We start from the raw sequence: 115,343 nt of genomic DNA on the forward strand, positions 1-115,343 counted from the left end.
TCCGTCTTTGTTCAAAAGAAGGAGGTTAGCCTGTGAATCCTCACTAAATGTACTGACTTTGAAGCAATTCACAACACGTGTTACCTGCATTACATAGGGAAACAACCTGTGAATCCTCACTAAATGTACTGACTTTGAAGCAATTCACAACTCGTACGGAAAAGACGGAAAAACCGCCTTGCCTGTGAATCCTCACTAAATGTACTGACTTTGAAGCAATTCACAACAGGATTTTGTCTAAGGTCGCCACGGAACCCCCTGTGAATCCTCACTAAATGTACTGACTTTGAAGCAATTCACAACAAATGGCAGAAGTGGTAATATTTCGACCACCTGTGAATCCTCACTAAATGTACTGACTTTGAAGCAATTCACAACAGAATATTTAAAGGGATTTTAACATAAAAACCTGTGAATCCTCACTAAATGTACTGACTTTGAAGCAATTCACAACCGTGGAGCTTTTATTTTAAAATAGTCTATACCTGTGAATCCTCACTAAATGTACTGACTTTGAAGCAATTCACAACTCATATAAGTAAATTTGTTTGCCCAAAAATCCTGTGAATCCTCACTAAATGTACTGAAAAATTGCAGAAATTTCAGTTGTTAAGAGCGAGTTACTTTTCGCATACGCCTGGGACCATACCACAACCAAAAACCAGTAATGGTAAATAAAAGCAGGGCAAGTCCCATTACCGAAGTGTAGATCAGTTTTAGTATTTCTCCCGGTGTATCAAACAGGTAGTCGAGAATGGAACCGTCATGAAGGTTTTCAATGAAATCAGAATTTCTTCTTTCGATATGAAGTAATTTTCCTGTGGCGCCATCTAGTTGTATCCCCCAAAAGTGGTCCGTAAATACAAATTTGACCATGCCTTTGTGCTTCCGGATATCGATACGTTCCAGATTGGTAGAAAGTCCGGAGTCAACAGCGTTATGAAGTACTGAGCAGGCGATGGTATGCAGACTGTCAATAGGGAGCCAGTCGTTCAGATCCGTGGAGCTTCCTTCGTATGTTTTAGGTAGTATTGCTCCATTACTGTGCTTTTTCCACCCCAAAAGCAGTCCGGTAATAGCGATAATAAAAAAGAAGACGAAAAGCGATGCCCCTGTAACGCGATGAATCTTTCGGAAAATCCGAAGCAGACGAGCTTGTTTTTTTCGTTTGAGATTGTAGGACATTTGGCTAAATAGATATGTATATACTGATCACCTTACTCTGGTAAGAGAAAGGGAAAATAAAAAAAGATGCCGGAACTTGTTACAGTATCCGGCACCTGATTGTCATTACTGAACGATCAGTTTGTGTGTACGTTCATAATCTCCCGAAGTCAGTCGGACAAAATAGACACCTTGTGACAAAGGAGCTATTTTACTCAGGTTGACCTCTTCTTTATCCGAAGAGACAGTCAGGCTGGTTTGCCCGATAAATCTGCCTGCGGCGTCTGATAAAGTAATTGTCAGTGGTTTCCCTTCACCGGAAATCTGGATGAATACATCCGCTCCCGATTGGGCAGGGTTAGGAAAAACAACAGATTCCGAAAGAAGATTCTGTTCGTCATCCATTCCCAGTGTACCACCTACCATAATGTTGTCAATTGCAATGTTGTTCGAATAATCCGAAGCCGTATATTCAAACTTAAAACGAACATTGTGGTCGGATGGGGAAGTGCTTACAGAGAAACTTTCTTCCCGCCAGATAGATGAAGATCCCGGAACAAAATCCTCGAAACCGGATCCGTTGGTAATCAAATCCAATCCGCTTATCGTTTTTCGCAACTGCCACGTTCTACCGCAGTTTTTGGAGACATAGATTTTTAGTTCCTCTTTCATATTCGCCTCGTCAAACGCATTGGTCGCCGAACTAAAGGAGAACGAAACCTGCACACTTGAAGTGTTCGAAAGATCAAACGATGGTGTTATGAAAGCATCCACAGTACCTCCCAGACGATTATCGTAGAAAAATTCGTCCGAGAACTCATACGGATCGGTGTAAGGAGATACGTTTCTAAGGAAAATTCCTTTTGACCCGTTAATACCTACATTATTCAACACTTTCCATTCACCCTCGTTTTTCTCCGGGTTGTCAATGATGTACTGAAAGTCCATTTCATCGTCAAAAGTTAAACCTCTTGGTCCGTGAAAATCCACATAGTCCGGTGATACATAAATGTAGCTTTCTTCGGTCTTTGTACTCTCACCATTTGTTCCGGTAACAGTAAGTGACACGGTTTTCCACCCCTCACTATCCCAGGAAACTGAAGGGTCTTCGTCGTTTGAATACTCCGGTGTTCCTCCCGGGAAATGCCAGGTGTACTGCGGATCTTCAACACGCCATGAGTGATTGGTAAACTGGATTGCATCGCCTTTACATACAGTAATGGACGGAGCATGAAAATCCGGTTTCGGAAGACAGGTTAACTGCGGAGATAAAGTCTGCTGCAGATTACTTTCCAACCAAAGTGATTTTCTGGCGGATGTTTCCGAGTGTAGAATAGTACGCATAAAATGTACTTGTCCTTCTGTGAACATATTGGAACAATACGAGTACTCCATATAATTTTGAACATTGTCTAACTCCGAATCACAGGTGGTACCAGCAAGGTCACAAGTCGTCCATCCGATCGTATTAGGGGTGTCCTCAATGCCGTCATCATCTGTACAGTTGACCGGTTGACCGGGATCGTTTGTTGTTCCCCATGTATGAGCAAGTCCCAGAAAATGTCCGATTTCATGTGTCAGTGCACGGGAGTTGTTTGTACTGGAAGTCCCGATATCACTGATGTAATTGTGGCGGATGATAATTCCGTCACGCCAGAACCCGTTCCCTTCTACAGCTGACGGGAAATAAGCATACCCGGCCACACCGTTTTCCATTGATTTTACCACCCATACGTTCAGGTATTTGGCTCTGAACCAGGGGCGCAGTTTCGAATAATCATCTCCGATTAATGTTTCGTGTGAATAGTACCGGTTAATTCCATTGGTACATTCTCCGAAAGGATCTACACGCGCCAGTTCAAACTGTATTCTTGCTTTTCCGGCAATTGCTTTAAACTCCGGAACAATAGCTGTTGTATCAGCGTTTAATTTCATGTAGTCCTCGTTCAGGATTTCAACCTGTCTGTACACCTGTTGATCAGAGATGTTTTCCGGACCGTATTCGTGAATAATATGGAACACAATAGGAATTGTAATAAGAACTGTGTCCTCATCACTTTTAGTAGTGTATTGTCCCATTTCGCGCATACGTTCGTACGCCTGCTTGATCTCAGGGTGTAATTCTCTAAGTTCCATTTCTTTTAAGTGAGAACCGCATTTGAAGTGGCTTTCCTGCGCTAGTCCTGTGATGCCCAAAAGAAAGGAACATAAAATAAATATGTATTTCATGTTTATGAAAGTTAAATGAATAAATAACCTCTCACATCCCGTTTCGGGAATGTGTTTTCGAGTTTTTTAAGCGACTAAACGAGGCGGGGGTACTGGGATTTCAAGCGAAATATCGAAGTAAATTTCCGGAGGTCTGTCAGCAATGACCTCATAGTGTGACTGAAACTTTTGAAGCTCCGTAAGTAAGATGTGTAATGGAATATACTCTTTCTCGCAGACAACTTTGAGCTTCGCTGTTCTGGATTCAGGATCTGTATTTTTTGCAAAGCAGATTGTAGCCAACTGGTTGACGCGTTGATTAAGTGCAGTTTCTTCTCTGTCCCACCAGCAATGGAAAAACAGGGAGTCATTCTTCTCCTTTCGGTAGACAATATCATACATTTCTCCCCTGTACTCAAATTCTTTTGAGTGTTTCCAGTTTACTTCCCGGTCGATCGTATGCTTTGAAAACCGAAGTTCGACCAGCTGGTCTACCGGAACTTCGCTCATGAGCTTACGCTTGACTTCCTTACGGATTTGTTTGCGTTCTAACTCAAAATACGTTCGTAATCCAAGGAAAGGTATGTACAAAACTGCTATAAGCAATATGACTGATATCGTACGCGTCACGGGATAAAATTACGACTTTTTCAGAGTATATGAAGAATAGGAGGTGAGTTAAAATCTCAAGTGACTGATATTTATAGTGTTTTGTAGTTGACAGAGTGTGTATTGTATAAAAACAGACTTGTAGGGTATGACTGGTTGAGCAACAGGAGAATGGAAGTAAGATAGGAAAGGAGTTATTGTATTCAAAAATAGAAGGGATATAGTTTCATTCAAACTTTCTTGTACATTTGTCGTGAAATGGAGAAGGTAAAAAAGACGCGGATTCTATTCCTGGATATGATGCGGTTTCTTGCATTGTTCATGATGATCCAGGGACATACCGTTTATGCGATGATCGATAAAGAGATCCGCGAGGGGGATTCGTTGGGAATTCATACCTGGACCTTTTTCAGGGGATACACTGCACCTTTCTTTATGGTAATAGCAGGTGGTGTGTTTACTTTTCTATTGATTCAGGAGAATAATGTGCATGTACGTCACAATATGCGTATCCGGAAAGGAATTACGCGGGTGGTGACTTTGCTTTTCTGGGGCTATCTTCTTCGTTTCCCTCTGCAATCCCTGTATGCAAGAATTTCACAGGCACAGGCAGATGTTGCTATGGCAGTTGATGTACTGCATATTATCGGTTTGGGCTTATTGACGATAATGACCATTTTTTCATTGTCACGGAAGTACATAACAGGACTTATGGTGATTTATTTTACCCTGTTTGTTTCGGTTGCTTATATCAGTCCGCATATTACTACTGTGAATTACCATAGCCATTCTGAACCTCAACTTTCGGAGCAAAACCTCGGAGTAGTTTTGGTAAACAATACACCTGAGATTGCAGATTCCTTGCATTTGATTGACGGCGACGGATTGGTTGTAAAAGAAGTTGTTAAGGGGAGCAAAGCTGAAGCGTTGGGATTGCGATCCGGTGATTTGATTCTGAGTATCGGTTATCAGGATGTTTGCTCTTTGGAAGAATTACCTGTTATGGAGTCGCGACAAGTGTACGGTAAATATGCTAACCTGAAAGTAATCCGGGGAAATACTCTGCTGGATATCGAATGGAACTGGGATAAAAAGGTCAGCCTTTTTCCTAATTTTTTCACACTATGGATCAATTCGGAGAAAACCTTTGCAGGGAAGAGTTCTCCTTTTCCGACTTTCCCCTGGATTGCCTACTTGCTTTTCGGAGGATTTTTTGGTGCATGGTTAGCACGAATGAATGAAAAAGACAGGCTTCACAAATTGATGGACGTAAAATTATTGATTGTGTCAACGATATTACTGGTCTGGTCCGAGATAGGAGATCGTATTGAGATAGATGTATACGGGCGAAGTAATTTCTGGGGAGACGTTGAGGGAATGGGAGCCAGTCCTAACCTGATTTTGCACCGCATTGGAGTTGTTATTCTGGTTGGATCTGTTTTTGCATTTCTGGCACGTTTTGTAAAAAAACTCCCCCCATTGATGAACCAGATGAGCCGCAATACGTTATGGTTGTATATAGGTCACCTGGTGATTCTTTACTGGATTCGACCCGTATTGTACAGGGGTCGGTTTGATGTAGGAGGAACCCTGATTTGCGTAGCTGTTATGTTTGCTTTAATGATAGCCCAGACAAAAATAATTGAAGCAAAATCGAAAAAAGGTTCCTGGAAATTGTATCTTTTAGGAGTAGTAAATAACTTTAAAAGAGGGTAGGAGTATGAAAAAGATAATTGGAATTGTGCTGGTGATGGTAACTGTTTCGGCATGTGGGGTGAAGTTATTGATGCCTTCAGAACAGGATGTGACAAGGGTTTCAGATAAATTTCCGGGGTACACGCTTTCTGAGCTGAGTCAGGGGAAAACATTGTACGAGGAGAATTGTAAAAAGTGCCATGGATTAAAAGCTCCGGAAAAACTTTCAGAAGAAAAATGGAGAAAAATCGTTCCTCCGATGGCTAAAAAAGCCAAGATTTCTGCCGGAGAAGAAGAACTTATCCTGAAATACCTGATTACAATGTCAGGAGCTCAACGCTAATACCATTGTGGGTATTCGGCTCGAAGAATTCTGTCAAAACATGAACGAATTGTAATACCGGCACAAGCAAGTTGCTGAGGAACAAGACTTGCTTCCGAAAAACCGGGAGTGGTATTTACTTCCACTAAATGAGGAATTCCGTCAACAATAATGTAATCAACCCGTGCCAGAGAGCGCAGACGTAAGGTAGCGTAAATTTTTTCCGTAAAAGCCTGCACCATCGTTAATTCCTGCTCATTGATGCGTGCAGGTGTTATTTCCTGGGATTTTCCTTCGTATTTGGCAGCGAAATCAAAATAATCGCCTTCGGCTACAATTTCTGTCGGAGGCAGTGTGACAATACCATCCGGAGACCGAAAGGCGCCACATGTCACTTCAGTGCCTTTCAAATAACGTTCAACTACCACCGTTTTTCCTTCCCGGAAGGCGTAATCAAGAGCCGGTTCAAAATCACTTTTTTCTTTGACCATAGTGACACCAAAACTGGAGCCGCTGTCACACGGTTTAACAAAACAGGGGAGTCCTGTTTGCGAAAGAACATCATCGGTTTCGTGTTCATCGGGTGTAAGATATAACACAGCATCCGCTACCGGGATACCAAAGTTTTTCAGAAACTGATTACAGAACCATTTGTCAAACGACAATTCCGACGCAAGCGGATTACTGTTTAAGTAAGGGATGCCTTGCATATCAAGATAAGCCTGAACCTTTCCGTCTTCGCCGGGGTATCCGTGAATATACACGACAGCAAGGTCAAATTTCAGTCGGGTACCATCAGGTTGCAGAACCGAAAAGTCATTCAGGTCAACGGGAGTTTGCTTTCCCTGCTCATCCAACCACCAACCTTGTTCATTCAATATAATCCTGTGACAACTATACTCTAAAGGAAAATTAGTAATGATGGTTGTGGCACTTTTCAAAGAGATGGCGTACTCCGAAGAAAGTCCCCCGCAAATAACAGCAACTTTACGCATATTCTGATGTTCTTTGCGGCTAAGTTACGTATAGTAGTGTTTCCTTCGAGAAGGACAGGTCAAAGTTATTAGCACTTCTGTTTTAATAATCCGGATTGATAGAGCAGCCGTAAACCGAAAAGAATGGCAGCGTGTTAAAAAACAATAAAGTCATCAGGCGGCAGTTTCTTATGATGAATATTTTTTTAGTTTTGTTGGATAATATTCAATATCCGTGGGAAGTTTTTTTGTTAAGCTATTCAATTTCATAAAGAGCAGAACATTTCTGATCAATATAGCTCTTATTATCATTGCTGTTTTGTCCATTATTTTCGGAACATTGTCGTATCTGGATACGTTTACCCGTTTCGGGCAAAAGATCGAAGTGCCGGATCTGGTAGGAGACAAAGTAAATCTGGAAGAAATTGATGCTTACCTTTCCGGGAAAGAAATTGGATACGAGGTACTGGATTCTGTATACCGGACAGATTTACCTCCCGGAACTGTCTTTTTTCAGCAACCGGGCCCCACTTCACAAACCGGAGTGTATGTGAAAGAAGGACGAAAAGTAAAGCTGAGAGTAGCTACACGTTTCCGAATGGTAGAGATGCCGGCTTTGGCAGGAAAAACTTCTAAACGTTTTGCGGAACAAATACTGGAGAACAGAGGCTTGATTCCTGTTATCGAATTTCAACCCAGTATAGAAGGGAAAGATCAGGTGTTGGAGCAAAAATACAAAGGGAAAAAAGTAACTCCGGGAGAAAAACTGCCAATCGGATCAAAGATTGTATTAGTAGTGTCCAGAGGTCCTAGTGTTCAGACGGTTTCCGTTCCGAATTTAGAAGGGATGACAATATCCGAAGCAAGAAATCGTTTAGAACAGCAAAACCTTTCTCTGTATGTCTTGTGTCAGACCTGTCCTGATGAGGCGAGTAAAGAGAAAGCAGTTGTTGTCCGCCAGATGCCGGATGCTTCGGGAGAATCAGTTATTTCTGCCGGAGGTACGGTTACAGTTTGGGCAGAATAATTGTAAATTAGAAAGAATATGTTGAAAGCAATCTTCCCTGGATTCTCTGCTATTTTATTTGCTGTAACCTTATCTGCTCAGGTAGAGGTTGTATCACCATTGCTCATGCGGGGTGGTGAAAATACTGTAGCTGTACAAAAAAATGGACAGGGAGAAACCATACACGGGCAGTTTTTTTACCAGTTGGATACAGTAAGTCTGCCTGTTTTTGATGATTTTTCCACCAATAAATTTCAACCTTACGAAGCAGAGGCAACAGATCCGAATGTAACGGAAGAATTGTATTACAAAATGTTGGATCTTTCTGATCTTCCATTGCCAATGAATACTACGTTTACGGATTATCCGACGTATAAGGTAAATGTTAATTCGGGAGCAGGGACGCAGGATACGACCTGGTATACGGCAGAAGATTTTAAATACAACGCATTGGATACCTATCCGGTAGATGTGTATGGTACGTATTCAGGCTATCCGCCATATATTATTTTTGATACAATTGATGTTGCAGGGGATCCTGATACGGTTTGGATTGAGACAAATTTATACGTTCAGGATACTGCCCGGGTGTATATCGTTTCCGTTACTGATCCGGATTATATCTGGACGGACTATCAGGCGTATTGGAATATGTCCAGACCGGTTGATCCCTGGTCGTTGGGAGTGGCAACTTTTGACGGTCTGGATGAAAACGGGTTTCCGTATGCAATAAATACAGCCTATTCGGATTATGCAGATCACCTTACTTCAAAAGTGATTGATTTGAATTATCCTCCTAATGATAGTATTTACTTTAGTTTTCTCTATCAGGCAGGAGGTTTTGGAGATATGCCGGAGGAGGGCGACTCACTGATCTTGCAATTCTTTAACGTGGATGACCAAGTGTGGGAAAACGTCTGGGGAACGCATGGAATTCCGCTTAGTGATTTTAAATTAGTGCATTTCCCGGTCGTACAAAGTAAGTTTTTGCAAAATGGGTTTCGCTTCCGTTTCAGAAATTATGGAGGTTTGTCAGGGGATTTGGACAACTGGCATGTGGATTATGTAAACCTGAGACGACTTTCAGGGTATCAGGATACACTGGTTTCAGATTTTGCAATCGTTTATCCGGTGAATACATTATTGAAAGAGTATACAGCTGTTCCCTGGAAACATTTTAGAAACAACCCTTCGGGGAGGATGTCAGATGACCTGAGGTTGGTTGTGCGTAACGGATCAAATCTTCCTGAGAATAATCCTCCTGGTAATCTTCGTGTGTATTATGAGGAAGTTTTGGAGCATACCTATACATTTCCGGGGCAGACCTTGTCAAATGGTGATTTGAACTACGAACCGAGAACTACGTATTATTCCTACCACGATTTGGGGACAACATACCAGTTCTCGACAGGTATGGTAAATGATACAATGGTAGCATTTGATCATGAGTTTACCGCTACAGCTCCGTTTGCCCAGTTGACCAATGCTAATGATACAACCCGCGGGCAACAAGTATTTGCGAATTATTATGCTTACGATGACGGATCGGCTGAATTAGCTTATGGGATTAATGGGGAACAGGCGCGTCTTGCGGTTCAGTTTACGAGTTGGGAGCCGGACTCCTTAGTTGCTGTCCAGATGCATTTTGTACCTACAGTACTGGATCATTCGGATAAGATCTTTCTTCTGACAGTATGGGGTGATAATAACGGGCGTCCGGGGAATGTCTTGTATCAGGATGATTTCTTTTTTCCAAGCATGCCGGAGTATATGCACGATCGGAATTTATTCTGGAATTACTATTTTAGAGATAATATAAGAATTCCTGTTTCAGGCGTTTTTTACGTGGGATGGAGACAGATTGAACAGGACGCACTAAATGTAGGATTGGATAAGAATACAAACAGTCAGCAGAAGGTATTTTATTCCATAAATGGAGAGATTTCATGGCTTAATTCGTCCTATTCCGGCTCTTTGATGATTCGTCCGGTAGTTTCTTCAAAGATGAATTATCAGTTGAGCACAGACGAACTGATGAAAGAAGAATCTACAGAAGATTTGGTTGTTTACCCGAATCCATTCAATAATGTAATTAACCTCTCGGAGCCGGGAGAAGGAACCGTAGAGTTATTTACTCTGGATGGGAGAAAAGTACTAGAGTCTGAGTGGCAGACTGAAATTCGAACAGATACAGTTCAAACCGGTATGTATATGCTGGTTATCAGAGATAAAAAAGGTGTTGTGGTGAACACGCATAAAATCACCAAATTATGATAGAGGAAGAGCAGGATTTTCAGGAAAATGAATCAGAAGAGTTGTATGAGCATTATAGCTTTACAGCAGACGGTGGTCAGGAAGTAGTACGAATTGATAAGTATCTGCTAGACAGGATGCCAAATACCTCCCGAAACAAAATTCAGGTGGCGGCAAAAAACGGGAACGTACTGGTTAATCAAAAGACCGTAAAACAAAATTATAAAGTAAAACCGGGAGATGTTGTTTCCATCGTTTTGCCTTATCCGGTAAGAGAGCTGGAGTTGATCCCTCAGGATATTCCGTTGGATATCCTTTTTGAGGATGATGCACTTATCGTGGTTAATAAGCCGGCTAATATGGTTGTGCATCCCGGATATGGTAACTATACAGGAACCCTGGTAAACGCATTGGTCTACCATTTTGATAACCTACCCTCCAGAAAAGATGATTTTTACGGACGTCCGGGACTTGTACATCGGTTGGATAAACACACAACAGGTGTTATGGTCGTAGCGAAAACAGAGCAGGCGCTGACGGATCTGGCGAAGCAGTTTTTCGATCGTACAACGGAGCGAAGATACCATGCACTTGTGTGGGGAGATGTGAAAGAAGAGGAAGGAACCATTACCGGGCATATCGGTCGATCATTGAAAAATCGCAAAATGATGGAGGTATTTCCGGAAGGGGATTATGGGAAGCATGCGGTAACACATTACAAAGTACTTCGACGATACGGATATGTAACTTTAGTAGAGTGTAAACTGGAGACAGGTAGAACCCATCAGATCCGAACGCATTTTAAGTATATAGGTCATCCTTTATTTCATGATCTTGAATACGGAGGAGATAAAATCCTGAAAGGAACAACTTTCACAAAATACAAGCAATTTGTTGAAAATTGTTTTGAATTATTGCCCGGGCAGGCTCTGCATGCCAAAACACTGGGCTTTACGCATCCTGTTTCAAAACAGTGGATGGCCTTTGATTCCGAACTTCCGGAAGGATTTAGCAGAGTTTTAGACAAGTGGGAGACCTACAGTTCATTTAAAATGGAGTAGGTGTTGCTAACAAAAAAAATAATATTAAGTTTGTAAAATATCAAAATTATCCGTTTTTTCGTGACAATTTTGTGTTAAAATACAGTCTATGAAACGATATTTATTAACCAGCTTATTATTTGTATTTGCTACTATCTCTTTAGCACAACAGAAATACATTGACGAGGCAAAGTTCTATTTTCAAAGCGAAAATTATTGTGAAGGAGCCGAAAAATGTGAACTAGCTTACGGGAAAATCAATCCGAAATCCGATAAGGCAAAACGTCAGAAAGGTGATATGGCTTTTATGGCAGCAGAGTGTCACCGTCTGACTGAAAACTTTTCGTATGCTACGGATTGGTATGATAAGGCTATCTTGTTGAGATATTACGAAGTAGAACCTAAGGTATACCTCTACAATGCTGAAATGTACCGTGCAATGGGAGATTTTAATCCTGCGGAAGAAAACTACAACGAGTATCTTAAACTGGTTCCCGGAGATAAGATCGCAAAAAGAGGTTTGGAATCTGTTAAATTGGCGAAATCTTACAAAGCAAACAGAACGCGTTATACAGTAAAGAACGAGTCTAAAATCAATAAGCCGGAGTACGATATGGCGCCGATGATTGGTGACCGAAAAGGTACGGAGTTGTATTTCTCGTCTTCGCGTCCGGGATCGACAGGTTCTGATAAAGACCCGAGAACTTGTGAAAGCTATATGGACCTTTGGGTAACTAAAATTGATAAAAAAGGAAACTTTAGTCAACCCCAGTTGATTACCGGAGAAAATGTAAATACAATAGACAACGAAGGATCACTTTGTTTTGACGGACGTTTCAAAACCATGTTCTTTACACGTTGTCCGAATTTGAAGAAACAAAATCTGGGATGCGATATCTGGATGTCCGAGCTTGGAGCAAGAGGTTGGGAAGAGCCAAAGAAATTGCCATTGAAGCCGGAAGGAAAAGAAGGAGATACTATTTCTGTGGGACATCCTTGTGTGTCTCCTGACGGGAAATTCCTGATTTTCGCTTCTGATATGTTTGGTGGTCAGGGAGGTCGTGACCTGTGGTATACAACATACGACCGTCGCTCGGATTCATGGTCTGCACCGGTTAATATGGGACCGGAAATCAACACAGAAGGTAATGAGTTGTTTCCTACATTCGGTGAGGACGGATCACTTTACTTTGCTTCGGATGGTCACCTTGGAATGGGAGGGCTTGATATCTTCAGAGCTGAAAAAGTAGGAGAGGAATACAAGTGGACAAAACCACAGAACCTTGGGTTCCCGATCAATTCTGTTTCCAATGATTTTGGTTTGATTGAAATTGACGCAAGAAACGGGTACTTTACTTCGAACAGAAAATCTACAGATTCTCAGGGAGAGTATACAGATGATATCTGGTCTTATAATTTACCTCCAAACTTGTTTACTTTGAAAGTGATTATTTCGGAGTCTGATTCTAAAGGAAAAGGAAAACGAATTGAGAACGCAACGGTGAAAATTACAGGTTCTGACGGATCAAGTTGGGAAGGAATTACCAATGATCTTGGGGAAGTGTATTTTGAGAAAAAACCGGATGATTCACGTTACATTAATGAAAATACAGAATACCTGATCGAAGCTAGTCTTTTCGGAGAAGGAGATCAGGGGTACTATCCAAACTCAGGAGGGATTTCTACTGTAGGTCTTGAGCAGGATATGGACTTTATTAAAGAGATTGCATTATTGCCGAAACGTCCGATTCGTTTGCCTGAGGTGCGTTACGCACTAGGTAAGTGGGATCTTTTAGTAAACGAAGAAATCAATTCTAAGGATTCCCTGAACTATGTGTATGACCTTCTTCAGGAGTACCCAAGTTTGGTTATTAAACTGACTTCACATACGGATGCACGTGGTTCGGCTTCTTCAAACAGAACACTGGCACAGAAACGTGCTGAGTCTTGTGTGAAGTACCTTGTAGAAGAAAAAGGAGTTGATCCTAAGCGTTTGGTAGCAGAAGGACGAGGAGAGGATGATCCTAGAACTGTTTGGTTATTGAACGGAGAGTACCTGGTTGATGAGCCAAAAGCTGATGCTGGGGCTGAAGAAATCGAACTTGTTGAAACCTACATTAACAAGTTCAAGAGAAATGAAAAAGAAATATTCGAAAAACTGCACCAGTTTAACCGTCGTACAGAAGGAGAAGTGGTAAGTTTTGACTACGTACCTGAACCTGAAAAACCGGAAGGTGAAGAAGGAGAAACAGGTGAAGTAGAGCAAACAGAAGAATAAGAATAGAGATACTTTAGAAAAAGCATCCCGTTGTGGGGTGCTTTTTTTATTTTTGCATTTTACTTGAATTATGGCCGATACAAGATATAATTTGCGCGGAGTTTCCGCCGGAAAAGAAGAAGTACATAACGCAATAAAGAACGTTGACAAGGGATTATACCCTCAGGCATTCTGTAAAATTATTCCGGATATGCTTACGGGATCAGAAGAACACTGTGTCGTTATGCATGCTGATGGAGCCGGGACAAAGTCCTCTTTGGCGTATATGTACTGGAAAGAAACCGGAGATATTTCTGTGTGGAAAGGTATTGCACAGGATGCCTTGATTATGAATATTGATGATCTTTTGTGTGTTGGGGCTACGGATCAGATTTTGCTTTCTTCTACTATAGGACGAAACAAGAACCTGATTAGTGGTGATGTTATCGCTGCCATAATTAACGGAACAGAAGAACTTCTTGCAGAGCTGCGTGAAATGGGAATAGGGATCTATTCTACAGGAGGAGAAACAGCGGATGTGGGAGATCTTGTTCGTACTATTATTGTCGATTCTACGGTAGTTGCTCGTATGAAGCGTGCGGATGTAATATCCAACGATAAAATCCGTCCGGGAGATGTAATCATCGGATTGGAGTCATTTGGACAGGCAACGTACGAAAAAGAATACAACGGGGGGATGGGAAGTAACGGACTTACATCTGCACGTCATGATGTATTTGCGAAAGAACTTGCTGCAAAGTACCCCGAAAGCTTTGATCCTCAGGTGCCGGATGAATTAGTTTATTCAGGTAAGCTGAAACTGACGGATAAAGTAGAAGGGACTCCTATTGATGCGGGGAAACTGGTACTTTCACCTACGCGTACGTATGCTCCGGTAATTAAGAAAATTTTGGATAAACACCGTACTGACATTCACGGGATGGTCCACTGTTCAGGGGGAGCACAAACCAAAGTGTTACACTTTGTAAACAATCTACACGTCATTAAAGACAATTTGTTTGAGGTTCCGCCTCTTTTTAAAACGATACAGGAACAGTCGGGTACTGAATGGAAGGAAATGTACAAAGTCTTCAATATGGGGCACCGTATGGAGCTGTATGTTGATGAATCTTTAGTTGATTCTATAACGGAAATAGCAGCTGGTTTTAATATCCGTGCAAAAGTTGTCGGACGTTGTGAGGCATTTGAAGGAAAGAAGTTAACGATATGCTCCGAATTCGGAGAATTTACTTACGAATAAAGATATGCAGGATTTACTGGATAAATTAGAACTGATTCAGGTACGGTTTCAGGAGGTGGGAACGTTAATTACCGATCCTGATATTATTGCAGACATGCAACGATATGTCAAACTTAACAAGGAATACAAGGACCTTGAAGAGATTGTTGTAGCCTATAAAACGTATAAAAATACGTTAGAAAATATAAAAAGTTCACGTGAAGTACTGGCAACAGAAGAAGATCCTGAGTTTCGGGAAATGGCACGTATGGAACTGGATGAGTTAGAACCAAAGAAGGAAGAGCTGGAAGAGCAGATCAAGTTCTTATTAATCCCGAAAGATCCTGAAGATGACAAGAACGTAATTGTCGAATTGCGGGCAGGAACCGGGGGAGATGAAGCCTGTATCTTTGTGGAAGATGTCTTTAGAATGTATACCATGTACCTCAAGGAGAAAGGTTGGTCATACGAAGTGATTAACTCCAATGAAGGAGGTACAAAAGGATACAAAGAGATTGCTCTGAATATTACAGGAGAAGGCGTGTACGGTACACTGAAATTTGAATCAGGTGTACACCGTGTACAACGGGTTCCTGAAACAGAGTCGCAGGGGCGTGTACATACTTCGGCAATCACAGTTGCCGTTCTTCCCGAGGCAGAAGAAGTGGATGTGGAGTTGAACATGACAGATGTGAAACGGGATACTTTCCGTGCCAGTGGAGCAGGAGGGCAGCACGTTAACAAAACAGAATCTGCAATACGTCTGACTCACCTTCCTACAGGAATAGTAGTAGAGTGTCAGGATGGTAGGTCTCAGCATAAAAACCTTGAGAAAGCGATTTCCGTACTGCGTTCACGATTGTACCAACAAGAGTTGGATAAGAAAAATGAAGAGCGGGCAGCACAACGGAAATCACTCGTTTCTACCGGAGATAGATCCGCGAAGATCAGAACATACAATTATCCTCAGGGACGTATCACGGATCACCGTATCGGAAAAACGATTTACAACTTATCAGCGTTTATGAATGGAGATATTCAGGAGATGATAGACGCATTAAAAATGGCCGAAAATGCGGAACGCATGAAAGGCGAACAGGTATAACATGACCCGAAAAGAGCTTATTGAACAAATCAGAAAGAAACAGTCTTTCCTTTGTGTGGGGCTGGATACGGATATCAATAAAATTCCGGACTTTTTGAAAGAGACGGAAGATCCGGTTTTTGAGTTTAACAAACGCATTATTGACGCGACAAAAGATTACTGTGTTGCGTATAAGCCCAATCTGGCGTTTTACGAATGTCAGGGACCAGCAGGATGGGAATCACTGAGAAAAACACTGGAATATATTCCGGATGATATTTTTACCATTGCTGATGCCAAGCGGGGAGACATTGGAAATACGTCGACCTATTACGCAAAAACATTTTTTGAGTACCTGGGATGTGATTCGGTAACGATAGCACCTTATATGGGAGAAGACTCGGTAACCCCGTTTCTTGAATTCCCAGGTAAATGGGCCATTGTGCTGGCGCTAACGTCCAATGCCGGAGCTCTGGATTTTCAGATGATCAGCGACGAGAAAGGAAAACGACTGTTTGAAAAAGTATTGGAGAAAACAACCCGATGGGGAACTCCGGATAATACTATGTTTGTGGTAGGTGCGACACGTGCAGAAGGAATTGGAGAAGTACGTAAACTGGTTCCCGATCATTTCTTCCTTGTGCCCGGAGTAGGAGCACAGGGAGGTTCTCTGGAAGATGTTACCCGTTACGGGTGGAACGAAGACTGCGGTCTGTTGGTGAACTCTTCAAGAGGGATTATTTACGCGTCAAATGGAGCTGATTTTGCGGAAGCTGCGGGGGAAAAGGCCGCGGAAATTCAGAGAATTATGGAGAAAGAACTGAGAAGCCGCAATTTCTAGGGAAAATTAACCTACTGTCTTATGTAAACACAAAAACCAAAATAAAGATTACCAATGAAAAATCAACTATTTATTTTACTACTGGCTACACCACTATTATTTAATTGTTCCGGAGGAGGAGGAGAGAGTGATGAGGAGGTCTCAAATGAGGTTATCATTAATTTTCTGAATGACGTTTCTTCGTTGGAATATGTAGAGGGAGTTTCTCCTATTATAGAACTTATGGATGAAGCGCACAGATATGCATCAGAAACTCTGAATTTGACGAAAGAGTCTATGCCGGATGTGCTGGAAGAAGCAGCTAATCATAAACATTTTGTTATTATCGTCGAAGATCATACAGCTGTGAAAATAACAAGTCTGGATGATTGTAAGCAATCCGGTGCCTGGGGAGTATGTATGCCTCATGGGAGTGGATATATAAAGAAGGGGGAATTAGTAGAGAAGAAAGATTATATTAATAATATCATTGGAATTCCGGACAATCAGATGAGAACGGCTTTCTTTTTTGATTGATACAGAGTTTAGTATCCTTTTTCCTTTAGTTGTCGGATCACTTCAGATACATAGTTGGCGGAATTTTTAAGCGCTGACATTTCTTTTGAATTACACGCAAAAGGGAAATACGATTTTCCGTTGGTTGTGTAAAACCAACTCAGGGCAATAGACTCCTTTAGTCCCAAAAATGTGTTTAATGTTTTATCCGTTTGACAACAAACTGGATACGAAAAAGGAGTAGATCGATCCTTTTTCAAAAGATAATCCATCAAGAATAAAGCACAGGATGCTACTCCGGTAGAAGTGGCATCCTGTGTTTGTTTAATTCTTTGTGCTGCATAAATCGTTTCCTGTTCAAGGTGTTTCTGCTGGTCAGAATGGAGCGTTATTTCTCTGATCCTGGAAAATAACGGGACCATTGTATTACCATGCTCTCCGACTACAAATGCCCGGATAGGTTTTGTTGTGTATCCCCGTTCTACCAAAAGAGAAGATAGACGAGCGGAATCTAACATGGTGCCTGTTCCGAAAACTTTTCCGGGAGCAGCAGATGTATAGTGCTGAACAAAATAAGTAATGATGTCAACCGGATTGCTCAATACCACTATATAAGGTGAGTACTTAAATTTTGTTCCCAAAAACAATTCACGTGTCAAGCGGACATTGTCTTCAGCAACTTCCATCCGGTCTTTGGTGATCTTTTTTCCAGCTCCTGCGGTGTGAAAGACTACCTGAGCATCTAGGAGTTTTTCACCACTATTTTTGCTAACCGTATGAGATCCATATAAAGCAGCAATATGTTGAAGCTCGAGAATTCTACCATCGTTCCTGTTGTCTGGTTCCATGATGTTCAAATCAACAGGTTGCTTACTTCTGTTTAACAGAAGAAGTGCTAAAGCATTCCCTACATTACCACAACCAATAACCGATATACAGATCCGGTTTTCGGTCATACTAATTCAATTTATCTGCCCGGGCTTTTGCCTCAGCCATTATCTTGTCTGCTTGTTTAGCGGCTTCCGTCTCTAGCTTTCCGGCTTTATCATCTGCCTGCTTTCGAAGCTCTTCAGCTGACTTCTCACGCAATTTTTTCTCGATAGGATTCTTGGCCCCGTCAACGAGTGCTTTTGCCTGTTTGTCAGCTTCTGCACGAATTACATCCGCTTGTTTTTTTGCTTCTGCTTTGATTTTATCCGCCTGCTTTTGAGCATCTGCCATAATTTTGTTTTTCTGCTCAATCAGATCTTCTTTAACATCTTCAACCTTGTCTTTGATTACTTTGGTTACAGTGTCTTTTACTTCTTCAATTTTGTCTTCTACCAAATCTTTTACCTGATCTTTCAGATTACCTGTTGCTTCCATCAAACTCTCTTTGAAGTTGGTTTTTATAACAGGTTTCATAACTGTTCCTCCCACATTGACATTCACAGGAATAATATCGGGTAGTCCTTTTACATTCAGTTGCGGAACAACGTTGTTGACTTTACCGATTGCCTGTTCAACTACTTTTATCATTTCTGCAGGAACCTGATCTTTCGGGACATTCATTTTCATTTTGTAGTCGATGTCTGTGGTAAAGGAGGTCCAGCCTTCAATATCAGAAGTGATTTTTCCAAGTTTAAGATTGAATGGTTTGACAAACATTTTTCCATCCTCAAATTCGAAACTGGCGCGTACATTGTCCAGTGTTTGTGAACTGAGTTTAGGAATTTTCAATTCGTTGGCCAATTTGGTTAAAGGTTCAAATCCTGAAACCGTGATTTTATTTGTAAAGAAATTACCACTACCCGTTAGCGACTCAAGATTAATGTCAAGGTCTTTTGTCATATCTCCTTCCATAGAAAGTGAAGTCGAAATTTTCCCTTGTGCGTATTTTGCGATCGGAGCCAGTTTTTCTACCGTAAGAAAATTATCAGCGAGTTGTTTGATATCAAGGTCTTTCAGGTCATACCCCAAATTGATATGCGGTTTCTCTGGATTTTTTGTGTCAAAACTTCCCTTCATACCAACTGTTCCACCCATTGTATTCATTTGCACATCGTTCAGTGAAGCAACGGATTCCTTCAGTTTTACATTTCCACGGAAATTATCAATCTCCATACCATCGTATTTAATTTTGGCAACAGCTGTATTCAGATTGAAGTCAATGTTGTCGGGGATAGAACCCGCAGCATCTTCTGAAGAACCAGATGCTGCGGGTTCAGTAGCTGTTTCCGTTGATGCTGTAGAAGATTCTTCATCAGAAGAAGATAGCCCCATAATTTCATCCAGATCAAGCATGGAAGATTTAAAATCAAAACTTCCTGTAAGCGTTTCGTCACGAAGTGCGTACCCCAGATAATTATCAATGGTTCCCTTCATGGCAAAATCAGAATTCCCCATTTTAGCCTGCATTTCTTCAAGAGCCAGGTTTTTAGGGTTAAATGAGAAATGCATCGACTCAACCGAAACTTCTTTCCCCAGATCAGGAGAATTGTATAAAACATCTTTTAGAATTAACCATCCTTCTGCATTAAAATCTTCGTACTGCTCATTATCAATTGATGACATTTTTCCGGCCAGCTTAAGATCCGCATCCAGCTTACCGTTATACGATTCTCCTTCGGCAACCGGCATAACTTTCTCTAAAGAAGCCAGATCAACTTTGGCAAGGAGGTTTAACCCGATATTCGGATCAGACATAGGCGTGCGAAGCTTTAAGTTCGCATCTATTGTATTACCGATAAACTCTGTATGAAACTTATCAATATCAACTTTGATATTATCCAGATTAGCTCCCTGTTCACGTTTTGTATTCGCCCGAATGGTGATTTTTTCAAACCCCGAAGGAAGATCCGGATAGCGGAAAGAAGCATTGTCTACATTCAGGTTGAAATCCCAGGCAGGAAGTTCTGTGTCTGTCATTTTTCCTTTTACCATTCCGTTCAATGCGAATGAACCCTTTGTCAGCATGGATTCATATCCTGTTCGGAACACACTTGGGATAAGAGAGATCAGTTCCTTGAATGTGGATCGGCTGGCGTCCAGTTTGAGATCCATATCGTAATAGTCATCGAACATTTCAAAATACCCGTCATAAGAAGTTTTAAATGCGTTTAGTGTAATTTCATTTTCTTTAAGAGTGAATTTCGAACTCTTTTCTCCGAATTCCATCAGAAGATTGACAATGGCATCCGTTTTAACCTGAGCAAGATAAGGAACCCCGTCCATGATAAATGTGATCGCATCAGCTGTTGTTTTGGTTTCAAAATTTACCGTTTCGGCTGTCAGGTCTCCGTTCCCGGAATGATTCAGATTCGCTATGACAGCGGACATATTTCCAGGCTTATCCAGATAACTGATTTCTCCATTTCGAATTTCGTACGATTTTAACGCCAATTTAAAACTGGAAGGTTCTGAAATTTCCTCTTCCGTTTTTAATGAATCAGGTTTGACAATGTCATAATTGGCACGACCATCTTGTAATACTTTTACGTTTACATGTGGTTCGATCAACTTAATGGATTCAATTTCGATCTGATCTCCTCCGATCACAGACCAGAAATCCAATTTTGCTTCTAACGCTTTCAGATTGACAAGCTCAACACCTTCAAAATCATCTTTCCCTGCCAGTTTTACCTCGTTTAATTCCATTGTTAGTTTAGGGAACGTTTTGATGATCGTGAGGTCAAAATCGGATATGCTGAGTTCGGCAGTAAGTTGCTTGTTCGCCTCCTTAATAACTAATTGCAGTATTTTGTCTTTATAAAAAACAGGGATCAGAATTAATGCGGCCAACAGGAGAATAAAAGAGATAGCCCCCCATTTCAGAATACGCTTAAAAATAGATTTTTTCTTTTTACCGTTGGTCGTTCGAGGTGCCATAAAGTCAAATTTTTTTTCGTTACTTTTGATTCTTAAAAATAAGAATATTCTGAACACATTATCCTTTATGAAGAGAATTTTTAGTCTGCTCGTGTTGGTGACATTCCTGAATCCGGTCGTATTTTCTCAGGAAGGGGACGCCGATTCCATGATGGTTTATACGAATAAGAAAGGAAAATTGATCCGTAAGTCGGGGGATGAATTGTACTTTGGTTTTACCCCCGGTTTTGCGAACAGAACACTGAAAGAAAATCCGGGACTTTTCAGTGCTCCTATTGGCGAGAGAGAGAATGAAACCGGTGGATGGTTTTACTCGTTTCATATCGGATACAGAACGAATCTTCACAAACATATAGTTCTTGATTTGGGAGTGGAGTTCAATAGAAATGGGGAGTTTTATGAAACCGGAGGAGATTCGGTATATACCTACAAAAATACCTATCACTACATTGGAATTCCTTTGAACCTTGCATTTCAGTACGGGGATCGTTTTAAATTGCATGTAGGGGCGGGAGTTGTACCTAAAATGTTTCTCAGTCAGGTAACGAATGAGGAACGGGAAAATGAGTTTGGAACTACGGAAGCAATTCGAACAAAGTATAAGGACAATTTTAACTTTTTTAATATTGATGCAGTTGTTTCATTAGGATTCCGTTGGAATTTTAGTAGAAATGTAGGTATTTATGCAATCCCGGAAATGCGATGGCAACTGGCAAATACCTATCAGAAACAATGGCCGTATGTACATAAATCGTATGTGTTTGGAATCAAAGCAGGAGTGAGTGTTTTGTTCTGATAACATTTTGTACCTCTGAAGAATAATTATATTTGCCTCATAATATAGAACAGATGAAAGTAAATACAGCATATAATAACCGCGAAAAACTACTGGAATTATACAACAAGCCTTTGTTAGAACTGGTTTTTGAAGCCGCTACGATTCATCGTCAGTACCACAACCCAAGAGAAGTTCAGATGTCTTCGCTCTTGAGTATCAAAACGGGAGGTTGTCCGGAAGATTGTGGGTATTGTCCGCAGGCAGCGCGTTATCATACAGATGTTGAAGCGCATAAACTGATGACTGTAGATTCTGTTGTTGAGCAGGCTAAGAATGCAAAAGCGAATGGTTCTTCAAGGTTGTGTATGGGAGCAGCCTGGAGAGAGGTACGTGATAACAGAGATTTTGATCAGGTAGTAGAAATGGTTCAGGCGGTTAACGACCTGGATATGGAAGTATGCTGTACACTTGGAATGTTGTCGGAAGAACAGGCGGTTCGTTTGAAAAATGCAGGTCTTTTTGCGTACAATCACAATCTCGACTCTTCCAGAGAGTTTTATAAAGATATTATCTCAACCAGAGAATATGATGATCGTTTGGAAACCATAGATAATGCCCGAAAAGCAGGAATTTCTGTTTGTTCAGGGGGAATTATTGGTATGGGAGAAGCAGTTGAAGATCGTATTGGGATGTTGTTAAGCTATATGGAAATGGAAACTCCACCCGAATCGATTCCAATCAATGCATTGGTTGCTGTTGAAGGAACACCTCTTGAGCAACAAAAACCGGTTGAACAATGGGAAATGATTCGTATGGTAGCAACTACGCGAATTGCTTTTCCTCAATCTGTTGTCAGACTATCAGCAGGAAGAACAAAAATGTCGATGGAAGCTCAGGCACTTTGCTTTATGGCAGGAGCAGGAAGTATTTTTGCAGGAGATAAACTCCTTACAACTCCGAACCCGGAGTTTAATGAGGATAAAGAAATGTTTAACATTCTTGGTTTGATTGCAAAAGAGCCGTTTCAGGAAGGCGAAAAACCGGTAACGATACCGGATCCGATTCTTGAAGAGAAGAAACAAAAGGCTGCTGAAAGAGAAGCAGAACTTAGTGCGGCTCGCGGACAGAAATTTGAACCGAGAAAAGTAACCCGAGTAGATACACTTTAGTACTTCCCGGACATTTAAAAGGTACGGTAAGGAAAACAATCACGTGGACCGAATGATGAAGTCCCCCCGTTTTTTACATAAAATGACCTCCCGGTATTCGGATGGAAGTCTGCGTAAATTGCGGGTAACAGCTCCGTTGACAGATTTTATTTCAAATGATTATTTGGGGTTGTCTTTAGTTCCTTCTAAAAGTGATTCATTTACGCATTCGGGGACGGGATCTCGTTTAATATCCGGTAATTCAGCAAGTGCTGAACAAGCAGAGAACCATATCTCAAAGCTTTTTGGAGCAGAACGGTCACTTATTTTTAATTCCGGTTACGATGCCAATTTGGGATTGTTTTCCAGTGTTCCGCAAAAGGGGGAGGTTGTACTGTATGACGAACTGGTTCATGCGTCTGTTAGGGACGGAGTACGGTTGAGTTTTGCCGAGAGTTTTTCCTTCAAACATAATGATGTTACAGATCTTGCAAGTAAATTACAGAAGTACCGGGATAGAACCGTTTTCGTAGCCATAGAGAGCTATTACTCGATGGACGGAGATCTTGCTCCGGTTGAGGAAATTTTAGGTGTTGTAGCTGATTATGGAGCGTTACTTGTTGTGGACGAGGCACATACCTGTGGTGTTTTTGGCATGCAGGGATTAGGAATGACCTATGCTTTCAGAGATCATCCATCATTATTTGCCCGTGTCATAACTTTTGGAAAAGCGTATGGAGCACACGGAGGAGCAGTTTTAGGAAGTGAAAAGCTGATCGAATTTCTGATTAATTTTTCCAGATCGTTTATTTACACAACTGCCATGCCTCCTGATGCGTACAAAAGAATTGAATACATGACCCGGTTGGCTACGGAAGAGAATAAGCGTAGGGAAAGACTTTTTGCAAACATTGTAGCTTGGAACCAACACTTTGAAGGAAACCCGGGACCAATTCAGGTAGTCCCCTGTACGGATAAACTAAAACTTACGGCTTGTGTAGAGCAGGCTGAACAACTAGGGTGGGCACTGAAAGCAGTGTTTTCTCCAACTGTTCCTTCCGGAAAGGAGCGATTGCGTATTTGTATTCATTCGGATCATTCCGAAAAAGAATTGGAAGAGTTAGCACTTTTTATAAAAGAATGTATCAGATAAGTCGGTTCATCTGAAATTCGGAATTTCGATAAAGTAATTTATTACCTTTGTAGCTTATGTCGCAGAGTGGTGTAAATATCAGAAACAAACGGGCTAATTTCGAATATCAGATTATTGAAAAGTTCGTAGCCGGAATTCAGCTTACTGGTACTGAGATTAAAAGTATTCGAAATAGTAAAGCGAGTATTGTAGAGGCATACTGTGTTTTTGAGAAAGAGGAACTGTTTATCCGGAATATGCATATTGCCGAATATGAAAATGGTTCATACTACAATCATAACCCAAGACGAGATCGTAAGTTACTTTTGAACCGAAGAGAATTGGATAAACTTTTCAAGAAATCCAAGGTAAAAGGATTTTCAATTATTCCTCTCAATCTGTTTATCAATGAAAAAGGACTGGCTAAACTGAATATCGCACTGGGGCAAGGTAAAAAGTTGCACGATAAACGCGAAGACCTGAAAGCCAAAGACTCGAAAAGAGATATGGACAGAGCGATGAAAAGCCATTAAGCTATATAAACGTAAAGAGTTGTAACAGACGCTCACCGGACAGATAGAAAATGAGTAATCCGGGAATCCCCAGATACAAACTGCTGTGAAAGAGAAGTGAATAAAGCATATTTCTTCCTTTGACAAGAAAAGCAATAAGAGGAATCAGAAAAAGCAGTGGGATAAAGGGAAAACTACCGAAAACAGAAAAGTCAGTTACACTTACTTCCTGAAGACTCCCTTCCCGGATAGAGAATTGTTTAATCTCTTTGAAAATACGACTCCTTTCAATCAGGACTTCTTTCCCGAACCGAATGGTATATTGAAATTTTTCGTTAATCCATATAGATTCCCCGGTGTTGAGTCGGGCGGGAATGATATGATGAAAACGCATTCCTCCTTTCACGCTCATCGTATTCATGTGGGTAAATTCTGCCTTTTGCTGTTTTCCGGGCAGAAAACGATCCACAAATAACAAGACCGAGGTGAATAGTGAGAGGAGCATGATAACTCTAAATAATTTGTAGGGTTTTCCTTGTGTGATTTTTCGGATGTACGCTTCTTCTTCTGCCTTTTTTGCCCGTACTTTTTTTTCAAATTGTTCACGGGCTCTTTTACGCCTACGTTCAATCTCCTCCTGAATGATTTCTTCCCTGTTTTTCGCAGGGGGTGGGGGAGAAACTCGTTTGGGGCGGGGAACAGGTTTTTGACCGGACAGAATTTCATACGCTTCTTTAATCGCGATGAATTTTTGAGTGTTATTCTCTCCCGGATTTCTGTCAGGATGATGTTTCAGCGCTTGTTTACGAAAAGCCTGCTTTATTTCTTCCTGCGAAGCATTGCGGGGTACACCTAATATTCTATAGTATTTTTCCGGAATCAAAAAGTAAATAGTTTTAGCGTTGCAGGACGATTAATTTTACCGGAATCAGTCATTCTGAAGTGAGGAGTAAACAAAACGGCTTTTGGCTTTTCGTATTTCGTTAGTTGTACCAGATAAGGAGTAGTATCAATCGGACTTTCACTTTCAATGATCAGAATAGCTTTTTCACCTAACTTCTCATCCGGAATGCCGGATATGAAAAAACGTTTGGTTAGTCCGGCAGTTTCTATTTTCTTTTCAATTTCTTCGGGGAACAGTTTGATACCACCTGAGTTGATAACAAAATCTTTTCTTCCCTTCCAGATAAAATGAGTCGAATTGATTAGTTCAACTACATCATTTGTTTCCAGATAGTCTATTTCCAGTTCAGGCGATGAAATAATTAACTGCTCATCAGTTCCTGCGCTAAAACGAGTTTGCCCGATTGCTTCATAAGAGGTATTCGGGTCACCTAATTTGCGAACAGCAATATGACTGGTAGTTTCTGTCATACCAAATGTGGCATACGCTGTAATTCCGGCTGCTGCAATTTCTTTTTCAAGAGCAGTACTTACCGGTGCTCCCCCGATAATAATTGTCCGTATTTTTTTTAATTTTTCGGGTGAGTTCTTCAGACATTTTTCAACTTGCAAAGGAACCATTGCTGCAAAATCAATTTGAAATTCATCCGGGAAATCGAGTGGTGATTCAGGGGGCGTTAAGAGAGTTTTTGCGTGGTTGGTAAGAGAACGAACCAACATCATTTTTCCGGCTATATAATCAGGATTGAGACAAATCAAAAAAGTAGAATCGGGATGAAGTCCGAAAAAATGAAGTGTCATTCGGGCGGAGCTGATCATTTTTGTTTTGGGTAACTCAATTACTTTTGGAGCACCCGTTGATCCGGATGTTCTTTGACGAATAAACGGAGAATCCGAATGCCATTCAAGAAGAAAGGAATCCAATTCGTCATTCATTTTTTTTGACCAGTTATTATAACAAATTTGTAAATTCACAGTTTTGGAATGACATTTGTATCTGAAGTAACAAAAATAACTCCCTGTTTCGGGAATAATTTTGTAAATTAACTAAAAAAATAAGGAATGAAAAAAGTAGTTGGAATATTGACATTAGTTTTGGTTACTGTTGGAGTATGCAGTTTTACAATGACAGAAACTGATGACGCAACAGGAAGCAAAAAAGAAGCAGTTATAGCTGCGAAGGGAATCAATTTTTCCGACTTAAGCTTTGAGCAGGCAAAAGCTGAGGCAAAGAAGACTGGGAAGCTAATCTTCATTGATGCCTACGCGTCATGGTGCGGACCTTGTAAAATGATGGATAGAAACACATTCTCCAATGAAGAAGTTGGTGAGATTTTTAACGAGCGATTTATCAACCTGAAGATAGATATGGAGAAATCGGAAGACGGACCAATGTTATCCCGAATGTTTCGTGTAACAGCTTACCCTACATTTCTATGGGTAGATGGAGACGGAAAATTGGTTAAAAGAGAATTGGGGTATAAAACTCCGGAGCAATTTATTACTGTTGTTCAGGATTTGAAATAACCTATAGCGAATTTATAGCGTAATTAAAGGTCGGTTTTTAACCGGCCTTTATTTTTTTTGAGCTATTGCATAATTTTTCTTTTTATTGTATTTTCAGGCAGTTAAAACTGTAAAATTATGAAAAGAGTACTACTACTGGCAATTGCTACGGCTTTTGGTGTCGCGGCAATTGCACAGACGATTCATCCGAATAGTCAGGATGGAGTTGTTTGGTTTAAGCTAAAGGACGATGCTGTTCTGGAGAAAAGAATGGTGATAAAGGGAAGTGAAACAACTCCTTTGACTCCCCGTGAAGAATTGAAATGCCTTGCTGCTTTTTTTGAAGGAAATCCTAATGTGAAAGTAACAAAGCCATTTGACCGTTTTAAAGCACCAGCTTTAAGAAGAACCTATCAATTAGAATTTTCCGATATCAATAATGTGGATACTTACATTAAAGAACTGGAGAAGTTCGGACAGGTTGAGTACGCAGAGCGCGTACCTTTTATGCGTAAAACACTTGTTCCGAATGATCCGTTATATGGTCCGGGAAACCAGTGGGGATTATTTAAGATACAGGCAGAAACAGCCTGGAATTATACAACAGGTAATGCTAATATAATCGTCGCAGTGGTAGATGATGCGGTAGATATTACACATCCTGACCTGAGTCCTGTTTTGTGGGTTAATACAGGTGAGATTCCCGGAAATGGCATTGACGATGACGGAAACGGATATGTAGATGATCGAAACGGTGTTAACGTTGCTACTTCTACTCCTTCACAGGAAGGAAGTCCTATGCCGGGAACTCCGGTAACCTCCTTTGATCATGGTACGCACGTAGCGGGGATTGCTTGTGCGGCATCAAACAACGGAACGGGAATAGCATCAATTGGTCATGGAGTTAGCCTAATGGGAATCCGGGCTGCCTCGGATAACTCGTCACTTACAGCAACCCTTCAGGGGGTACTTTATGCGATTGATAATGGAGCGAATGTGATCAATATGTCGTTTGGGTCTGAAAGTTATTCTACAACTTACCAAAATGCTATTACGTATGGATATAATCAGGGAGTAGTAATGATTGCTGCCTGTGGAAACGATAACGTAAATACGGTGTTTTATCCGGCGGGTTATGATCACGTTATAGCTGTTGCAGCAACAAACGGATCGGACAACAAAGCCTCTTTTTCGAATTATGATAATGGATCTGGATGGGTAGATGTAGCTGCTCCGGGAACATCAATTTTGAGTACACTGCCTACAGGTTCTTCTTCCTTGTATGGAAATAAGCAAGGTACGTCAATGGCTTCTCCAATGGTTGCCGGGCTTGCCGGACTAATGCTCTCGATGAATAGTGGTCTTACGCCGGATGATATTGAGAGTTGTCTTGTGTCAACTTGTGATCCGGTAGCAGGTAGTTTTTCTTCTTCATTAGGAGCAGGAAGAGTTAACGCTTCGGCAGCGATGGCGTGTGTGTCAACTTCTCTTGACTGGGCTCCTGAAGCTGATTTTGTTGCCAACCTGACAGTTATTCCTCAGGGAGGGAGTGTGAATTTTACTGATCTATCAATTTATAATCCTACTTCATGGACCTGGACTTTTACCGGGGGAACACCGGCAAGTTCTACAGCGCAGAACCCTCAGAACATTACCTACAATGCTCCGGGAACATATCCTGTGACACTTCAGGTAAGTAATGCAAATGGAACGGATACAGAAACGAAGATCGGGTATATTCAGGTAAATGCAAGTACAGGTTGTGACACGATCTCTCACACCTTGCCGACAGATACGATTTATACCTATTCGTTGTCTACTAATAGTTATCTGGGAGGAACAAACTCAGATGGAGTTACAGCTTACTGTGATGCGTATCAGTCAAGTGAATTCCCGGCAGGAAGTTCTATTCAGGGAATGATCATTTATTTTGTGAGAGGTGCGACTAATAATCCGGCAGCAACTGTGACGGTCAATGTCTGGTCTGATGCTGGAGGAATGCCGGGTGCGGTGGTTCATTCCGAAACTGTTTCTTTACAGGAAATAGAAGATAATCAAACGGTTCCGGGACAACCGGGATCATTCTACCCGACTATGGTTGAATTTGATTCACCTTATCTTATTACAGGCGATTTTTATGTAGGAATAAGTGTTCCGCAACCGGTTCCCTCCGGACAGGAGTACGTAATTGCTTATACACATGACTTTAATGGTGATGTAACAGGGCGTCCGAATTATTCATGGATGTATATAGGAACTCCAAACTCTTTCGGTGCTCCGGCTGGTTGGTATGATTTTGATGCGGCTTTTTCTGCGAGACAGGCAATGCACATGCATTTATTGACAACATTACACCCTGTTCAGGCGACGATGCAATTAAGTTCTACTACGGTTTGTGCTGGAAACAGTATTTCTTTTAGTAATTCCACAAACACAAACTCGGTGTCGAATGAATGGTATGCAAACGGTACTGTTAATGGGTACTCTAATCAAACTACAGCGGATTTTATTTTTAATTCTCCGGGTAGTTATATGACCTATTTGGTAGCGAATAATCAGTGTGGTTTTTATGATATAGATTCTACAGAAGTAACTGTTGTTGCAACTCCATCCGTTTCTGTGACACCACAGAACGAGTACATTTGTCCGGGCGAGTCAATCACGCTTACTGCTTCAGGAGCAGCGGGTTATACATGGAGTCCGGGAGCAACTTTATCTGCTACGACCGGAGCAAGTGTAACCGCAACCCCTTCAACTACAACAACGTATAGTATTGAGGCAACACAAGGATCCTGTACAGCCAGTTCACAGGTTACAGTGTATGTAGAAAGTGCACCACAGGCGGAAATTGTGTTTACACCTTCTACCTCTGTATGTTATAATGAACCTGTTCTTTTTGACGGAATGATTAATTCGTCGGATGTAACATCGTATTCCTGGACATTTGAGAGCGGAACGCCGTCAACATCATCCAATGCTACTGAAACCGTTACTTTCCCGGCGGCTGGTACGTACACGGTAACACTGGTTGGAGCTAATGGATGTGGACAGGATGAAACAGTAACGGCGACTGTTTTGGTTGATAATTGTGATTTCTTAGGTTTAGAAGAACAAGGAACCCGAAACTTGTCAGGGTATTACAATTCCATCAATACTACATTAAACCTTGGATTTGAAAACATGCCGGAAGGTGAGTATGATATTCAGTTGTTTTCTATGCTTGGACAGCGTGTTATGCATCAGTCTGTTCGGGTAATCAGCCCTGATCAGGATGAGATAGTAAACGTGAATGAAATGGCAGAAGGTATTTATCTTGTGAAAATTACAAGCGGAGATGCCTTTGAACATACATTCCGATTTAAAAAATAGAAAAATAATTTACCGGAAAAAAGGGCGGTTCAGATTCTGAACCGCCCTTTTTGTATTGACATTACAGTTTAATAATCCGTCGGGTGAAATTTGATGTTTCTGTTTCTATTTGTAACAGGTATGTCCCTCTTTCAAACGAAGATAAATCAACTGATGTATTTTGTGTCGAAAGCAGCAACTCTCCTGAAACGGAGTAGACATAGATTTGCTGAATAGATTGGGTGGATGTTATTTGTACAAATCCGGTAGTCGGATTTGGATAGATGTTGAATTCGATAGAATACTCATCTACTGCATTGGTTGTATCAGTAACGGTGACTTGTACAGTTTCCGTTGTGTTGTTTCCATTTGCATCTTCAAGAGTAATAGTTACAGTGTAAACTCCCGTAGCAGTAAACTCATCCTGACTAATTGTAACAACCGGATTCGAATCACAGTTATCCTGTACATTTGAAATAAGATCGGTCCAATCAATAGTTACGCTGGAAGCTCCATCTAATGATATGCTGATATCCTGACTGGTTCCGGTAGGTGCCATATAATCTGCAATGACTACCTGAACAGATGTTGTTGTTGTATTTCCTGCCATGTCTTCAACTTCCAGGTTGATCGTTTGTGTTCCCAAATGTGAACAATCGAAAGTAGAAATGTCCATCGTAATTGGTTCAAGAGAACAATTGTCTGTTGCCTGTGCATTTAAGTCGGTCAGTGAAACCGTAGCTTGTCCATTCGCGTCAAGTTCTATTGTAGTATTTTGTGCGGTAAGAGCCGGAGAAATATCATCAACAAGGGTAACAACGGCTGTTGCAGAATGTGTATTACCACTACCGTCTTCTACAGTAAGTGTAACAGTATTGGCTCCTAAATCAGCACACGTAAAATCAGTGATATCAAGTGTGTAACCGGTAATTCCACAATTGTCCGTAGACCCGTTATCAATTTGTGCAGGTGTAATTGAAGCCTGCCCATTTGCATCCAATGAGACTGTAAGGTCTTGCGCTTGTGCTATTGGAGCTTCATTTTCTACCACTGTAACGGTTGTGTAGGCCGTTGCATTGTTTCCTTCCTGATCGAAAACAGTAAACGAAACAGTGTTGATTCCAATATTCGAACAATCGAAAGATGTCGTTCCCAGATTCATTGAGGCAATGCCACAGTTATCTGTAGATCCATTATCGATTTGTGCAGTAGTAATAGTAGCATTTCCACTAGCATCTAGTGTAACAGTAAGGTTATTAATGTTGACAACAGGAGCTTGATTATCAACAATTGTTACTGTAACTGATTCTGTAGTTGTATTCCCATCAGTGTCTGTTACTTCCAGGTTGATTGTTTGTGCTCCTAAATGTGAACAGTCGAAAGTAGAGACGTCCATTGTTATCGGACTAACGGAACAATTGTCGGAAACTTGTGCATTCAGGTCGGTTAGTGAAACCGTAACTTGTCCGTTTGCATCAAGTTCCAGAGTTGCATCCTGAGCTGTTAGGACAGGAGCAAAATTATCAAATACAGTAACAGTTGCTGTAGCCGTATGTGTATTACCACTACCATCTTCTACAGTAAGCGTAACCGTGTTGTTTCCTAAATCAGCACACGTAAAATCAGTGATGTCAAGTGTGTAATCGGTAATACCACAATTATCCGTAGACCCGTTATCAATTTGTGCAGGCGTAATTGAAGCCTGCCCATTTGCATCCAATGAGATCGTAAGGTCTTGCGCTTGTGCTACGGGAGCTTCATTTTCTTCCACTGTAACAGTTGCGTAGGCTGTAGCATTGTTTCCGGTCTGATCAAAGACGGTAAACGAAACGGTATTGGTTCCAATATTCGAACAATCGAAAGACGTTGTTCCCAGCGTCATTGAAGCAATACCACAGTTGTCCGTAGATCCATTATCAATTTGTGCAGTGGTAATAGTAGCATTTCCACTAGCATCTAGTGTAACAGTAAGGTTGTTAACATGGGCAGTTGGTGGCAGGTTATCCACAACAGTTATAGTGGCTGTAGCAGTTGCTGAGTTATTTGATTCGTCAGTGACTGTTAGGGTAACAGTGTTGTTCCCTAGGTTTGAACAGTCAAAAGAAGTTTGATCAAGGCTGAGCGTAAGATCGTTTGATGCGGTTTGGTTATCATTGGAGCCATTATCAACTTGTTGAGGTGTTACTGTTATAGTTCCTGATGCGTTCAGGTAGACAGTGATATTTTGTGTAACAGGAACAGGGGAAGTAAGGTCGGGAATGATTTGATACTCATAGGCTCCGGCATCGATAACCGTGTTGTAAATACGCTCTATTCCTTCTAAATCCTTCGAAATTGAAGCCGGGAAATAGGTGTTCTGACCTCCGTCTACAGCGTTAGAACTTGCGTTTAGTCGGAAATTGTCGGATGCATAATCAACAAATGAGTTTGCATTCAGAACAGTCGCTCCAAAAGCTGTTGTTTTTCCGAAGTTATTGGCAGAAAGAACGGATCCATGCGTCATACTTAATACATCCGAGGCCGCGTTGACATTTTCGTTGTAAAGAATGTTGTTGTAGATACCACAGTTATCTGCATTAATCAGACGGAAAATCTGATTAGATGCTGTGTTTTTTACTATCGTGTTGTTGATGAGTTTTGCTTTCAGTTTACTCACATTACTCGTGTTGAACAGAAATAGTTCTGTCTGAGTGGTATGATTAGCGATAAGTGAATTGAGAATGGAAGACTGTTCTACATAATTCAAATCGGAACGGAAGTATACCAGAGTGTTTGGCGCTCCGTTTTCTATAATTTCACACGAAGTAAAGTCAACCTGCACACTATGTCCACTCCCTGTGCCGGAGCTTGGGAACACATAGTATAATGAGCTTACATCAGCATAGTTGTCTTTGATCACACAATTGGAGACACTTCCTTTGATGGTCTGGTTGTTTAAAGTCATCCAAACCTGAACCGCTCCACCGCGTGAGAATTTTTGATCCGAGGTTTCGTTGGCATGTCCACCACTAATCGTAAACCCGTCAAGAACAAAGTCAGATTGTGAGTTGATGATTAATACAGTTCTGTATAGGTTGTCTCCACGATTGGTTGTGTAGTCACCGGGAATATCATCTCCGTTTACATCACCTGAAATCTGGGTTTCATTTTGTTTTGGGTTTCTGGCTGTGCGGTTACTTTCTGTTCCGTCAAAACCACCATAAAACTTACTATTTCCATGAATTTGTAATGCAGCCAAATTTCGGTTTCCGGACACAGGGTGTCTGTATACGCCTTCTGCTACCCAAAATTCAGAACCTACCGGAGATAAAGTTACTGCATCTTCCAGATTTGTATAGGCATTTGCCCAGCTAGACCCGTCATTTGATCCGGTAGCATCTAAGTCTACAAAAACAGGGTTTATAGTTGTTCCCGTAATCATGGAAGATCCCGTTGTTCCGCCAAATGAGGCGCAGGAATAGTCAACATAAATGTCGTACGTTTCATCAGTAAGTAATCCGGTAAACAGATAATTATTTCCTGTAATCCCTGTGATGGGAGTTCCGTTTCCGACAGGCTGACCTGTAGGTACGATTGTCACGGTATAGTTGTTGTCAATAAAGCTATAATTCTGCCAGGTGACTTCTAGTTCTCCAATTCCATTAGCGGTAACTTCCAACGGACCTAATTCGCAGTTGACAAATTCATACGCTCCGGCATCCAGTTGACCAATAAATCTGGGTTGCCCTGCTAAATCCAAAGTGTATGAAGAAGCAAGAAAAGCTACGTCTGCCACACCGATAGCTGGTGAGCCGCTTACAAGGTGATAATCCTGATTTGCGTAATCATTAAAAAGAGTAGCAGGAAGTTCATTGTTAGCTCCGTATGCGGTTCCTTGTCCTACATTATTTGATCCGTTCAGATCACCCAAACCTGTAGTTAGAAACTGGACACCTGGATTGTCTACAATAATATTGTTTTTAAGTAGAAATGAACCGGAGGAGGCATTATTATAGTTGTCAGAAAGAAGGAATAAGTAGCTGTTTGAGGTATTGCCTATGATCGTATTGTTGATAAATTCAATTCTTGCATCATTTGCCGTGTTATAGTTTACCTGAAGGAAATAACCTGAATTTGCAGTATTATTAGCGAAAAGACAATTGGTGAATTTAGCCTGTTTAGTATTGTAACCTGTAGGTGTAGATAGTGCTGAAATGCTAATAAAATCATAGAAACCCCTGTTTTCATTAAAGTGACAGCGGTTAAAACGAATCTCGTAGATAGCTTGTCTTGCAGGTGCTTCTAACGCAGAAAATAGTGCTTGATTATTGGCATAATTGTATTCAAACTTACAATTTTCTAAATCAAGCTGGGGAGCCATGTGTCCTCCAAATGCATTCGCATCAAATTGAAATACACCTCCTCTGTCATTACCGGAAGTACCATTACCATGTGACTCTTTAAAGGTAAATCCATCAAACAGAACTTCTGCTTCGGTAGTAATCAGAACTAGATTGTATGTGTTGTCCGTAACGTCAGCAGCTGTAGCATGACCGTTACCTAATGCGTCACCGTTTATGCTTGTTTCATGGAGTAAAGGATTTCTTTGATCTTTGGTTGTTTCTGTTCCATTGAATCCGCCGTACCAATTGTGTGATTCATTGATTCGTAGAATGCGCTGTGCTCTGTTGAGAGGATCGCCAATATAGTTTCCTTCAGCGACCCAGATTTCAGCTCCTGAAGGAGCGTTGTCTTCAGCTTGTTGGAGTGTGGTATACGCATTTGTCCAACTGGTTCCGTCATTATTTCCTGTGGCGTCAATATCCACAAAGACGGTTTGTTCGAAACTGACAAAAGTCAGTAGTGAACCTACTAGAGATAGATAAACTTTTTTCATGTTTATTTGATGAGTTTAAGGGTTGTTTCTTCTTGTTTTTCTGAGGTTAATCGAAGGATATAACTTCCTTTTTTGAGGTATGAGGTGTCGAAATTGATTTTGTTTCCTGTGATTTCGTTTATTTCTTTTACAGGTTGACCGATGGCATTGTACACTATTATTTTACTAATATTATCTTCTGCTTCAATAGTAAGTTCATCAGTGAATGGATTGGGGTAGCACAAGAAATTTGTTCCTTTTTCAATCTTGGAAAACCCGTTTGTTGTACCAGCCTGATAGGCTCCTAAACCAATTTGCCCGGCACCTGTTTTGCGCGGATTTCCTGCTAAGTCGATCGTCGGGTAGTCATTGGAGTATACCTGAACAGAACCTGTAGTTTGATAAGCAGAAACGGGAGATAAATTATTGTTAGGGTAATCAATGAATGGCGAAGCCGAAAGAATGTGTGTATTTGAGATACCTTCAATATCACTGAAGTCCTGAACATTTTGATCCGAATCGCTTGTTATTGTTAGTTGAGACGCAGCTCCAATTGATAACGCCATTTTCTGGGTGGTATTTATGTTGTCGTAGAAAATATTGTTGGCTATAGTCAGGTTAGTTGCGGCATAACTTGAACCAAATTCATACGCAAAAGGAGCTGTCAGCGAAGAACCCTGTGGGTTATCAATAACTGTATTGTTTATGAAGTAGATATCCATGGTGCCCGGAACTAAATTGGTGAATCGCCCACAACTCCCTCCGGCAGAAAATTCCATACAATAGTTGTTTCGGAATAAGTTGTTTACAATATGTGCCTGTGAGTTGATGCCGGCAGTACCAACAGTTCGGTATTCAATCGTATAGGCGTAATCCCCTACATTAATATTGTTTTCAACTCTGTTGTTGAAGAATTTGAAAGAAGTATTCGGTGTTTTTGAATAGAACGAAATTCCGGCTCTGTTCTTTGATATATTATCCCGGATGATACAATTACTTACGGTTAAGTCTTTGAGATTATCATCCGAAACATAAATAGCACCTCCGGCAGCTGTTGTGCTATAGGCATGTTCAAGAATTACGCCATCAATCTGAACTTCTCCATCCGAATGTATCGTTATGATATTTTTGGCGTTGTCATGCATATAACTATTGGAAGCAGAAACCTGTCCCTGATCATTCCAGCCAACATCACCACTAATGATAGTCTCATTCGTGTAGAAATCACGTTGGTTGAGATTGGTTTCTGTTCCGTTAAAGCCACCAAAAAGAGACTCGTTGTCATCGATGGTAAAGGTTTGGTAATTAGAGATACGTGTGTAAAATCCTTCTGCAATCCAGATTTGAGCATTAGGAACCGTATTGTTACCTAGAGCTGTGTGTAAATCCGTATAGGCATTTGCCCAGGAAGTACCATCATTGCTTCCGCTGGCATCATCATCAACGTATATAATAGTTTGTGCGGATGATAAGAGAGAAAGAGAAAGGACTGTAAGTGTTGTGTATAGTTTTTTCATTTTTACAGTGTTTTAGTTATTTATATTTTAGAGCATCAGCAGGGTTTACGTAATAAATACGCTGGTCATTATATAGCATATAGGTTTTTCCAAAGTTTCCACCCCCTATATAATCCTGAGCGATGTAGAAACCCTCTCGTTTGTAATCACCTTTTGGCGTTTTCATAATGACAATGCATTTTGCTATTCGCTTCAAAGTAGCCCCGGTAAGAGGATGTTTTTTGATTTCCCAATCTGTAGAAGTTACGTAGGAGTATTCAACGGTTTCTTTCCATTTATATCCCTCTGCCGTACGTTTAATGAGTTGGAGTGATTCTTGCTTGAGAGTAGCGTTTTTCATCCCTTCGGCAGGAAGAGGCTTGGCTTCCGCGATCTCTTGTTGTTGCCAGACACGACGTAGTGCATCAAATTTTTCGAAAACTACTTTTGAGGTGTACTCCGGGTTGGCCTGATATTCGTTGAATTTTGCTGTATCTCGCGCCGCGATCACAAAGCTTTCTGGTTGAATATCGTTCATCCACTGGTGACCGATTTCATCGTTTTTATGATATACATTTGCCCCGATTAGGATAACTCCGGGTTCCAAAACTAAACACATTGCATTGTACCAGGCTTCGGGACCTCCCTGCATACCCATCTGAAACAATACGTTCCCTTTGTCGGCAGAAGCGTGGTGATGTTCGGGAACCATTGCGTAGTTAGCTGTTGCTTTGTCCCAGTGAATTTGCATTGTATGTTCTTCAGGAGAATATTCGATCGAAAATCCTGAAAATGCTTTAGTGGTGTCTTTACTAAAGTGACTGGAAGGTTCGATATACGCAAAGGTGTTTAAATAATAAAAACCAGAGAAGTTAATACGGTCTGTATACTCCTTCTTGTAGGTTCCTTTAAGGATCATTTGACCCTGATCTGTTTTTAACAATCGATCTTCATCTGAATAGAGATTTTCAGCGAATTCTTCAACAGAAATCACTTTCATTTTTCCCGATTTAGAAGTCGGTTTTTCTTCTGAATTCTTATTTACCTGTTCTTTTACTTTTTGTTTGAATCCCGAAAACTGCCCGTTAGAGAAGGTGGCAGAAAAGAGCATCGGAAGAATGAGGATTACTATTTTGTTCATGTTATGATGTTTGATGAGGGGCAAAGTTATTTCCGTTTATTCCTATTATCGGGAAGAAGTTTCTGAAAGCAAATAATTCCTTCTGAATGAATTTTTATATCAGATTAATCTGTATTTCTTTGTACTGACTTATGAAAACTGCAAAAAATAGAAGAGGTATGAAGCGACAGATGTTGTTGTTGCTGAGTCAATTTATATGTCTTCTAAGTAGTTCATTTTTTTCTCAGCAGCTGACCCATTTTACACATAATGAGATGAATTCGGACATTGGTTCCAATGTCTGCTATAATATCAGTCAACTTCCGGATGGGACAGTTTTTGTTTCTAATAACAGTGGATTGCAACGTTTTGACGGAAAGTATTTTGAGAGTTTTGAAAAAAGAGGAAAGGGGATGTCGGTTTCATCTTCTGTTTATGATCAGACGGGACGCTTATGGGCAAATACTTTTCATGGAGATATTTACTACCTAGAGGGTGATTCTTTACTGCGCCATCCGATCAGTGATTCATTGCGTGAACTCACACAGTTTTTCCTGCTAAATGACACTTTTTATCTGACTACTAAACGAAAAATTTTCAGGTACGATCCGGACGGTAATAAGTTCAACTTACTTCAAACACCGGACTTATTAATTGTATGTCTGTTTGAGGTTGGTAAGAATAATTACGCCCTGTTTTTTAATACAACTAAGAGTAACCTGGTTTTATTAAACCTGAGATCAGGAGAGATGGAGCTAATATCATTAGATGTTTTACCTCTTTCAAGAACTATACCTTTTTCGCTGAATGGAGAAACATTTCTTTTTAGTGTGAATGACCGAACAGTATATCGCGGGAGGGATGTTGTACAAAAACGATCTTCGTATCCTGTTTCACTGAGTTACGAGGGAAAAATTACCTATGTTACAGCGCTTGGGGATAGAATTGCCGTATGTGGTGTAAATGGAATACGTCTGTTTGATAGAATGGGAGGAAATGAATTATGTCTGCTCAAGAATGTACAGGTAACGCATGCTATCCAGGATCATGAAGGAAATTATCTGGTTTCATCTTCTTCGCATGGTCTTATTGTGATTCCGGATATTTCGGCATATCATATTGACTATTCTAATTACCTGAAGGAGGAGACTATAATTAGTTCTGTACAAATTAATAATCAATTAGTTCATGGTACAAATGCAGGACTTTTGTTGCGACATGATTTGGTAAAGCATCAAATAGATACATTGCGAATCAGTAACCGGAGCGAAGTCAGTGCGCTTTCGTATAATCAGTGGAATAATAAGCTTTACGTGTATTCCGATGATCTTTTTGTGGTGGATTACGAATCTCTTCATGTTGAAAAGAGAGTTATGTTTACCTCAACTAAGGCTATCGCACATACTAACGAACTGACGTTAATCGGTACGTGGGATGGGGTGTATCAGTTACATGAGCCTGAGTCCGGGTTAATTTCTGACAAAGGATGGAGTTTGTCTTTGACGGGACTTAATGACGGGACTTTTTTGTGGTCCTGTAAAAAGGGACTTTATAAGATCGACAGATCCTTATATGTTAACCCCGTTAGAATAAAATCTGAAGAACCTATTACAAACATCCGGTGTATGAAACAGCATTCGGATGGAATGCTCTATTGTATAGCAAATTTCAATCAATTGGTCCGTTATGATATCCGGGCGAATACATTTGAAAAAATATATGAGGATGAAGAAAAGTTATTGAATGGCTTTTTCCTTACTGAGCGGGATACCGTCATTCTGTATGGAAAAAAGGGAGCTAAATTTTTATCTCTTACCAAACCGCAAACTCCTCCGTTGTTTAGAAACCGGTTACAGGGGATTTTTAAGGATAATATACGTTATATGTATGAAGGTAACGGAAATATGTATTTTGTTCATGACAATGCTGTTTCTGTTTTACCGGGTATTCTTGCTAAAAACAGAGTACAACCACAGTTGAGCTTTTTTGTGAAGAACGGAAGTTTTCAATTGGAGAAAGGAGTGTATACCTCTGAATTTGAAAAGAACGCAATTAGGATTGAGGTTGAAGTCGCTAATACTATCCGGTCGCAGGGGGAAACACGTCTGTTTTATCGGGTTCCGAAATTGTCAGGAGACTGGAAGCCGGTCAGCGGAGCGAATCATGAGATTTTTCTGGAACGTTTACCACCGGGGAAATACACAATTGAGTTTTTTGCCACTAATGAAGATGGAGTTGAGAGTCGCGTATATTCTTTTCCGGTGCGTATTACGCCTCCTTTTTACCTTACTTTTTGGTTTATTCTTGGTGTGCTGCTTGTTCTTTTTGTAACGATTGTTCTGCTGGTGCGTTTTTTTGTTCGTAGAGCAAACCGGAAAGCTTTAGAACGACTACAAAAACAAAAATTAGAAACACGTGTGTTAAATGCCGAATTGACGGCGATTCGTTCCCAGATGAATCCTCATTTTATTTTTAATGTATTGACGGCCATTCAATCTAAAGTAATTGAAGGAAAAGCGGATGAAGCATATAAAAACATTGGTGATTTTGCCACCCTAATCAGGAATGTACTGGATAAATCAGGAAAGGAATTTATCTCCCTGAATGATGAAATTACTTTAATCAAAAACTATGTTTCGCTTGAAAACTCAAGGTTGAATGATCCGATTCAGTTAGTGATTGATATTGACGATCAGGATTATTTTGATGAAATCAATATTCCGACATTAATTACTCAGCCTTTTGTCGAGAATTCAATAAAACATGGGTTTCCGGCACAAAAAAAAGGAAAACGGATTGAAATGCAAATCAAACGGGAAACCGATGGGTTTGTCATTGCTATAAAGGATAATGGTGTCGGTATTGGTAGTACGGTTAAAACGAAGAGTAATGCACATCAATCATTTGCACTGGAAGCGATGAAGAAAAGAATACAGGCATTGAAAAAAACTTCGCGCTATCAGGTTGAACTTACAATTACTTCCGGAAAAGAAGAAGGTACAACGGTAACACTTTATTTTACATGGAACAACTAAACGCATTTATAATTGACGACGAAGAAGCTCCTCGCAAACTACTGAAATACTTATTTCAAAGAGAAGACAGTAGTGTTAATGTAATAGGAGAGGCAGACCGGCTTATAGCCGGACTTACGATGATTAAGGAGTTGGAGATTGATATCCTCTTTCTGGATATTGAAATGCCGGATCACAAAGGGCTGGAAATACTGAATCTTATGGATGAGGTTATTGATTTTGAAATCATATTTGTTACGGCATACAGTGATTACGCAATAGACGCTATTAAACTTTCTGCTTTTGATTATTTGCTCAAACCAATTCAGCCGGAAGAACTCTTTGCTACGATTAGTCGTTTGCAAGAGAAGCGAACAAAAAAGCGGCGTGTTCCCAAATTGCAATTGGATGTTCTCCAAAGTAATTTACAACCTTCTTCAGACAAGACATATTTTCTTCGGACGCACAAAGAAGATTACATCATCCCTACCAATGCAATATTATACCTGGAAGCAGATGGAATGTACACGCACATCGTCATGGAAAAAGAGCGAATTACCGCTTCGAAACCGCTGAAAGAAATTTTGGAGGAGTTACCTAAATATATTTACCGAACCCATCGGAGCTTTGCGATCAATTTGCAGAATATCTCTTCTCCGATACGTATGGTTAATAATTGTATTGAGTTGACCAATAAAGATCTGGTACCTTTGTCTGTCAGTCGTAAAGACGGGTTGATGGACTTTTATTCTTCCATGAATTCCTAAATTATTCCAACAAAAAACAGGAGGGTAAATCCTCCTGTTCTCAGTATTTTTTCAATAAATAACAAGGGTTATTTTACCAGTTGAACTCCCGTGTAATTCTGTGGTGTGATTTGTTTCAATTCTGATTTAATTTCATCCGACACATTCAATGTATCAATAAACTGATGAACAGATTCCTGAGTGGTTTTTTCGTTTTTACGCGTCAATCCTTTCAGGGCTTCGTAAGGTTTAGGGAATCCTTCTCTACGTAAAACTGTCTGAATTGCTTCTGCTACAACTGCCCAATTGTCTTCGAGATCTTTCTCAAAAGCCGATTGATTCAGCAGTAATTTGTCCAATCCGGTAAGTGTAGCCTGAATAGCCAGTACACTGTGGGCAATCGGAACACCTATATTTCTTAATACAGTCGAATCCGTAAGGTCCCGTTGAAGTCTGGAAACCGGTAATTTTGCAGATAAGTGTTCGTATAACGCATTTGCCAGTCCCAGATTTCCTTCCGAATTCTCGAAATCGATTGGGTTCACTTTATGCGGCATAGCAGAAGAGCCGATTTCACCTTCTTTTAATTTCTGTTTGAAATATTCCATAGATATGTAGGTCCACATATCACGGTCCAGATCAAGAATTATAGTATTGATTCGTTTTAGAACATCAAACAGGGCTGCCAGATTATCGTAATGCTCAATTTGTGTTGTCGTTTGACTTCTTTGAAGTTCAAGAACATCATTTACAAAGTGATTCGCAAATGCTACCCAGTCGTGATCAGGAAACGCAACATGGTGTGCATTCAGGTTTCCGGTCGCACCACCGAATTTTGCACTAAACGGAACTGCTTCCAATTGCTTTTTTTGAATCTGTAAGCGTTCTTCAAAGACTTGTATTTCTTTACCCAAACGAGTAGGAGAAGCAGGTTGTCCGTGCGTTTTAGCAAGCATACTGACATCTTTCCACTCTGTTTTAAGCGTACTTAATTTGTTGAGCAGCTTATCCAATAATGGAAGATAGACATCTGTCAGGGCATCTTTTAGTGATTTAGGAACAGATGTGTTATTAATATCCTGAGAAGTCAATCCGAAGTGAACAAACTCAAGATACTGAGACAATCCCATTTTTTCGAGTCTGTCTTTAACAAAATACTCAACAGCTTTTACATCATGATTGGTTGTTCTTTCCGTTGTCTTGATTTCAAGAGCATCTTCTTCCGTGAAATTTTTATAAACAGCACGTAAGTCCTCAAATTTATCTTTTGGGAAAGCAGCCATCGGGCTTATTCCGGATGTGGAAAGTGTAATCAGATATTCAATTTCGATTAATACGCGATAACGAATTAATCCGAATTCTGAGAAATAGGGAGCAAGCTCCGCTACTTTTCTTCTGTATCTTCCATCAATAGGAGAGATAGCCGTTAATGTATTTAGTTCCATAGCAAACTTCGAAAACGCAAAGATACAAAGTTGTTTAAACTTTGAGGATTTCTTTTCCAGATTCCGTAAAAAGAAAAAATCTATGGTTATTTTTGAAAGCAGAATTTACTATGAAACGATTTTTCCGACATTTATTTCTGGGCTATAAAAGCTACGGTTCGGCTATTCAGATGGTGATAGATCATCGTTTGTATATCTATTTTCTGATTCCTTGTATTTTGATGATCGGTATTCACTATTTGGGGGTATGGGTAGTGAATCAGCAACAATCGCCTGCAATTGATACAGTAAGAACAATGAACGATATGGTTTGGTATGCGATTAGTCAGCATTCACTGGATATCGTAGGGACAGTCGTAAGTAAATCTTCCAAGTACCTTGTGGTTATTCTTCTGTCACCCTTGTTTGCATTTGTGTCAGAACGAATAGAGGAAATTCTTACTGCAAACCGTTATCCGTTTAATTTTAAACAGACTGTAAAAGATGTAAAAAGAGGAGTTCGCATTGCGCTTAGAAATGTGATGTGGGAATACTTCTTTTTGATCGTCGTTATCGGATTGACTTCTTTTTTGGACGGAGGAATCAAAACGGCACTTTTCTTTTCGCTTCCTCTCCTGATCGGGTTTTATTACTATGGATTTAGTTTCCTGGACTATATCAATGAACGACGCAGGCTAAATATTGAACAGAGTATCTACTTTATTCGAAAACACAGGGGAGTTGCTATGGCGATCGGGAGTATCTATTCGCTTTTGTTTTTGCTTCCGATTGATTTTCGGGAAATGATGGACTTTAAGGATTTTGATAACTATCCGTGGCAAACAATTATTGATTTTGTCATTAATTTTATATTTTGGATATTAATATCTGCTGCTCCCGTACTAGCTATTATTGCTGCGACAATTGCTATGCATGAAACCGTTGATCTCAGTAATAACGAATATGCTATAAAAAGTACCGATGAAAATAACGACCCTGAAAATGGCGCGGTATTTGAAGATAAATTATAACTTAGGTGGTTGAAATATACGTTTTATGAATAGAAAAATAAGCTTTATCTTTTTGTTGGTGAGTTTTATTCCGTTTGGATCAAAGTTGCTTGCACAGGGAGATACTACGACTACATTGCTAAATAAAACTGCTGCTGCTTTTCTGATTGAAGAGGCCAGAAGGTTTTATAACGAAGGAAATGTCCGCGCGGCTTTGGTAAAGTACCGTGAGGCGTATAATAAAGATCCTCAATCGCCTAAGGCGGCTTATGGAATAGGGATTTGTCAGTATGAGATCAAAAATTATGGTATTTCGTTAAAATATGCACGTGATGCCATCCGGTTGAGAGATAATGTTGATCCGGAGGCGAGTTACCTTGTTGCAAGATGTTATCACAGATCTGTCGAGTTGGATTCTGCTTTGATGTATTACCGGGAAGCTGATTCGCTGATGTCAAAGACACGATCGAGTGATTTGAATGTAAAACGCAATATTTCAGAAGTGCAGTTGGCAGAAAAACTAATGAAAGACACGGCTCTTCATGAACGCATACTGTACACGGGAGAGGTAAATAGTGGTTTCCAGGATTATTCACCTGTGATTACTGATAATGGGAACACTTTATATTTTGTTTCACGAAGACCGAATACAACCGGAGGAATGGTGAACCCGGATGACCAGTTGTTCTTTGAGGATATTTTTAAAGCAAAGTGGGACGAAGAGCGCTGGCTTTGGGTTGATGTTACGAACGAACTGAAGCGAGTTAATTCAGATGGTTTTGATGCCATATCTCATATTTCTCAGGATGGGAAGACGATGTACCTTACAATCAACAACACCATGGTTCCTGATGTAAAACGTAAGAATAAAACACAATCCTCGGATATTTTTGTTTCTACGTTAAGTGATAAAGGAGACTGGAGTACACCTAAAAAGTTGGATTCACCGATCAATACTTCATTTTATGACGGAGCCGCTACTTTGACAGCAGATGGAAGAACGATGTTCTTTGTTTCCGAACGAATGGGTGGAGAAGGACGAACAGATATTTATATGTCGGAGTTGCAGGGTAATGAATGGAGTAAACCTGTGAATTTGGGGAAACATATCAATACATCAGGTAGAGAAACAACTCCTTTTGTTACACCTGATGGACAGTACTTATTCTTTTCTTCTGACGGGTTAAACGGCATGGGAGGATATGATGTGTATGTAGTTAAACGAGAAGGGAGCAAATTCTCTAAACCCTATCACCTGGGATACGGAATCAACTCGGTAAATGATGATACACACTTCCGCTATTATCCTGAAATGCGAAAAGGAGTAATGGCTTCTATCATCCTGATTGATACCAAATCAAGTTACAACCTTTTCAGTATCGAAATGGGATTCTTTAATTATCCCAAGTTTGAGTTTCCTGAAGAAGAAGGGAAGTAAAAGAGTGTGAAAAATATAGCGAAAGAATTGAAAAGCAGTCTCTAAGAGATTGCTTTTTGTTTTTCCTGTTCATTCAATTGGATCTCCAAAGCAATCAGTATAGCAACAACACCCCAGACAGGAACGGCTGACTTGTCCGTATCCAGATAGTTATTCAGGATTCCGTGAGTAAAATAGGTAACCAAAGCCAGAATCATTGCCAGAATCATCGTTTTAGTTTCTCCTTCCGGGTATCGGATATAGAGACTGACACCATGATAGAAGATTAGAGCGACAAGTACCAATACACTTACTGCTCCTATCCATCCGGTTTCAGCCAAAGGACCAAGGTATTCACTATGTGCATTTCCCATATTTCCGAAATTTGTGGAAATAATAGTCAGGTTTTCAGGGTCCTGATACGGCGCATATTCCATGGCATAAGTTCCCGGTCCGAAACCAAACCAGGGACGGTCTTTGAACATTTCAACCGCAGAAGTCCAGCGGTTAATTCGTTCAAGGTTGGAGGCGTCAGAAGTAACATTCGTAGCGGATTGTAATCGCTCTCCAAATTCTTCGGTTGTATGTTCCGATTTATTCCGGGCCATTTCCATATTGATCTTATCCCACCGGACAAATACAACACCAAGTGCGATCACGCCAATAGCTGCGAGATACTTAAAATGAATTTTGAACTTTATAACCAGTAATACGAGAATTGCACCAATGATACTTACCCATGCAGCACGTGTGTACGAAAAGTAAAGACCTATGAGGGAAAGAGTGATTAGGATTCCTAGGGTAACCTGCATCAGGGGAGTCTGCTTTTTACTGAAAAAGAAACCAAACAGCAGAGGGATGATGAACGCTACCATGGCTCCATATCCTGTATGATCTTTGAAGAAGGGCCACATAACCCAGTGACCTTCTTTTTCTCCGAAACCGTATTGTGCGTGGTTTAGAAGCGTGTAAAAGATCACAATACTCATTCCTATGATGTATAACCAAAGAAAACGGTTTCTGTTTTTCTGATCTTTAAAAAGAAAGACACCAAAAAACAGAATAGGAATGAAAAACCATAAACGTACCAGTAAAAACTTAAAAGAAGCTACAGGATGGGTACTTGTAATAGAGGTGACAAATAGCCAGAAAAGATAGAAGGCAATCGCCCAGAAAATGGGATGACTGAAAAGAGCACGGGGAAGAAAAGGTTTGTACAATTCTTTAGCCATTACCAGTACCAAAAGCATCGCCAATATAGGCTCTGTGGGTAAGAAAAGACCTAATCTACCATCTGTAAGGTACTCAAGATTAAAAGACAATGGAGCAGAGAATGCGACGAAAAGAAGCGCCCAATCCATTCTGAAAATGGTGAAAAAACCAATGATTAACGCAAAAGGTATAAAGTTGAATAGCCATTGACTGTCAAGCGTGAAATAAAAATTCAACGCAATGAAAATCAGAGCGGATAAAATAATCCATCTATTAGCTACCGGAGATTTCACGTAATCAGGCGATTTTTCGCAGTTCGTCAATTTTCTCTTTGATCAATAGTAACAAGACTCCGGCCGCAAAGGCAGCTAAAGTAGATACTACCACAATGATCCAGCGAATTGGCTTTGCTTTTTTGTCTGCTTTAACAGCCCACTCGACAACAAATTTGTGTGTAAAATCAACATTGGCATCCGACTCAGCCTGTTCGTAGGTCGATTCAAGCGTCGTGAGTTTATCAGTTTTGAATTCCCGCAACTCAACCAAACCATCATACAACGCTCCGTATTGCATATTTACATCAATTTTGGAGCGGATATAATCATGATCTTTCTGCGATTTTACAGTAGTAAGAGATGTGAACAGGTTGGCACGTGCTTCGGAAGGAACTACTCCTAACAGAGAAAGACGGTTGATTGTATCTTCCAGTGCCTGTTTTTCACTTTCAAGATATTGGTATTTTCTTTTTACAATTTCATAAGCGGGAACTGTACGTTCCTTTACCATTTCATTTTTTACCGTGTCAATGAGTAAAACAATATCGTTAGCAATAGCTGCAGCCTGCTCCGGCTTTTTGTCCAGTACATCTATCAGAATAGAGCCATAACGGGTACGTTCGAACCGGATATGACCATCGTACATTTTTGCCAGTTTGTAGTTTTTGTTTTGATCGTCTTCACCGATTTCATAATAGTTCAGAAGGTCATACTTTTCTATAATGCGATTTCTGACACGAGAAGACTGAAGAATCTGAAGTAATTGTTCCGCCTGCTCTTCCTCTCCAAAATCCATAGAGCTGGCTTTGGCATTTCGTTGTTCTGAGAAAGATACGGTACTTGTTGCAGCCGGAAAGACAATAGCTGTAGAGCGAAACAGCTCTGTCATGAGTAAAGACGCTATGGAAGACGCCACTGCCGCGATAAAGGAAATAATGATAAGAATCCATTTCTTTTTCCACAAAAACACCAGTAAATCCTGAGCTCCCTGGTCAAATCGATTTTTCTCTTGCATTTGTAAAAATTTGCGTAAATGTACTATAATTCTACCGAATTCGGAAGTTATTGAATTAACTTGGTAAAAGGGACTTTATTGTATTTGACAGTTCTTATTCAATGATTAATTCATCTATAAAAATGAAGGCTTCTCCGCCGTATCCGGGGTGCCAGTCAGGAATGGTTCCGAAGTATTCAGCTTCAAAGCGGATATACCGTGCTTTTGTTCGTTTTATCTCTGCTTTTAGTTCTTGTGTGGTGATTTCATAGGAGTCAGAGGGCACCTTGTTTTCAATAGAAGCGACTGCTTTCCATTTTTTAGCATCTTTTGAAACCCAGACTTTGAGTTTTTTTGGCATCCAGATCCAGGATCGGATATCCTGAATAAAGTTTCCTCCAATGACATTAACAGCTGTAAGTTCTTTCAAATCGACAATCGCTTCAAAATTTTTTCCCTGATATCCTTGCCAGGCTCCTGTTCTGAAATCATTTCCGCCACGTTGAAAATCGATAATTCCTCTGTCACCGCCTGCTGTGTACTGCGGAGAGTATGAGGATGAGATATGAATGTCCCACTTCGCAGGAATCTTGTGAAATTCAGACCGGATAACTTTGCTACAGATAGAATCCCTGCAGGCGATAGCCTGAATCGTAGCTGATTGCTGGAGCTGAATGGGATCTGTGTAAAGACTGCTGTTTAGCGTTGGAATACTTTCGTCAGTAGTATAGTAAATAGTTTGTTCAGGATTCGTATTTCCAATTTCGACCTGCAGACTATCAGAAAACGTATGTTTTTTGGTTTTGAAAAAGGGAACAATTGAAATAGAGTTTTTTACTTCTGAATGAGGAGGGTGAAGACTTCCCCAATCCGTCGGAGTTTTCCCCATGGTAAAACGCATTTCTCCCCCGGCAATAATCTCTGAATGTTCAATATAACCGTTATGATAAGGTGCTCCATTGAGTGTTACAGACTGGATGTAAGGCATGTTTTCTCCGGTGCCGTTAGCTACAATTGTAAATGTATTGCCATTCTCAAGTCGGATAATAGCTTTTTCCACATAAGGAGCGGTTAGTGTATATTGTGTTGATCCGGGGGTGACAGGATAGATGCCTATTGCTGCTAAATTTAGCCAGGAGGACATTTGCCCACAATCCTCATTGCCCGATAACCCATCCGGATGGGATGAATACATTTCCCGAATGATTTGTCGGGTTTTTTCCTGCGTTTTATATGGTTTACCGATGAAGTTATAAAGAAAGGCCATGTGATGACTAGGTTCATTACCGTGTGCATATTGCCCGATCAACCCGGTAATATCAACCTGATGTCTGCCGGAGGTTTGTGACGAAGTGGTGAATAATTCATCCAGTTTGTTTTCAAGATTTGTATTTCCTCCGTGCAATTTAATAAGCCCCTGAATGTCATGAGGTACAAAAAAGCTGTATTGCCATGAATTAGCTTCCGTAAAATTGAAATTTACTTCCGTCGGATCAAATGGTTCCTGCCAACTGTTATGAATTTTAGCCTGCATGAAGCCATTAGAAGGATTGAAGCTATTCTTATAATATTGACTTCGTTTATAGAACTCTTTTGCAATTTGTTGTTTTCCCATTGTATCCGCCATGACAGCAATACACCAATCATCATATGCATACTCAAGCGTTTTTGAAACGGACTCGTGTTCTTCCTCTACGGGTACAAAGCCAAATTTGCAATAAGCCGGAACTCCAAGGTCTTTTTGATGAGCTCTTTCAAGCATTGCTTTCAAAGCAAGTTCCGTATCAAAATTGCGCAATCCTTTTTGGTACGCGTCCACTAGTACAGGGACTGAGTGATAACCAATCATACACCCTGTATAGTTAGCAGAAAGTTCCCACATGGGAAGCTTTCCACCTTCCTGATATTGTCGGAGAAAAGTACGAATGAACTCTTCGGTTCGTTGCTGTTGTACCAGAGTAAAGAGTGGGTGTGTAGCCCGGAACGTATCCCAAAGTGAGAATACAGTATAATGCTTGTCTTCGGTCTGATGCACTTTTAAATCTGTTCCACGGTAGCGTCCGTCGGTATCATTGAAAAGGTTAGGGTTGAGGAAGCTGTGATAAAGCGCCGTGTAAAAAATGGTTTTAAAATCTGTATCCGGAGTTTCGATGGTGATTTTATTCAGTTCGTTTTGCCAGTCCTGTTGGGTTGCGGTTTTAACCTGATCAAAAGTTTTGTCTATTGATTCTGACTCAAGGTTCAGTTTTGCACCTTGTTCATCAACTGCTGAAATACCAACATGAATAGTTAATTCTTCGGCTTCAGGAAAACGAAGGAATAAACGTTTCCCCTCCATAGATGTTGAATCAATTGTAAAAGGAAGAGAAAAAGACAGGTAAAAATAGAAGTGTTGTTCTTGTGCCCAGGCTCTCGAAATTCGTTTTCCATGGAGAATAGTATTTCCTTCAGGTGTGATGGCATAGTCCAGAACCAGGTCTCTGTGGTGTAGGTCAATAGCTAGTCCGGCCGCCATTTTCTTGTATGTATACCGGTGAATTCCTGATCGGGGCGCGGCTGTTAATTCTACCGAAATGGAATAATCGGAAAGGTTCACCTGGTAGTATCCCGGTTCAGCGTTCTCTTCTACGTGTGAGAAAGAAGAAATAATGCGTCCTTCCTTGTCATGAATCACCTTTTCCGGATCGTAAGGCATGAGTAACAAGTCTGCATAATCACTTACTCCGGTTCCGCTGAGATGCGTATGGCTGAAACCATAAAGAATGCTATCCGAATAATGATAGGCAGAGCATCCGTCCCATCCGGTTAACCGGGAATCCGGGCTGAGTTGCATAAACCCGAAAGGAGCTGCTGCACCGGGATAGGTGTGCCCGTGTCCTCCGGTTCCTATAAACGGATCGACATAGCGTGTAAGATTCTGCTGTGAATAGGAAAGAGTATGAAGAATTACTAATAAACCGGTTACTAATCTGTTCATAGCGGATGCATTTTTCTGGTTTTGAAAGTACAAAGAACCTTTTAAATAATAGAAAATTAACATAGTTGAGTTGTAATATGCAGAATATCAACAGGTGTGTTTAGAGAAGTTTTTTGCGTCAAATAAGGTGTTGTTGAAGTTTAAGGAATTGTGAAAAAGTAATAGCATTAAGCTTACATGAAGCAATTTTTAAACTACTTACTTCGCATGATAAACAGGTGGTGAAGTGAGAAACGGAGCGTTTGAAAATCTCTCTATTCGGATTAAGATATTACTGAGTTTGTCCGTAGTAGCAGTATTTTCATTTTTATTTAGTCGTATAAACGTGTTAGGAATACGACAGAGTGCAGATTATACAAATACATTAACCCTTTTAAGATCATTTGAAGGGGCAATCCAACACAGGGATGAGTTCCAGACCAAGTATTCTTTGATAGATTGTCGGAACACAGAATATTTTAAAACCTTATCCTCCGAAAATGTAGCGCAGTATTTTTTTTGGACGGATAGTGCTGTACGTATATTGCAACATACAGTTGTTGCGCTTGAAGAGTCTGGGAAACTGAATGAAAATCGGGAGTTTAAAGTCAACGAAATAAAAAAAGGAGTACTGGCTTCATTTCATTTGTTTAATGAACTTCGTGACTTGATTCGAAAAAGAGGGTACGTTCAGTATGGGTTGGAAGGAGAGTTAAGGGACGAGGCACACCGACTGGAAGAAATCCTTTCCAATGGAACAGATTTGTTACTGCAAATGAGAAGGCATGAAAAAGACTTTATGTTGCGGGGAGAACAACAATATATTGATAAATTTAATACCCGTTTTTCAGAATTGCTGGCTCTCCGACAGGGAGTGGAGGTTAAAGAACGGTTAATTGCTTATCATTCCTTGTTTAATGAATTTGCAAAGGTTCATAATGCGATTGGCCATACAGCGGCGCAGGGGAAACTGAGGGATGTCCTCGGGGTTACTGAACGTACAGAAAAGCTGATACGAACCATGGTGCTTGAGTTTGAAGAAGAAAGTGGTTTCGTACTGTCCCGGATTCAACTGACAATGCAAATTTTTCAGTTTGCTTTACTATTGGTGATTATCGGAATGATTTGGTTTCTGGGGAAACAATTGTCCAAGCCGGTTTTTGATTTAAGAAATGCATTGGATTCTTTTGTTGAGCATAATTTTGAACTGGCGGCACAATTCCCGTTTTCCAACCGTAAGGATGAGTTCGGAAGATTGAGCTTGTCTCTGCAAAAGATGGCGGATGAAATTACTATTACTTTTAAGCAGTATCGCAAGCGTTCCGAAGAAAGACAAAAAGTTCTGAAAGAACAAAAAGATAAATTGGAAATTCAGAAGCTCCTGTTGCAAGAGAACAGAAATCTTCTGCAAGAGCGACATGATGATATTCGCCAGAGCATTGATTATGCAAGAAGACTTCAAAATGCGATTTTTCCGAGAAAGGAAAAAATTGATCGCTGGTTTGGGACAAAACACTTTGAGTTATACCTGCCCAAAGATGTTGTGAGCGGAGACTTTTATTACATTGATGAAGTGGAGGGGACAAAGTATGTCGCTGTCGGAGATTGTACAGGTCATGGGGTTCCAGGAGCATTTCTTTCTTTTCTGGGGTTTAACTTTTTAAATTATGCTATTAAAGACAAAAATCTTGAAAATCCGGCAGCTATTCTGACTTATTTGAATGCAAAAATCACCGAAGTTTTCAATCAGAATGGTTTTAACAGCGAAATCAAGGATGGGATGGATATTGCTTTGTTGGCGATTGAGGAAAAAAAGGGTGAAAAACGTGCGTTTTACTGCGGGGCCAATATCCCGCTTTATTTAATAAGACAACAAAGTATGGTTACCATTCGTCCCAATCGTTTTCCAATCGGTGATGTTATCGACGGGCAGCGAAAATTTACAGCGCACGAATTGGATCTGCGTCCGGGGGATCGACTCTACCTTAGTAGTGATGGATATCAGGATCAGATTGGAGGTCCGGCAAACAAAAAGTACAAGACGGTTTATTTCAGAGACTTGTTGTTGCAAACTTCTCATTTGGATTATGAGGAGCAACAGAAAATGCTATTGAGAGAATTCAGAGAGTGGAAAGGTGCAAATACGCAAATAGATGATGTTTGTATTGTAGGAATAGGTATATAGAATAAAGTAGTCCGATATACCCTGAAAAGAGTACATCGGACCTGATTTGTTTATTTTTCGTGCTGTTCCCAGATTTGAACCAGTTCCACAAGTGTTGAAACTGCTTTTTCCATATCCTGAACACTCACGTATTCATGTTTAGAGTGAATTGCCATTTCTCCGGTAAAGATATTCGGGCAGGGAAGCCCCATAAATGATAGACGTGAACCGTCAGTACCTCCTCGGATGATGGATTCTTTTGGTGTAATTCCTGCATTTTTCATCGCCTGAACAGCATAGTCGGTTACAAATGGCAGGTCTTTGAGAACCTCTTTCATGTTACGGTATTGTTCTGTAACCTCAAATTCGTAACGTGTTCCGGGGTGTTGTTCAATAACGCGTTGAATCAATCCTTCCAGAGTTGCTTCGTATTCCTGTAGTTTTTTTGTGTCATGATCCCTGATAATAAAGCTGACAGTAGCTTTTTCCAGAGAGCCTTCTATGGATGTCGGGTGAACAAATCCTTCACGGTTCTCTGTGGTTTCCGGAGACCATTTGTCTTTCGGTAACTCATGAACAAATTCAGATGCTATTTTAATAGCGTTGATCATTTTTCCTTTTGCATATCCCGGGTGTGCACTGATTCCATGAATTGTAACTTTAACGGCATCTGCGGAGAAGGTTTCGTCTTCAATTTCACCCAAAGGCCCACCATCCAGAGTATAGCCGTAATCTGCATTCAGCTTATTCATATCCAATTTATCAACACCTCTTCCGATTTCTTCATCAGGAGTGAAAAGGATACGAATATCTCCATGTTTAATAGAAGGGTTGTCTGTTAACTGTTTTGCCAGATCCATAATGATCGCGACTCCGGCTTTGTCATCAGCACCCAATAAAGTCAGTCCGCTTGCAGTTATGATGTCGTCACCGATTTTTGATCGGAGATAGGGGTGTTGTTCTACTGTGATAACCTGACTGCTGTCATCAGGAAGGACAATCGGACTACCGTCCCAATTGCGGTGAACAATTGGTTTTATATGGGTCCCGCTACAGTCCGGAGCAGTATCCATGTGTGAGCAGAAACAGATGGTAGGAACCTCTTTTTCTGTATTGGATGGAATGGTTCCGAAAACATATCCCCACTCATCCATATAGGCATCCTTAATACCTATGGCTTTTAATTCTTCAACCAGTACTTTTCCCAAATCCTTCTGGATCATTGAAGAAGGAAAAGTAGTTGAGTTAGGGTCGGCAGTGGTGTCAATTTGAACGTATCTTAAAAAACGTTCTTCAACGGTGTGTTTACTATTCATATTTTTCAATTTGTTAGACCAAAGCTGCTGCGCCGAGTATAGCTGCATCATCTTCAGGTAATTCTGAGAATACTACTTTTGCTTTATTTTGATAAATGTTGAGCATATTGGCTTCCATGTGACGGTGAACCGGTTCTCGGAGAATTTCTCCTACTTTTGTGATACCCCCGAAAAGAAAAAATGCTTCCGGACTGGTATACGCCATTGAATTGGCTAGTGTAAGTCCTAAGAATTCACCGGTTTTTTCAAAAATATGCAAAGCCAGTGAATCTCCCTTTTCAGCGTATTGACCAATTACTTTTACGTTGATCTCTTTTTCCTCTATTTGCGCAAGTTCAGAGTCAGGAAACTGATATTTTTCTTCAGCCAGTGTGCGGAGAATACCTTTGGCATTTACATAGGCTTCGATACATCCTCTTCTTCCGCAGCCACATAAACGCCCTCCCGGGTATGTAATTACATGTCCTATTTCTCCTGCGAAACCATCGTGTCCGTATGCGAGTTCTCCGTTAATATAGATGCCACTTCCAACTCCGGTTCCAAGAGTAATAACAACAAAGTCATTCATTTCCTTGGCTCCCCCAAAGATTTTTTCTCCCATTGCTGCGGCATTCGCATCATTCGTAAGTGCTACGGGGCAATCAAATGCTTCCTGTACTTTAGCGCGGATGGGGAGCTTGTATCTCCAGGGCATATTGGGGGCTGATTCAATCATTCCGGAATGTACATTTCCGTTGGGAGCTCCAATACCTATTCCGATTAGCTCATCTTCACTTTTTAGCATTTTTCGCGCCTGTTCAACTACTTCTTTGATAAAGGAGTCAAAAGAGTCGAAAGATGAGGTCTGAATACGGTGGCGTTTTAGTATGGTTCCGTCCGGACCAATCAACCCGAATTTCGTATTCGTTCCTCCAATATCTATTCCTATACGTACTTTCATAATAGTTGAGAAGCTGTCAGAAAACGGGAGGTTGTAGTTTCCCTCCCGTACTCTTTTATTGTAAGAAAAGAGATCAATTACAAGTTTTCAAAGAAATCATTCCCTTTATCATCCGTGATAATAAAAGCAGGAAAGTTCTTAATTGTGATTTTACGTACGGCTTCCATACCGAGTTCTTCAAAGTCAACAACTTCCACCGAAGTAATGTTTTCCTTTGCCAGAATTGCCGCAGGTCCTCCAATAGAACCAAGGTAAAATCCTCCGTGCTTTTTACAAGAGTCTGTTACATCCTTTGACCGGTTTCCTTTTGCCAACATAATCATGCTTCCACCGTGGCTTTGGAAAAGGTTTACGTAGGAATCCATTCGACCTGCAGTGGTTGGGCCAAAACTTCCTGATGGCATTCCCTCGGGAGTTTTAGCAGGACCGGCATAATAGATCGGGTGATTTTTGAAATAATCCGGCATCGGTTTTCCGGCATCGATCAACTCTTTTATTTTCGCGTGGGCAATGTCCCGTGCAACGATAAGCGTTCCGTTTAATTTCAAACGTGTTTTGATCGGATAATTGGATAATTCGGCCAGTACTTCATGCATTGGTCGATCCAGATTTATTTCTACCGGAGCTTCCAGATGAGGTGGTACTTCAGGGAGTAAACGACGTGGATTTTTTTCCAGTTGTTCTACAAACAGACCTTCGGCAGTAATTTTTGCTTTAATGTTTCTGTCTGCTGAGCAGGAAACACCAAGTCCTACCGGACAGGAAGCCGCGTGACGGGGAAGTCGAATCACGCGAACATCATGCGTGAAGTACTTTCCACCAAATTGTGCTCCGATTTGACTTTTTTGACAAATCAGTTGAACTCGTTTTTCCCATTCCAGATCACGGAATGCCTGACCACCCATGTTCCCTTCTGTTGGTAATTCATCATAGTACCCGGCTGAAGCTTTTTTTACTGCAGCAAGGTTTGCCTCAGCAGAGGTCCCACCAATTACCAGAGCAAGGTGATAAGGAGGACAGGCTGCTGTTCCAAGATCTTTAATTTTTTCCTGAATAAATTGAGTTAATGATTCCTCATTTAACAGTGATTTTGTTTTTTGGTAAAGGAATGTTTTGTTTGCAGACCCCCCCCCTTTAGCAAGAAAAAGAAACTCATACGACATTCCTTTTTTTGCATAAATATCTATTTGAGCAGGGAGATTCGATCCTGAATTTTTTTCGTCAAACATTGTGAGAGGAACAACCTGAGAATAACGTAAATTACGCTCCTGATAAGTGTTGAATATTCCTTTGGAAAGGAATTCAGCGTCTTCAGCTCCTGTGTACACATCTTCTCCTTTTTTTGCCATTACAATGGCTGTTCCCGTATCCTGGCAGGATGGGAGTTGTCCTTCAGCTGCAATAGTTGCATTTTGTAACAGGTTATACGCTACAAATCGATCATTGTCGGTTGCTTCGGGATCGTCAAGAATAGCTCTTAACTTTTCAAGGTGAGTAGCCCTTAAGTAAAAGGAAACATCACTCATTGCTTCCTGAGCAAGTTGCTCCAGCCCTTTAGGGTCAACATGAAGTATCTCCCGGTTGCCATATTTTTCAACTTTTACAAAGTCGGATGAAATTTTTCTGTATTCTGTTTTATCCTTTCGTACCGGATAAGGGTCCTGGTAAAAAAACTCTGCCATTTTTTGATATTTGGGCATAAATATAATGAATGTTCAGCACTTATATGTTTCTGTATTCATACAGTTTTAGGGGGCAGGTAATAGAGAAAGTGAATTCGTAAAAATGTTGAATAGCTTTTCGTATAAACCAAAAACTATTGTAATTCTAAAATCACCATTTGTGAAATTTTTACCAAAAGTTTAATTACAGGTTATTTTTTCAGTCAAAAAGATATTCTGGTTGCTTTTTTGGGCAACCTTGTTTATATTTCGACCGTTGAGTGAAATAGAGGGGCTGGTTGCGGAAATCACAAAAACAATTATCTATGAAAACAATTTGGATGACAGGTGCTATACTCCTAGTTACTGGTGGTGTGTTAAGTTTTGGTAAAAAATCAGATATAATTATTGGAATCTCAAAAATACAGAGCCAGGAAAAGCGTACTGCGGAAATCAGAATGTCCGGAAGTGAAGCTTTTTTTCAGACAGAATTAGCATTTAATGAGTTAACTGCCCGAAGAATAAAAGATATTGCTATTGCAGAAGGACATACTTGTGTGAGCGCTATTTCTTTTGAAGGAAATAAATGCACGGTTTTTTTTATAGAAGGAACAGCTAAAGATACAAAAGGAAAAGCGTTAAAACTGATTGTAACCCACCTTAACTTTGACGACTTTACATACGTTAATGACTAATACATTGCCTATGGTAAAAATTACTACACACAGAAGACACCTTTCTTACCTTTTTTTGATTTTGTTCCTGTTTATCTTTTCAACCGAAAAGATAACAGCACAATGTACAGTTGATGCAACAATTTGTACGCCCGGTGTTTCTCCTGCATTTGGTTTTACAGCTACCGGTGGAGCTTATGCGGGGGGAAGTTTTGTTAATGCAGGGTGTAATACGGGGATGGCAGGAAACCATTCATACGGTTTTATTACACTACACATAACAGAATCAGGACCGCTAAACTTGTTGGTAAACGGTAATTCCAACAACGGTTATATTGATGTGGCAATTTTTAATGTGCCTGAAGGTGTAGCTCCTTGTAATGCAATTCAAAATGCAGGAAACGTTATCGGTTGTAATTATGCCGATTTCTCGGGAGGGTGTGTGCAATTCGGAAATGCATTTGGTTGTAATTCGGACGTACCTGCTCCTAACGTTGTGGCAGGTCAGGAGATTATGATTATTGTTCAAAACTACTCCAACCCCGGAAGTACTTCCTTTACCCTTGAATTAGGACCACCTCCCGGTGCTCAAACCGGGCCGGCGGACGCTACAATTGCCCCGGTTGGTCCCGTTTGTATTAGCTCGTCATCTTTTCAGTTGAACGCGGCAAGTATGGGAGGGAACTGGTCTGGTCCCGGTGTTTCTGCTACAGGAATATTTAACCCTGCTGCAGCCGGTCCCGGAACACACACTATCAATTATAGTATTGGTTCTTTTCCTTGTAATTCCTCGGATCAGACAACGATAACGGTTGAACCTCTTCCTACTACGAATGCAGGATCAGATGTTACAATTTGTGCAGGAGAATCGGTTACATTGACTGCAACAGGAGCTTCAACATTCAACTGGAATAACGGACTTGGTGGAGGTGCTTCGCACAGTGTATCTCCGGGAGTAACCACAACTTATACAGTTACCGGAGGATCTGCTGCGGGATGTGTTTCAACTGATCAGGTTACTGTGAATGTGAATCCATTACCAACAGTCGGAGCAGGAGCAAATGTTTCTATTTGTCAGGGAGCAAGTACTACTTTGACAGCTACGGGAGCAAATTCTTATACCTGGGATAATGGTTTGGGAGCAGGAGCGTCACATACAGTGAGTCCGGGGGCAACAACAACCTATACGGTGACAGGAACAACGAACGGATGTCAGAATACTTCTTCTGTGACTGTTAGTGTCACACCACTAAATGTTACTTCTTCTGCCGATGTTACTATTTGCCAGGGGCAGTCAACAACGATTTCTGCTGCCGGGGCAACTAACTATAGCTGGGATAATGGTGTCGGAGCCGGAGCTTCACATACGGTTTCGCCGGCTACAACCACCACTTATACGGTGACAGGGAGTTCAGGAGGATGTTCAAATACTTCATCAACAACAGTAAATGTAACCCCACTTCCTGTAGTATCTGCAGGATCGGATCAGGCTATTTGTGTCGGAGACGCAGCGACAATAACTGCTACCGGAGCAACGAACTACAATTGGGATAATGGCTTGGGGGCAGGAGCTTCTCATTCCGTGTCACCAGGTAGTACGACTACTTATACCGTTACAGGTTCAAGTAGTGGTTGTACAAATACAGATCAGATACAAGTAGTAGTAAATCCTAATCCAATAGTGAATGCTGGGACTGATCAGGTAATATGTGCCGGAGAATCAGTTACTCTTTCAGCTACAGGAAGTGCAGACAATTTTTCATGGAACAATGGGGTTGTAGATGGTGTCGCGTTTACACCAACAACGACAACAACCTATACGCTTACTGGTACAAATGCTACAGGATGTGCAGAGACAGATCAGGTGACGGTTACCGTTAATCCTTTACCTGTTGTTGATGGAGGAATAGATCAGGCAGTTTGTGAAGGCAGTACCGTGACACTTACTGCGACGGGAAATGCAACAGGTTACACATGGGATAACAGTGTGACAAATGGAGTCGCTTTTACTCCGGGAGTGGGGACAGTAACCTATACGGTTACCGGTACTTCAGCAGCAGGTTGTACAAATACAGACCAGGTTGATGTAACGGTATATGCAAATCCGGTTGTTGATGCAGGATCGGATTTTTCTGTTTGTATAGGGACTCCTGTTACTTTAACGGGAAGCGGAGCAAATACCTACTCATGGACTAATGGTGTAACGGATGGTGTGACATTTACTCCGGGTGGAACAGCCACGTATACGGTGACAGGAACAGATAATAATGGTTGTCAGGATACGGATGCAATTACAGTTATTGTTTTACCGGATGCACCTATAGATGCAGGAGCCGATCAGGTAATTTGTGAGGGTGAATCGACCACAATTACAGCAACTGGCGGAGTAACCTATACCTGGGATAATGGCTTGGGGGTAGGAGCTTCTCATACAATAAGTCCTGCAACAACGACCACATATACAGTAAACGGAGAAGATGCTAATGGATGTACAGGTTCCGATCAGGTAACAGTAACTGTTAATCCGTTACCAACAGCAACAATTAATGGAACAACTGATGTCTGTCAGAATGATGTGTTTCCATCTGTTACATTCACGGGGGCCAATGGAACCGCTCCCTATACCTTTACGTACACTATTAATGGAGGTGCTACTCAAACAGTTGTTTCGACAGGTAATTCAGCAACGGTGAGTGCCCCAACAGGTAGTTCCGGTACTTTTACCTATGAATTGGTAAGTGTCCAGGATGCTTCTTCGACAACTTGTGCCCAGAACCAAACAGGAACAGCAATAATACTTGTAAACCCACTTCCAACAGCAACAATAGCAGGAACAACGGTTGTTTGTCAGAATGATGCGTCTCCGTCTGTTACATTCACGGGGGCAAATGGAACCGCTCCTTATACTTTTACGTACACTATTAATGGAGGTGCTACACAAACAGTTGTTTCAACAGGTAATTCGGCAACGGTGAGTGCCCCAACAGGTAGTGCCGGAACTTTTACCTATGAATTGGTAAGTGTTCAGGATGCTTCTTCGACAACTTGTATCCAGAATCAAACAGGAACAGCTACCATTCAGATAGATCCGCTTCCAACAGCAACAATAGCAGGAACAACGGTTGTTTGTCAGAATGATGCGTCTCCGTCTGTTACATTCACGGGGGCAAATGGAACCGCTCCTTATACTTTTACGTACACTATTAATGGAGGAGCAGCACAAACAGTAATCTCTACAGGTAATACGGCAATGGTTTCTATTCCCACCGGAACTGTAGGTACTTACACGATAGAACTTGTCAATGTGGAAGACGCCAGCGCCTCTGTCTGTCAACAGACACAGACAGGAACAGTGACTGTTGTTGTAAATCCATTGCCCACTGCAATACTATCAGGAGATACGGAAATTTGTCAGAATTCAGCCTCCCCTTCTGTTACTTTTACCGGGGCTAATGGAACTGCACCTTATACCTTTACCTATACGATTAACGGTGGTGCGAATCAAACGGTTACCTCAGTCGGAAATACAGTTACCGTATCGGTGCCAACAGGTAGTGCAGGAACATTTGTATATGATTTGATAAGTGTTCAGGATGCAAGTTCGACAACCTGTTCACAAGCACAGACAGGTACAGCGACTATTGTTGTAAATCCGTTACCAACAGCGACAATTACTGGTACAACAGATGTTTGTCAGGACGGAACTTCTCCATCAGTTACCTTTACGGGAGCTAACGGAACCGCTCCTTACACATTCACTTATAATATAAATGGAGGAGCCAGTCAAACTGTTGTTTCAACAGGTAATACAGCAACTGTTTCCGTTCCTACAGGAGCAGCAGGAACGTTCAATTATAACTTACTAAGTGTTCAGGATGCTTCTTCTACAGCATGTGTGCAAAGTCAAGCCGGAACGGTAACAGTGATCGTGAATCCACTTCCTACCGCAATCATCTCCGGAGCAACAGAAGTTTGTGAGAATGATGCGCCTCCATCGGTTACCTTTACGGGAGCTAACGGAACCGCACCTTATACCTTTACCTATTCAATAAGTGGAGGAGCTGCACAAACAGTAACCTCTACAGGAAATAGTGCAATAGTATCTGTGCCAACAGGTAGTGCAGGGAGTTTTACTTATGAACTAATAAGTGTTGAGGATGCAAGTTCAACTTTATGTAGCCAGCCTCAGACAGGAGGAGTGACAATTACTGTAAATCCATTACCAACAGCTACGATAATGGGGACAACCGAAGTGTGTCAGAATGGAACTTCTCCGGTTATAACTTTTACGGGAGCTAACGGAACAGCTCCTTATACTTTTTCATATACAATTAACAATGGAGCTGTTCAGACAGTAACTTCAACGGGAAATAGTGCAACGGTATCTGTTCCAACAGGAGTTGCCGGTACATTTGTATATGAGTTAGTAAATGTTGAAGATGCAAGTTCAACTTCTTGTTCGCAGAGCCAATCAGATCTCGTTACAGTACTTGTGAACCCATTACCAACAGCAACAATTACTGGTACAACCGAAGTGTGTCAGAATGATGCATCTCCATCAGTTACCTTTACCGGAGCTAATGGAACTGCACCTTATACCTTTACATATACCATTAACGGAGGTGCTGCACAAACAGTCGTTTCGGTTGGAAACACAGCACAGGTTATTGTGCCAACGGGAACTGTAGGGAACTTTATTTTTGATCTTGTTGCTGTGCAGGACGCATCTTTGACAACTTGTTCTCAGGCTCAGTCAGGTTCGGCAACGATAAGTGTAAACCCATTGCCAACAGCAACTATTTCCGGAACAACAGAGATTTGTCAGAATGCAACTTCTCCATCGGTTACCTTCACAGGAGCAGACGGAACGGCTCCTTATACTTTTACGTATACCATTAATGGAGGTGCTTCACAAACGGTAACATCAGTTGGGAATAATGCAACTGTAACAGTTTCTACTTTGGTTCCGGGAACCTATACTTATGACCTTATAAGTGTCGAGGATGCAAGTTCGACGACCTGTTCTCAACTACAGACCGGTAGTGTAAATATTATTGTAAATCCATTACCAACAGCAACTATTTTCGGAACAACTTCGATTTGTGTTGGAGATCCTGATGCAGATATAACAATTTCAGGATCAAATGGAACTGCCCCTTATACTTTTACCTATACTATTAATGGCGGATCAAATCAGACAATAACTTCGACAGGAGATGATGCTATTGTTACCATTCCGTCTTCGGTAGCAGGAACCTTTAATGTTAACCTTGTTAGTGTCGAGGATGCAAGTTCAACAACTTGTTTTCAAAGCGAGACAGGAACTGCTACAGTTACTGTGAATTCCAATCCTGTTCCGGTAATAACAGGTGCAGATGAGTATTGTGAAGGGTACAGTGCCGGATTAAATGCAGGAAGTGGATATATAGCGTATAACTGGTCAACAGGAGCTAGTAGTCAAACTATTACTGCAACAGAGGCAGATAACCCGATTACAGTTACAGTTACAAGTCCGGAGGGATGTATCGGGACATCGGCTCCTTTTACTGTAACGGAAAACCTGGATATTGTAACCAATTACTCGTTCCAGATTTGTCAGGGAGAGTCAATGGTCATTCATGGTTTGCCACAGACAACTTCAGGAACTTATTCGCAGACCTTTGTTTCTGCTACCGGATGTGACTCAATAGCTAATGTCACTCTTGTCGTTAACCCTCTTCCGGCTGTATTTGCCGGAACAGACTATTCAATTTGTACCGGAGCCTCTACTACATTGAATGGTAGTGGGGCAGTAACTTATGTTTGGGACAATAGTGTAACAAATGGAGTAAGTTTTACTCCCGGGACAACCCAAACGTATACAGTTACCGGAACAGATGCAAACGGATGTGTTAATACGGATAATGTAGTGGTAACTCTTGATCCGTTACCAACCGCTACAGTGTCAGGGACGACCATTGTTTGTCAGAATGATGCATCACCGGATATTACATTTACAGGAGCCGGAGCTACAGCTCCTTATACGTTTACCTATACTGTGAACGGAGGAACTGTTCAAACGGTTACTTCCACAGGTGATATCGCTACAGTTAGTGTTCCGACCGGAACTGTAGGTACGTTTACTTATAATTTAATACGTGTTGAAGAATCGGGTAGTAATACCTGTTCTCAAGGGCAAACTGGTACAGAGACGGTGACGGTAAATCCATTACCGACAGCAACTATTTCCGGGAATGCTGAGGTTTGTCAGGACGGGGTAGCTCCTGTGATAACGTTAACGGGAGCTAATGGTGTTGCTCCCTATACATTCACGTACACGATAAACGGAGGGACTCCACAAACAGTTGTCTCTTCCGGAAACCAAGCTACTTTATCGGTTCCGACATCAACTGCAGGAACGTATGTGTATGATCTTGTCAGTGTTCAGGATTCGAGTCCTACAAATTGTTCGCAAACCCAGTCAGGAACCGTTTCGATTCAGGTGAATCCTCTGCCTTTGGCAACCATTGACGGCGACGCAATCGTTTGTCGGAATGGAGCTGCACCTACAGTAACATTTACCGGATCGAATGGTACGGCACCATATACATTTTCTTACACAATAAACGGAGGAGCGATTCAAACAGTCGTATCAACAGGAAGTACGGCGAATATATCAGCTCCCACAGGTGTTGTAGGTACATTTGTTTATGATTTGATCAGTGTTCAGGATGCAAGTTCTACCACATGTTCTCAATCCCAGTCAGGGAGTGTTACCATACAGGTGAATCCATTACCAACAGCAACAGTTACAGGTACGACAGAAGTTTGTCAAAATTCGACTTCTCCAAATGTGACGTTTACAGGGGCTAATGGAACGGCTCCCTATACCTTTACCTATACCATTAATGGGGGAGCAAATCAGTCGGTTACTTCTACCGGAAATTCGGTTACAGTATCTGTTCCCACCGGAACTGTGGGGACATTTAACTACAATCTGATCAGTGTTCAGGATGCAAGTTCTACAGCGTGTATTCAAAACCAGTCAGGTGTTGCCAGTGTACTCGTTAATCCACTGCCGACAGCTACAATATCAGGGGATGCAGAAGTGTGTCAGTCAGGGACCTCACCAACGGTAACATTTGTTGGTTCCAATAGTACGGCTCCTTATACATTTACATACAGGATAAATGGTGGCGCATCTCAAACAGTTACTTCTGTAGGTAATACCGCAACGGTATCTGTGCCCACCGGAATAGTTGGGACGTATACCTACGAGCTGATCAGTGTTCAGGATGCATCTTCTACAACTTGTTCTCAAAATCAGTCGGGAAGTGTAACTATAATTGTAAATCCATTGCCAACTGCGACAATAAGCGGTACAACGATTGTCTGTCAGAATGAGGCGAGTCCTGATATTACTTTTACCGGAGCCAATGGAACCGCTCCTTACACATTTACGTATACGATAAACGGAGGTACTGTTCAAACTGTTACCTCAACCGGTAATACGGCAATAGTATCTGTCCCTACCGGAACTGTAGGAACATTTAACTACAGTCTGATCAGTGTTCAGGATGCATCTTCTACTGCTTGTATACAAAACCAGTCAGGAAATGCATCAGTAACTGTAAATCCACTGCCTACTGCGATAGTTTCTGGGACTACAGAAGTTTGTCAAAATGCCACCCAGCCTGTGGTAACGTTTACCGGAGCTAATGGAACTGCTCCTTATACTTTCAGGTATACGATAAACGGAGGAGCAGTAGTAAATGTTACATCAACAGGGAATTCGGCGACAGTTAGCGCTCCGACAGGAACGGTTGGAACATTTGTTTATGAATTGGTTGGTGTTCAGGACGCAAGCGCGACAGCCTGTTACCAAAATCAGTCAGGCAGTACTACCATCACCGTGAATCCATTGCCTACAGCAACAATCGCAGGTACAACTGTAGTCTGTCAGAATGATACTGAACCACAAGTAACGTTTATCGGAGCTAATGGAACTGCTCCTTATACGTTTACCTATACAATTAACGGAGGAGCTGCGCAAACAGTAGTCTCAACGGGTAATATAGCAACAGTGGATGTTCCTACAGGGACAGTTGGTACTTTAACGTATAGCCTCGTTAGTGTTCAGGATGCATCTTCTACAGCCTGTATTCAAAATCAGTCAGGAACCGTTTCTATAACTGTTAATCCATTGCCAACGGCAACTATTTCAGGGACAACTGACGTTTGTCAGAATGGTACGTCTCCGATGATTACTTTCTCAGGGAATAACGGCACTGCTCCTTATACATTTACCTATTCGATTAACGGAGGAACTAATCAGATTGTTGTGTCAACAGGTAACAGTGCTACAGTTAGCGTTCCGACAGGTGTGGTTGGTAGTTTTTCGTATGAATTGATCAGTGTTCAGGATGGTTCTTCGACTACTTGTTCACAAAGCCAGTCGGGAACGTCTGTAGTAACGGTACATCCGCTTCCAACAGCCACAATCAATGGAGATACAGAAGTGTGTCAGAATGCTGCTGAACCAATCATTACATTTACCGGGGCAGGAGGAACCGCTCCTTATACGTTTACATATAGTATTAACGGAGGACCCGGTCAAACTGTTGTGTCGAGTGGTACTACAGCAACGGTTTCAGTGCCTACAACCGTATATGGAACCTTTACATACTCTCTGTTAAGTGTCTCAGATGCAGGCGTGGTATCTTGCGAACAAACACAAAATGGTTCTGCTACAGTTATTGTAAACCGACTACCGGAGGCAACTATTTCAGGAAATGCAGATTTATGTATTAATGGGGCAGCTTCTCAGGTTACTTTCACCGGGGTGAATGGAACTGCTCCTTATACGTTTACTTACACCATAAACGGAGGTGCTAACCAGACGATTGTATCAACAGGGAATACCGTTTCTATAACAGTTCCTACAAATGCTATAGGCGCTTACCAGTATGAGTTGGTGGGAGTTCAGGATGCTAGTACAACAGCTTGCGTAAATACAGAAACAGGGAGCGTTTTGGTGACAGTTCATGATTTACCGACAGTATTTGCAGGAAATGATATTGTTTCTTGTGCCGGAGAAACGGTTCTGCTGACAGCTTCCGGAGCAGTGACGTATGTGTGGGATAATGGTGTTTATGATGGAGTGCCGTTTATTCCATTAGACACCACAGTTTATACGGTAACAGGGACAGATCAGTACGGATGTCAAAATACAGATGACCTTACAGTATATGTGGTGCCGAACCCGGTAGTTACATTTGTTGCAGACACGCTGGAAGGATGCTCTCCTTTAACAGTTACGTTTACAAATCAATCGACAGGTAATCTGGATAACTGTCAATGGACATTTAGTGATGGTACAGTTGCAACAGGATGTTCATCGGTAACTCATAATTTCACCCAGCCAGGATGTTATTCTGTCGCTTTGACAGCAACTACAATAGAAGGCTGTAGAACCAGTTATGCCGAACAGGATATGATTTGTGTCTACCCTGATCCGGTTGCTAATTTCTACACAGAACCATCAGGACAAATGACTACCGTATCTCCAACGTTACATATATTCAATACTTCGGTAGATGCAGATAGCTACTATTGGAATTTTGGAAATGAATCGTTTTCGACAGAAACCTCTCCGACGGTTACCTATGCAGAACAACCGGGTGTATATGATATCACGTTATATGCAATGAATAATGCAGGTTGTGTAGATAGTATAACGCGTCAGGTTCAGGTTGTTCAGGAGGTGATTTATTATGTGCCGAATGCTTTTACTCCGGATAATGATGAGTTTAATGAAACATTTACTCCTGTGTTTTCTCAAGGGTTTGATCCTTATGACTATAATTTGTTGATCTTTAACCGTTGGGGAGAAGTTCTGTTTGAATCAAACGATGCGGAATTTGGTTGGGACGGAACGTACGGAGGCCAGTTGGTTGAAGATGGAGTATATGTCTGGCGAATTTCATTTAAAAATGAGACGACAGATAGGAGAGAAGTGATCACAGGACACGTTACTTTAATCCGCTAACTTCAGAGTTTAAAGAATCAAGATAGAGTAGGTGGTGCATAGTGCCACCTATTTTTTTTATTAGGTTTAGTATGTTGTTATTCAATAGAGTCAGTAGTATGTAACTTTTAATTAATTAAGTGTTATTTGAGAAAATACAAACTATGAATTTAAAACTATTTACCTGTTCATTTTTTAGTCTGATTTTCCTTTCATCGGCAATAAAGTTGCCGAAGACATTGCGAGAGGAGTATAAATTGATTCCGGGTGGTTTGGCAAAAGTTGATTCAGATACGCTGTCTCTACAGACATACTATATCAAGACGTATGAAGTTTCTAACCGCGAATATAATCAGTTTTTGAGGGAACTAGAGGAAAATGGAACTGAAGAAGAACGGAGACAAGCGAGGATCAGAAATGAGAATTGGAATTCAGAATTCGAAAATATGAACCTGAAAACATTTTCGGAGTTGTATCACACACATTCTGCTTTTGCTGATTATCCGGTGGTGAATATTACGTTTGAAGGAGCAAAACTCTATTGTAAATGGGTTGAAAAAAAGATCAACGAGGAGCTTAAGAAAGCGGGTGTACGGGTAAAGGTAAGGTTGCCCGAACGGGCAGAGCTGATTCGTGCCGGAGCAGGTGATGATTTATGGAGTTCGTATGCATGGAAGGGGGCGTATATGCGTAACGCAAAAGGAAATTTTCTTTGTAATTTCACCTGTATTCCTCAGTCATTTGTTACACGAGATGAAGAAGGAAGTCTTACAGTTGTAGAAGGGAACAAGTTTTCTGAAGAAAAAGAAACGTACTTGATAGCACATAAAAAGAGTTACTGGCCTTCTGAGTTTGGTGTCTATAACCTGAATGGAAATGTTTCGGAAATGACAGCACGAGAAGGAGAGGCTGTAGGTGGTTCCTGGAGTGATTTGGGGTATGATGTTCGTTTACAAAGTTTATCTTCATATCAGGAAACTTCTTGTAAAGTTGGTTTTAGAGTAGTTTTTTCAATATAGTCATAGATAACACATTGATTTGTAAAATGACTAAAACTAGTCGTAATCGTTTGCGAAGGTACAGTGAGCATTATCTTTTCTACACGGTAGCAGGGGGGATACTATGGTCTGTTCTAAACTACTTATTGCTTTTTGAGCAATTGAATAAACATATGTGGTTTATCGTAACTGCGTTGGTACTTTTTATTGTGATATGTACAATACTTTTGGTTCATTTGGTGATTTATTATCCGTTCAAGAATGTACACGTCCGGTTTTTAATGCCATGTATACTTTTTATGATTCCTGTTTGTATTAGTATCATTTACGAAGAGTTTTTACTGCTTAGGTTTTTTGCTTTCTTTCCAGGGTTATATTTAATTTTGGGCGTTTATCACAGTAAGGATTACAGACGACTGCAATATGCAGAACAAAAAAGACATTTTGAAAAATAGTCAAATAGGAAAGAAAGCTATATTTCAAAATTGATTCCGGGGGATATTTCTATTCGAAGTGTGACAGGTACTCATATTCTGATGAATAATCCGTATCTTGCGCCGCATTTATAATACAACGTATCATGGAAAAAGAACTGGCAGCGCGTAGTGGAAATGTGTGTGAACTTTGTGGAGCAACAGAAGGACTGAAAGTATTTGTTGTTGAGCCGAAACCGGGAAGTAGTCCGGATGAATGTATACATGTTTGTACAACTTGTTTTAGCCAGTTATCAGATGAAGAAGAGATTGAGGCCAATCATTGGCGTTGTTTAAATGACAGTATGTGGAACGAAACTCCGGTAGTGAAAGTTGTTGCCTGGAGGATGTTGAACAAACTTAAGTCAGAAGGATGGCCGAATGATCTTCTTGATATGTTCTACATGGATGAAGAAACCGAAAAGTGGGCTAAATCAGGAGTCGATGCTGAAAATACGCCTAAACATGTGGATAGTAACGGCGCTGAGTTATTTGCCGGAGATTCGGTTGTTCTGATTAAAGACCTGAAAGTCAAAGGAGCTAATTTCACGGCAAAAAGAGGAACCGCGGTTCGTAATATTACACTTGTTCATGATAACCCTGAACAAATTGAAGGAAAAGTAGAAGGACAACGTATTGTAATCCTTACGCAGTACGTGAAGAAATAAGCATCAGTTATTTCCCGAAAAAGAATTGTGTGAGCATTACACCAAGGGCGTAAAATACGACAATGCTCATATATAGAAGCCCGTATGATCGATAGCCTTGCTTGCGAAAGTATATGTAATTTCCTAACCCGAAGAGGATGGCAAACGGAATGGGATAGACAAGTATCTCAAACATATTTTACGCTACTTCTTCTTCGCTAATTGGAATTCCAAACTGCGTCAGGTGATGGGTGATGTGTTTGGATTGAAGACGCTGCCACTGATCAAAAGTTAACTCTCCGAAATAGGGGTGTAAGTGCTTTGCAGTAGGATTCTCTTCATAATAATCCAGATAGTCGACCCACTCCATGGTAAATTCATCGATTGCCAACTCCAGTTCTTCATGTCGGAGCGTAATCTCTTTGGGTACAAATGCAGCTTTAAACTCTTTCGGAAAAGGATGTTCACTATCCAGAAACCCCTGGGCTTTTTCAATCTGATCTTCTTTGATTTCCAGAGGGATTATCAGTTTCCCGTAAGACATTTTGACGCCATCCGTTAGGTGTTCTACCATTTCCTGAGCAGACATTGTTCCCCACAAAGGCTGAGCATCTGATTTAAGCTGATCAAGATGATGTAAGATTGTTACAAGATCTGGTGTTATATAGTTCATATTAAGCATAATTTTCTCCGACAACAATTTGTAAAGCTTTAGGTTGTACACGGATTTTTATAGGATTAGAAAGTGATACGGGTTCTCCATCTGCATGGAACCGGCTTGATTTGGTCGAAATCTTTGCTTCTTCAAACCGGAATGTCTGAACCAACCTCGATGTATGCGCTTTTCCTTTAAAAAAATCACGAAGAATAAACGGAACCTGAAAAAGGTTAGGTTTACGTAGTAAAATTAATTCAAACTTCCCGTCCTGAGCATCTGCAAAGGGAGAAATACGGAAACTATTTCCAAATTCGGAGATATTTGCAATACTGGCCATAAAAGCCTTTTGCCGGATAACTCTTCCATTGCCAAATTCAATTTCAAATTCCTGTTGTCCATACCTGAAATATTCCTTCAGTACTAGCAGAATATATCCGCGAATCCCTCGCTTTTTTCGTTTGACAAACTTTCCCGAAATATGTCCGTCAAATCCAAATCCGGCAACTCCGAGAAAATACTTGTGGTTCAACATTCCAACGTCAACCTGACGAATTTTCATTTGATTAAGTGTAAGGATTGCCTGTTTTATTCGTACGGGAATATCAAAATGTCTGGCGTATCCGTTTCCGGAACCGGTGGGTATGACAGCCAGGATGGTATCGGCATTTATCAATGCCATTCCTATATTGTGTACAGATCCGTCACCACCAACAGCACAGACAACATCGTATCCATCGTGCACAGCTTCTTTTGCCAGTTTATAACCGTGTCCACTGTATTTTGTAAACTTGATCTCAGCATCAAATTTTACGTCATCCAGGTAGGATGATATAAGCTCAGGAATATTATGTTTCCTGCTTACCCCCGATTTGGGGTTGATAATGAAGAGAACACGCTTTTTCATTCGTTTACTCGGAAATGTGTGTCTTGTTTAGTCTTAAATCATTATTGAAGTGCTGAATGATAGCTTTCAGGAAGTTTTCATACTTCTTATACGGTGTTTCTTTCAGCAAATCTTTTTCAAGCGACAAATCTAGTTGAAAATTGAATAACTGTTTCGTTTTTTCATTGGTGTATGTAAAAAGATAGTTATCCATGAACAATTGATACGTTCCTTCCAGATACGTTATAGCATAAGGAGGATACTCTCTGGATAGAAAAGATTGTCCGTATGTATAAATCGTTTCTTTAAACCCTAACAGGTCAGCAAGACTGGGGTAGATATCAATTTGCTGAAAAATTTCGTTCTGTTCTTTAGCTGGAATTTTACCGGAAGGAGAGTAGAATAAAATTGGAATTCGATACATTCCGATTCGCTGCCCGTAATAGTCAGACCAACTGGCAGGTGTGTGATCAGCAACAAATACAAAAACAGTATTTTCATACCAGTCCTGCTTTTTCGCTTCTTCAAAAAACAGGCGTAGGGAAAGATCAGTGTAATTGATAGAACGGCAAATCGGATGAGGGCCTTTACGAAGTTGGCTCTTGAACTCATCAGGTACTTTATAGGGGTGATGTGAGCTCAATGTGAATAAAGTCGATAGAAAGGGTTGTTTTTCTTTGCTGAGTTGCCGGGCTGTCCATGGAAGAAACTTGTGGTCGTAAATTCCCCAGGTTCCATCATTATCTGCTTCATTATTGTATTCTGTCCTTCCAAAATAACTGTCATATCCCACAAGGGCTGAGAAACCGGCAAAATTCATAGAGCCGTTGGTAGCACCATGGAAGAAAGAGGTTGAATATCCCTGCTTCTTGAAAAGATTCCCGATTCCGGTTAATTTGTTGGATGAATAGCGGGAAGAAATATAAGGATTGTCTAAAAAACCGGGTACAGAAGCAAGGATTGCCGGTACAGCTTCAATCGATTTTTTCCCATTAGCAAAACTGTTCCTGAAGAAAAGTCCTTGTGAACATAATGAATCGAAAAAAGGTGTAAAACTTTTATTATTCTCGTCTTTCCCCACCCATTCATTCCCAAAACTTTCAAGAATGATTATCATCACGTTTGTTGAATCGGGAAGTTGGATCTCTGTTTGATCTCCGGTTTTTCGAATCGGAGAAAAAAGTTGTTCAGCCCTTTCTTGTTTAAAGAAACGAACCGGTTCGAGTCCGTTCTCATTAAACGACTTAATCATAGTGAAAGCAGTGTTTATGACAAACGCCGTGTTTTCAGGTCGCGTATATTGTGCTGCATTAATCACACTTACCGGTTTCAGACCGAAACCTCCCCGTCCTGTCACAATAAAAACCGGGATCAGAATAATAAGACTGATGATTTGAGGGCGAAATCGTTTGTCTGAAAAATTTCCAAATATTCGAAAGATGATCCGGAAAGCTTTATCAGATAGAAAAAGAAGAACAATATAAATGAGTATTACCCACCAGAAATCAATAATAAATGTTTCCCAGAGCCGGTTCATGTCCTGTTCATACCCTACCATCGAAAACAAATCAAACGTGGAGCGTTTAGAAGTGTATTGAAAATAAATAACATCCATCAGGTTGATACCGATAGCTAATCCGTTGGTGATGAAAAACAAAAACCGGAATACATATTGGTAATATTTGTTCCCTCTAAAACGAACGGGAATCAACCAAAGAAGGATGAACGGGTAGAAAACAAGAGAAATGGTTATAACATCGAACCAAAGGGCAGCTACTAAGTCAAGAAAACCAACCTCGGGAAATGCATGCTGATTAACCGCATAAAAAAGAATCTTGGTAAAGGATAATCCTACCAGGGTTACTCCCATTAATAGGAACAGAATCCGAACATGTGCTGGAATGGATTTCATTGCTACAAAACTAGCAAGAATATTAACAGAAAAACAGGAATCAAATTGCTTGCTTTCGGAAAAATAGTTAACTTTCAGAAAAAGAAGGATTGTGAAAGATAATAATATTACGTTCAGGCAGGTAATCAATATCTTATTGATTGTACTCCTACTTATTTTTGTAGCTCAAAACCTTGAACAGATTAAAGTAAGTTTTCTGTTCTTCGGATTTTCAATGCCGTTAGTAATTCTGATCGCAGTAGTGTTCCTGATTGGATATCTTTCAGGAGTTTGGACAAGAAAGCCGCCCAAAAAAAACTAAGAATTACGCCGGAATTCGGAAAGTAAAATTCCCGTTGCTGTCGATACATTCAAGGACTCACCTCCTCCGAAACGAGGAATGAGAACAGGTTTTGTTATGTAGGGAAGTACTGCCGGAGATATGCCGTTTCCTTCATTTCCCATAACAAGTATCCCATGGAAGTCAAGTGGTTGCTGATAAACAGATTCTCCTTCCAGTAAAGCACCGTATACCGGAAGAGATGTTTTTGTCAGTAAATCCTCTAGGGGATGATAAACTACCGGAACACGGAATACGGCGCCCATCGAAGATTGTACAACTTTCGGATTAAAAAGTTCTACACAGTCATTACTACAGACTACCTGTTTAACACCAAACCAGTCAGCAAGACGAATAATAGTTCCCATGTTTCCGGGATCCTGTATGCCGTCCAGAAAAAGCATAAAAGATTGTTCAGAATAGTGTAATTCAGGTTGTTTGAATACAGCCAGAATACCTTGGGGGGTTACGGATTTTGTTAGTTTGGAGAATGTAATTTCGTCTGTGATTTCAAAGGGAACACTTTTTGATACATTGTTTTGATCGAGATACGTTGTAGTGACAACAAGTAAATCAAGATAGTCGGAATGCGATTCTAAAAGTTCGGTAACACTTCGTCTTCCCTCAACGACAAATCGTTTGTGGAGATCCCGCTGTTTCTTTTGCTGAAGAGAGCGGATAAACTTTATTTGGTTTTTGGATAGCAACGGAAACTATTGTTTTTCTATTTTTGTTAAACGATTCGCGATGTGAAATTAGTAAAACAACCACATATTATCCTCTTTTTACTCCCTTTTTTGATAGGATGTAAAATCACGCGTCATGTTCCCGAAGGTCGTTATCTGCTGAAAAAAAATGAAATACATGTTTCCGGTGATAAAGTGGATGAAGATGAAATGTCTGAGGTACTTCGAATTCATCCGAACAATAAATACCTGGGGTTGAAAATACGTCTGACCTTATACAATTCGGTAGATAGTACCAAAGTCAGCGAAAAGCGAATCAAAAAAAATAAAAAATTAAGAGAGAAGAATGCGAAAATCCGCGCGAAAGAAAAACGGATCAATGAAAAGCGAATCCAGAACGCGGTAGAGAAAGGAAAGGAAACCTATAGACGCAAGACGCTTGATCTTAAAGATACACTCGAACCAAGACGTTTTTTCAGAGAATGGTTGAAGTATGGAATAGGTGAGCCACCAGTTATCCTCGATACGTCTCTTGTTAACCGATCTACCGGACAGTTAAGTCTGTGGCTCAGGAACAGGGGGTATTATTATGCATCAGTACGTGATACGGTTATCTATAAGCCGAAAAAGAAAAAGGCGATTGTTCATTACTATATAGAAACAGGCAAGCCGTTTCTGATTGATAGTATTTATTATCTGTCAGCGAACTCACGGGTAAATAAAACAATTGAAAACTACCTGAGTTCAAATGATGTATTTACTAAGAAAACAAAGTTTGATAGTGATCAGTTGGATGGACTGCGGAGTAAGTTGGCAAGAGAAATGAGAGATAATTCATTCTATGAGTTTTCACCTAATCACATCTATTATACAGCTGATACTAATGCGACTGATCTTACCGTTGCTTTGGGTATAGGAGTAAAAGAAAAATCAGTAAGAATCAGAAAGGACAGTGATTCAACGATTCAACGCCCGCATGTTCAATACAAAGTCGGAGATGTGTACTTTCATCTTGCTGATACAATACACTATGACGGGAATTTTAAACAAAGAGTCGATGAATTGGACCTTCCGTTGACAAAAGACTATTTCTTACAAACGCTGGATACTTTTTTCTACGAGCCGGACAATGTCAAGAATGCTGAAGTAAGAAAAGCGTACTTCCTTTATAATGGTAAGTTGACCATCAAGCCTCAGATTCTTGAAATGAGAAACTACCTGGAGCATACCCATTGGTATAGAGGGTATTACCTGGAGCGTAGTTACTCTCAGTTACTTGATATGGACGTCTTTCAGGCAATAAAACCGGTACTGGTGGAACGGCAAAATGAAAATAAGGTTGATGTTCATTATTATCTCATTCCGGCAAAAGTACAGACATTTACATTTGAACCGAGAGCAACGAATTCCAATGGTTATCTGGGGGTTTCCGCATCGATCAATTATTCGCATAAGAACCTGTTCAGAGGGGCAGAAAAGCTTACAATTTCATTTGCCGGAGGTTTTGAGTCTCAACCTCCTATTTTTGATGAAGACATCTCCGGTCAGAAAATAAAGACGGCATCCCGAAGTTTTAACACATTTGAGTTTGGACCAACCATCAAACTTGAAGTGCCTGGCTTGAGACCTGTACCTCCGGTTGTCTTTTCAAAGAGACAGGCGACAAAAACAGAGGTTTCATTGGCTTATAACTTTCAGAGAAGAGCTGATTTTGAAAGGAATTTGTTTCAGTTGAACTATTTGTGGAAATGGTTGTCAGGTAAAACGCAGGCGTTCCAGATGGGGTTACCCTTTCTGACAGGGGTGAAATATGTGGGGATTAAAAAGTCAGCCTTCTTCGAAGAACAGTTGAACATATTGAACGACTTGTTCTTACAAAATGCCTATTCGAATCAGTTTATTTATCATGATTTCCGCTTGAATTACAACTGGTCCAATGTGAAGCTGGATAATACAAAGCATATTATTAGTTATAACGCTTCGTTTGATCTTGCCGGAAATCTTCTGGATTGGTTAAATACAAATAAAGAACCGAATGATTTGGGAGTTAGAGAGGTCTTCGGAGTGCCGTTTAGTCAGTTTGTAAGACTGGATAATGAATTAAAATTCTATCAGTATATCAGCAAGAAAAAATCACTGAACTACAGATTGCAACTTGGGGCAGGTTTGCCTTATGGTAACTCAAAAACATCACTTCCTTTTGATTACGCCTTTTTCGCGGGAGGAACCAATGATAACAGAGGGTGGAGAGCGAGGGAGTTAGGTCCCGGGGGGTATAAATACTATCTGGATTCGAACCGGACAGCAACGCAAATAGGTGATATCCGCATCGGAGCTTCTGCTGAATACCGTTTTAATATTGGTTCGGGTACACTATTTAAAGGGGCCGCTTTTTTAGACGCGGGGAACGTTTGGTCATTGCGTGAAGATGTTAACCGTCCGGGAGGTCAGTTTACTTCTGAGTGGTATAATCAATTAGCTGTAGCGGGAGGGGTAGGGCTTCGTCTGGATTTGAGCTTCCTTATTATCCGTGTGGATGTGGGGATCCCTTTGAGAAATCCTGCATTACCGAAAAACGCAAGATGGATCTTTAATTCAAGAGAGCCGTTTTACCAGGAGTTAGAAGAATTCTACGGTCCGAACTACAAAACCGAAAGTGGGGTAGCAATGCCATTCACACCGCGATTCCACGTGGCAATTGGTTACCCATTCTAAAGGAGCAAAATGTCCGGTAGTCTTTTTTAGCCTCTTAACAAAAGTAAATGGTATATTTTATTACTTTTGTCGACTTGAAAAAGTAAGAAATTAGCATGGGACATTCAATAAAGCCGGGTGTAGCAACCGGAGAAGAGGTTAAAGAAATATTCAGATACGCAAAAGAAAAAGGGTTTGCTTTACCTGCTGTAAACGTAACCAGTTCTAGTACGGTGAATGCTGTTATGGAAACGGCTGCGAAATTGAATTCACCTGTTATTATTCAGTTTTCAAACGGAGGAGCACATTTCTTTGCAGGAAAAGGTCTGTCCAATGAGAGTGAACGTGCGACGATAGCAGGGGCAGTAGCCGGTGCAAAGCATATTCATGAATTGGCAGAGTTATACGGAGCAACCGTTATTCTACATACCGACCACTGTGCGAAAAAATTACTTCCATGGATTGATGGTTTACTGGACGCAAGTGAAAAGCACTTTGAGCAGACCGGAAAGCCATTGTACAGTTCTCATATGATAGATTTGTCTGAAGAACCAATCGAAGAAAACATTGAAATTTGTAAGCAATACCTTACAAGAATGTCTAAGATGGGGATGACATTGGAAATCGAGTTGGGGATTACCGGAGGAGAAGAAGACGGAGTTGACAATACCGGAGTTGATAGTTCCAAGTTGTATACACAACCGGATGAGGTAGCATTTGCGTATGAAGAGTTAATGAAAATCAGTGATAAATTTACGATTGCAGCAGCTTTTGGGAATGTTCACGGAGTATACAAACCCGGAAACGTCAAACTGGAGCCGGTGATTTTGAAAAACTCACAAGAATATATAAAAGAGAAGTTTAATACAGGTGATAATCCGGTTGATTTTGTATTCCATGGCGGATCAGGGTCAACGTTGGAAGAAATCAGAGAAGCAATTGGATACGGTGTCATCAAAATGAATATTGACACCGATTTACAATTTGCATTTACAGAAGGAGTACGCGATTATGTGGCGGGGAAAATTGATTACCTGAAAACGCAGATCGGTAACCCGGAAGGAGATGATGTTCCGAATAAAAAGTATTACGACCCTAGAAAATGGATGAGAGAAGGAGAGTTGACTTTTGTAAAACGATTGGAACAGGCTTTCGCTGATTTGAACAATGTAAATACACTTTAATCACCGAAGAAAAAAAGATTATATGGGTTGGTTCAAAAGAAACAGAGAAGGGATAACGACATCTACCAAAGAAAAGAAAGAGACTCCGGAAGGTCTTTGGCACAAGTGTCCCAGATGTAAGACAGTAATTACATCTGAAGATCACAAGAGTAATATTTACGTTTGTGATCGTTGTTCATACCATGACAGAATTGGTGCGGAAGAGTATTTTCAGTTTTTATTTGATGAAGGTAAATACACGGAGTTTGATAAAACGCTGAAATCAGGTGACCCGCTTAAATTTGAAGATACTAAGAAGTATACGGAAAGAATTAAGCAGACGGTAAAGAAGACAGGATTGAACGATGCAATCCGAACAGCTCACGGAACGATTGATGGACACGATATTGTTATTGCAGCAATGGATTTTGCTTTTATCGGTGGGTCTATGGGATCGGTTGTCGGTGAAAAAATTGCGCGTGCAATTGATCAGGCAATCCAGAAAAAATGTGCCTTTATGATTATTTCAAAATCAGGAGGAGCACGTATGATGGAAGCAGGTATTTCATTAATGCAGTTAGCAAAAACAAGTGGTAAATTAACACAATTGGCGGATAATAAGTTGCCTTATATCAGTTACCTTACTGATCCTACTACAGGTGGAGTAACGGCTTCTTTTGCTATGTTGGGAGATATAAATATTGCAGAGCCGGAAGCATTGATCGGTTTTGCCGGGCCACGGGTTGTTAAAGAAACCATTGGTCGTGATCTTCCGGATGGATTCCAGACAGCGGAATTTGTATTGGAACATGGCTTCCTGGATTATATTGCAGACAGACGTGAGGTGAGAGAACAAATCGCCTTGTCATTGAAATTGTTTGCAAATTAATAACGGATATAAAAAAATAGTGTATCTTTGCCGCGTCTTTCCGGGTGTGGAAGGCTACATAAAAATTATTTAAAGAATATTGGAATGTATTTAGATTCAGAAAAGAAAAAAGAAATTTTCGCAAAGCACGGAGGAGCAGAAACAAATACAGGTTCTGCAGAAGGTCAAATCGCATTGTTCTCATACAGAATCAGTCATTTGACAGAGCACTTGAAAAAGAACCGTAAAGATTACGGAACACAAAGAGCACTTCAACTTCTTGTTGGTAAAAGAAGAAGCTTGTTGGATTATTTGAAGAAAAAAGATATCGAAAGATATAGAAATATCGTTAAGGAGTTAGGACTACGTCGTTAATAACCTGGCGAAACTTATTGGAAGAGGGGGCAATCGATTCAGTTCGACTGTCCCCTTTGTTTTTAAAAAGTAAATAAAGAATATGAATATAGGAATGAGAAAATCAATTGTCACCGGAGGTAAAGAGATATCCGTGGAGACAGGAAAACTGGCAAAACAGGCAGATGGGTCTGTTGTTGTCAGAATGGGAGATACGATGCTGCTGGCTACAGTAGTCTCTGCTCCTGATGCAAAAGAAGGAATAGACTTCCTTCCACTTACAGTAGATTATAGAGAAAAATATTCTGCAGCAGGAAGATTTCCTGGTGGTTTTTTCCGTCGTGAGGCACGTCCTTCTGAAGCAGAAATCCTGGTTATGCGATTAGTGGATCGCGCATTGCGTCCGCTTTTCCCGGATGATTACCATGCAGAAGTACAGGTGATGATTCAGTTGTTGTCTTTTGACGAGGAGAATAACCCGGATGCACTATGTGGTCTTGCTGCTTCAGCAGCAATTGCTATATCTGATATCCCTTTTAACGGACCTATGTCTGAGGTGCGTATCGGACGTATCAACGGAGAATGGATTATCAATCCGACTATTTCTCAGATGAAGGAGTCGGATGTTGATATGATGATTGCAGGTACGATGAAAGACGTGAATATGATCGAGGGAGAGTTCCACGAAATTTCAGAAATTGAGATGGTGGAAGCGATCAAAATAGGGCACGCTGCAATTAAAGAACAGTGTCAGTTCCAGTTGGATCTTGCTGCTGAAGTAGAAGGAGCAAATCCAAAAAGAGAATACTCTCACGAAACACATGACGAAGAAGTACGCACAAAAGTATACGACTTCGCTATGGATAAGTGTAAAGAAGTAGCTCGTCAGGGATTGGCTGATAAAGCGAAAAGATCCGAACTGTTCTCTGCTATTAAAGAAGAACTGGAAGGACAGTTTACAGAAGAAGAACTGGAAGAAGTAGGAGGATTGGTTTCAACATATTTCTCTGAAGTAAAGAAGAAAGCAGTTCGTTCGGTAATGGTTCACGAAGGAAAGCGCCTGGATGGACGTAAATTTGACGAGATTCGCCCAATCTGGAGTGAAGTAGATTACTTGCCAAGAGTACATGGTTCAGCAGTGTTCACACGTGGAGAAACTCAATCGTTAACAACTCTTACCCTGGGAGGTAAAATGGATGAGCAAATGATTGATGGTGTAATCTTCAAGGGAACGGAGAACTTCATGTTACACTATAATTTTCCACCATTCTCTACAGGAGAAGCCAGACCATTGAGAGGGACTTCACGTCGTGAGATCGGTCACGGAAACCTTGCATTGCGAGCTTTGAAATTAGTGTTGCCACAAGAATTCCCTTATACCATTCGATTGGTGTCTGATATCCTTGAGTCAAATGGTTCTTCATCTATGGCTACTGTTTGTGCCGGAACACTTGCGTTAATGGACGGTGGGGTTCCGATTACAGCACCTGTTTCAGGTATTGCCATGGGATTGGTTGCTGATGAAGGAAAGTTTGTTGTTCTTTCAGATATTCTTGGAGATGAGGATCATCTTGGAGATATGGACTTCAAAGTGACTGGTACAGCTAAAGGTATTACTGCTTGTCAGATGGATATCAAAGTAGATGGTCTTCCATACGAAATCCTTATTCAGGCATTGGAGCAAGCGAAAGCAGGACGACTTCATATTCTTAATAAGATTACGGAAACAATTGCGGAGCCAAATACAGATCTTAAGCCATATACACCAAGAATAGAGGCCTTCAAAGTTCCGAATGATATGATTGGAGCAATAATAGGTCCTGGAGGTAAAATCATACAGGCACTTCAGAAAGAAACAAATACGACGATTACTATCGAAGAGTTGGAGAGCGGAGAAGGTAACGTTCAGATTCTTTCGAATAATGCTGATGATATGGCAGAAGCAGTTAAGCGAATCCGATTGATCGCTTTCCCTCCTACAGTGGAAGAAGGAGAAACGTATAAAGGAAAAGTGAAATCTGTTCAGGCATACGGAGTATTTGTGGAAATTCTTCCCGGAACAGATGGACTAATTCACATTTCTGAATTCAATCACGACAAGATTGAAAAAATGGAAGACTTTGCAAAAGAAGGAGACCTTCTTGAATTCAAAGTTGTTGGAAGAGATCCTAAAACAAAAAAATGGAAACTTTCCAGAAAAGTGCTTCTTCCAAAGCCCGAAAAGAAAGCGTAATAAGCTGAAAAATAAACAGAAAAGATCCCTGCAGTTAAATTGCGGGGATTTTTTTTGCGTCGTAGGGTTGAAATCGATAAGTTTGGTAAACCAATTTAAAACGTATGAACAGGAAATCACTACTTACATTTTTAGTTTGTTTTTCATTTTTACCATTTCTCAATGCCCAGACAGAATACAGCGCCTACACGGCAGTGGGAAAAGGGGTGGCAACAACTTTTCTTACGGATTATCAATCGTTGGGGATTAATGTTTCTGCATTAGGATACGGAACAGGATACTCGGGTAAGAGAAGTACAATTGGAACAACCGAATTTTCTCTGGGTATGTATTCTCCTCAACTTACAAAAGAGGGATTGAAAAACACGTTTCAGGATATTTGGGACGCTGCTTTTAAGAATGACAAATCAGGGTTCAATTGGGACGAGAAAAGAGAAGCTGCGGCACGTTTTGTAGAATCCGATTTTCATTTGAATTTTGATTATAACTGGTTGGGATATTCTTTCCAGAGTGAAAAATTTGGTGGAATAGCCATTTCAGTGCGAGAGAGATACCAATTTCAGTCCAAATTTAACGAGACTACAACAGATATCCTCTTCAGAGGTTCACTATCCAACTATTTTGATTCTTTGACGATTGTTTTTGGTTCAGATACTTCCCGGATTGCAAACGGAAACTATTCACAGGATACATTGAATGCGGTGATTGAAGGAACGGCATCTAATCCTCTGAGAGTTTCGGAACTGACAGACGGCTCCAGAGTTAAGTTCGTGTGGAACCGGGAGTATAACATCGGTTATGGGAGAAAACTTTTCGGAAGTGACTCCTCTTTTGCTTTATATGCCGGAGTCGGAGCGCGTTTCATACAATCAATGGCAATGACAGATTTTGAATCGGATGGAAACACCGTTCGATTCCATTCATCTACCTCCCCTTCATACGGAATTGATTTCGGGGCAGCAGCGGCTTCCAACCCATCAGCCTATACTAGTTCAGGGAATATGCCATCAATGGTTGGTGCCGGATATGGTCTGGATTTTGCGCTGAGCGCCAAGTTTCTGAAGGTGTTTACAGTGGCAGCAGCTGTAAATAATATCGGTGCTGTGACATACAACAGAAATGTGTACACAATAAAAGATACACTTGTTTCTTCTGTTCGGCTTAATGGCTTGGAAGATTTTAATGTTACACAAAGTGTAAATCAGTTGCTATCTGACGGAGGGTTGGTACAAGCGGAAGGACAGAGAAAATACGTTGTTAATAATCCGGCTACCATACGTTTGGGGGCAAGTTATAAATTTAAAGAATTGCTTCATGTAGGAATTGATGTAGTAGCTCCTTTTAACAGGGATTCTCCGGGAAGTATTAAAAATCCTGTCTGGGCACTGGGGGGAGATATTCGTCCTTTAAAGTGGTTACAATTAAGCTTAGGTTTTTATGGTGGAGGAAACTACAAAGCACATATACCGGTTGGGATTAATTTTATTTTGAAAGGCGGAGCGTATGAATTTGGATTTGCATCACGCGATGCACTGGTTTTCTTCCTCAAAGATGCCAATTCAATTTCTGCGGCATTTGGTTTTGCTCGAATTCGATTCTAATAACCGGTGGAGGTTTCGATACACATCTTAAGTTCGTTTACAATAAGGCAGGTCGCTCCCCAGACGATTTTTCCTGAAATAGAAAAAGCGGGGACATTTTTTATCCGAATACCTGCCTGAGCTTCGACAGTGGTGGATATGAGATTGTCGGGAACAATGATTTCTTCCAGATTAAAAGGAATGATTTCATGAACTTCCCGGGCATCCGGCGTGAAAACAGGGTACTGCTTTTCTGTAATGAATACATGTGGATATACAAGAAACTTACTTACCGGTATATAAACGGGACTGAGCTGACCGATGAAATGAATAGCAGCATCATGGAATCCGATTTCCTCCTGCATTTCACGTAGGGCCGTCGTAATAAGATTTTTATCTGTCAAATCCCGTTTCCCTCCCGGAAATGCAATTTGTCCGGAGTGGACGCCCTCATAAGTCGGACGTTCAATAAGAACTGACTTCCACAGACTGTCTTCCTTGTAAAGAAGAATGGCTACACTACTCTCTCTGTAATCAGAAGCTTTGGGTAATAATTCGGAAGTGAGCGGACGAAAAGGGATCATATCTTTGTGAGCTGTTTCTCCCGGCAGATTCCCCGACCGGATTAGTCGGCATAACTCCTGAATACTTCTGTCGTTCATGAAATCAAATATACATTAAAAACAGGTGGCAGAGACGTCCGATACAAATTAAGTCCTACTTTTGGAATATGGATGTGGAACGTGCCAAAATTTTATTTAACTGTCCGGAAGATACCGATCCGCAGGAGATGTATGAGGAAATTCTGTTCGAGGTAAAAAAGCAACTGACAACACGACCTGCAGTTCCGAAACTATTCTTGAAAAAAGCCATTGATTTGCAGGGAAAGCATGAGGCAGCTCTCTTGCTTTTCGGGGAATTAGAAATTTTTCGGGTGCCGGAAAACAAATTAAATGAAACGGAGTTTACGGGGGAGTGGGGAAAGGACTATTCGAAGTTGATGCAAATCAGGAATAATTATAAGTTGTTGATTATGTCCTCAGGTTCCGGTGAACAGATTGTTCATCTTGTAAAAGAATGGATGAATTGGGAAAAGAAATTTTGTAAGCAGTTTGCTACTATTTTCACAAAAGAAGAAGCAGAGGGAATTTTTGTGTCTAAAGAAAATGATCCGATGCTTTTGCTTGAGGGGTTACAGCAGGTAAAGGGTAGGGATAGAGTAGAAGAATTAAGTAGAAGTAAGAATCAACTGCCGGATATACTTCAAAACGAATTGAAACGATTAACTTTGTTGCTGAATTATTTAGAATGAGCGAGAATAGTAATAATAACGTGTTTCAGGGCTTGTTGGAAAAGCTCAGAAATGAGGAATGGCCAATGGTGTATTTATTCAAATTTATTATGCCAAACGAACCGGAAATCATCAGTAGAGTTTCAGCTTTATTTAGTGGAGAAAATGAGATGGTTATGCATCCTTCCGCTAATGGAAATTATACTTCTGTTACGGTAAGAGAGACGATGACTTCACCGGAAGAAGTAATAACGATCTACGAAAAATCATCAGAAATTAAAGGAGTAATTACATTATGATATTAGCTGTTGACTGGATGCAGTATTCCATTTACTTTTTATATGCCACGTTGGGTATATTGTTATTCTATATCGGGTATCGGTACCTGGTTAGGAAGTGGAGTCGCAATTATATTCCTAAGGAGAATTATGTAACGCTTCTTTCGTATGAAAAGTATGCGGCTTCAGGAGAGATCACTTTATATTTCGAAGTTTTTAAAAATAAAGAGATTGAGTTCTTTATCAGTAATCCCTCAGGGGAAAAGCTTGTATCGATCTACAAGGGGATATGCAAGCCGGGAGGTCATCAATTCAAAGTTGACACCGCCCAGTTAACAGACGGGGATTATTATTATACTGTGATAACAGATAATCAACGTATCGAAAAGCTATTGCGCGTTCGGAATAATCAGAATAAATAAGTAAAAGTGAGTTTGATGTCCGGATGAATACTTTTAGCCACCGGACAGGCTTCAGCCGCTTTTTGAACTTTCTTCTGGGTTTTTTCATCCCATTTGTTTTCACTGAAATCAAGATTTACATGTAATTCGCCTACTCGTCTTGGATCTGAGTACATTACTTTTTCCACAGTACCTTCGCAATGAGAAAAAGGAATGGAGTGATTTTGGCAAAATATACCAACGATAGTTTGCATGCAGGTGATAAGAGAGGTTGCTAACAAGTCTGTCGGAGAGAAAGCTTCTCCCTTACCATTATTATCTGTCGGGGCATCCGTCTGAATAACAGAACCCGATTGCATATGTGTACATTGCGTGCGTAAATTTCCTTCGTATACTACTTTTGCCGTTGCCTTCATGACGATAAACTATTATTGGTTAACTTTGTTAAATTAAACGATGAAATGTTCGCTAAAAATAGTGTTTTTTATTCTCATTTTATCACCTGTTTTATCTTTCGGTCAGTTGCCGTTAGATGAGAAAGGGGAGGGGCTGATGAGAAGAGAAGTGTATGGAGGTGTAACATTTGCCACACACGGTTGGGGGATTGGAGTACAGTATCATAAACAAAAGAATTACAGATACAAACATTCTTTTGGTGTCCGAATAACAAACATCAGGCACCCGAAAGAGACCAAATCTTTCTCGTCTTCATTTGAAAAGTCGAAAGGCTATTATTATGGTAAAATGAATTCTGTTGTTGCAGTCCGACCATTCTATGGAGGGAAAAGGGTTCTTTTTGAAAAGACAAGACATCAGGGAGTGGAAATTAACCTGATTTGGGGAGTAGGTATTTCACTGACGTTAATGAAGCCGGTGTATTTGAAAATTAAAAAATTTGATTCGGAAACAAACGAATTCATAACTATAGAAGAACGGTATGATCCTGAAAACCATCATCCGGAAAATATTTTTGGGAGAAGTAACTGGTTTAAAGGATTAGGTGATAGTAAAATTACAGCAGGACTGTTTTCTAAGTTTGGATTTTATTTTGACCTGAGTGCTAAAAGAGAGTTTATTTGGGGAGTTGAATTAGGAGGGTTGCTGGATGTGTATGTTCAGAAAATCCCGATAATGTACAATTCATCTAATACGTTTATTTATCCGGCACTGTACGCAAATATTGTGCTGGGAAAACGACTAATGTAGAGAGGTAATGGAAGTAAAGGAAACAAAAAGAACAAAGATTGCGAAACCGAAATGGTTAAGGGTAAAACTTCCTACCGGAGAGAGTTACCGAAATGTTCGCAATATTGTAGATGAACATAAATTACATACAATATGTGAGTCGGGAAGTTGCCCGAACATGGGAGAATGCTGGGGAGAAGGAACAGCTACATTTATGATCCTTGGAAACATCTGTACCCGGTCATGTGGGTTTTGTGCTGTGGTAACAGGAAAGCCACTTGAAGCGGATCCTTTTGAGCCGGGAAGAGTAGCCAATTCGGTGAAGTTGATGGGGGTTAAACATGCAGTTCTTACCTCCGTAGACAGGGATGATTTAAAAGATGGTGGTTCGGAAATCTGGGCACAGACTGTGCGTGCGATCAGACACCAGTCTCCCGGGACTACCTTAGAGACATTAATTCCCGATTTTGCGGGTAAATGGGAAAACCTTCAGAATATAATTGATGTTGCTCCGGAGATTGTTTCTCATAATCTTGAAACAGTACGAAGACTGACAAAACAAGTGCGTATTCAGGCAAAATACGATCGGAGTCTTGAGGTATTATTTCGTTTGAAAAAAGGAGGGATGCGGACAAAATCAGGTGTTATGTTGGGGCTGGGAGAAACGCACGAAGAAGTCCTGGAAGCGATGGAGGATCTCAGAAGTGTTGGGGTTGATATTCTGACATTGGGGCAGTATTTACAACCAACACCAAAACATTTACCTGTTGCTGAATTTATCACTCCTGAACGGTTTGCGGAATATAAAGAGGTAGGACTGAAAATGGGATTCCGGTACGTAGAGAGTGGTCCTCTTGTGCGATCTTCTTATCATGCTGAAAAGCATATTTTTGATTTAGACTAGTATAAGATAACCGTATTTTTACAGAGCTTAGTTTTAAGCTGGAAGTGTTTTTTTGTAATTTTACTTAATTAAGAAGTAAAAAACACGGTCGTGTTTAGTAATTCGTGTAAAAAATAATTACTAAATTGGCACCTGCTTTAAGAATTATAAAAAGGAAATAACGAAGTTATGAAGCGAAACAAGTTGATTTTGGGTACCGTTTCTCTTGCTGCGGTGGCTGTTGCCGGAGTTATGGTCTCAGGTTTAAAAACTGAGGATTCCGGCTATGAATCGGTCTCCCTTACTGCTGCATCAGAGAGTAAGAAAATTGATGGGTTTAATCAGTGGTGGAAGGAACATCACATAAACTCCGAAACGGGTGAAATGATGACGACTGAGCAGTTTCAGCAAGGTCTTAGAGAGGCAAGAATGATAGCCTCATTTCAGCCAAAAGTTTCAGGATTCGACTGGAACGAACAGGGACCTGAAAATGTAGGGGGACGAACTCGTGCGATCCTTGTTGATCAGCAGGACGAGAATCACTTGTACGCAGCATCAGTGTCCGGAGGACTTTTTGAAACATTCAATAAAGGAAGCCGTTGGCACCGGGTTACTGACTGGGATGCATTTATGTTTATTACCTCAATGTGTCAGACAGCAAACGGAACTGTATTTGTAGGGACGGGAGACTCTCGTGATTTCTCAGAATCGTCATTCGTAGGAGGACGAGGAGTATGGTACAAAACAACAGGTTCTTCAGGATGGACACAGGTTCCCGGAACTTCAAGTGCGAATATCGGAGAATTGGTTTCTTCAGGAAATAATAATACAATCTTCTTTTGTGGACCTGGTCAGGGGCTACAAAAGTGGACAATCGGTGATGCTAGTGTTACCAGCTTAGGTGCAGCTCAGGGCTTGCCAAATGGTAGCTGTTCAGAAGTTGAAATGTCAAAAGACGGACAAGTTATCATTGCGTTTTATAGTACCGGAGCAAGAGTAATGGTGTCTACAGATGGTGGGCAGAACTTTACACAGGTTTCTGGAAGTGCTTCAGGAGCAACTATTCCTTCCGGATCAGGTTCTCGTTTTGAATTCACGATTTCTCCTCAGCGAGTAAACGGAGAATATATTTGTTATGCTGCAGGAACAAACGCATATACAGGAGGAGTTTTCCGTTCATCGGATAGTGGTAGAAACTGGTCTCAAATTGCACCGGGAACGAACGATGAGTCTTCTCAGGTGAACTTCTACGGAACAGGTCAGGGGATTTATAACAGTGTTGTTAAAACAGATCCGACGGATTATGATCGTTTGATTCTTGGAGGTGTAGACCTGTATGAGTGGCAACTTGCTACAAGTGCACCTGTGACAGGAGGTTGGCAACAACTTTCATTATGGTTTGCAGCAGAATGGTCCCCAAGTTATGTTCACGCGGATAACCATGATATCGTTTTCGATTCTCAAAACAGAATGTACATAGGAAATGATGGTGGTATCGGTATTTCTGATGATTTAGGAGCTACATTCTATCCTTCAAACAGAGGATATAATACAGTTCAGTTCTATTCTTTGGCGCACGATGGTAGTGGTCGTCTTTTAGGAGGAACGCAGGATAACGGTACGATCTATAATAGTAAAAATAATGCTTACCCAATGGAGTTCCGTGAAGCTTTGGGAGGTGATGGATTTGACGCTGCAATTTCTTTCTACAATCCAAAAGTAATGTTTGGATCTGTTTATTACGGACAAGTAAGAAGATCAGGGGATATGGGACAGTCATTTACACAGTTTATCCCTGATTATGTAGGATATGGTACTCCTGGAATCGGAAACTCTAATTTCCCGTTCAGAACAATGCTATCATTAGGTGAGTTCCTTGATCCTAACTCGAAAGATTCAGTTCTTTTCTTCCCAAGAGCTGACTATACTGCAGGAACAGAGATCAAAGTTCCTAGTTTGGCAACAGGAGATACTATTCGATATACGCTTCCAAATGATGTTTATTTTGATGATACGGTGCATTTTGAGCCGAGTCTTACAATGACCGATTATAAAATTACAGATGCAATAAGCGGAGCTATCTATCCACTTTATGATTTGGATTATACTCCTTTCCCAACAGCTTCAGGTAATGTTCCTCCTGCAATCGGAGATTCACTTCTTGTTGATTTTGGAGCTGCTTCAAATGATACAATAGTTGTGGAGAGTGTGCAGCCATACGATCGTTATTTTGGTCAGCACCCTGTAACAGGTAAGATCATCGACCTGGAAGAAGCTCAGTTTGAGTTGGCTGTTTCTTGGGATACATTGCATATACAGGATCCTTTCCAGTCAATTTTTGTAACGTATACTTCTAGAAACGGTGGAGAGTTGTACGCAACCCGAGATGCATTGCGTTTGGCTTCGTCAAATCCAAAATGGTCTCAGATTGTTACTGGTATAGGTTCAATGGGGAACGTTGGAGAAATTGAGTTCTCTGCAAACCTTGAGCACATGTATGTGGCTACATCATCAGGTGTATTCCGTATAGATGGTTTAAGAGATGTGTATTCGACAGAAGAAGATTTCCTTGACAGAACAGACCTTCGAAAAGGTGGTGGAGCTCCGGCAATTACAGCTACAAGAATTTTCAACGGTTCTGTTTCCGGATTATCAGTAGATCCAAGAGATCCTGGGCACGTTATTATTGCACGTTCAGGAACTGGAGGCGGACGAGTGTTCGAATCTACAACTGCTGATATTGATGGAACTGCAACAGGTACAGGTTCTTTTGTAAATATTTCAGGAAACTTATCTAGTAACGTTGTATGTTATGATGTGTTAGTAGATCGTGCAGACGAAAACCTTATTTTGGTTGGAACAGACTTCGGTCTTTGGTTTACAGATAACGGAGGTTCTTCATGGACCTATTCTTCTGAAGGTTTCGGAGAAGTTCCTGTAACACGAATCAAGCAAAACTGGAGAGAAGGTCAGGAAGGATGTTTCCGTCCGGGTGAGATCTATATTTCTACATTTGGTCGTGGAATGTTCGCTTCGGAAACAGTTTTGAGTTTACCGGATGACGCAGATTACTTCAAAGGACCAGAGGCTCATAAATCGACAATTAATGTGTACCCGAATCCAATGAATATGAACGGTACAATTTCTTTCGAATTGAATAGTAAACAAGATGTGTACATTGATGTATATTCAATTTCGGGTCGCCTAATGAAGAGAATTACCAAATCAGATATGATTGCAGGTAAGCATAATGTTCAGTTTGGCGTAAATGAGCTTGCTAACGGAACTTATATCATTCGTATGAGAGCGGGTGACAGAGTGGAGTCGGCGAAGTTCATCAAACAATAGATACTTCTTATTCCTTTTGAAGGGCAGCCAATCGGCTGCCCTTTTTTATTTGTGATCAAAGCTTTTTTGTATATTTAACTCTAAAAGAGTATAATTATGAATAAAGGAATCAGAAATATCCTTTCTATTGTTTTGGGATTACTTATCGGTGGAGTGGTAAATATGACAATCATTACATTTAGTCATCTGATTGTTGCTCCCCCGGAAGGTGCTGATGTCACTACAATGGAAGGGTTAAAAACGGCTATGCTTGAGTTCGAGTTTAAACATTTTCTGATGCCGTTTTTAGCACATGCTTTGGGAACTTTTGTTGGTGCTCTTTTGGCTGCAATGATTGCTGCTACACGAAAGCTTTCGTTAGCGATGGTTGTTGGGTTTGCCTTTTTGGCTGCAGGAATAGCTGCCGTAATTATGTTGCCATCACCACTTTGGTTTAGTATTACGGATCTTGTATTAGCGTATATTCCTATGGCATACCTGGGGTATAAATTAGGGTCGAAAAGAAGCCTTGCAGCCTAAGCCCGTTGATGGGGGCTTTTCCATTTGAAGGAAAAGTGGTGAGGTGAAAGTAAAGTATTTTTTTATAACTTTATAATTCACCTAACCAACCTGAAATGATAAAAGAAGACTTGTTACACTTCCTTTGGAAGTCTCATTTAATACCCAAGAACGGAGAAAAAACAACAGACGGAAAGAATTTGGATATTCTTTCGGTGGGAGTCTTGAATAAGGATAATGGTCCTGATTTTTTACTGGCAAAGATCAGAATCGATAATGTACTGTGGATCGGAAGTGTAGAGATACATCTAAAATCCTCGGATTGGTTCCGGCATAATCATCAACATGATAAAAGGTATAATAATGTGATTCTACATGTTGTACTTGAGGAAGATAGACCGGTACATAATACAGTAGAAGAAATCCCTTGTTTGGAAGTACATAAATATCTGCACCCGGCTATCATCAAAAGATATAAAGAGCTGCAGGAAGCATCAGTTAAGATCCCCTGTTCAATATATGACTCGTCAGGATTTGATGAAGAATTTCAATTTATGCGCGACCGCTTGGTAAATGAACGTCTGTTTAGAAAAACAAGTCATTCTGATTTTAGAAACAAATCGAATAAAGAAATCCTTCAGCGATTGATTTTTATAGCTTTTGGTAGCAAGAAGAATAAAGATGCCTTTGCAACTTTAGCAGAAGTAGTAAATTGGAATTTATTAGATCGTTGGAGTAATAAACCGGAGTATATTGAATTCTATCTGAAAAAGATATCTGGTCTTTTTGAAGCTGAAGAAGTAGATGAGATAGTGGTCAAGAAAATTGCATCCTACGCAACGAATACATTAGTGCCGGAGCATTGGAATACAAAAGCAGTCCGCCCTCTGAATCAGCCCAGAAATAGAATAATGCAATTGATTGAATTAATGAAGGACAGACGATCACTGTTACTTCTGATTACTGCCACAACACCGCATTCATACAGTGAAAGGATATATCTATTTCTACAGGAATTGAAAGACAAGCAGGGATATTCAGATTTCCTTATTAGTACTATTGCAATAAATGCATTGATTCCTTATGCTTATCTGAAGGGGTTAAATTCAGGAGAGGATAGTTGGATGGATTTTGTTTTCACGTATCTGGAAGATTGGAAACCAGAGAAAAATAGAATCATTGATTTGTATAAAGGAATGGGGGTACAGCCTAAAACAGCAGCTGATACACAAGCAATTTTGGAGTTAAATTCGTATTATTGCAGTAGTAAAAAGTGTACCCTCTGTAGTAGAGGAAAGAAATTGATGAGTGCATGAGATTAATTCAAAAGATATTGTTCTTTTTTGAGATGAGATCCTTTGGGGTTAGTACTTGGTGGGCAAGGAAGTTTGGTATCAAAACACATAAGGTACGATTGTTTTTTATCTATAGCACATTTGCAACTTTAGGATCAACCCTATTAATCTATCTGCCCATGGCTTTTATTTTGGAGAATAAGCATCTGTTGGGATTTAAGAAGAAAAAACCTACCATTTGGGAACTTTGACATGTTGAGAGTAAGAACATTCCGAAAAGTTTACCTGGCATTCCTGACAATTATAGCACTGCTGGTTACAGGTGTGCTTGGATTTATGGTTTTAGAAGAACTTACTTTGATAGATGCTCTTTACATGACTGTCATTACGGTCTCGACAGTAGGATTTGGAGAAGTGACTCCACTTTCAGTTGAAGGAAGAATCTTCACTATATTTCTTATTATTTCAAGTATAACAGCATTTGCTTATGCGGTTGCTCTGGTGACATCTCATATTGCAGAAGGAAACTTTGTAAGAGAAGTCAGGGCAAAGAATTTACGAAAACAGCTAACGAAGATGAATAATCATGTTATTATATGCGGTTACGGAAGAGTCGGCAAAGGAGCTGCACTTGATCTGGAAATGAATCATATTCCTCATGTCATAATTGATAGAAATCAAGAGTTGGAGGTCGGATTTAAGGACAAGGAAGCATTGTTTATTACAGGCGATGCTTCACGCGAGGAAATTTTAAATATGGCAGGGATTGATAAAGCGCGAGCATTGATTACCTGCTTACCGAGTGATTCTGATAACCTGTATGTTGTATTGAGCGCAAGAGAACTTAATAAAGACCTTTGTGTGATAGCCAGAGCTTCGAGACATGATGCGGTATCAAAACTGAAGTTTGCAGGAGCGACAAATGTAATTATGCCAGATACGGTTGGAGGAAATCAAATGGCAGCATTGGTAACCAATCCGGATTTAATGGAATTTCTGGACGTCATCAGATATGAGGGGAACCAGGGAATTAATGTGAAGTCTATTCTTGCCGCTGAACTCTCACAGGTATTTGTAGGAAAAAAAGTAAAGGAGGTAAACAGAGAGAGTATTTCTAATTGCCAGTTGATAGGAATTAAGACGGCAGGAGGAAATTATATCGTAAACCCGGAAGGTGATACATTATTGGAAGCAGACACGCGCTTGTTTTTATTGGGAGGTCAGGCACAGATTGAGGGACTTGAAAGAAGATTACAAAAAACATGAAACAAAAAATAGTCATTACAGGTGCTAACGGGTTGCTTGGACAAAAACTGGTTAAACTTTTCCTGCAAAATGGTGTTGACTTTATAGCGACCAGTAAAGGCGCAAATAGAAATGAAAACTGCCCGTCAGAAAGGTTTGTTCCATTGGATGTTACTAATGAACAGGAAGTGAATGAGGTATTGATGGAGGTTCGCCCGACAGCAATCATTCATACAGCGGCAATGACCAATGTGGATCAGTGTGAAAGTGATCGCGACGGATGTGATCGCCTGAATGTGGATGCAGTGGAATTTCTGTGGAACACAGCTAAGAAAATGAATTGTCACTTTCAATTGCTATCCACCGATTTTATTTTTGACGGGGAGAAAGGAAATTATTCAGAAGAAGACCCGGCTAATCCGGTAAGTTATTACGGAGTCTCAAAATTAAAGGCAGAACAAATTCTGATAGATGATTCTTCTTCCGATAACTGGTCAATTGTAAGAACCATTTTGGTATATGGAACAGGAAGCAATTTATCCAGATCTAATCTTGTATTATGGGCGATGGCTACTTTGCCACAGGGAGGAGAAATGAACATTGTGAATGACCAGTTTCGTGCGCTTACCTGGGCAGATGATCTGGCACAAGGATGTTGGTTGATTGTCCTGAAGGGGCAAAAGGGAATTTTTCATATTTCAGGAAAAGACACGATGTCTGTATTTGACTGGGTAAAAAGAATCGCCCGCCATTTTGATTGGGCAGATACAAACGTTCACCCGATTTCTTCTTTAGGGCTTAATCAGCCGGCAAAACGTCCTCCGAAAACAGGGTTTTCAATCCAAAAAGCACAGAACTTACTGGGATATACTCCCGAATCTTTTGAAAAAACACTCGACCTCTTAAAGGAAGAACTATCATAAAAGGAATAAACATCATTACTCCTTTTAATCAAGTAATTAAGTTTTTTTATATTTACGAACTTGTTATTGCTGATAGAATCCTTAAAAATAGTTCATGAAGTTAGTTTTACTAGTCTTTTCGATTTTTGTTTTTTCATTATTTTCTAACGCCCAATTAAAGGGGGAGCTTACTGTAACAGACTCTTCAGGGGCGATAACCAACGCACATATTAAAGTAAATATACATTCCGGTGAAGGCCCATACCGGTATTACTGGAATAGTGAAAGTGCCTCCATTTATCAGGATGAATTGAATGATGTGATGGAAGGAAGTGATGTTCGTGTCACTGTTGTTGATCAAAACAATGATTCTCTGCATCTCGAAACGAGGATTCCTATTACAAGCACGATGGAAAGAATGGAGTCAATAATGAAGCCTATTGTTGATTTTGTTGCTGAGGAATTATTTTTTAAGCCGATATATAGCCAGAAAGTGATGGTTGATTCGATGATCCTGCAAACTCCATTTTTTGATCAGGAAATTAATTTTTCGCTTAAAAAATGGCTGGTTGAAGATGGTGCTCGTGTAAAACACGAGCAACCCATAGCAGAGATTATACGTGATACGAACTTGATGTACTTATATGCAGTAGGTGATGGAGTTCTGCATCAAATGGTACAGCCCGGAGATGATTTGTTTGTTCTGGGTAGAATGAATAATAAGTTGCCGAGGAAACTGGCGTATGTTCGCTACGATGAAGAGCGATTATTTATGAACCCTAATCACACAACGAAAACAACGGGAGTTCCGCTGATTGTTGTTTGGCTAGTTCTGGGAGCGCTATTTTTTACCATAAAAATGAAGTTAATTAACTTCAGAGGAATCCCGCATGCTTTGCAGTTGGTGAAGGGGGCATATGATAATCCGGATGATAAAGGGGAAGTATCCCATTTTCAGGCTTTAGTAACTGCCTTAAGTGGTACGGTAGGATTAGGGAATATTGCGGGGGTGGCAGTTGCAATCTCTTTAGGAGGTGCAGGAGCTACCTTTTGGATGATCGTAGCCGGATTATTAGGAATGGCTTCCAAGTTCATAGAATGTACATTAGGTGTAAAATACAGAACATTGGACGAAAACGGTGTTGTATCAGGTGGACCGATGTACTACTTATCCCGTGGATTGGAAAAGCGAAATATGAAAGGTCTTGGTAAAGTCCTTGCTTTTGTTTTTGCTATTCTTTGTATCGGCGCTTCCTTTGGAGGAGGTAATATGTTTCAGGCTAATCAGGCTTTTGCTCAGGCGAGTGGAGTTCCCGGGTTGGAATGGATGAAAGAATACGGAATTTATTTCGGAATCCTGATGGCATTCTTTGTAGGTATTGTTATTATCGGGGGAATCAAATCAATTGCACGGGTAACAGATAAAGTTGTTCCGGTAATGGTTGGTGTATATGTGTTGAGTGCATTGATCATTATTTTTATGAATATTACAGAAGTAGGGGATGCTTTTGGACAAATTGTTGATGGAGCCTTTAATGCTGCTTCGATACGTGGAGGAGTGATAGGAGTGTTGATTGTCGGCTTCCAACGTGCAGCATTTTCGAACGAAGCGGGAGTTGGGTCTGCATCAATTGCGCACTCAGCCGCTAAGACGGAAGAACACGTTAGTGAAGGAATTGTAGCTTTACTGGAGCCGTTTATTGATACGGTAGTTGTGTGTACGATGACTGCACTGGTTTTAATTTTTACCGGATTTGCACGAGACCCTCAAGGGTTTGAAGGTGCTGAGCTGACAACAAATGCTTTTGCTACGGGACTGGGACCATGGGCGATTTATGTGTTGGCATTTGCGGCAGTATTATTTGCTTTTTCAACCATGATTTCATGGTCATATTATGGATTGAAGGCCTGGACGTATCTGTTCGGTAATACCCGGAAAATGGAAAATTTATATAAAGTTATTTTCCTTGGATTTGTAATTCTGGGAAGTTCTATCGGATTGGGAAGTGTTCTTGATTTTTCAGACATGATGATCCTGGGCATGGCTTTTCCTAATATCCTTGGTCTGGTTCTTCTGTCAGGAGAAGTCCGAAGGGATCTTTCCGATTACATGAACAGAGTGAAAACAGGAGTGATTCAAAAATTCAAATGATGTGAATAATGATAAACATACCAGGTTGAAATTTACCACAAAAGAGAAAAGAGGTGTTCTGGTTATCTTTGTGGTGATGATTCTGGTGGTTATCATTCCCCGTTGGCTTTATCAAAATAAGTCACCACTTATGTTTGTCATATCTGGATATCAGGATTCGCTACAGGAAGAAATTCAGAGCACTATCATACAGTCTGAGAAAGAAAAGAAATCCGGAGGTTCGATTACTAAAAAGAGTAAGACAAAACCGGAACATCAACTTCACCCTTTTGATCCGGATACATTATCAAAAGAAAATTGGCAGCAATTGGGTCTGTCTGAAAAACAAAGTGAGGTACTGCTAAACTATAAAGAAAGATTAGGTGGTTTTACTGAAATCGAAAACTTGTATAAGGCATTTGTTCTCGACTCCCAGAAAGTCAAAGAATGGGAGCCTTTTCTTCAATTCAATCGAAAGAAAGCTGATTTACCGATTTATGATTTGAATACGGTAACAGCTGACGAGTTACAATCCCTAAAAGGAATCGGACCGACACTATCCTTACGTATTATAAAGTATAGAGATGCATTAGGTGGATTTTATTCAATTTCCCAATTACAAGAAGTATATGGGCTACCTGATGAAACATATTTGAATAGTATTTCTCGTCTCGAAGTTCGTTCAAAAGAACTCCGAGTTATTCCAATTAATAACATTTTGGCTGACTCATTGCGTAAACACCCCTATATCGATTATAAAAGTGCTCAACTCATAATTAAGTACCGCGAACAGCATGGAGCTTATGAATCCAAAGCCGATTTAGAGAAAATAAAAGCTTTTGAAGATGATTTTATACAAAAAATAGAACCGTATTTTAACTTTGCGCCATGATACTTGAAGAAAAATTGAAGAGTGAAATCAGGGATGTTCCCGATTTTCCGGTTCCGGGAATAATCTTTAAAGATATTACCCCGATAATGATGAACCCAGTACTATCAAAAGAAGTACTGGAAGAACTAAAACAAAGTGTTTTGGATTTGGGAATAACCAAGATTGCGGGAATAGAGAGTCGTGGCTTTTTATTTGGTTATCCTCTGGCTATGGAACTCGGACTCCCTTTTGTACTGATAAGAAAGAAAGGAAAATTGCCATATCACAAGGTGAGTCATGCGTACGCACTTGAATATGGGCAGGCTGAAATTGAGATGCATATTGACGCGGTTAATGAGACAGATACGGTTTTAATCCATGATGATTTACTAGCTACAGGAGGTTCTGCTTCGGCGGCAGGTCAGTTGGTGAATAACTGCGGAGCGAAAGTGGCAGGCTTTTCGTTTCTTGTTGAGCTCGAATTTTTGGGGGGAAGAGAAAAACTACTGCCGTTTACAGAAAATATTCTTACTTTAGTGCGCTATTAATTGTTAAATATAATCTTTAAACTGCAGTAAATTATGGATTTTCTTTCAAATGAAAATCAGCGTATGATCGCTGATATGGTAAGGAATTTCGCTGAAAAAGAAATACGCCCGCACTTTATGGAATGGGACGAAACTCAGGAGTTCCCGGTAGAAGTGTTTAAAAAACTGGGAGAACTGGGGCTGATGGGAGTTTTTATCCCTGAGGAATACGGAGGATCTGGATTTGGGTACCACGAGTATATTACAGTAATTTCTGAAATTGCAAAAGTATGTGGATCAATAGGATTATCTGTAGCAGCTCATAATTCGTTATGTACAGGTCACATTTATTACCATGCTTCTGAAGAGCAAAAGAAAAAGTACCTTCCTAAATTGGCTTCAGGAGAATGGATCGGAGCATGGGGATTGACAGAAACAGGTACTGGATCGGATGCAGGAGGAATGAATACAACAGCTGTACGCGAAGGTGACGAATGGGTATTGAACGGTTCTAAAAACTTCATTACACATGGTAAATCAGGTAATGTAGCCGTTGTTATTGCAAGAACAGGTGAAAAAGGAGATTCGCGCGGTATGTCAGCTTTTATTGTTGAGAGAGGTACCCCTGGTTTTTCAGCCGGAAAGAAAGAAAATAAACTAGGGATGAGAGCTTCGGAAACAACGGAGTTGATTTTTGAAAATTGTCGCATTCCGGCCGGAAATCTTATCGGAAAAGAAGGAGAAGGTTTCATTCAGGCTATGCAGATTCTTGACGGAGGGCGAATTTCAATTGGAGCACTTGCTTTAGGGATTGCTAAAGGAGCTTACGAAGCAGCGTTACAATATTCAAAAGAGAGAGAACAGTTTGGGAAATCAATTTCGAAATTTCAGGCGATAGGTTTCAAACTGGCGGATATGATTACTGAAATTGATGCCTCGGAGTTGCTGTTACATAAAGCGGCTGAGTTGAAAAACAAGAAGCAACCAATGACGAAAGAGTCTGCAATTGCCAAGTATTATGCTTCCGAGGTAGCATGTCGCGTAGCGAATGAAGCAGTTCAGATATTCGGAGGATATGGGTATACAAAAGAATTCCCGGCAGAGAAGTTCTATCGTGATGCTAAGCTTTGTACAATTGGTGAGGGGACTTCCGAAATCCAAAAACTGGTAATTTCCAGAGAAATTTTGAAATAAGTATTGTTGATAAAAAATAATGTTTATATTTGCACACCATTTTTGAAATTAATTGAATTTTTAGATATGTTAATTATTCCTGTAAAAGAAGGAGAGAACATCGAGAGAGCTCTCAAAAGATATAAGAAAAAGTTTGAAAAAACGAATGTGATGCGTCAATTGAGAGATCGTCAGCAGTTCACAAAACCATCCGTTGAAAATCGTCAGGAAAAGATTCGTGCTGCATATAAGCAACGTTTACGTTCGGAAGAGATCTAGTAACGGAAACTTTTTTAGAAAATATACGTTAGGGGACTATAGATAGTCCCCTTTTTTTATGTTGAAACATTTTGAAGATTATTTAAGGAAAGAGAAACGGTATGCGGAGCATACAGTGACGGCTTATATGAAAGACATAGGTGATTTCTATGAGTTTGCAGAGCTTTCTGAAATAGATACGAGACAATTATCAGAAGTTCACTATCAATTGATCAGGGGATGGATGGTGTCACTACTTGATCAGGGGATTTCAAATAGAAGTGTTAACAGGAAATTATCATCATTACGAACTTTTTTTCGCTGGGCTTCTGCTGAAGGAATTGTGACCGTTAATCCCATGTTGAAAGTGAAGGGTCCCAGGTCAGAAAAAAGACTTCCGGAATTTGTCCGTACGAGCGAATTGGATTTGGAGCGAACTGAGCCTTTGTTTTCAAAAGACTTTTTTGGGGAAAGAGATCGACTGCTCCTGGAGATATTTTACCAGACAGGAATTCGTCTTTCGGAATGTGTTGAGCTCAAAGAAAAAGATGTTAACCGAGGGAGTATAAAAGTGCTTGGGAAGCGTAATAAAGAGAGAATAATCAGTATTTCTCCGGAGCTTTTTAATGACCTGGAAAAACTCATGCAAATGAAGCGGAAAGAAGAGTTTTTTTCAGACTATCTTTTTGTGACGGATAAGGGTGTTAAAATGTATCCGAAATTTGTTTATAGAAAAATTAATAAGTACCTTTCTAAGGTAACCAGTTTGCAGAAACAGAGTCCGCATGTACTGCGACACACATTTGCAACGCACCTGCTAAACGAAGGGGTGGATATTGAAGTGTTAAGAGAGATTTTAGGGCATGCTAATCTGGCTGCAACACAGGTATACACGCACAACTCGTTTGCGAGAATTAACGAGATTTACAAATCAGCCCATCCGCGTGGGCACAAAAAAGAATGATTATGGATACAAAAGTTCATTCCGTACATTTTACAGCAGATGTAAAACTGGTAGATTTTGTAAATTCAAAGGTCAATAAGTTGCGGTTATTTTTCGGCAACATAGTTTCCAGTGAGGTATTTTTGCGATTAGATAAGTCCACGGAGAGGGCAAATAAGATTGCTGAGGTTCGTGTTTTACTCCCCGGGAAAGAACTTTTTGCAAAGAAACAGGCAAAAAGTTTTGAGGAAGCAGCCGACCAGGCCATAGAAGCGTTGCGAAGACAGGTAAAAAAATATAAAGGGAAGAAAGAATTGAAATAGATTGTTAGTCAGTATATTAATGAATAGGGAAGGCGTTAACGCCTTCCCTATTTTAATTTTTTTTCATATTTTTTTTCTGAAACTGTTTGCGGATTACTTTTTTTTCCTACATTTGCAAACCCAAACGGGACAACGTTCTTTAAAAGACAAGCCGATATAGCTCAGTTGGCCAGAGCAGCTGATTTGTAATCAGCAGGTCGTGGGTTCGAATCCCTCTATCGGCTCATTTATTTTATTGTGTTGGGGGGATACTCAAGCGGCCAACGAGGACAGACTGTAAATCTGTTGGTGTACACCTTCGCAGGTTCGAATCCTGCTCCCCCCACAACCCAGTATTGCAAGTTAGGCGGGAGTAGCTCAGTTGGTAGAGCGTCAGCCTTCCAAGCTGAGGGTCGCGAGTTCGAATCTCGTCTCCCGCTCTTAATTTTCAATACCTGAATTTGCCGATGTAGCTCAGGGGTAGAGTGCTTCCTTGGTAAGGAAGAGGTCACGGGTTCAAATCCCGTCATTGGCTCTGCAGACAAGGGGACTCACTCGAAAGGGTGAATTTTGGTGTTTGTTGAGGTTAGATTTGTATTTTTTTAATAAGTAATAAATAAAAAACCTAGGTAACAATGGCTAAGGAAACATTTGATCGTTCCAAACCACACGTAAACATTGGAACAATCGGTCACGTTGACCACGGAAAGACTACATTGACAGCTGCGATTTCATCAGTATTGGCTAATAAAGGTCTTGCACAGATGAGAGATTTCTCATCAATTGACAACGCGCCAGAGGAAAAAGAGCGTGGTATTACAATTAACACTTCTCACGTTGAGTACGAAACAGCTAATCGTCACTATGCACACGTTGACTGTCCTGGTCACGCCGATTACGTGAAAAACATGGTTACTGGTGCGGCTCAGATGGACGGAGCTATCCTTGTAGTTGCTGCTACAGATGGTCCGATGCCTCAAACTCGTGAGCACATCCTTCTAGGTCGTCAGGTTGGAGTTCCTCGTATCGTAACTTTCTTGAACAAAGTTGATATGGTGGACGATCCAGAGCTTTTAGAGCTTGTTGATATGGAGGTTCGTGAATTGTTGTCTTTCTACGGATATGACGGTGATAACGCTCCTGTTATTCAAGGTTCTGCTCTTGGAGCATTGAACGGTGAAGACAAGTGGGTGAAAACAGTTGAAGAATTGATGGATGCTGTTGATAGCTACATCGAGCTTCCTCCACGTGATGTTGATAAGCCATTCTTGATGCCGGTTGAGGACGTATTCTCTATCACAGGTCGTGGTACAGTTGCTACAGGACGTATCGAAACAGGAGTTATTAACTCTGGTGACGAGGTTGAAATCCTTGGTATGGGTGACGAGAAAATGAAATCAGTTGTAACTGGAGTTGAGATGTTCCGTAAAATTCTTGACCGTGGTGAAGCTGGAGATAACGTAGGTCTTCTTTTGAGAGGTATTGACAAAGCTGATATCCGTCGTGGTATGGTTATCGCTAAGCCAGGATCAATCACTCCTCACACAGATTTCAAAGCTGAGATCTATGTATTGAAGAAAGAAGAAGGTGGTCGTCACACTCCATTCCACAACAGATACCGTCCACAGTTCTACTTCCGTACAACTGACGTGACAGGAGAAATCATCCTTGAAGAAGGACGTGAAATGGTAATGCCTGGTGACAACGTTACAATTACAGTTAAATTGATTGTACCTGTAGCGATGGATAAAGGACTTCGTTTTGCAATCCGTGAGGGTGGTAGAACTGTAGGTGCTGGTCAGGTAACTGAGATTATTGCATAATATATAGCGATATCATAAAAAGGGAGGCTTTTTGTCTCCCTTTGTTTACGGGCGTAGCTCAGCTGGTAGAGTAGTGGTCTCCAAAACCATTGGTCGTGGGTTCGAATCCTACCGCCCGTGCAAAACTTAAAAAAGTGGCAAATTTTAAAGAATATATTGCAGAAACGGTGAACGAAATGGTTCACAAAGTAACATGGCCAACCTGGAAAGAACTACAGAGTAGTACAATCCTTGTAGTTGTTGCTTCCGTTCTGTTCGCTTTAGCTATCGCTCTAATGGATTATGTTTTTGGTGCACATGATGTAGCTGATCCGAATACGTTCTGGAAAGGCTTGTTAGGTAGTTTTTACAATATGTTTAAATAGGCATCAATAGAATGGGAGAAATAAAGAAAAGATGGTATGTGGTCAGAGCCGTTAGTGGAAAAGAAAAAAAGGTTAAGGAATATCTTGACCTTGAAATTTCGCGTTTGGGGCTAAATGATTACGTTTCTCAGGTATTGATTCCTACTGAAAAAGTATTTCAAATCCGTAATGGGAAAAAGATAAGTAAGGAGAAAGCGTATCTTCCGGGATATGTTCTGATAGAAGCAGCTCTTGTTGGAGAGGTGCCTCACGTAGTTAAGAACATTCCGAATGTAATTGGTTTTCTGGGAGCCGAAAAAGGTGGAGATCCAATGCCAATGCGCCAATCCGAGGTTTTCCGAATTTTAGGTAAGGTTGATGAACTGGCTGAAACGGAAGAAGAAATGAATATTCCTTTCGTTGTCGGAGAATCTGTTAAGGTTATTGACGGACCGTTTAATAACTTTAATGGTATTATAGAAGAAATCAACGAAGAGAAAAAGAAATTGAAAGTAATGGTCAAAATATTTGGCCGAAAAACACCTTTGGAACTCAACTATATGCAAGTTGAGAAAGAAGGTTAAACTTGTATTAACCGTAGCAGTGATTGTGCAACATCCTTGAATGCTTCCTGTTGTACACACGTTATGACTACATAAAATAAAAACAAATGGCTAAAGAAGTAGCAGCATTGATCAAATTGCAGGTCAAAGGTGGTGCAGCCAATCCTTCTCCTCCTGTAGGACCCGCTTTGGGTGCGAAAGGTGTAAACATCATGGAGTTCTGTAAGCAGTTTAATGCTAGAACTCAGGATAAACCAGGGAAGGTATTGCCTGTTGTTATTACTGTTTACAGTGATAAATCCTTTGATTTCATCATTAAAACCCCTCCGGCAGCAGTTCAGTTATTGGAAGTGGCGAAAATTAAGAAAGGTTCATCAGAGCCAAACCGTTCTAAGGTAGCATCGCTTACCTGGGATCAGATTCGTCCTATTGCTGAAGATAAAATGGCAGATTTGAATTGTTTTACAATCGAATCGGCAATGCGTATGGTTGCGGGTACTGCAAGAAGTATGGGAATTACTGTTAAAGGTGACTTTCCTGGTCAAAACTAAATTACTGTTGAATTATGGGACGTATAGCTAAGAAAAGAAAAGAAATCCTTGCCAAATATGACTTGGATAAAGCGTACTCACTTGACGAGGCATGTAATTTAGTGAAGGAAATCACTACGACTAAATTCGATGCTTCGGTTGATATCAGTGTGCGCCTTGGAGTTGATCCACGTAAAGCCAACCAAATGATTCGCGGAACAGTTGCTCTTCCTCACGGAACAGGAAAAGATGTACAGGTACTTGTACTTTGTACTCCTGATAAAGAAGAAGAAGCAAAAGCAGCTGGTGCTGATTATGTTGGTTTGGATGAGTATATCGACAAAATCAAACAAGGTTGGACTGATGTTGATGTGATTATCACAATGCCTTCTGTTATGGGGAAAGTTGGAGCACTTGGACGTGTTTTAGGTCCACGTGGTCTTATGCCAAACCCAAAAACAGGAACGGTAACTATGGAGATTGGTAAAGCGGTTCAGGAAGTGAAAGCCGGGAAAATTGATTTTAAAGTAGACAAATATGGTAATATCCATTCAGGTATTGCTAAAGTAAGCTTTGAAGGAGATAAAATCCGTGACAATGCAAAAGAAATTTTGCAGACGCTTATTAAGATGAAACCTGCTGCGGCGAAAGGTACTTATATTAAGAGCATTCACTTAAGCTCTACTATGAGTCCAAGTATCCAGATAGATCCAAAATCAGTTGTAGCTTAAAAAATTGTAAAGATGACAAGAGAAGAAAAAGCACAGTATATTGAGGAGCTAACAGCAGACTTATCACAGGCAGGCGTTTTTTACCTTGCGGATACTTCAGGTTTAACTGTTGAAAGTGTTAACGCTTTGCGAAGAAAGTGTTTCCAGGCAAATATCGAGATGCGTGTTGTGAAAAACACGTTACTTGAAAAAGCGATGGAACAAGTTGAAGGTGTCGATTACTCTGATTTAAAAGGAGTGTTGGCAGGACCTACAGCTATCTTCTTTGCTGAAGTGGGTAATGCACCTGCAAAACTTATCAAAGATTTCCGTAAAAAGAATGAAATTCCTCGTTTGAAGGGAGCTTTTGTTGAAGAAGCTATTTTTATCGGTGATAACAACCTTGAGTTCTTGACAAATATCAAGAGTAAGGAAGAGCTTATCGGTGAAATTATCGGACTTCTTCAGTCTCCTGCTAAAAACGTTATTTCAGGACTTAAAGGAAGCGGTGGTAAAATTGCTGGTCTCCTTAAAACGCTCTCGGAAAGAGAAGCATAATTTTTTGTTAATTAATTATTTAGAACCTTTTTAAAATTTAATAAAATGGCGGATTTAAAAGAAATCGCAGAAACGTTGGTTAACCTTACAGTAAAAGATGTTAACGAGTTAGCTGATATCCTTAAAGAAGAGTATGGAATTGAGCCTGCTGCTGCAGCTGTTGCTGTTGCTGCTGGTCCTGCTGCTGCTGGAGAAGCTGCTGAAGAAAAGACTGAGTTCGACGTAGTGTTGAAAGCAGCTGGTGGTAACAAACTTGCAGTAGTTAAGCTTGTGAAAGAATTAACTGGTCTTGGTTTGAAAGAAGCTAAAGAAGCAGTTGATGCAGCACCTGCTAACTTGAAAGAAGGAGTTTCTAAAGACGAAGCAGAAGCACTTAAAAAATCTCTTGAAGAAGCTGGAGCTGAAGTTGAGATTAAGTAATCATATCATTGATTTTACGGTATAGGCACAGCCAAAATGGCTTGTGCCTATACCTGTTTATTTGCACATTTGTGCCATTTGGTCGATTGTACTAATTAAATTTAAAAGCCTTGGCGACAACAAGCAATACTTCACAAAGAATATCTTTTGCATCGAGCAAAAGTCAATTTGATTATCCGGATTTTTTGGATATTCAAATTAAGTCGTTCCAGGAATTTTTCCAGTTGGAAACGACTCCTGAAAACCGCGAACATGAAGGTCTGTATAAGGTGTTCTCTGAGAACTTCCCGATTACGGATACAAGAAACCAGTTCGTATTAGAATTTTTGGACTACTTTATTGATCCGCCTCGTTACACAATAGAAGAGTGTATTGAGAGAGGGTTAACATACAGTGTCCCACTTAAAGCGAAATTAAAATTGTACTGTACAGACCCTGAACACGAGGACTTCGAGACTATCGTGCAGGATGTGTATTTGGGTACAATACCTTATATGACGCCAAAAGGATCTTTCGTTGTAAATGGTGCTGAGCGTATTATCGTTTCTCAGTTGCACCGTTCTCCGGGAGTATTCTTCGGCCAAAGTCGTCATGCTAACGGAACGAAGTTATATTCGGCACGTGTAATCCCGTTCAAAGGTTCCTGGATGGAATTTGCTACGGATATCAATAGTGTGATGTATGCATATATCGATCGTAAGAAGAAGTTACCTGTAACAACACTTCTTCGTGCTATCGGATATGAAAGCGATAAGGATATTCTGGAGATTTTTGATCTTGCGGACGAGATTAAAGTTAATAAGACAAATCTTAAAAAGTGCGTTGGTCGTAAATTGGCTGCCAGAGTATTGAAAACATGGATAGAAGATTTCGTTGATGAAGATACAGGAGAAGTTGTGTCAATTGAACGTAATGAAATTCTTCTTGACCGTGAAACTGTTATTGAAGAAGAACACATAGATTTAGTTATCGATAGTGGAGCTAAGTCTATTATTCTACATAAAGAGGATGTAAACACAGCGGATTATACAATTATCTATAACACGCTTCAAAAGGATACATCTAACTCAGAGAAAGAAGCTGTAGAGCACATTTATCGTCAATTACGTAATGCTGAACCACCAGACGAGGAAACAGCACGTAGCGTATTCGATAAGTTATTCTTCTCTGATTCGCGTTACGATTTAGGTGAAGTGGGTCGTTACCGAATCAATAAGAAGCTCTATCAGGAAAACGTTGAGGACTCAAGAGTTCTTACCAAGGCTGATATTATTTCTATCATTAAATATTTGATTGAGTTGGTGAACTCAAAAGCAGATGTTGATGATATCGACCACTTAAGTAACCGTCGTGTTCGTACGGTAGGAGAGCAATTGTATGCTCAGTTTGGTGTTGGACTTGCACGTATGGCAAGAACAATTCGTGAGCGAATGAACGTTCGTGATAACGAAGTATTTACACCAATTGACCTTATTAATGCAAAAACGCTTTCATCTGTGATCAACTCGTTCTTCGGAACTAACCAGTTGTCACAGTTTATGGACCAGACGAACCCTCTTTCTGAGGTAACACACAAACGTCGTATGTCTGCACTCGGGCCTGGTGGACTTTCCCGTGAGCGAGCAGGATTTGAGGTGCGTGACGTTCACTATACACACTACGGTCGTCTTTGTACAATTGAGACACCTGAAGGACCAAACATTGGTTTGATTTCTTCACTATGTGTGTTTGCGAAAGTGAATAAACTTGGATTTATTGAAACTCCTTACCGTAAGGTAGAAGACGGAAAAGTGAAACTGGAAGAATCTCCTATTTACCTTTCTGCTGAGGAAGAAGATAATAAAACAATTGCACAGGCGAATGCTATTATTGATGATAAAGGTAAATTTATCAATGATAAAGTAAAAGCACGAATGGAAGGTGACTTCCCGGTTGTTGAGCCGGAGAGTATAGACCTGATGGACGTTGGGACAAACCAGATTGCATCTATAGCAGCATCATCGATTCCTTTCCTTGAGCATGATGATGCGAACCGTGCATTGATGGGATCTAACATGCAGCGTCAGGCAGTTCCGTTATTAAAGCCGGCATCTCCTATAGTAGGGACTGGAATTGAGCGTTTGGTTGCGCGTGATTCACGAGTACTTATCAATTCTGAAGGAGATGGAACCGTTGAGTACGTTGATGCAAATGAAATCGTGATTCGTTACGATCAGACGGATGAAGATCGCTTGGTATCTTTTGACGGAGACCTGAAAACATATACTTTGACGAAGTTCCAGAAGACAAATCAGGGAACTACAATGAACCTTAAACCGATTGTTAAAAGAGGAGATAAGGTTGAAAAAGGTCAGGTACTGTGTGAAGGATACGCTACGGAAAAAGGTGAATTAGCACTTGGACAAAACCTGAAAGTGGCTTTCATGCCATGGAAAGGGTACAACTTCGAGGATGCGATCGTAATCTCAGAGCGCGTTGTGCGTGAGGATGTCTTTACTTCTATTCACATTGATGAACATTCATTGGAAGTTCGTGATACAAAACGTGGAATGGAAGAACTTACAGCGGATATACCTAATGTAAGTGAAGAAGCAACCAAAGATCTTGATGAAAACGGATTGATCCGTATCGGAGCAGATATTAAAGAAGGAGATATCCTGATTGGTAAAATTACTCCAAAAGGAGAAACAGATCCATCGCCGGAAGAGAAACTATTGAGAGCGATCTTCGGGGATAAAGCTGGTGATGTGAAAGATGCTTCATTGAAAGCAGGTCCTTCACTTCGCGGAGTGGTTATCGACAAGAAGTTATTCTCCAGAGCTATCAAAGATCGTAAGACAAAAGCACAGGATAAACCAATCCTGGAGCAATTGGATTCCGAATACGATAAGGATTATGCATCACTAAAAGAAAAACTGGTTGAAAAATTACTGGTAGTTCTTGAAGGGCATAAATCAAATGGAGTGTTCAATAATTTCCGTGAGGAGATTATCAAAAAAGGTTCGAAATTCTCACAAAAGGCATTGTTCGCAATCGATTACACGATTGTAAATCCTTCGGAATGGACAACTGATGAACATACCAACAAATTAATTCAACGTTTGTTACACAACTTCAACATCAAGTCTAATGACTTGTTAGGAGCATACAAACGTAAGAAGTTCCATATTTCAGTTGGAGATGAACTTCCTGCAGGGATTATCAAAATGGCTAAAGTTTACGTGGCTAAAAAACGTAAGCTGATGGTTGGGGATAAGATGGCAGGACGTCACGGAAACAAAGGTATTGTAGCGAACATCGTTCGTGTAGAAGACATGCCTTTCCTTGAAGATGGAACACCGGTAGATATCGTATTGAACCCATTGGGGGTACCTTCCCGAATGAACCTTGGACAGATTTATGAAACAGTTCTTGGTTGGGCAGGTGAAAAATTAGGGTTGAAATTTGCAACTCCGATTTTTGACGGTGCTACTTTGGATGAGATAAATGAGTATTCTGATAAAGCTGGAATTCCACGTTCAGGTAAAACGTACCTGTATGATGGAGGTTCAGGAGAGCGTTTCCACCAAACGGCAACAGTAGGTGTTATTTACATGCTGAAACTGGCGCACATGGTAGATGATAAAATGCACGCTCGTTCTATCGGACCTTACTCACTTATTACGCAACAGCCGCTTGGAGGTAAAGCGCAGTTCGGAGGTCAGCGATTTGGTGAGATGGAGGTTTGGGCACTTGAAGCATTCGGTGCATCCAATATCCTGCAGGAAATTCTTACTGTAAAATCAGATGACGTTATCGGGCGTGCTAAGGCTTACGAAGCAATTGTAAAAGGTGACAATCTTCCTGAACCCGGAATTCCGGAATCGTTCAACGTATTGTTACACGAGTTGCGTGGTCTTGGTCTGAATATTACAATGGATTAAGATTCTCTATTAACGAAAACGATTTTTAGAAATGGCTTATAGAAAAGAAACACCAAAAAAACAAAGCAAGTTCTCCAAAATAACGATCTCTCTTGCATCGCCTGAGCAGATTTTGGAACAATCCAGTGGAGAAGTGCTTAAGCCGGAAACAATCAACTACAGAACATACAAGCCTGAGCGTGATGGTTTGTTCTGTGAGCGAATTTTCGGACCAGTGAAAGATTATGAATGTCACTGTGGAAAATACAAGCGTATCCGTTATAAAGGAATTGTTTGTGACCGTTGTGGTGTTGAGGTTACTGAAAAGAAAGTACGTCGTGAGCGAATGGGACACATCTCATTGGTGGTTCCGGTAGCACACATCTGGTATTTCCGTTCATTGCCAAATAAGATTGGTTATCTTCTTGGACTTCCAACGAAGAAACTGGATCAGATTATTTACTTTGAACGATATGTTGTAATTCAATCAGGTATTGCAACGAACCCTAACGGAGAGTCGTTAGAATATTTAGATTTCCTTACAGAAGAAGAGTATCTGGATATTTTGGATACACTTCCGAAGGAAAATCAATACCTGGAGGACAATGATCCGAATAAATTCATCGCTAAGATGGGAGCAGAGGCACTTCATGATTTGTTGAGCCGTCTGAATCTGGATGAAATGTCGTATGATCTTCGTCATAAGGCAAATAACGAGACATCTGTACAGCGTAAGAATGAAGCGTTGAAACGTTTACAGGTTGTTGAGGCAATGCGTGAATCACAGACGAGAATTGAAAACCGTCCGGAATGGATGATTATCAAAGTTGTTCCTGTTATTCCGCCGGAATTGCGTCCGCTTGTTCCATTGGATGGAGGACGTTTTGCAACTTCTGACTTGAATGATTTGTATCGTCGTGTTATTATCCGAAATAACCGTTTGAAGCGATTGATCGAAATTAAAGCTCCGGAAGTAATCTTGCGTAATGAGAAGCGTATGCTTCAGGAAGCAGTGGATTCATTGTTTGACAACTCACGTAAGGCAAGTGCTGTTAAGACCGAGTCGAATCGTCCGTTGAAATCCCTTTCAGATTCATTGAAAGGTAAGCAGGGACGTTTCCGTCAGAACTTATTGGGTAAACGTGTAGATTATTCGGCACGTTCGGTAATTGTTGTTGGTCCTGACTTGAAACTACATGAGTGTGGTCTCCCAAAGAATATGGCGGCAGAACTTTACAAGCCATTCATCATCCGTAAGATGATTGAGCGTGGTATTGTGAAGACGGTTAAATCGGCAAAGAAGATCGTTGATAAGAAAGAACCAATTGTTTGGGATATTCTTGAGAATGTATTAAAAGGACATCCTGTTCTTCTTAACCGGGCCCCAACTCTTCACAGATTGGGTATCCAGGCATTCCAGCCCAAATTGATAGAAGGGAAAGCAATCCGACTTCACCCATTGGTATGTACGGCATTCAACGCCGACTTCGATGGTGACCAGATGGCGGTTCACCTTCCATTAGGAAATGCTGCAATTCTAGAAGCGCAGTTACTGATGCTGTCTTCACACAACATCCTTAACCCTGCGAATGGTGCACCTATTGCGGTACCTTCTCAGGATATGGTGCTTGGTCTTTACTATATTACGAAAGGACGTAAGACAGATGAAGATCGTGTAATGAAAGGAGAAGGTAAAGTATTCTATTCTCCCGAGGAAGTTCAGATTGCATTGAATGAGCGTGCGTTGGATTTGCATACGCATATTAAAGTTCGTACAAAAGATCTTGATGAGAATGGTAATATCGTTACTTGTCTTATTGAGACAACAGCAGGTCGTGTTATCTTTAATGAATTCGTTCCGTTAGAAGTAGGATTCATTAATGAAGTATTGACCAAAAAAGCACTACGGGATATTATTGGTCACGTATTGAAAGTATGTGGTACCGCTCGTACAGCTCAATTCCTTGACGATATTAAGTCACTAGGGTACAGAATGGCATTCGAAGGTGGATTGTCGTTTAACCTGGATGATATTATTATCCCGAAAGAAAAAGAGATTCTGGTAAATAAAGCTGCTACTGAGGTAGAAGAGGTAATGATGAACTATAACATGGGATTGATTACCAATAATGAGCGTTACAACCAGATCATTGACGTTTGGACGCACACCAACTCGCGTTTGACACATACGTTGATGGAGCAGTTGAAGAATGACAAACAAGGATTCAACTCTATCTATATGATGTTTGACTCAGGAGCACGTGGATCGAAAGAGCAGATTCGTCAGCTTTCCGGAATGCGTGGTCTGATGGCGAAACCACAGAAGTCAGGTGCATCTACACAAGAGATTATTGAGAACCCGATTCTTTCTAACTTTAAGGAAGGTCTTTCGATTCTTGAGTACTTTATCTCTACCCACGGTGCGCGTAAAGGTCTTGCGGATACCGCTCTTAAAACGGCGGATGCGGGTTACCTTACTCGTCGTTTGGTGGACGTGGCACAGGATGTTATTATTAATGCGGAAGACTGTGGTACACTAAGAGGACTGGTAGCTACAGCACTTAAAAAGAATGATGAGATCGTAGAGTCACTTTACGAACGTATTCTTGGGCGTACTTCGGTACATGATGTATACGATGATAACGGAGTGTTGTTAGTAGCTGCAGGTGGAGAAATCAATGAAAGTATTGCTGCTGCAATTGAAAAAGCAGAAGTAGAAGAAGTTGAAATTCGCTCTGTATTGACATGTGAAATGAGAAGAGGGGTATGTTCGAAATGTTACGGACGTAACCTTGCTCACCACGGTCAGGCTCAGATTGGAGATGCAGTTGGAGTTGTCGCGGCACAGTCGATTGGGGAACCAGGAACACAGCTTACACTTCGTACGTTCCACGTTGGGGGTACCGCTTCGAACATTGCTGATGAAAACAGCCTTAAAGCGAAATACGAAGGTAATCTTGAAATAGAAGAACTACGTACGATTCGTAAAACAGATAACGAAGGAAATCCGATTGATGTTGTTTTAGGTCGATCAGCAGAGATGCGAATTGTTGATCCTAAAACAGGAGTAACATTGATGAATGCTAACATCCCTTACGGAGCTATCATGGTTTCGGAGAATAACACAAAAGTTAAAAAAGGTGATGTTATCTGTAAATGGGACCCTTATAACGCGGTAATTCTTTCTGAATTCGGTGGTAAAGTTGTCTTTGAAAATGTAATCGATGGTATTACTTACCGTGAGGAAGTCGATGAGCAGACAGGATTTACGGAAAAAGTAATTATCGAATCAAGAGATAAGAAGAAAAACCCTGAAATTCAGGTTGTCGATCCAAAAACAAAAGAAGTGTTACGTTCATACAGTATTCCTGTAAACGCACACATCTCTGTTCAGGATGGAGCGAAGATCGCAGCAGGGGATATCCTTGTTAAGATTCCTAGAGTTTCCGGTAAATCCGGGGATATCACCGGAGGTCTTCCACGAATTACAGAGCTTTTTGAAGCACGTAATCCATCAAACCCGGCAGTAGTTTCCGAGATAGATGGTATCTGTAGCTTTGGTAAAGTGAAGCGTGGTAACCGTGAGATTATCGTAGAGTCTAAAACTGGAGAAGTAAGAAAATATCTTGTTCCACTTTCGAAACATATCCTTGTACAGGAGAATGACTTCATCAAAGCAGGGAAACCTCTTTCTGACGGAGCTATTACACCAAACGATATCCTGAATATCGAAGGACCTACATCGGTACAGGAGTATCTTGTAAATGAGGTACAGGAAGTTTACCGACTACAAGGGGTGAAAATTAACGATAAGCACTTTGAGGTAATTGTACGTCAGATGATGCTTAAAGTTGAAATCGAAGATCCGGGAGACACAAAATTCCTTGAAGGACAATCTGTTCATAAAGCAGATTTCATGGAAGAAAATGACGGTATTTACGGAATGAAAGTTGTCGAAGATGCCGGAGATTCTACAAACCTTAGAGCAGGACAGATTATTACAGCTCGTAAATTACGTGATGAAAATTCACAATTACGTCGCCAGGATAAGAAGTTGGTAGTAGCACGTGAAGCAGTTCCGGCTACATCGAAACCATTGCTTCAGGGTATTACCAGAGCGTCTCTTCAGACTCAGAGCTTTATTTCGGCTGCTTCCTTCCAGGAAACAACCAAAGTTCTTAATGAAGCTGCAATCGGAGGTAAGGAAGATCACCTGTTAGGATTGAAGGAAAATGTGATCGTAGGTCACTTGATTCCTGCCGGTACGGGAATGAGAGAATTCCAAAACTTACTTGTAGGTTCTCAGGAAGAATACGAAGCGATTAAAAAATAAATAACCAAAAAAGGCAGGATGATCGTCCTGCCTTTTTTATTAGAAATAATTACCATGGAAAACAAAAACGATAACCAGATCAATATTGAGCTTCCGGAAGAGGTAGCGGAAGGAACTTATTCCAACCTTGCTATCATTACACATTCACAATCGGAGTTTATAGTAGACTTTATTCAGGTAATGCCGGGAATGCCGAAAGGGAAAGTAAAGTCACGTGTGGTTATGACACCACAGAATGCGAAACGACTTATGTTGGCCCTAAATGATAATATTAAAAAATTTGAGCAGGCACATGGAGAGGTTTCTTTGGGAGATGGAAACCCAATGATTCCGCCTATAAATTTTGGCGGAACCAATAACCAGGCATAAGAAAATAGAAGCTCCTAAAAGGAGCTTTATTTTTTTGGCAGAATTTTTGAATGATAGTAACTATATTCAGCTATTGAGTTATTAAAATGATGAGAGAATTACTGTTAATAGTAGTAAGTGTTGTGATGGGACTGGGAGTTGTCGGACAGACTGTTCCGGATAAGACCTCTTATGACTTTGGAGAACTGTATGCACATTCTGACAGATTTGTAGACATCTATTTTAAGAATACCGGAGAGAAAAATGCTTTCTTTCTGCGTTTGGATAAACTTCCCGAAGTGACGTATCGTATATCCGGTTCGACATTTGCCCCTGATAGTTCTATTGCAATTCGTTTTCAGGTAAATCCAAAGAAAAAAGGGCGGTTTACTTACGCAATACCTGTTTACTTTTCAAATCTGAATGAGCCGATAACCGTAAAACTAAAGGGAGAAGTTGTCGACTTACCTCCGACTACGGATATGGCTGCTTTCCAAAACTGTCCGGATTTTACCCAAAATCCTGGTGACGGAAACCCTCTTGATTTTACCCTGACAGTTGTTACCGTTGAAAAAGGTTCAGGTAAGGTACTGTCAAAATCTGATGTTGCACTGCTGCAAAATGGGCAGGTAATTGGTCAGTGGAAGACAGATAGAAATGGAAAAATAGTGAAAAGGGTTCCGTTAGGCTACTCCTATTTTTATGGCGCACATGATGGATATGTGCCGGCAGAACTCGGTGCTTATATCAATTTCCGGAGGAATTATATTGTGCTGGAACTAGAAAAAAGAGAAGAAGACCTACTGGTTGTAGAACAAGATGTTCCGGAAGAAGAACCACAGGAAGAAATTGTAATCGAAATAGAAGAAGAACCGGAAAATGAGGAAATAGTGATTATTGAAGAACCGGATATTCCTCAGGAAGAAATTACATTTGAGCCCGAAGAAGAGATAGTGACAGAGGTTCCCGGTTTGAGAGATATACCCTTAGATAATTTTGATCCGACATATTTTAAACCAAACAACCTGGTGTTTGTACTGGATGTTTCTACTTCTATGAGAGCGGGAGATCGATTTGAACTACTCAAGTATGCTTTGTATCAGTTAATGGATTATATCCGGCCTGAAGACAAGATTGCATTGGTGACGTAT

At 40.6% G+C, this 115,343-nt stretch carries 84 protein-coding genes, 5 tRNA genes and 1 CRISPR repeat array (1 of these 90 only partly in view); of the genes, 65 read left to right on the forward strand and 24 right to left on the reverse strand.

Features of this window, described 5'->3' with window-relative positions; all coding sequences use genetic code 11:
* The first annotated feature begins 29 nt into the window (after positions 1-29).
* Positions 30-530: direct repeats of the CRISPR family, unit length 46 nt; unit sequence CCTGTGAATCCTCACTAAATGTACTGACTTTGAAGCAATTCACAAC.
* Positions 531-609: 79 nt separating this feature from the next.
* From ABDZ97_RS05170 to ABDZ97_RS05180, 3 genes are all read right to left on the reverse strand, one after another.
* Positions 610-1,185 (reverse strand): PepSY domain-containing protein, encoded by a 576-nt coding sequence (locus ABDZ97_RS05170; protein WP_343785504.1) that lies wholly within the window; start codon positions 1,183-1,185, stop codon positions 610-612.
* A gap of 105 nt (positions 1,186-1,290) precedes the next feature.
* Positions 1,291-3,393, reverse strand: coding sequence for a zinc-dependent metalloprotease (locus tag ABDZ97_RS05175; RefSeq protein WP_343785505.1), 2,103 nt, complete (start codon positions 3,391-3,393; stop codon positions 1,291-1,293).
* A 66-nt stretch (positions 3,394-3,459) separates the two neighbouring features.
* Complete coding sequence (locus tag ABDZ97_RS05180; RefSeq protein ID WP_343785506.1) at positions 3,460-4,002, reverse strand: hypothetical protein; 543 nt, start codon at positions 4,000-4,002, stop codon at positions 3,460-3,462.
* A gap of 237 nt (positions 4,003-4,239) precedes the next feature.
* Between ABDZ97_RS05180 and ABDZ97_RS05185 the strand changes: the two genes are divergently transcribed.
* Together ABDZ97_RS05185 and ABDZ97_RS05190 are read left to right on the forward strand one after the other, a co-directional pair.
* On the forward strand, positions 4,240-5,697 hold the full coding sequence (locus ABDZ97_RS05185; protein ID WP_343785507.1) for a heparan-alpha-glucosaminide N-acetyltransferase domain-containing protein: 1,458 nt from the start codon (positions 4,240-4,242) through the stop codon (positions 5,695-5,697).
* 4 nt (positions 5,698-5,701) lie between these two features.
* Complete coding sequence (locus ABDZ97_RS05190; protein ID WP_343785508.1) at positions 5,702-6,019, forward strand: c-type cytochrome; 318 nt, start codon at positions 5,702-5,704, stop codon at positions 6,017-6,019.
* On the opposite strand, the gene ABDZ97_RS05195 is transcribed toward ABDZ97_RS05190, so the two are convergent.
* Positions 6,016-6,993, reverse strand: a complete 978-nt coding sequence (locus ABDZ97_RS05195) for a D-alanine--D-alanine ligase family protein (RefSeq protein ID WP_343785509.1) — start codon at positions 6,991-6,993, stop codon at positions 6,016-6,018. The genes ABDZ97_RS05190 and ABDZ97_RS05195 overlap by 4 nt on opposite strands.
* 214 nt (positions 6,994-7,207) lie before the next feature.
* On the opposite strand from ABDZ97_RS05195, the gene ABDZ97_RS05200 reads away from it, so the two are divergent.
* The 8 genes from ABDZ97_RS05200 to ABDZ97_RS05235 all read left to right on the forward strand — a co-directional run bounded on the left by ABDZ97_RS05200 (position 7,208) and on the right by ABDZ97_RS05235 (position 17,209).
* Entirely contained in the window at positions 7,208-7,999 is a 792-nt protein-coding gene (locus tag ABDZ97_RS05200) for a PASTA domain-containing protein (RefSeq protein WP_343785510.1), read from the forward strand.
* Positions 8,000-8,017: 18 nt separating this feature from the next.
* Positions 8,018-10,252 (forward strand): T9SS type A sorting domain-containing protein, encoded by a 2,235-nt coding sequence (locus ABDZ97_RS05205; RefSeq protein WP_343785511.1) that lies wholly within the window; start codon positions 8,018-8,020, stop codon positions 10,250-10,252.
* Positions 10,249-11,292 carry an RluA family pseudouridine synthase gene (locus tag ABDZ97_RS05210; RefSeq protein ID WP_343785512.1) on the forward strand — a complete coding sequence of 348 codons (1,044 nt, stop codon included), beginning with the start codon at positions 10,249-10,251 and terminating at the stop codon, positions 11,290-11,292. The genes ABDZ97_RS05205 and ABDZ97_RS05210 overlap by 4 nt, the downstream gene beginning before the upstream one ends.
* An 88-nt stretch (positions 11,293-11,380) precedes the next feature.
* Positions 11,381-13,549, forward strand: a complete 2,169-nt coding sequence (locus ABDZ97_RS05215) for an OmpA family protein (protein ID WP_343785513.1) — start codon at positions 11,381-11,383, stop codon at positions 13,547-13,549.
* A gap of 70 nt (positions 13,550-13,619) precedes the next feature.
* Positions 13,620-14,789, forward strand: a complete 1,170-nt coding sequence (locus tag ABDZ97_RS05220; protein ID WP_343785515.1) for an AIR synthase related protein — start codon at positions 13,620-13,622, stop codon at positions 14,787-14,789.
* A gap of 4 nt (positions 14,790-14,793) precedes the next feature.
* Positions 14,794-15,873, forward strand: a complete 1,080-nt coding sequence (prfA, locus tag ABDZ97_RS05225; RefSeq protein WP_343785516.1) for a peptide chain release factor 1 — start codon at positions 14,794-14,796, stop codon at positions 15,871-15,873.
* 1 nt (position 15,874) lies between these two features.
* Positions 15,875-16,693, forward strand: coding sequence for an orotidine-5'-phosphate decarboxylase (gene pyrF, locus ABDZ97_RS05230; RefSeq protein WP_343785517.1), 819 nt, complete (start codon positions 15,875-15,877; stop codon positions 16,691-16,693).
* Between the two features lie 54 nt (positions 16,694-16,747).
* Complete coding sequence (locus tag ABDZ97_RS05235; RefSeq protein WP_343785518.1) at positions 16,748-17,209, forward strand: hypothetical protein; 462 nt, start codon at positions 16,748-16,750, stop codon at positions 17,207-17,209.
* A gap of 8 nt (positions 17,210-17,217) precedes the next feature.
* On the opposite strand, the gene ABDZ97_RS05240 is transcribed toward ABDZ97_RS05235, so the two are convergent.
* Both ABDZ97_RS05240 and ABDZ97_RS05245 read right to left on the reverse strand, forming a co-directional pair.
* Positions 17,218-18,144 (reverse strand): lactate/malate family dehydrogenase, encoded by a 927-nt coding sequence (locus ABDZ97_RS05240; RefSeq protein ID WP_343785519.1) that lies wholly within the window; start codon positions 18,142-18,144, stop codon positions 17,218-17,220.
* Position 18,145: 1 nt separating this feature from the next.
* Complete coding sequence (locus tag ABDZ97_RS05245) at positions 18,146-21,055, reverse strand: AsmA family protein (RefSeq protein ID WP_343785520.1); 2,910 nt, start codon at positions 21,053-21,055, stop codon at positions 18,146-18,148.
* Positions 21,056-21,122: 67 nt separating this feature from the next.
* On the opposite strand from ABDZ97_RS05245, the gene ABDZ97_RS05250 reads away from it, so the two are divergent.
* Genes ABDZ97_RS05250 through smpB form a run of 4 tightly spaced genes read left to right on the forward strand, consistent with a single transcriptional unit; the run spans position 21,123 to position 24,646 of the window.
* The gene (locus ABDZ97_RS05250; RefSeq protein ID WP_343785521.1) at positions 21,123-21,851 is read left to right on the forward strand and encodes a hypothetical protein; all 729 of its coding nucleotides are present in this window, start codon (positions 21,123-21,125) and stop codon (positions 21,849-21,851) included.
* Between the two features lie 53 nt (positions 21,852-21,904).
* Complete coding sequence (bioB, locus tag ABDZ97_RS05255; RefSeq protein ID WP_343785522.1) at positions 21,905-23,002, forward strand: biotin synthase BioB; 1,098 nt, start codon at positions 21,905-21,907, stop codon at positions 23,000-23,002.
* Positions 23,003-23,054: 52 nt separating this feature from the next.
* The gene (locus tag ABDZ97_RS05260; protein ID WP_343785523.1) at positions 23,055-24,134 is read left to right on the forward strand and encodes an aminotransferase class I/II-fold pyridoxal phosphate-dependent enzyme; all 1,080 of its coding nucleotides are present in this window, start codon (positions 23,055-23,057) and stop codon (positions 24,132-24,134) included.
* A gap of 56 nt (positions 24,135-24,190) precedes the next feature.
* On the forward strand, positions 24,191-24,646 hold the full coding sequence (gene smpB, locus ABDZ97_RS05265) for an SsrA-binding protein SmpB (RefSeq protein ID WP_343785524.1): 456 nt from the start codon (positions 24,191-24,193) through the stop codon (positions 24,644-24,646).
* 1 nt (position 24,647) lies between these two features.
* On the opposite strand, the gene ABDZ97_RS05270 is transcribed toward smpB, so the two are convergent.
* On the reverse strand, positions 24,648-25,508 hold the full coding sequence (locus ABDZ97_RS05270; RefSeq protein WP_343785525.1) for a J domain-containing protein: 861 nt from the start codon (positions 25,506-25,508) through the stop codon (positions 24,648-24,650).
* On the reverse strand, positions 25,505-26,464 hold the full coding sequence (locus tag ABDZ97_RS05275) for an AMP-binding protein (RefSeq protein WP_343785526.1): 960 nt from the start codon (positions 26,462-26,464) through the stop codon (positions 25,505-25,507). The genes ABDZ97_RS05270 and ABDZ97_RS05275 overlap by 4 nt, the downstream gene beginning before the upstream one ends.
* A gap of 126 nt (positions 26,465-26,590) precedes the next feature.
* On the opposite strand from ABDZ97_RS05275, the gene ABDZ97_RS05280 reads away from it, so the two are divergent.
* Positions 26,591-27,055: a thioredoxin family protein gene (locus ABDZ97_RS05280; protein WP_343785527.1), complete on the forward strand. Its 465-nt coding sequence runs from the start codon at positions 26,591-26,593 to the stop codon at positions 27,053-27,055.
* A gap of 117 nt (positions 27,056-27,172) precedes the next feature.
* The gene (locus ABDZ97_RS05285; protein WP_343785528.1) at positions 27,173-30,403 is read left to right on the forward strand and encodes a S8 family serine peptidase; all 3,231 of its coding nucleotides are present in this window, start codon (positions 27,173-27,175) and stop codon (positions 30,401-30,403) included.
* Between the two features lie 61 nt (positions 30,404-30,464).
* Here ABDZ97_RS05285 and ABDZ97_RS05290 read toward each other — a convergent pair whose 3' ends face one another.
* The 3 genes from ABDZ97_RS05290 to ABDZ97_RS05300 are packed head-to-tail and all read right to left on the reverse strand — an operon-like array spanning position 30,465 to position 37,874.
* Positions 30,465-35,258 carry a T9SS type A sorting domain-containing protein gene (locus ABDZ97_RS05290; RefSeq protein ID WP_343785529.1) on the reverse strand — a complete coding sequence of 1,598 codons (4,794 nt, stop codon included), beginning with the start codon at positions 35,256-35,258 and terminating at the stop codon, positions 30,465-30,467.
* A 2-nt stretch (positions 35,259-35,260) separates the two neighbouring features.
* Positions 35,261-36,754 carry a T9SS type A sorting domain-containing protein gene (locus ABDZ97_RS05295; RefSeq protein WP_343785530.1) on the reverse strand — a complete coding sequence of 498 codons (1,494 nt, stop codon included), beginning with the start codon at positions 36,752-36,754 and terminating at the stop codon, positions 35,261-35,263.
* A gap of 16 nt (positions 36,755-36,770) precedes the next feature.
* A complete protein-coding gene (locus tag ABDZ97_RS05300; RefSeq protein ID WP_343785531.1) occupies positions 36,771-37,874 on the reverse strand; it encodes a hypothetical protein in 1,104 nt (367 codons plus the stop codon).
* 158 nt (positions 37,875-38,032) lie between these two features.
* Between ABDZ97_RS05300 and ABDZ97_RS05305 the strand changes: the two genes are divergently transcribed.
* Complete coding sequence (locus tag ABDZ97_RS05305; RefSeq protein ID WP_343785532.1) at positions 38,033-40,888, forward strand: sensor histidine kinase; 2,856 nt, start codon at positions 38,033-38,035, stop codon at positions 40,886-40,888.
* The gene (locus tag ABDZ97_RS05310; RefSeq protein WP_343785533.1) at positions 40,876-41,634 is read left to right on the forward strand and encodes a LytR/AlgR family response regulator transcription factor; all 759 of its coding nucleotides are present in this window, start codon (positions 40,876-40,878) and stop codon (positions 41,632-41,634) included. The genes ABDZ97_RS05305 and ABDZ97_RS05310 overlap by 13 nt, the downstream gene beginning before the upstream one ends.
* A gap of 68 nt (positions 41,635-41,702) precedes the next feature.
* Here the strand turns inward: ABDZ97_RS05310 and purB are convergent, their stop codons facing one another.
* A complete protein-coding gene (gene purB / locus ABDZ97_RS05315) occupies positions 41,703-43,058 on the reverse strand; it encodes an adenylosuccinate lyase (protein WP_343785534.1) in 1,356 nt (451 codons plus the stop codon).
* Positions 43,059-43,168: 110 nt separating this feature from the next.
* Here purB and ABDZ97_RS05320 point away from each other — a divergent pair, with 110 nt between their 5' ends.
* The gene (locus ABDZ97_RS05320; RefSeq protein ID WP_343785535.1) at positions 43,169-44,068 is read left to right on the forward strand and encodes an EI24 domain-containing protein; all 900 of its coding nucleotides are present in this window, start codon (positions 43,169-43,171) and stop codon (positions 44,066-44,068) included.
* 25 nt (positions 44,069-44,093) lie between these two features.
* The gene (locus ABDZ97_RS05325; RefSeq protein ID WP_343785536.1) at positions 44,094-45,485 is read left to right on the forward strand and encodes a hypothetical protein; all 1,392 of its coding nucleotides are present in this window, start codon (positions 44,094-44,096) and stop codon (positions 45,483-45,485) included.
* A gap of 41 nt (positions 45,486-45,526) precedes the next feature.
* On the opposite strand, the gene ABDZ97_RS05330 is transcribed toward ABDZ97_RS05325, so the two are convergent.
* The 3 genes from ABDZ97_RS05330 to ABDZ97_RS05340 all read right to left on the reverse strand — a co-directional run bounded on the left by ABDZ97_RS05330 (position 45,527) and on the right by ABDZ97_RS05340 (position 50,922).
* Entirely contained in the window at positions 45,527-46,969 is a 1,443-nt protein-coding gene (locus ABDZ97_RS05330) for an O-antigen ligase family protein (protein WP_343785537.1), read from the reverse strand.
* A gap of 4 nt (positions 46,970-46,973) precedes the next feature.
* Positions 46,974-47,966: a Wzz/FepE/Etk N-terminal domain-containing protein gene (locus ABDZ97_RS05335; RefSeq protein ID WP_343785538.1), complete on the reverse strand. Its 993-nt coding sequence runs from the start codon at positions 47,964-47,966 to the stop codon at positions 46,974-46,976.
* 94 nt (positions 47,967-48,060) lie between these two features.
* A complete protein-coding gene (locus ABDZ97_RS05340; protein ID WP_343785539.1) occupies positions 48,061-50,922 on the reverse strand; it encodes a GH92 family glycosyl hydrolase in 2,862 nt (953 codons plus the stop codon).
* 325 nt (positions 50,923-51,247) lie between these two features.
* Here ABDZ97_RS05340 and ABDZ97_RS05345 point away from each other — a divergent pair, with 325 nt between their 5' ends.
* Positions 51,248-53,086: a PP2C family protein-serine/threonine phosphatase gene (locus tag ABDZ97_RS05345; protein ID WP_343785540.1), complete on the forward strand. Its 1,839-nt coding sequence runs from the start codon at positions 51,248-51,250 to the stop codon at positions 53,084-53,086.
* Between the two features lie 50 nt (positions 53,087-53,136).
* Here ABDZ97_RS05345 and pepT read toward each other — a convergent pair whose 3' ends face one another.
* The 3 genes from pepT to ABDZ97_RS05360 all read right to left on the reverse strand — a co-directional run bounded on the left by pepT (position 53,137) and on the right by ABDZ97_RS05360 (position 57,003).
* Positions 53,137-54,381 carry a peptidase T gene (gene pepT / locus ABDZ97_RS05350; RefSeq protein WP_343785541.1) on the reverse strand — a complete coding sequence of 415 codons (1,245 nt, stop codon included), beginning with the start codon at positions 54,379-54,381 and terminating at the stop codon, positions 53,137-53,139.
* 13 nt (positions 54,382-54,394) lie between these two features.
* Positions 54,395-55,321 (reverse strand): ROK family protein, encoded by a 927-nt coding sequence (locus tag ABDZ97_RS05355; protein WP_343785542.1) that lies wholly within the window; start codon positions 55,319-55,321, stop codon positions 54,395-54,397.
* 77 nt (positions 55,322-55,398) lie between these two features.
* Positions 55,399-57,003, reverse strand: a complete 1,605-nt coding sequence (locus ABDZ97_RS05360) for a fumarate hydratase (RefSeq protein WP_343785543.1) — start codon at positions 57,001-57,003, stop codon at positions 55,399-55,401.
* Between the two features lie 305 nt (positions 57,004-57,308).
* On the opposite strand from ABDZ97_RS05360, the gene ABDZ97_RS05365 reads away from it, so the two are divergent.
* The 4 genes from ABDZ97_RS05365 to ABDZ97_RS05380 all read left to right on the forward strand — a co-directional run bounded on the left by ABDZ97_RS05365 (position 57,309) and on the right by ABDZ97_RS05380 (position 69,801).
* The gene (locus tag ABDZ97_RS05365) at positions 57,309-57,677 is read left to right on the forward strand and encodes a hypothetical protein (RefSeq protein WP_343785544.1); all 369 of its coding nucleotides are present in this window, start codon (positions 57,309-57,311) and stop codon (positions 57,675-57,677) included.
* 10 nt (positions 57,678-57,687) lie between these two features.
* On the forward strand, positions 57,688-67,683 hold the full coding sequence (locus ABDZ97_RS05370) for a PKD domain-containing protein (RefSeq protein WP_343785545.1): 9,996 nt from the start codon (positions 57,688-57,690) through the stop codon (positions 67,681-67,683).
* Between the two features lie 143 nt (positions 67,684-67,826).
* Positions 67,827-68,681 carry a formylglycine-generating enzyme family protein gene (locus tag ABDZ97_RS05375; protein WP_343785546.1) on the forward strand — a complete coding sequence of 285 codons (855 nt, stop codon included), beginning with the start codon at positions 67,827-67,829 and terminating at the stop codon, positions 68,679-68,681.
* Between the two features lie 559 nt (positions 68,682-69,240).
* Positions 69,241-69,801 (forward strand): PhnA domain-containing protein, encoded by a 561-nt coding sequence (locus tag ABDZ97_RS05380; RefSeq protein WP_343785547.1) that lies wholly within the window; start codon positions 69,241-69,243, stop codon positions 69,799-69,801.
* A 178-nt stretch (positions 69,802-69,979) separates the two neighbouring features.
* On the opposite strand, the gene ABDZ97_RS05385 is transcribed toward ABDZ97_RS05380, so the two are convergent.
* From ABDZ97_RS05385 to ABDZ97_RS05395, 3 genes are read right to left on the reverse strand one after another with little or no spacing between them, the layout of a single operon-like run.
* Entirely contained in the window at positions 69,980-70,453 is a 474-nt protein-coding gene (locus ABDZ97_RS05385; RefSeq protein WP_343785548.1) for a DUF1569 domain-containing protein, read from the reverse strand.
* A gap of 1 nt (position 70,454) precedes the next feature.
* The gene (locus ABDZ97_RS05390; protein WP_343785549.1) at positions 70,455-71,342 is read right to left on the reverse strand and encodes a diacylglycerol/lipid kinase family protein; all 888 of its coding nucleotides are present in this window, start codon (positions 71,340-71,342) and stop codon (positions 70,455-70,457) included.
* A 4-nt stretch (positions 71,343-71,346) separates the two neighbouring features.
* On the reverse strand, positions 71,347-73,233 hold the full coding sequence (locus ABDZ97_RS05395) for an LTA synthase family protein (RefSeq protein WP_343785550.1): 1,887 nt from the start codon (positions 73,231-73,233) through the stop codon (positions 71,347-71,349).
* A 91-nt stretch (positions 73,234-73,324) separates the two neighbouring features.
* Between ABDZ97_RS05395 and ABDZ97_RS05400 the strand changes: the two genes are divergently transcribed.
* Positions 73,325-73,534, forward strand: a complete 210-nt coding sequence (locus tag ABDZ97_RS05400; protein WP_343785551.1) for a LapA family protein — start codon at positions 73,325-73,327, stop codon at positions 73,532-73,534.
* Here the strand turns inward: ABDZ97_RS05400 and ABDZ97_RS05405 are convergent.
* Complete coding sequence (locus tag ABDZ97_RS05405) at positions 73,531-74,259, reverse strand: TrmH family RNA methyltransferase (protein ID WP_343785552.1); 729 nt, start codon at positions 74,257-74,259, stop codon at positions 73,531-73,533. The genes ABDZ97_RS05400 and ABDZ97_RS05405 overlap by 4 nt on opposite strands.
* A 42-nt stretch (positions 74,260-74,301) precedes the next feature.
* On the opposite strand from ABDZ97_RS05405, the gene tamL reads away from it, so the two are divergent.
* The 6 genes from tamL (at position 74,302) to ABDZ97_RS05435 (ending at position 83,151) form a co-directional block, all read left to right on the forward strand.
* A complete protein-coding gene (gene tamL / locus ABDZ97_RS05410; protein WP_343785553.1) occupies positions 74,302-76,953 on the forward strand; it encodes a translocation and assembly module lipoprotein TamL in 2,652 nt (883 codons plus the stop codon).
* Positions 76,954-77,048: 95 nt separating this feature from the next.
* Positions 77,049-78,116 carry a class II fructose-bisphosphate aldolase gene (fbaA, locus tag ABDZ97_RS05415; RefSeq protein ID WP_343785554.1) on the forward strand — a complete coding sequence of 356 codons (1,068 nt, stop codon included), beginning with the start codon at positions 77,049-77,051 and terminating at the stop codon, positions 78,114-78,116.
* Positions 78,117-78,138: 22 nt separating this feature from the next.
* The gene (gene accD, locus ABDZ97_RS05420) at positions 78,139-78,984 is read left to right on the forward strand and encodes an acetyl-CoA carboxylase, carboxyltransferase subunit beta (protein WP_343785556.1); all 846 of its coding nucleotides are present in this window, start codon (positions 78,139-78,141) and stop codon (positions 78,982-78,984) included.
* Between the two features lie 84 nt (positions 78,985-79,068).
* Positions 79,069-79,338, forward strand: a complete 270-nt coding sequence (gene rpsO / locus ABDZ97_RS05425; RefSeq protein ID WP_343785557.1) for a 30S ribosomal protein S15 — start codon at positions 79,069-79,071, stop codon at positions 79,336-79,338.
* 82 nt (positions 79,339-79,420) lie between these two features.
* Positions 79,421-81,550 carry a polyribonucleotide nucleotidyltransferase gene (locus tag ABDZ97_RS05430; protein ID WP_343785558.1) on the forward strand — a complete coding sequence of 710 codons (2,130 nt, stop codon included), beginning with the start codon at positions 79,421-79,423 and terminating at the stop codon, positions 81,548-81,550.
* Between the two features lie 104 nt (positions 81,551-81,654).
* Positions 81,655-83,151 (forward strand): DUF5723 family protein, encoded by a 1,497-nt coding sequence (locus ABDZ97_RS05435; protein WP_343785560.1) that lies wholly within the window; start codon positions 81,655-81,657, stop codon positions 83,149-83,151.
* Here the strand turns inward: ABDZ97_RS05435 and ABDZ97_RS05440 are convergent.
* On the reverse strand, positions 83,148-83,792 hold the full coding sequence (locus ABDZ97_RS05440) for an NUDIX hydrolase (protein ID WP_343785561.1): 645 nt from the start codon (positions 83,790-83,792) through the stop codon (positions 83,148-83,150). The two genes, ABDZ97_RS05435 and ABDZ97_RS05440, sit on opposite strands and share 4 nt — an antisense overlap.
* A gap of 68 nt (positions 83,793-83,860) precedes the next feature.
* On the opposite strand from ABDZ97_RS05440, the gene ABDZ97_RS05445 reads away from it, so the two are divergent.
* From ABDZ97_RS05445 to ABDZ97_RS05455, 3 genes are read left to right on the forward strand one after another with little or no spacing between them, the layout of a single operon-like run.
* Positions 83,861-84,442, forward strand: a complete 582-nt coding sequence (locus ABDZ97_RS05445; RefSeq protein ID WP_343785562.1) for a hypothetical protein — start codon at positions 83,861-83,863, stop codon at positions 84,440-84,442.
* Positions 84,439-84,720, forward strand: a complete 282-nt coding sequence (locus ABDZ97_RS05450; protein ID WP_343785563.1) for a DUF493 domain-containing protein — start codon at positions 84,439-84,441, stop codon at positions 84,718-84,720. The genes ABDZ97_RS05445 and ABDZ97_RS05450 overlap by 4 nt, the downstream gene beginning before the upstream one ends.
* Positions 84,717-85,121, forward strand: a complete 405-nt coding sequence (locus ABDZ97_RS05455; protein ID WP_343785564.1) for a hypothetical protein — start codon at positions 84,717-84,719, stop codon at positions 85,119-85,121. Before ABDZ97_RS05450 ends, ABDZ97_RS05455 begins: the two co-directional genes overlap by 4 nt.
* Here the strand turns inward: ABDZ97_RS05455 and ABDZ97_RS05460 are convergent.
* A complete protein-coding gene (locus ABDZ97_RS05460; RefSeq protein ID WP_343785565.1) occupies positions 85,109-85,516 on the reverse strand; it encodes an OsmC family protein in 408 nt (135 codons plus the stop codon). The genes ABDZ97_RS05455 and ABDZ97_RS05460 overlap by 13 nt on opposite strands.
* A 40-nt stretch (positions 85,517-85,556) precedes the next feature.
* Between ABDZ97_RS05460 and ABDZ97_RS05465 the strand changes: the two genes are divergently transcribed.
* From ABDZ97_RS05465 to ABDZ97_RS05610, 30 genes are all read left to right on the forward strand, one after another.
* Complete coding sequence (locus tag ABDZ97_RS05465) at positions 85,557-86,306, forward strand: hypothetical protein (RefSeq protein WP_343785566.1); 750 nt, start codon at positions 85,557-85,559, stop codon at positions 86,304-86,306.
* A 7-nt stretch (positions 86,307-86,313) separates the two neighbouring features.
* Positions 86,314-87,189 (forward strand): lipoyl synthase, encoded by an 876-nt coding sequence (lipA, locus tag ABDZ97_RS05470; protein ID WP_343785567.1) that lies wholly within the window; start codon positions 86,314-86,316, stop codon positions 87,187-87,189.
* Positions 87,190-87,357: 168 nt separating this feature from the next.
* On the forward strand, positions 87,358-90,516 hold the full coding sequence (locus ABDZ97_RS05475) for a T9SS type A sorting domain-containing protein (RefSeq protein ID WP_343785568.1): 3,159 nt from the start codon (positions 87,358-87,360) through the stop codon (positions 90,514-90,516).
* Positions 90,517-90,612: 96 nt separating this feature from the next.
* Positions 90,613-91,035: a hypothetical protein gene (locus ABDZ97_RS05480; protein WP_343785569.1), complete on the forward strand. Its 423-nt coding sequence runs from the start codon at positions 90,613-90,615 to the stop codon at positions 91,033-91,035.
* A 95-nt stretch (positions 91,036-91,130) separates the two neighbouring features.
* Complete coding sequence (locus ABDZ97_RS05485; RefSeq protein ID WP_343785570.1) at positions 91,131-92,330, forward strand: DUF2851 family protein; 1,200 nt, start codon at positions 91,131-91,133, stop codon at positions 92,328-92,330.
* Positions 92,331-92,561: 231 nt separating this feature from the next.
* Complete coding sequence (locus ABDZ97_RS05490; RefSeq protein WP_343785571.1) at positions 92,562-93,575, forward strand: potassium channel family protein; 1,014 nt, start codon at positions 92,562-92,564, stop codon at positions 93,573-93,575.
* The gene (locus tag ABDZ97_RS05495; RefSeq protein WP_343785572.1) at positions 93,572-94,477 is read left to right on the forward strand and encodes an SDR family oxidoreductase; all 906 of its coding nucleotides are present in this window, start codon (positions 93,572-93,574) and stop codon (positions 94,475-94,477) included. Before ABDZ97_RS05490 ends, ABDZ97_RS05495 begins: the two co-directional genes overlap by 4 nt.
* Before the next feature lie 94 nt (positions 94,478-94,571).
* Entirely contained in the window at positions 94,572-96,608 is a 2,037-nt protein-coding gene (locus tag ABDZ97_RS05500) for an alanine/glycine:cation symporter family protein (RefSeq protein ID WP_343785573.1), read from the forward strand.
* Between the two features lies 1 nt (position 96,609).
* Positions 96,610-97,479: a ComEA family DNA-binding protein gene (locus ABDZ97_RS05505; protein WP_343785574.1), complete on the forward strand. Its 870-nt coding sequence runs from the start codon at positions 96,610-96,612 to the stop codon at positions 97,477-97,479.
* On the forward strand, positions 97,476-98,006 hold the full coding sequence (locus ABDZ97_RS05510; protein ID WP_343785575.1) for an adenine phosphoribosyltransferase: 531 nt from the start codon (positions 97,476-97,478) through the stop codon (positions 98,004-98,006). Before ABDZ97_RS05505 ends, ABDZ97_RS05510 begins: the two co-directional genes overlap by 4 nt.
* Before the next feature lie 33 nt (positions 98,007-98,039).
* A complete protein-coding gene (locus ABDZ97_RS05515; RefSeq protein ID WP_343785576.1) occupies positions 98,040-99,179 on the forward strand; it encodes an acyl-CoA dehydrogenase in 1,140 nt (379 codons plus the stop codon).
* A gap of 66 nt (positions 99,180-99,245) precedes the next feature.
* Positions 99,246-99,437, forward strand: coding sequence for a 30S ribosomal protein S21 (rpsU, locus tag ABDZ97_RS05520; RefSeq protein WP_343785577.1), 192 nt, complete (start codon positions 99,246-99,248; stop codon positions 99,435-99,437).
* 58 nt (positions 99,438-99,495) lie between these two features.
* Positions 99,496-100,380 carry a tyrosine-type recombinase/integrase gene (locus tag ABDZ97_RS05525; RefSeq protein ID WP_343785578.1) on the forward strand — a complete coding sequence of 295 codons (885 nt, stop codon included), beginning with the start codon at positions 99,496-99,498 and terminating at the stop codon, positions 100,378-100,380.
* Between the two features lie 2 nt (positions 100,381-100,382).
* Complete coding sequence (locus ABDZ97_RS05530; RefSeq protein ID WP_343785579.1) at positions 100,383-100,682, forward strand: HPF/RaiA family ribosome-associated protein; 300 nt, start codon at positions 100,383-100,385, stop codon at positions 100,680-100,682.
* 150 nt (positions 100,683-100,832) lie between these two features.
* Positions 100,833-100,906, forward strand: a tRNA-Thr gene (locus tag ABDZ97_RS05535).
* An 18-nt stretch (positions 100,907-100,924) separates the two neighbouring features.
* A tRNA-Tyr gene (locus ABDZ97_RS05540) sits at positions 100,925-101,007 on the forward strand.
* 21 nt (positions 101,008-101,028) lie between these two features.
* Positions 101,029-101,101, forward strand: a tRNA-Gly gene (locus ABDZ97_RS05545).
* 23 nt (positions 101,102-101,124) lie between these two features.
* A tRNA-Thr gene (locus tag ABDZ97_RS05550) sits at positions 101,125-101,196 on the forward strand.
* Between the two features lie 100 nt (positions 101,197-101,296).
* The gene (tuf, locus tag ABDZ97_RS05555) at positions 101,297-102,484 is read left to right on the forward strand and encodes an elongation factor Tu (protein WP_343785580.1); all 1,188 of its coding nucleotides are present in this window, start codon (positions 101,297-101,299) and stop codon (positions 102,482-102,484) included.
* Between the two features lie 47 nt (positions 102,485-102,531).
* A tRNA-Trp gene (locus tag ABDZ97_RS05560) sits at positions 102,532-102,604 on the forward strand.
* Positions 102,605-102,618: 14 nt separating this feature from the next.
* Positions 102,619-102,849 carry a preprotein translocase subunit SecE gene (gene secE / locus ABDZ97_RS05565; RefSeq protein ID WP_343785582.1) on the forward strand — a complete coding sequence of 77 codons (231 nt, stop codon included), beginning with the start codon at positions 102,619-102,621 and terminating at the stop codon, positions 102,847-102,849.
* An 11-nt stretch (positions 102,850-102,860) separates the two neighbouring features.
* Positions 102,861-103,412: a transcription termination/antitermination protein NusG gene (gene nusG, locus ABDZ97_RS05570; protein WP_343785584.1), complete on the forward strand. Its 552-nt coding sequence runs from the start codon at positions 102,861-102,863 to the stop codon at positions 103,410-103,412.
* Between the two features lie 86 nt (positions 103,413-103,498).
* A complete protein-coding gene (gene rplK, locus ABDZ97_RS05575; protein WP_343785585.1) occupies positions 103,499-103,942 on the forward strand; it encodes a 50S ribosomal protein L11 in 444 nt (147 codons plus the stop codon).
* Positions 103,943-103,956: 14 nt separating this feature from the next.
* Positions 103,957-104,652, forward strand: a complete 696-nt coding sequence (rplA, locus tag ABDZ97_RS05580) for a 50S ribosomal protein L1 (RefSeq protein ID WP_343785586.1) — start codon at positions 103,957-103,959, stop codon at positions 104,650-104,652.
* Between the two features lie 12 nt (positions 104,653-104,664).
* Complete coding sequence (rplJ, locus tag ABDZ97_RS05585; protein WP_343785587.1) at positions 104,665-105,189, forward strand: 50S ribosomal protein L10; 525 nt, start codon at positions 104,665-104,667, stop codon at positions 105,187-105,189.
* Between the two features lie 45 nt (positions 105,190-105,234).
* Positions 105,235-105,609 carry a 50S ribosomal protein L7/L12 gene (gene rplL / locus ABDZ97_RS05590; protein WP_343785588.1) on the forward strand — a complete coding sequence of 125 codons (375 nt, stop codon included), beginning with the start codon at positions 105,235-105,237 and terminating at the stop codon, positions 105,607-105,609.
* A gap of 110 nt (positions 105,610-105,719) precedes the next feature.
* On the forward strand, positions 105,720-109,532 hold the full coding sequence (rpoB, locus tag ABDZ97_RS05595; protein WP_343785589.1) for a DNA-directed RNA polymerase subunit beta: 3,813 nt from the start codon (positions 105,720-105,722) through the stop codon (positions 109,530-109,532).
* A 31-nt stretch (positions 109,533-109,563) separates the two neighbouring features.
* A complete protein-coding gene (rpoC, locus tag ABDZ97_RS05600; RefSeq protein WP_343785590.1) occupies positions 109,564-113,844 on the forward strand; it encodes a DNA-directed RNA polymerase subunit beta' in 4,281 nt (1,426 codons plus the stop codon).
* Positions 113,845-113,898: 54 nt separating this feature from the next.
* A complete protein-coding gene (locus ABDZ97_RS05605; protein WP_343785591.1) occupies positions 113,899-114,213 on the forward strand; it encodes a DUF3467 domain-containing protein in 315 nt (104 codons plus the stop codon).
* An 86-nt stretch (positions 114,214-114,299) separates the two neighbouring features.
* Positions 114,300-115,343, forward strand: partial view of a VWA domain-containing protein gene (locus ABDZ97_RS05610; RefSeq protein ID WP_343785592.1) — the 5' portion only. Its footprint extends 414 nt past the window's final position; 1,044 of the gene's 1,458 nt are visible here — the first part of the coding sequence; its start codon is at positions 114,300-114,302; the stop codon falls past the right edge of the window.

This window comes from Wandonia haliotis (assembly GCF_039523435.1).
Taxonomy (GTDB): domain Bacteria; phylum Bacteroidota; class Bacteroidia; order Flavobacteriales_D; family Crocinitomicaceae; genus Wandonia; species Wandonia haliotis.

Coding starts and splice junctions, on each gene's coding strand:
- pyrF (WP_343785517.1), top strand. CDS start 15,875: ATGACCCGAAAAGAGCTTATTGAACAAATCAGAAAGAAACAGTCTTTC.
- fbaA (WP_343785554.1), top strand. CDS start 77,049: ATGGGACATTCAATAAAGCCGGGTGTAGCAACCGGAGAAGAGGTTAAA.
- ABDZ97_RS05245 (WP_343785520.1), bottom strand. CDS start 21,055: ATGGCACCTCGAACGACCAACGGTAAAAAGAAAAAATCTATTTTTAAG.
- ABDZ97_RS05220 (WP_343785515.1), top strand. CDS start 13,620: ATGGCCGATACAAGATATAATTTGCGCGGAGTTTCCGCCGGAAAAGAA.
- ABDZ97_RS05465 (WP_343785566.1), top strand. CDS start 85,557: ATGAAATGTTCGCTAAAAATAGTGTTTTTTATTCTCATTTTATCACCT.
- ABDZ97_RS05210 (WP_343785512.1), top strand. CDS start 10,249: ATGATAGAGGAAGAGCAGGATTTTCAGGAAAATGAATCAGAAGAGTTG.
- ABDZ97_RS05445 (WP_343785562.1), top strand. CDS start 83,861: ATGGATGTGGAACGTGCCAAAATTTTATTTAACTGTCCGGAAGATACC.
- ABDZ97_RS05485 (WP_343785570.1), top strand. CDS start 91,131: ATGATAAAAGAAGACTTGTTACACTTCCTTTGGAAGTCTCATTTAATA.
- rplA (WP_343785586.1), top strand. CDS start 103,957: ATGGGACGTATAGCTAAGAAAAGAAAAGAAATCCTTGCCAAATATGAC.
- ABDZ97_RS05340 (WP_343785539.1), bottom strand. CDS start 50,922: ATGAACAGATTAGTAACCGGTTTATTAGTAATTCTTCATACTCTTTCC.
- ABDZ97_RS05235 (WP_343785518.1), top strand. CDS start 16,748: ATGAAAAATCAACTATTTATTTTACTACTGGCTACACCACTATTATTT.
- ABDZ97_RS05215 (WP_343785513.1), top strand. CDS start 11,381: ATGAAACGATATTTATTAACCAGCTTATTATTTGTATTTGCTACTATC.
- ABDZ97_RS05515 (WP_343785576.1), top strand. CDS start 98,040: ATGGATTTTCTTTCAAATGAAAATCAGCGTATGATCGCTGATATGGTA.
- ABDZ97_RS05450 (WP_343785563.1), top strand. CDS start 84,439: ATGAGCGAGAATAGTAATAATAACGTGTTTCAGGGCTTGTTGGAAAAG.
- ABDZ97_RS05430 (WP_343785558.1), top strand. CDS start 79,421: ATGAATATAGGAATGAGAAAATCAATTGTCACCGGAGGTAAAGAGATA.
- ABDZ97_RS05250 (WP_343785521.1), top strand. CDS start 21,123: ATGAAGAGAATTTTTAGTCTGCTCGTGTTGGTGACATTCCTGAATCCG.
- ABDZ97_RS05455 (WP_343785564.1), top strand. CDS start 84,717: ATGATATTAGCTGTTGACTGGATGCAGTATTCCATTTACTTTTTATAT.
- rpsU (WP_343785577.1), top strand. CDS start 99,246: ATGTTAATTATTCCTGTAAAAGAAGGAGAGAACATCGAGAGAGCTCTC.
- ABDZ97_RS05335 (WP_343785538.1), bottom strand. CDS start 47,966: ATGCAAGAGAAAAATCGATTTGACCAGGGAGCTCAGGATTTACTGGTG.
- ABDZ97_RS05300 (WP_343785531.1), bottom strand. CDS start 37,874: ATGAACAAAATAGTAATCCTCATTCTTCCGATGCTCTTTTCTGCCACC.
- ABDZ97_RS05510 (WP_343785575.1), top strand. CDS start 97,476: ATGATACTTGAAGAAAAATTGAAGAGTGAAATCAGGGATGTTCCCGAT.
- ABDZ97_RS05365 (WP_343785544.1), top strand. CDS start 57,309: ATGAAAACAATTTGGATGACAGGTGCTATACTCCTAGTTACTGGTGGT.
- ABDZ97_RS05175 (WP_343785505.1), bottom strand. CDS start 3,393: ATGAAATACATATTTATTTTATGTTCCTTTCTTTTGGGCATCACAGGA.
- rplK (WP_343785585.1), top strand. CDS start 103,499: ATGGCTAAAGAAGTAGCAGCATTGATCAAATTGCAGGTCAAAGGTGGT.
- nusG (WP_343785584.1), top strand. CDS start 102,861: ATGGGAGAAATAAAGAAAAGATGGTATGTGGTCAGAGCCGTTAGTGGA.
- ABDZ97_RS05460 (WP_343785565.1), bottom strand. CDS start 85,516: ATGAAGGCAACGGCAAAAGTAGTATACGAAGGAAATTTACGCACGCAA.
- ABDZ97_RS05325 (WP_343785536.1), top strand. CDS start 44,094: ATGAATAGAAAAATAAGCTTTATCTTTTTGTTGGTGAGTTTTATTCCG.
- ABDZ97_RS05185 (WP_343785507.1), top strand. CDS start 4,240: ATGGAGAAGGTAAAAAAGACGCGGATTCTATTCCTGGATATGATGCGG.
- ABDZ97_RS05285 (WP_343785528.1), top strand. CDS start 27,173: ATGAAAAGAGTACTACTACTGGCAATTGCTACGGCTTTTGGTGTCGCG.
- rpsO (WP_343785557.1), top strand. CDS start 79,069: ATGTATTTAGATTCAGAAAAGAAAAAAGAAATTTTCGCAAAGCACGGA.
- rplL (WP_343785588.1), top strand. CDS start 105,235: ATGGCGGATTTAAAAGAAATCGCAGAAACGTTGGTTAACCTTACAGTA.
- ABDZ97_RS05305 (WP_343785532.1), top strand. CDS start 38,033: ATGAAGCGACAGATGTTGTTGTTGCTGAGTCAATTTATATGTCTTCTA.
- ABDZ97_RS05275 (WP_343785526.1), bottom strand. CDS start 26,464: ATGAATGACGAATTGGATTCCTTTCTTCTTGAATGGCATTCGGATTCT.
- ABDZ97_RS05375 (WP_343785546.1), top strand. CDS start 67,827: ATGAATTTAAAACTATTTACCTGTTCATTTTTTAGTCTGATTTTCCTT.
- ABDZ97_RS05170 (WP_343785504.1), bottom strand. CDS start 1,185: ATGTCCTACAATCTCAAACGAAAAAAACAAGCTCGTCTGCTTCGGATT.
- ABDZ97_RS05380 (WP_343785547.1), top strand. CDS start 69,241: ATGGAAAAAGAACTGGCAGCGCGTAGTGGAAATGTGTGTGAACTTTGT.
- ABDZ97_RS05310 (WP_343785533.1), top strand. CDS start 40,876: ATGGAACAACTAAACGCATTTATAATTGACGACGAAGAAGCTCCTCGC.
- ABDZ97_RS05525 (WP_343785578.1), top strand. CDS start 99,496: ATGTTGAAACATTTTGAAGATTATTTAAGGAAAGAGAAACGGTATGCG.
- ABDZ97_RS05295 (WP_343785530.1), bottom strand. CDS start 36,754: ATGAAAAAACTATACACAACACTTACAGTCCTTTCTCTTTCTCTCTTA.
- prfA (WP_343785516.1), top strand. CDS start 14,794: ATGCAGGATTTACTGGATAAATTAGAACTGATTCAGGTACGGTTTCAG.
- ABDZ97_RS05260 (WP_343785523.1), top strand. CDS start 23,055: ATGATGAAGTCCCCCCGTTTTTTACATAAAATGACCTCCCGGTATTCG.
- ABDZ97_RS05205 (WP_343785511.1), top strand. CDS start 8,018: ATGTTGAAAGCAATCTTCCCTGGATTCTCTGCTATTTTATTTGCTGTA.
- ABDZ97_RS05475 (WP_343785568.1), top strand. CDS start 87,358: ATGAAGCGAAACAAGTTGATTTTGGGTACCGTTTCTCTTGCTGCGGTG.
- ABDZ97_RS05190 (WP_343785508.1), top strand. CDS start 5,702: ATGAAAAAGATAATTGGAATTGTGCTGGTGATGGTAACTGTTTCGGCA.
- ABDZ97_RS05605 (WP_343785591.1), top strand. CDS start 113,899: ATGGAAAACAAAAACGATAACCAGATCAATATTGAGCTTCCGGAAGAG.
- ABDZ97_RS05360 (WP_343785543.1), bottom strand. CDS start 57,003: ATGGCAGAGTTTTTTTACCAGGACCCTTATCCGGTACGAAAGGATAAA.
- tuf (WP_343785580.1), top strand. CDS start 101,297: ATGGCTAAGGAAACATTTGATCGTTCCAAACCACACGTAAACATTGGA.
- ABDZ97_RS05320 (WP_343785535.1), top strand. CDS start 43,169: ATGAAACGATTTTTCCGACATTTATTTCTGGGCTATAAAAGCTACGGT.
- ABDZ97_RS05370 (WP_343785545.1), top strand. CDS start 57,688: ATGGTAAAAATTACTACACACAGAAGACACCTTTCTTACCTTTTTTTG.
- ABDZ97_RS05495 (WP_343785572.1), top strand. CDS start 93,572: ATGAAACAAAAAATAGTCATTACAGGTGCTAACGGGTTGCTTGGACAA.
- accD (WP_343785556.1), top strand. CDS start 78,139: ATGGGTTGGTTCAAAAGAAACAGAGAAGGGATAACGACATCTACCAAA.
- ABDZ97_RS05240 (WP_343785519.1), bottom strand. CDS start 18,144: ATGACCGAAAACCGGATCTGTATATCGGTTATTGGTTGTGGTAATGTA.
- ABDZ97_RS05530 (WP_343785579.1), top strand. CDS start 100,383: ATGGATACAAAAGTTCATTCCGTACATTTTACAGCAGATGTAAAACTG.
- ABDZ97_RS05280 (WP_343785527.1), top strand. CDS start 26,591: ATGAAAAAAGTAGTTGGAATATTGACATTAGTTTTGGTTACTGTTGGA.
- purB (WP_343785534.1), bottom strand. CDS start 43,058: ATGGAACTAAATACATTAACGGCTATCTCTCCTATTGATGGAAGATAC.
- ABDZ97_RS05480 (WP_343785569.1), top strand. CDS start 90,613: ATGAATAAAGGAATCAGAAATATCCTTTCTATTGTTTTGGGATTACTT.
- smpB (WP_343785524.1), top strand. CDS start 24,191: ATGTCGCAGAGTGGTGTAAATATCAGAAACAAACGGGCTAATTTCGAA.
- ABDZ97_RS05395 (WP_343785550.1), bottom strand. CDS start 73,233: ATGAAATCCATTCCAGCACATGTTCGGATTCTGTTCCTATTAATGGGA.
- bioB (WP_343785522.1), top strand. CDS start 21,905: ATGAAAGTAAATACAGCATATAATAACCGCGAAAAACTACTGGAATTA.
- ABDZ97_RS05500 (WP_343785573.1), top strand. CDS start 94,572: ATGAAGTTAGTTTTACTAGTCTTTTCGATTTTTGTTTTTTCATTATTT.
- rpoC (WP_343785590.1), top strand. CDS start 109,564: ATGGCTTATAGAAAAGAAACACCAAAAAAACAAAGCAAGTTCTCCAAA.
- ABDZ97_RS05290 (WP_343785529.1), bottom strand. CDS start 35,258: ATGAAAAAAGTTTATCTATCTCTAGTAGGTTCACTACTGACTTTTGTC.
- ABDZ97_RS05195 (WP_343785509.1), bottom strand. CDS start 6,993: ATGCGTAAAGTTGCTGTTATTTGCGGGGGACTTTCTTCGGAGTACGCC.
- ABDZ97_RS05385 (WP_343785548.1), bottom strand. CDS start 70,453: ATGAACTATATAACACCAGATCTTGTAACAATCTTACATCATCTTGAT.
- ABDZ97_RS05435 (WP_343785560.1), top strand. CDS start 81,655: ATGAACAGGAAATCACTACTTACATTTTTAGTTTGTTTTTCATTTTTA.
- ABDZ97_RS05440 (WP_343785561.1), bottom strand. CDS start 83,792: ATGAACGACAGAAGTATTCAGGAGTTATGCCGACTAATCCGGTCGGGG.
- rplJ (WP_343785587.1), top strand. CDS start 104,665: ATGACAAGAGAAGAAAAAGCACAGTATATTGAGGAGCTAACAGCAGAC.
- ABDZ97_RS05390 (WP_343785549.1), bottom strand. CDS start 71,342: ATGAAAAAGCGTGTTCTCTTCATTATCAACCCCAAATCGGGGGTAAGC.
- ABDZ97_RS05355 (WP_343785542.1), bottom strand. CDS start 55,321: ATGAAAGTACGTATAGGAATAGATATTGGAGGAACGAATACGAAATTC.
- lipA (WP_343785567.1), top strand. CDS start 86,314: ATGGAAGTAAAGGAAACAAAAAGAACAAAGATTGCGAAACCGAAATGG.
- pepT (WP_343785541.1), bottom strand. CDS start 54,381: ATGAATAGTAAACACACCGTTGAAGAACGTTTTTTAAGATACGTTCAA.
- ABDZ97_RS05490 (WP_343785571.1), top strand. CDS start 92,562: ATGTTGAGAGTAAGAACATTCCGAAAAGTTTACCTGGCATTCCTGACA.